Source organism: Mesorhizobium sp. P2_F7 (genome assembly GCF_056403695.1).
Genome location: NZ_JBFUFA010000003.1, coordinates 338361 through 448707, shown reverse-complemented (window position 1 = coordinate 448707; position 110347 = coordinate 338361). Strand labels below are relative to the sequence as shown.

108 protein-coding genes and 1 tRNA gene (2 of these 109 only partly in view) are annotated in these 110347 nt (G+C 63.3%); 57 read left to right on the top strand and 52 right to left on the bottom strand.

Annotation, left to right across the window (positions count from 1 at the left end):
• The 3 genes from choV to AC1DZ8_RS11865 all read right to left on the bottom strand — a co-directional run.
• Nucleotides 1-360: the start of a choline ABC transporter ATP-binding protein gene (choV, locus tag AC1DZ8_RS11875; RefSeq protein ID WP_477303215.1), read on the bottom strand. 822 nt of this gene lie to the left of the window's left edge; 360 of the gene's 1182 nt are visible here — the first part of the coding sequence; the start codon lies at nt 358-360; its stop codon lies off the left edge, out of view.
• The gene (gene choW / locus AC1DZ8_RS11870) at nt 357-1211 is read right to left on the bottom strand and encodes a choline ABC transporter permease subunit (protein ID WP_477303217.1); all 855 of its coding nucleotides are present in this window, start codon (nt 1209-1211) and stop codon (nt 357-359) included. The genes choV and choW overlap by 4 nt, the downstream gene beginning before the upstream one ends.
• Before the next feature lie 138 nt (nt 1212-1349).
• On the bottom strand, nt 1350-2285 hold the full coding sequence (locus AC1DZ8_RS11865; protein ID WP_477303219.1) for a choline ABC transporter substrate-binding protein: 936 nt from the start codon (nt 2283-2285) through the stop codon (nt 1350-1352).
• Between the two features lie 237 nt (nt 2286-2522).
• On the opposite strand from AC1DZ8_RS11865, the gene AC1DZ8_RS11860 reads away from it, so the two are divergent.
• The 10 genes from AC1DZ8_RS11860 to AC1DZ8_RS11815 all read left to right on the top strand — a co-directional run bounded on the left by AC1DZ8_RS11860 (nt 2523) and on the right by AC1DZ8_RS11815 (nt 14679).
• On the top strand, nt 2523-3134 hold the full coding sequence (locus AC1DZ8_RS11860) for a thymidine kinase (RefSeq protein ID WP_477303221.1): 612 nt from the start codon (nt 2523-2525) through the stop codon (nt 3132-3134).
• A gap of 14 nt (nt 3135-3148) precedes the next feature.
• Nucleotides 3149-4333 (top strand): glycosyltransferase, encoded by a 1185-nt coding sequence (locus AC1DZ8_RS11855; protein WP_477303223.1) that lies wholly within the window; start codon nt 3149-3151, stop codon nt 4331-4333.
• An 87-nt stretch (nt 4334-4420) separates the two neighbouring features.
• On the top strand, nt 4421-4804 hold the full coding sequence (locus tag AC1DZ8_RS11850; RefSeq protein ID WP_477303225.1) for a c-type cytochrome: 384 nt from the start codon (nt 4421-4423) through the stop codon (nt 4802-4804).
• 241 nt (nt 4805-5045) lie between these two features.
• Complete coding sequence (locus tag AC1DZ8_RS11845; RefSeq protein ID WP_477303227.1) at nt 5046-6134, top strand: hypothetical protein; 1089 nt, start codon at nt 5046-5048, stop codon at nt 6132-6134.
• 28 nt (nt 6135-6162) lie between these two features.
• Entirely contained in the window at nt 6163-7308 is a 1146-nt protein-coding gene (locus AC1DZ8_RS11840) for a hypothetical protein (protein ID WP_477303229.1), read from the top strand.
• A gap of 24 nt (nt 7309-7332) precedes the next feature.
• Nucleotides 7333-9243, top strand: coding sequence for an AAA family ATPase (locus AC1DZ8_RS11835; protein ID WP_477303231.1), 1911 nt, complete (start codon nt 7333-7335; stop codon nt 9241-9243).
• Nucleotides 9236-10168 (top strand): hypothetical protein, encoded by a 933-nt coding sequence (locus tag AC1DZ8_RS11830; RefSeq protein WP_477303233.1) that lies wholly within the window; start codon nt 9236-9238, stop codon nt 10166-10168. Before AC1DZ8_RS11835 ends, AC1DZ8_RS11830 begins: the two co-directional genes overlap by 8 nt.
• Entirely contained in the window at nt 10165-11469 is a 1305-nt protein-coding gene (locus AC1DZ8_RS11825) for a DUF6638 family protein (protein WP_477303235.1), read from the top strand. Before AC1DZ8_RS11830 ends, AC1DZ8_RS11825 begins: the two co-directional genes overlap by 4 nt.
• Nucleotides 11470-11483: 14 nt before the next feature.
• Complete coding sequence (locus tag AC1DZ8_RS11820) at nt 11484-12608, top strand: DUF2333 family protein (protein ID WP_477303237.1); 1125 nt, start codon at nt 11484-11486, stop codon at nt 12606-12608.
• A gap of 391 nt (nt 12609-12999) precedes the next feature.
• Entirely contained in the window at nt 13000-14679 is a 1680-nt protein-coding gene (locus AC1DZ8_RS11815; RefSeq protein WP_352588321.1) for a formate--tetrahydrofolate ligase, read from the top strand.
• A gap of 74 nt (nt 14680-14753) precedes the next feature.
• On the opposite strand, the gene AC1DZ8_RS11810 is transcribed toward AC1DZ8_RS11815, so the two are convergent.
• On the bottom strand, nt 14754-15392 hold the full coding sequence (locus AC1DZ8_RS11810) for a cysteine hydrolase family protein (protein ID WP_477303239.1): 639 nt from the start codon (nt 15390-15392) through the stop codon (nt 14754-14756).
• Nucleotides 15393-15520: 128 nt separating this feature from the next.
• Here AC1DZ8_RS11810 and AC1DZ8_RS11805 point away from each other — a divergent pair, with 128 nt between their 5' ends.
• Nucleotides 15521-16516: a helix-turn-helix domain-containing protein gene (locus AC1DZ8_RS11805; RefSeq protein WP_477303241.1), complete on the top strand. Its 996-nt coding sequence runs from the start codon at nt 15521-15523 to the stop codon at nt 16514-16516.
• 16 nt (nt 16517-16532) lie between these two features.
• Here AC1DZ8_RS11805 and AC1DZ8_RS11800 read toward each other — a convergent pair whose 3' ends face one another.
• Nucleotides 16533-17090: a sugar O-acetyltransferase gene (locus AC1DZ8_RS11800; RefSeq protein WP_477303243.1), complete on the bottom strand. Its 558-nt coding sequence runs from the start codon at nt 17088-17090 to the stop codon at nt 16533-16535.
• Between the two features lie 125 nt (nt 17091-17215).
• On the opposite strand from AC1DZ8_RS11800, the gene AC1DZ8_RS11795 reads away from it, so the two are divergent.
• From AC1DZ8_RS11795 to AC1DZ8_RS11780, 4 genes are all read left to right on the top strand, one after another.
• On the top strand, nt 17216-17677 hold the full coding sequence (locus AC1DZ8_RS11795) for a DUF4126 domain-containing protein (RefSeq protein ID WP_477303245.1): 462 nt from the start codon (nt 17216-17218) through the stop codon (nt 17675-17677).
• The gene (locus AC1DZ8_RS11790) at nt 17674-19065 is read left to right on the top strand and encodes an FAD-containing oxidoreductase (RefSeq protein ID WP_477303247.1); all 1392 of its coding nucleotides are present in this window, start codon (nt 17674-17676) and stop codon (nt 19063-19065) included. Before AC1DZ8_RS11795 ends, AC1DZ8_RS11790 begins: the two co-directional genes overlap by 4 nt.
• A 116-nt stretch (nt 19066-19181) precedes the next feature.
• Nucleotides 19182-20357, top strand: coding sequence for an MFS transporter (locus tag AC1DZ8_RS11785; protein ID WP_477303249.1), 1176 nt, complete (start codon nt 19182-19184; stop codon nt 20355-20357).
• A gap of 89 nt (nt 20358-20446) precedes the next feature.
• Complete coding sequence (locus tag AC1DZ8_RS11780; RefSeq protein ID WP_477400917.1) at nt 20447-21502, top strand: succinylglutamate desuccinylase/aspartoacylase family protein; 1056 nt, start codon at nt 20447-20449, stop codon at nt 21500-21502.
• Between the two features lies 1 nt (nt 21503).
• On the opposite strand, the gene AC1DZ8_RS11775 is transcribed toward AC1DZ8_RS11780, so the two are convergent.
• Nucleotides 21504-22274 carry an isocitrate lyase/PEP mutase family protein gene (locus tag AC1DZ8_RS11775; RefSeq protein ID WP_477303253.1) on the bottom strand — a complete coding sequence of 257 codons (771 nt, stop codon included), beginning with the start codon at nt 22272-22274 and terminating at the stop codon, nt 21504-21506.
• A 310-nt stretch (nt 22275-22584) separates the two neighbouring features.
• Between AC1DZ8_RS11775 and AC1DZ8_RS11770 the strand changes: the two genes are divergently transcribed.
• Nucleotides 22585-24789: an anthranilate synthase gene (locus tag AC1DZ8_RS11770; RefSeq protein ID WP_477303255.1), complete on the top strand. Its 2205-nt coding sequence runs from the start codon at nt 22585-22587 to the stop codon at nt 24787-24789.
• 5 nt (nt 24790-24794) lie between these two features.
• Nucleotides 24795-25742, top strand: coding sequence for a cation diffusion facilitator family transporter (locus AC1DZ8_RS11765; protein WP_477303257.1), 948 nt, complete (start codon nt 24795-24797; stop codon nt 25740-25742).
• 158 nt (nt 25743-25900) lie between these two features.
• Here AC1DZ8_RS11765 and AC1DZ8_RS11760 read toward each other — a convergent pair whose 3' ends face one another.
• A complete protein-coding gene (locus tag AC1DZ8_RS11760) occupies nt 25901-26998 on the bottom strand; it encodes a hypothetical protein (RefSeq protein WP_477303259.1) in 1098 nt (365 codons plus the stop codon).
• Between the two features lie 101 nt (nt 26999-27099).
• Between AC1DZ8_RS11760 and AC1DZ8_RS11755 the strand changes: the two genes are divergently transcribed.
• The 5 genes from AC1DZ8_RS11755 (at nt 27100) to AC1DZ8_RS11735 (ending at nt 30732) form a co-directional block, all read left to right on the top strand.
• Nucleotides 27100-27528 carry a DsrE family protein gene (locus tag AC1DZ8_RS11755; protein WP_477303261.1) on the top strand — a complete coding sequence of 143 codons (429 nt, stop codon included), beginning with the start codon at nt 27100-27102 and terminating at the stop codon, nt 27526-27528.
• Nucleotides 27529-27590: 62 nt separating this feature from the next.
• Complete coding sequence (locus AC1DZ8_RS11750) at nt 27591-28379, top strand: SDR family NAD(P)-dependent oxidoreductase (protein WP_477303263.1); 789 nt, start codon at nt 27591-27593, stop codon at nt 28377-28379.
• Between the two features lie 79 nt (nt 28380-28458).
• On the top strand, nt 28459-28767 hold the full coding sequence (locus tag AC1DZ8_RS11745; protein WP_436261115.1) for a putative quinol monooxygenase: 309 nt from the start codon (nt 28459-28461) through the stop codon (nt 28765-28767).
• A 78-nt stretch (nt 28768-28845) separates the two neighbouring features.
• Nucleotides 28846-29934, top strand: a complete 1089-nt coding sequence (locus AC1DZ8_RS11740; RefSeq protein ID WP_477303266.1) for an AbrB family transcriptional regulator — start codon at nt 28846-28848, stop codon at nt 29932-29934.
• Nucleotides 29935-29979: 45 nt separating this feature from the next.
• Nucleotides 29980-30732 carry an SDR family NAD(P)-dependent oxidoreductase gene (locus AC1DZ8_RS11735; protein ID WP_477401048.1) on the top strand — a complete coding sequence of 251 codons (753 nt, stop codon included), beginning with the start codon at nt 29980-29982 and terminating at the stop codon, nt 30730-30732.
• Nucleotides 30733-30785: 53 nt separating this feature from the next.
• Here AC1DZ8_RS11735 and AC1DZ8_RS11730 read toward each other — a convergent pair whose 3' ends face one another.
• Nucleotides 30786-31682 (bottom strand): LysR family transcriptional regulator, encoded by an 897-nt coding sequence (locus tag AC1DZ8_RS11730; RefSeq protein WP_477303268.1) that lies wholly within the window; start codon nt 31680-31682, stop codon nt 30786-30788.
• 148 nt (nt 31683-31830) lie between these two features.
• Here AC1DZ8_RS11730 and AC1DZ8_RS11725 point away from each other — a divergent pair, with 148 nt between their 5' ends.
• Nucleotides 31831-33366, top strand: coding sequence for an MFS transporter (locus AC1DZ8_RS11725; RefSeq protein WP_477400914.1), 1536 nt, complete (start codon nt 31831-31833; stop codon nt 33364-33366).
• On the opposite strand, the gene AC1DZ8_RS11720 is transcribed toward AC1DZ8_RS11725, so the two are convergent.
• The 3 genes from AC1DZ8_RS11720 to AC1DZ8_RS11710 are packed head-to-tail and all read right to left on the bottom strand — an operon-like array spanning nt 33278 to nt 35639.
• A complete protein-coding gene (locus AC1DZ8_RS11720; RefSeq protein WP_477303272.1) occupies nt 33278-33694 on the bottom strand; it encodes a nuclear transport factor 2-like protein in 417 nt (138 codons plus the stop codon). The genes AC1DZ8_RS11725 and AC1DZ8_RS11720 overlap by 89 nt on opposite strands.
• Complete coding sequence (locus AC1DZ8_RS11715) at nt 33694-34470, bottom strand: esterase family protein (protein WP_477303274.1); 777 nt, start codon at nt 34468-34470, stop codon at nt 33694-33696. The genes AC1DZ8_RS11720 and AC1DZ8_RS11715 overlap by 1 nt, the downstream gene beginning before the upstream one ends.
• Before the next feature lie 5 nt (nt 34471-34475).
• Nucleotides 34476-35639: an ATP-grasp domain-containing protein gene (locus AC1DZ8_RS11710; protein ID WP_477303276.1), complete on the bottom strand. Its 1164-nt coding sequence runs from the start codon at nt 35637-35639 to the stop codon at nt 34476-34478.
• A 412-nt stretch (nt 35640-36051) separates the two neighbouring features.
• Here AC1DZ8_RS11710 and leuA point away from each other — a divergent pair, with 412 nt between their 5' ends.
• The 4 genes from leuA (at nt 36052) to AC1DZ8_RS11690 (ending at nt 41363) form a co-directional block, all read left to right on the top strand.
• On the top strand, nt 36052-37791 hold the full coding sequence (gene leuA / locus AC1DZ8_RS11705; protein WP_477303278.1) for a 2-isopropylmalate synthase: 1740 nt from the start codon (nt 36052-36054) through the stop codon (nt 37789-37791).
• 194 nt (nt 37792-37985) lie between these two features.
• Entirely contained in the window at nt 37986-39755 is a 1770-nt protein-coding gene (locus tag AC1DZ8_RS11700; protein WP_477400912.1) for a tetratricopeptide repeat protein, read from the top strand.
• Between the two features lie 102 nt (nt 39756-39857).
• Nucleotides 39858-40661, top strand: coding sequence for an alpha/beta fold hydrolase (locus AC1DZ8_RS11695; protein WP_477303282.1), 804 nt, complete (start codon nt 39858-39860; stop codon nt 40659-40661).
• Between the two features lie 84 nt (nt 40662-40745).
• Nucleotides 40746-41363, top strand: a complete 618-nt coding sequence (locus tag AC1DZ8_RS11690) for a hypothetical protein (protein ID WP_477303284.1) — start codon at nt 40746-40748, stop codon at nt 41361-41363.
• On the opposite strand, the gene AC1DZ8_RS11685 is transcribed toward AC1DZ8_RS11690, so the two are convergent.
• Nucleotides 41353-42288 carry a metallophosphoesterase family protein gene (locus AC1DZ8_RS11685; RefSeq protein WP_477303875.1) on the bottom strand — a complete coding sequence of 312 codons (936 nt, stop codon included), beginning with the start codon at nt 42286-42288 and terminating at the stop codon, nt 41353-41355. The two genes, AC1DZ8_RS11690 and AC1DZ8_RS11685, sit on opposite strands and share 11 nt — an antisense overlap.
• A 71-nt stretch (nt 42289-42359) precedes the next feature.
• Here AC1DZ8_RS11685 and AC1DZ8_RS11680 point away from each other — a divergent pair, with 71 nt between their 5' ends.
• On the top strand, nt 42360-42860 hold the full coding sequence (locus AC1DZ8_RS11680) for an NUDIX domain-containing protein (protein ID WP_477303286.1): 501 nt from the start codon (nt 42360-42362) through the stop codon (nt 42858-42860).
• Nucleotides 42861-42919: 59 nt separating this feature from the next.
• Entirely contained in the window at nt 42920-43399 is a 480-nt protein-coding gene (locus AC1DZ8_RS11675) for an ABZJ_00895 family protein (protein WP_477303288.1), read from the top strand.
• Between the two features lie 10 nt (nt 43400-43409).
• Here the strand turns inward: AC1DZ8_RS11675 and AC1DZ8_RS11670 are convergent, their stop codons facing one another.
• Entirely contained in the window at nt 43410-44396 is a 987-nt protein-coding gene (locus AC1DZ8_RS11670; RefSeq protein ID WP_477303290.1) for a glutathione S-transferase family protein, read from the bottom strand.
• Nucleotides 44397-44665: 269 nt separating this feature from the next.
• Here AC1DZ8_RS11670 and AC1DZ8_RS11665 point away from each other — a divergent pair, with 269 nt between their 5' ends.
• The 6 genes from AC1DZ8_RS11665 to AC1DZ8_RS11640 all read left to right on the top strand — a co-directional run bounded on the left by AC1DZ8_RS11665 (nt 44666) and on the right by AC1DZ8_RS11640 (nt 49407).
• Nucleotides 44666-45202: a GNAT family N-acetyltransferase gene (locus AC1DZ8_RS11665; RefSeq protein ID WP_477303292.1), complete on the top strand. Its 537-nt coding sequence runs from the start codon at nt 44666-44668 to the stop codon at nt 45200-45202.
• A 107-nt stretch (nt 45203-45309) separates the two neighbouring features.
• Entirely contained in the window at nt 45310-46071 is a 762-nt protein-coding gene (locus AC1DZ8_RS11660; protein ID WP_454577213.1) for a 3-hydroxyacyl-CoA dehydrogenase, read from the top strand.
• A 6-nt stretch (nt 46072-46077) separates the two neighbouring features.
• Nucleotides 46078-47250, top strand: a complete 1173-nt coding sequence (locus tag AC1DZ8_RS11655) for a CaiB/BaiF CoA transferase family protein (RefSeq protein WP_477303294.1) — start codon at nt 46078-46080, stop codon at nt 47248-47250.
• Nucleotides 47251-47286: 36 nt separating this feature from the next.
• Complete coding sequence (locus tag AC1DZ8_RS11650) at nt 47287-48066, top strand: HugZ family pyridoxamine 5'-phosphate oxidase (RefSeq protein WP_477303296.1); 780 nt, start codon at nt 47287-47289, stop codon at nt 48064-48066.
• A gap of 154 nt (nt 48067-48220) precedes the next feature.
• Nucleotides 48221-48559, top strand: coding sequence for an ArsR/SmtB family transcription factor (locus AC1DZ8_RS11645; protein ID WP_477303298.1), 339 nt, complete (start codon nt 48221-48223; stop codon nt 48557-48559).
• A 56-nt stretch (nt 48560-48615) separates the two neighbouring features.
• Nucleotides 48616-49407: a TrmH family RNA methyltransferase gene (locus AC1DZ8_RS11640; protein ID WP_477303877.1), complete on the top strand. Its 792-nt coding sequence runs from the start codon at nt 48616-48618 to the stop codon at nt 49405-49407.
• Here the strand turns inward: AC1DZ8_RS11640 and AC1DZ8_RS11635 are convergent.
• The 3 genes from AC1DZ8_RS11635 to AC1DZ8_RS11625 all read right to left on the bottom strand — a co-directional run bounded on the left by AC1DZ8_RS11635 (nt 49392) and on the right by AC1DZ8_RS11625 (nt 51712).
• The gene (locus AC1DZ8_RS11635) at nt 49392-49682 is read right to left on the bottom strand and encodes a hypothetical protein (protein WP_477303300.1); all 291 of its coding nucleotides are present in this window, start codon (nt 49680-49682) and stop codon (nt 49392-49394) included. The genes AC1DZ8_RS11640 and AC1DZ8_RS11635 overlap by 16 nt on opposite strands.
• A 42-nt stretch (nt 49683-49724) precedes the next feature.
• Nucleotides 49725-50876, bottom strand: a complete 1152-nt coding sequence (locus tag AC1DZ8_RS11630) for a coiled-coil domain-containing protein (protein ID WP_477303302.1) — start codon at nt 50874-50876, stop codon at nt 49725-49727.
• 299 nt (nt 50877-51175) lie between these two features.
• Complete coding sequence (locus tag AC1DZ8_RS11625; RefSeq protein WP_235984549.1) at nt 51176-51712, bottom strand: DUF1134 domain-containing protein; 537 nt, start codon at nt 51710-51712, stop codon at nt 51176-51178.
• A 392-nt stretch (nt 51713-52104) separates the two neighbouring features.
• On the opposite strand from AC1DZ8_RS11625, the gene chpT reads away from it, so the two are divergent.
• Entirely contained in the window at nt 52105-52734 is a 630-nt protein-coding gene (gene chpT / locus AC1DZ8_RS11620) for a histidine phosphotransferase ChpT (protein WP_477285458.1), read from the top strand.
• Between the two features lie 260 nt (nt 52735-52994).
• A complete protein-coding gene (locus tag AC1DZ8_RS11615) occupies nt 52995-53363 on the top strand; it encodes a response regulator transcription factor (RefSeq protein WP_477285557.1) in 369 nt (122 codons plus the stop codon).
• Between the two features lie 86 nt (nt 53364-53449).
• On the opposite strand, the gene ctrA is transcribed toward AC1DZ8_RS11615, so the two are convergent.
• Nucleotides 53450-54145: a response regulator transcription factor CtrA gene (gene ctrA / locus AC1DZ8_RS11610; protein WP_006203583.1), complete on the bottom strand. Its 696-nt coding sequence runs from the start codon at nt 54143-54145 to the stop codon at nt 53450-53452.
• A 450-nt stretch (nt 54146-54595) separates the two neighbouring features.
• Here ctrA and AC1DZ8_RS11605 point away from each other — a divergent pair, with 450 nt between their 5' ends.
• Nucleotides 54596-54973, top strand: a complete 378-nt coding sequence (locus AC1DZ8_RS11605; protein ID WP_023669945.1) for a flagellar export protein FliJ — start codon at nt 54596-54598, stop codon at nt 54971-54973.
• Nucleotides 54974-55074: 101 nt separating this feature from the next.
• On the opposite strand, the gene AC1DZ8_RS11600 is transcribed toward AC1DZ8_RS11605, so the two are convergent.
• Nucleotides 55075-55479, bottom strand: coding sequence for a winged helix-turn-helix transcriptional regulator (locus AC1DZ8_RS11600; RefSeq protein ID WP_477303305.1), 405 nt, complete (start codon nt 55477-55479; stop codon nt 55075-55077).
• 94 nt (nt 55480-55573) lie between these two features.
• Here AC1DZ8_RS11600 and AC1DZ8_RS11595 point away from each other — a divergent pair, with 94 nt between their 5' ends.
• Nucleotides 55574-56503, top strand: coding sequence for an NADP-dependent oxidoreductase (locus AC1DZ8_RS11595; protein WP_477303307.1), 930 nt, complete (start codon nt 55574-55576; stop codon nt 56501-56503).
• Nucleotides 56504-56568: 65 nt separating this feature from the next.
• Here the strand turns inward: AC1DZ8_RS11595 and sciP are convergent, their stop codons facing one another.
• Nucleotides 56569-56844, bottom strand: coding sequence for a CtrA inhibitor SciP (gene sciP / locus AC1DZ8_RS11590; RefSeq protein ID WP_013529904.1), 276 nt, complete (start codon nt 56842-56844; stop codon nt 56569-56571).
• Between the two features lie 257 nt (nt 56845-57101).
• Here sciP and mnmA point away from each other — a divergent pair, with 257 nt between their 5' ends.
• Entirely contained in the window at nt 57102-58292 is a 1191-nt protein-coding gene (gene mnmA / locus AC1DZ8_RS11585) for a tRNA 2-thiouridine(34) synthase MnmA (RefSeq protein WP_477303309.1), read from the top strand.
• Between the two features lie 55 nt (nt 58293-58347).
• Here the strand turns inward: mnmA and AC1DZ8_RS11580 are convergent, their stop codons facing one another.
• Entirely contained in the window at nt 58348-59307 is a 960-nt protein-coding gene (locus tag AC1DZ8_RS11580) for a Gfo/Idh/MocA family protein (protein WP_023683623.1), read from the bottom strand.
• A 365-nt stretch (nt 59308-59672) separates the two neighbouring features.
• Here AC1DZ8_RS11580 and AC1DZ8_RS11575 point away from each other — a divergent pair.
• A tRNA-Met gene (locus AC1DZ8_RS11575) sits at nt 59673-59749 on the top strand.
• A 247-nt stretch (nt 59750-59996) separates the two neighbouring features.
• On the opposite strand, the gene AC1DZ8_RS11570 is transcribed toward AC1DZ8_RS11575, so the two are convergent.
• Nucleotides 59997-61460 (bottom strand): MFS transporter, encoded by a 1464-nt coding sequence (locus tag AC1DZ8_RS11570; protein WP_477400908.1) that lies wholly within the window; start codon nt 61458-61460, stop codon nt 59997-59999.
• A gap of 85 nt (nt 61461-61545) precedes the next feature.
• Here AC1DZ8_RS11570 and AC1DZ8_RS11565 point away from each other — a divergent pair, with 85 nt between their 5' ends.
• Entirely contained in the window at nt 61546-62061 is a 516-nt protein-coding gene (locus tag AC1DZ8_RS11565) for a MarR family winged helix-turn-helix transcriptional regulator (protein WP_477303313.1), read from the top strand.
• 21 nt (nt 62062-62082) lie between these two features.
• On the opposite strand, the gene AC1DZ8_RS11560 is transcribed toward AC1DZ8_RS11565, so the two are convergent.
• The 5 genes from AC1DZ8_RS11560 to AC1DZ8_RS11540 all read right to left on the bottom strand — a co-directional run bounded on the left by AC1DZ8_RS11560 (nt 62083) and on the right by AC1DZ8_RS11540 (nt 66428).
• Nucleotides 62083-62469, bottom strand: coding sequence for a RidA family protein (locus AC1DZ8_RS11560; protein WP_477303315.1), 387 nt, complete (start codon nt 62467-62469; stop codon nt 62083-62085).
• Between the two features lie 71 nt (nt 62470-62540).
• Nucleotides 62541-63851 (bottom strand): MFS transporter, encoded by a 1311-nt coding sequence (locus tag AC1DZ8_RS11555; RefSeq protein ID WP_477303317.1) that lies wholly within the window; start codon nt 63849-63851, stop codon nt 62541-62543.
• Between the two features lie 37 nt (nt 63852-63888).
• Nucleotides 63889-64677, bottom strand: a complete 789-nt coding sequence (locus AC1DZ8_RS11550; RefSeq protein WP_477303318.1) for an SDR family NAD(P)-dependent oxidoreductase — start codon at nt 64675-64677, stop codon at nt 63889-63891.
• Nucleotide 64678: 1 nt separating this feature from the next.
• Entirely contained in the window at nt 64679-65689 is a 1011-nt protein-coding gene (locus tag AC1DZ8_RS11545; protein ID WP_477303320.1) for a D-2-hydroxyacid dehydrogenase family protein, read from the bottom strand.
• Nucleotides 65682-66428, bottom strand: coding sequence for an RraA family protein (locus AC1DZ8_RS11540; protein WP_477303322.1), 747 nt, complete (start codon nt 66426-66428; stop codon nt 65682-65684). Before AC1DZ8_RS11540 ends, AC1DZ8_RS11545 begins: the two co-directional genes overlap by 8 nt.
• 101 nt (nt 66429-66529) lie before the next feature.
• Here AC1DZ8_RS11540 and AC1DZ8_RS11535 point away from each other — a divergent pair, with 101 nt between their 5' ends.
• Nucleotides 66530-67534, top strand: coding sequence for a LysR family transcriptional regulator (locus AC1DZ8_RS11535; RefSeq protein WP_477303324.1), 1005 nt, complete (start codon nt 66530-66532; stop codon nt 67532-67534).
• A 15-nt stretch (nt 67535-67549) separates the two neighbouring features.
• On the opposite strand, the gene AC1DZ8_RS11530 is transcribed toward AC1DZ8_RS11535, so the two are convergent.
• Nucleotides 67550-68593, bottom strand: a complete 1044-nt coding sequence (locus AC1DZ8_RS11530; RefSeq protein WP_477303326.1) for an MBL fold metallo-hydrolase — start codon at nt 68591-68593, stop codon at nt 67550-67552.
• A gap of 722 nt (nt 68594-69315) precedes the next feature.
• Nucleotides 69316-69909 (bottom strand): TetR/AcrR family transcriptional regulator, encoded by a 594-nt coding sequence (locus AC1DZ8_RS11525; RefSeq protein ID WP_477303328.1) that lies wholly within the window; start codon nt 69907-69909, stop codon nt 69316-69318.
• Between the two features lie 119 nt (nt 69910-70028).
• On the opposite strand from AC1DZ8_RS11525, the gene AC1DZ8_RS11520 reads away from it, so the two are divergent.
• The 3 genes from AC1DZ8_RS11520 to AC1DZ8_RS11510 are packed head-to-tail and all read left to right on the top strand — an operon-like array spanning nt 70029 to nt 73372.
• A complete protein-coding gene (locus tag AC1DZ8_RS11520) occupies nt 70029-70490 on the top strand; it encodes a (2Fe-2S)-binding protein (RefSeq protein WP_477303330.1) in 462 nt (153 codons plus the stop codon).
• A 3-nt stretch (nt 70491-70493) separates the two neighbouring features.
• Nucleotides 70494-72767, top strand: coding sequence for a xanthine dehydrogenase family protein molybdopterin-binding subunit (locus AC1DZ8_RS11515; RefSeq protein ID WP_477400904.1), 2274 nt, complete (start codon nt 70494-70496; stop codon nt 72765-72767).
• Entirely contained in the window at nt 72764-73372 is a 609-nt protein-coding gene (locus tag AC1DZ8_RS11510) for a hypothetical protein (protein ID WP_477303334.1), read from the top strand. Before AC1DZ8_RS11515 ends, AC1DZ8_RS11510 begins: the two co-directional genes overlap by 4 nt.
• Nucleotides 73373-73847: 475 nt before the next feature.
• On the opposite strand, the gene AC1DZ8_RS11505 is transcribed toward AC1DZ8_RS11510, so the two are convergent.
• The 9 genes from AC1DZ8_RS11505 to AC1DZ8_RS11465 all read right to left on the bottom strand — a co-directional run bounded on the left by AC1DZ8_RS11505 (nt 73848) and on the right by AC1DZ8_RS11465 (nt 84250).
• Nucleotides 73848-74555: an ABC transporter ATP-binding protein gene (locus AC1DZ8_RS11505; RefSeq protein WP_477303336.1), complete on the bottom strand. Its 708-nt coding sequence runs from the start codon at nt 74553-74555 to the stop codon at nt 73848-73850.
• Nucleotides 74552-76270 (bottom strand): branched-chain amino acid ABC transporter ATP-binding protein/permease, encoded by a 1719-nt coding sequence (locus tag AC1DZ8_RS11500; protein ID WP_477303338.1) that lies wholly within the window; start codon nt 76268-76270, stop codon nt 74552-74554. The genes AC1DZ8_RS11505 and AC1DZ8_RS11500 overlap by 4 nt, the downstream gene beginning before the upstream one ends.
• Entirely contained in the window at nt 76257-77126 is an 870-nt protein-coding gene (locus AC1DZ8_RS11495) for a branched-chain amino acid ABC transporter permease (protein WP_477303340.1), read from the bottom strand. Before AC1DZ8_RS11495 ends, AC1DZ8_RS11500 begins: the two co-directional genes overlap by 14 nt.
• A 149-nt stretch (nt 77127-77275) precedes the next feature.
• Entirely contained in the window at nt 77276-78460 is a 1185-nt protein-coding gene (locus tag AC1DZ8_RS11490) for an ABC transporter substrate-binding protein (protein WP_477400902.1), read from the bottom strand.
• Nucleotides 78461-78494: 34 nt separating this feature from the next.
• A complete protein-coding gene (locus tag AC1DZ8_RS11485; RefSeq protein WP_477303342.1) occupies nt 78495-79580 on the bottom strand; it encodes a CobW family GTP-binding protein in 1086 nt (361 codons plus the stop codon).
• Nucleotides 79567-81231 (bottom strand): amidohydrolase, encoded by a 1665-nt coding sequence (locus tag AC1DZ8_RS11480; RefSeq protein ID WP_477303343.1) that lies wholly within the window; start codon nt 81229-81231, stop codon nt 79567-79569. The genes AC1DZ8_RS11485 and AC1DZ8_RS11480 overlap by 14 nt, the downstream gene beginning before the upstream one ends.
• Before the next feature lie 62 nt (nt 81232-81293).
• Nucleotides 81294-82067: an SDR family NAD(P)-dependent oxidoreductase gene (locus AC1DZ8_RS11475; protein WP_477303345.1), complete on the bottom strand. Its 774-nt coding sequence runs from the start codon at nt 82065-82067 to the stop codon at nt 81294-81296.
• Nucleotides 82064-82861 (bottom strand): SDR family oxidoreductase, encoded by a 798-nt coding sequence (locus AC1DZ8_RS11470; protein WP_477303347.1) that lies wholly within the window; start codon nt 82859-82861, stop codon nt 82064-82066. Before AC1DZ8_RS11470 ends, AC1DZ8_RS11475 begins: the two co-directional genes overlap by 4 nt.
• 3 nt (nt 82862-82864) lie before the next feature.
• Entirely contained in the window at nt 82865-84250 is a 1386-nt protein-coding gene (locus AC1DZ8_RS11465) for a transaminase (protein ID WP_477303349.1), read from the bottom strand.
• 160 nt (nt 84251-84410) lie between these two features.
• Between AC1DZ8_RS11465 and AC1DZ8_RS11460 the strand changes: the two genes are divergently transcribed.
• Both AC1DZ8_RS11460 and AC1DZ8_RS11455 read left to right on the top strand, forming a co-directional pair.
• Complete coding sequence (locus AC1DZ8_RS11460) at nt 84411-85157, top strand: IclR family transcriptional regulator (protein WP_477303351.1); 747 nt, start codon at nt 84411-84413, stop codon at nt 85155-85157.
• Nucleotides 85158-85260: 103 nt separating this feature from the next.
• The gene (locus tag AC1DZ8_RS11455; RefSeq protein WP_477303353.1) at nt 85261-86220 is read left to right on the top strand and encodes a helix-turn-helix domain-containing protein; all 960 of its coding nucleotides are present in this window, start codon (nt 85261-85263) and stop codon (nt 86218-86220) included.
• A gap of 63 nt (nt 86221-86283) precedes the next feature.
• Here AC1DZ8_RS11455 and AC1DZ8_RS11450 read toward each other — a convergent pair whose 3' ends face one another.
• Complete coding sequence (locus AC1DZ8_RS11450; protein WP_477303355.1) at nt 86284-87009, bottom strand: SDR family oxidoreductase; 726 nt, start codon at nt 87007-87009, stop codon at nt 86284-86286.
• A gap of 148 nt (nt 87010-87157) precedes the next feature.
• On the opposite strand from AC1DZ8_RS11450, the gene AC1DZ8_RS11445 reads away from it, so the two are divergent.
• Nucleotides 87158-88054 (top strand): AraC family transcriptional regulator, encoded by an 897-nt coding sequence (locus tag AC1DZ8_RS11445; protein ID WP_477303357.1) that lies wholly within the window; start codon nt 87158-87160, stop codon nt 88052-88054.
• 36 nt (nt 88055-88090) lie between these two features.
• Here the strand turns inward: AC1DZ8_RS11445 and AC1DZ8_RS11440 are convergent, their stop codons facing one another.
• From AC1DZ8_RS11440 to AC1DZ8_RS11395, 10 genes are all read right to left on the bottom strand, one after another.
• On the bottom strand, nt 88091-89065 hold the full coding sequence (locus AC1DZ8_RS11440) for a branched-chain amino acid ABC transporter permease (RefSeq protein WP_477303359.1): 975 nt from the start codon (nt 89063-89065) through the stop codon (nt 88091-88093).
• Nucleotides 89066-89069: 4 nt separating this feature from the next.
• Nucleotides 89070-89963 (bottom strand): branched-chain amino acid ABC transporter permease, encoded by an 894-nt coding sequence (locus AC1DZ8_RS11435; protein WP_477303361.1) that lies wholly within the window; start codon nt 89961-89963, stop codon nt 89070-89072.
• Nucleotides 89964-89966: 3 nt separating this feature from the next.
• Nucleotides 89967-90677, bottom strand: a complete 711-nt coding sequence (locus tag AC1DZ8_RS11430) for an ABC transporter ATP-binding protein (RefSeq protein ID WP_477303880.1) — start codon at nt 90675-90677, stop codon at nt 89967-89969.
• Nucleotides 90670-91407: an ABC transporter ATP-binding protein gene (locus AC1DZ8_RS11425; RefSeq protein WP_477303363.1), complete on the bottom strand. Its 738-nt coding sequence runs from the start codon at nt 91405-91407 to the stop codon at nt 90670-90672. Before AC1DZ8_RS11425 ends, AC1DZ8_RS11430 begins: the two co-directional genes overlap by 8 nt.
• Nucleotides 91408-91524: 117 nt before the next feature.
• Entirely contained in the window at nt 91525-92727 is a 1203-nt protein-coding gene (locus AC1DZ8_RS11420; protein WP_477303365.1) for an amino acid ABC transporter substrate-binding protein, read from the bottom strand.
• A 33-nt stretch (nt 92728-92760) separates the two neighbouring features.
• Nucleotides 92761-93153 carry a nuclear transport factor 2 family protein gene (locus AC1DZ8_RS11415; RefSeq protein ID WP_477303367.1) on the bottom strand — a complete coding sequence of 131 codons (393 nt, stop codon included), beginning with the start codon at nt 93151-93153 and terminating at the stop codon, nt 92761-92763.
• A gap of 16 nt (nt 93154-93169) precedes the next feature.
• On the bottom strand, nt 93170-93964 hold the full coding sequence (locus AC1DZ8_RS11410) for a MoaF C-terminal domain-containing protein (RefSeq protein ID WP_477303369.1): 795 nt from the start codon (nt 93962-93964) through the stop codon (nt 93170-93172).
• Between the two features lie 28 nt (nt 93965-93992).
• Nucleotides 93993-94781: an SDR family NAD(P)-dependent oxidoreductase gene (locus AC1DZ8_RS11405; RefSeq protein ID WP_477303371.1), complete on the bottom strand. Its 789-nt coding sequence runs from the start codon at nt 94779-94781 to the stop codon at nt 93993-93995.
• Nucleotides 94782-94979: 198 nt separating this feature from the next.
• On the bottom strand, nt 94980-95567 hold the full coding sequence (locus AC1DZ8_RS11400; protein WP_477303373.1) for a YceI family protein: 588 nt from the start codon (nt 95565-95567) through the stop codon (nt 94980-94982).
• Nucleotides 95568-95600: 33 nt separating this feature from the next.
• Nucleotides 95601-96494, bottom strand: a complete 894-nt coding sequence (locus tag AC1DZ8_RS11395) for a hypothetical protein (RefSeq protein ID WP_477303375.1) — start codon at nt 96492-96494, stop codon at nt 95601-95603.
• A gap of 215 nt (nt 96495-96709) precedes the next feature.
• Here AC1DZ8_RS11395 and AC1DZ8_RS11390 point away from each other — a divergent pair, with 215 nt between their 5' ends.
• Together AC1DZ8_RS11390 and AC1DZ8_RS11385 are read left to right on the top strand one after the other, a co-directional pair.
• Nucleotides 96710-98212, top strand: coding sequence for an aldehyde dehydrogenase family protein (locus AC1DZ8_RS11390; RefSeq protein WP_477303377.1), 1503 nt, complete (start codon nt 96710-96712; stop codon nt 98210-98212).
• A 4-nt stretch (nt 98213-98216) separates the two neighbouring features.
• Complete coding sequence (locus tag AC1DZ8_RS11385) at nt 98217-99806, top strand: GMC family oxidoreductase (RefSeq protein WP_477303379.1); 1590 nt, start codon at nt 98217-98219, stop codon at nt 99804-99806.
• Between the two features lie 5 nt (nt 99807-99811).
• Here the strand turns inward: AC1DZ8_RS11385 and AC1DZ8_RS11380 are convergent, their stop codons facing one another.
• On the bottom strand, nt 99812-101299 hold the full coding sequence (locus tag AC1DZ8_RS11380) for an aldehyde dehydrogenase (protein WP_477303381.1): 1488 nt from the start codon (nt 101297-101299) through the stop codon (nt 99812-99814).
• 15 nt (nt 101300-101314) lie between these two features.
• Nucleotides 101315-102757: an APC family permease gene (locus tag AC1DZ8_RS11375; RefSeq protein ID WP_477303383.1), complete on the bottom strand. Its 1443-nt coding sequence runs from the start codon at nt 102755-102757 to the stop codon at nt 101315-101317.
• Nucleotides 102758-102934: 177 nt separating this feature from the next.
• Between AC1DZ8_RS11375 and AC1DZ8_RS11370 the strand changes: the two genes are divergently transcribed.
• The 4 genes from AC1DZ8_RS11370 to AC1DZ8_RS11355 are packed head-to-tail and all read left to right on the top strand — an operon-like array spanning nt 102935 to nt 107031.
• On the top strand, nt 102935-103699 hold the full coding sequence (locus AC1DZ8_RS11370; protein ID WP_477303385.1) for an IclR family transcriptional regulator: 765 nt from the start codon (nt 102935-102937) through the stop codon (nt 103697-103699).
• Between the two features lie 30 nt (nt 103700-103729).
• Nucleotides 103730-104992, top strand: a complete 1263-nt coding sequence (locus AC1DZ8_RS11365; RefSeq protein WP_477400897.1) for a Tm-1-like ATP-binding domain-containing protein — start codon at nt 103730-103732, stop codon at nt 104990-104992.
• On the top strand, nt 104989-105654 hold the full coding sequence (locus tag AC1DZ8_RS11360; protein ID WP_477303389.1) for an HAD family hydrolase: 666 nt from the start codon (nt 104989-104991) through the stop codon (nt 105652-105654). Before AC1DZ8_RS11365 ends, AC1DZ8_RS11360 begins: the two co-directional genes overlap by 4 nt.
• 24 nt (nt 105655-105678) lie before the next feature.
• Nucleotides 105679-107031 carry an aminotransferase class III-fold pyridoxal phosphate-dependent enzyme gene (locus tag AC1DZ8_RS11355; protein ID WP_477303391.1) on the top strand — a complete coding sequence of 451 codons (1353 nt, stop codon included), beginning with the start codon at nt 105679-105681 and terminating at the stop codon, nt 107029-107031.
• A 58-nt stretch (nt 107032-107089) separates the two neighbouring features.
• Here AC1DZ8_RS11355 and AC1DZ8_RS11350 read toward each other — a convergent pair whose 3' ends face one another.
• A complete protein-coding gene (locus tag AC1DZ8_RS11350) occupies nt 107090-107956 on the bottom strand; it encodes a helix-turn-helix domain-containing protein (protein ID WP_477303393.1) in 867 nt (288 codons plus the stop codon).
• A gap of 96 nt (nt 107957-108052) precedes the next feature.
• Here AC1DZ8_RS11350 and AC1DZ8_RS11345 point away from each other — a divergent pair, with 96 nt between their 5' ends.
• Nucleotides 108053-109597: a 4-hydroxyphenylacetate 3-hydroxylase N-terminal domain-containing protein gene (locus AC1DZ8_RS11345; protein WP_477303882.1), complete on the top strand. Its 1545-nt coding sequence runs from the start codon at nt 108053-108055 to the stop codon at nt 109595-109597.
• 24 nt (nt 109598-109621) lie between these two features.
• Nucleotides 109622-110131 (top strand): flavin reductase, encoded by a 510-nt coding sequence (locus AC1DZ8_RS11340; RefSeq protein WP_477303395.1) that lies wholly within the window; start codon nt 109622-109624, stop codon nt 110129-110131.
• Nucleotides 110132-110314: 183 nt separating this feature from the next.
• Here the strand turns inward: AC1DZ8_RS11340 and hpaR are convergent, their stop codons facing one another.
• On the bottom strand, nt 110315-110347 hold the 3' end of the coding sequence (gene hpaR / locus AC1DZ8_RS11335) for a homoprotocatechuate degradation operon regulator HpaR (RefSeq protein ID WP_477303883.1). The gene runs 372 nt beyond the window's last position; the window shows 33 of its 405 coding nt (coding positions 373-405); its start codon lies off the right edge, out of view; the stop codon is at nt 110315-110317.

The following is a 110347-nucleotide window of genomic DNA, read 5'->3' as shown; positions in this document are numbered from 1 at the left end:
GCCGAACTGCTGGAACACCATCGCCACCTGCTTCTGGCGCAGCCGCCGCAACGTCGCCTGATCGCAGGTCACGACATCGACGATGTTGTCCCCGTCCTTGACCAGCACCTGGCCGCGCGACACGACGTTGAGCCGGTTGACGGCCCTGAGCAGCGTCGACTTGCCTGAGCCGGACAGGCCCATCAGCACCGAAATCTCGCCCTCATGCACGGTCAGGCTGGCGCCCGCACAGCCCAGCACATTGCCGGTCTTTTCGAGAATTTCGGCGCGCGTGGCGCCGCCGTCGATCAGTGCCAGCGAACCGGCCTGGTCGGACCCGAAGACGATATCTACATTCTTGAAGTCAACGGCGACGGTCATTTCTTGCCTCCAACGCCGATACGCGTCATCCGGTCGAGCACGATGGCGAGCACGACAATCGCCAGGCCGGCTTCGAGGCCGAGGTCGATGCGGCGTGAGCCGAGCGCGCGGTTGATTTCAGTGCCGAGGCCGCCGGCGCCGATGAGTGCTGCAAACACCACCATCGACAGTGACAGCATGATCGACTGCGTCAGGCCGGCCATGATGGTCGGCAGCGCCGAGGGCAGTTCGACCTTCCACAGCAGCTGCTGCTTGGTGGCGCCGAACGCCTCGCCCGCCTCGATGATCGATTTCGGCACCGAGACGACGCCGAGATGGGTGAGCCGCACCGCGGTCGGGATGACGAAGATGATGGTGACGATGAGGCCCGGCGCATTGCCGAGGCCAAACAGCGTCAGGACCGGGATCAGATAGACGAAGGTCGGCAGCGTCTGCATCAGGTCGAGCACCGGCAGCATGATGCGGTAGACCTTCGGCTTGTGGGCGGCCCAGATGCCGAGCGGCACGCCGATGGCCATCGCCATGGTAGCGGCCGCCACGACCAGCACCAGCGTCTGCACCGTCTGCTTCCAGAGGTTCTGGTTGATGATGAAGATCAGGCCGAGAAAGACGCCGATGGCCAGCGGCCGCGAGCGCTGCAGCAGCCAGGCGATGATGGCGATGATCAGCGCCAAGAGCACCGGCGGCACCAACAGCAGGATGTCGACCAGCCCGTCGAGCAGGAAATTCAGGCCGTTCGAAAAAGCCCTGAACACAGTGTCGAAATTGTCGGTGAGGAAACCGAAGAACGCCTTTCCCCAGGCGCCGATCGGTATCTTGTGATCGACCATGAATTTCGAAATCGGATCCATATCGCCCCTCTCATGCGCGAGACCGCCTGCCCCCGGCCTCTGCTGTCGTTACGTCATCTTCTCACAGGATATGAAAAAGGGCAGCCTTTTCTAAAAATGGCTGCCCTTAATTTCGGTTATTCCGAAATCACAGTCGGCTCAGCTTCCGAGCGCGGTCTTGACCGCCGCCGCCGCATCGCCGCCATCGAAGGTGGTGACGCCGGCAATCCACGGCGCAACCGCGTCAGGGTGCTTCTTCAGCCAGTCGCTTGCGACCGTGTTGGCGTCGCCGCCCTTCAGGATCGCGTCCATCATCTCGCCTTCCATGTCGAGATTGAACTTCAGGTTGGCGATGAACTTGCCGGCATTCGGGCATTCGGTGGTGTAGCCCTTGCGCACATTGGTAAAGACGGTGGCGGCGCCGAAGCCGCTGTCGCCCATGCCGTCGAGATAGGTGATCTTCATGGCGCCCATCACCGGATGCGGCGTCCAGCCGAGGAAGGCGATCCACTCATTGTTCTTCATTGACTGCTCGGCCTGCGTCAGCATTCCGGCTTCCGAGGACTCGACCAGTTCAAAACCTTCGAGATTGTCCTTCGGGTTCTTGATCATGTCGAGGATGATGCGGTTGCCGTCATTGCCGGCCTCGATGCCGTAGATCTTGCCGTTGAACTTGTCCTTGAATTTGCCGATATCGGTCAGCGACTTGACGCCGGCGTCCGCGACATAGGTCGGCACGACGATGCCGTAGCCGGCGCCCGTCAGGTTGGTGCTGATCGTCTCGACCGAACCGTCGGCGGTGTAGTCCTTGATGTCGTTGGTCATCGACGGCATCCAGTTGCCGAGGAAGACGTCGAGATCCTTGTTCTTCAGCGACGCCATGGTCACCGGCACCGAAAGCTGGATCGTCTGCGGCTCGTAGCCGAGCGCGGTGAGCAGCACTGAAGCGACGCCGGTCGTGGCCTGGATGTCGGTCCAGCCGACATCGGAAAGGCGCACCGCCTTGCAGCTTTCCGGATCGCCGGCAAGGGCTGCGCTCGTGGACAGAAAAGTCGCCAGACCGAGGCCGGCGACGAAGGTGTTCATACGCGACATTGGTAGTCTCCCATTGTGATTCTTTGGCGAAGCGTAGTTACGGTTTCTCTGCCCGCCTTGTTTCGTCAGCCAAACACCATTCTGGTGTGGTTTCAAGCGCTAAGGCAATCACGATCAACGGCGCGGACTGGCCAAACAGCGACACGCCCGCCGCTTTTTCGATGGCAGATGGCTTTTCCAGTGAAATGCTGCGGTGCCCCCTCCCCGCGGCGGGACAACTCGGCTTAAAAGGGCGGCATGGCCAAGCTTTACTTCCACTATGCGACGATGAATGCCGGCAAGACGACGATGCTGCTGCAGGCGTCCTACAATTATCGCGAACGCGGCATGACAACGATGCTGTTCGTCGCCGGCCATTACAGAAAGGGCGACACCGGGCTGATCTCGTCGCGCATAGGCCTGGAGACCGAGGCCGAGATGTTCCGCGACGGCGACGATCTCTACGCCCGCGTCGCCGAGCATCATGACCACACGACAGTGCATTGCATCTTCGTCGACGAGGCGCAGTTCCTCGAGGAAGAGCAGGTCTGGCAGCTGGCCCGGATCGCCGACCGGCTGAACATCCCGGTGATGTGCTACGGCCTGCGGACGGATTTCCAGGGCAATCTGTTTTCCGGCTCGCGTGCCCTTCTGGCCATTGCCGACGACCTGCGCGAAGTGCGCACTATCTGCCGCTGCGGCCGCAAGGCGACAATGGTCGTGCGTCTCGGCCCTGACGGCAAGGTGGCGCGGCAAGGCGAACAGGTGGCCATCGGCAAGGACGTCTATGTCTCGCTCTGCCGCCGCCATTGGGAAGAGGAAATGGGCCGCGCCGCGCCCGACGACTTCATCGGCTTCACCAGGGGCTGAGCGGCCGGGGCAACATGAGAATTCTCCAGTTCACCGTCGATTGCCCGTTTCCGCCTGTGTCCGGCGGCGAGATCAGGAACGCCGCCAATGCGCGCGCCCTGGCATCGATGGGCGAGGTTCTGACGGTAAGCCTGACTGGCGCCCCGGCGCCCTCGCCACCGCCGAATATCCGGCACCGGACCATCGAGGCGGGGCGCGGCCGGGCTTCCTGGTCCAGGCGTAGCCCCCACCCGACCATGCACATCCTACCAGACGACGAACTGGCTGAGGCAGACGCGCTGTGGGGGCAATTCGACCCTGACCTCGTGGTTATCGAGGAGGTCGTGCTTGCGCAGTTGCTGACGCTGGCGCGCAAGCATCGCGCGCGCACCGTCCTTGACCTGCACAACATCGATTCCCAAACAGTGGCGGACCGGATTGCCGGCCTGACGCTGTGGCAGCAACTTCGAGGCTGGCGCCAAAACAGGCGCAAGAAGGCAGAGGCGCGCGATGCCGACAGGCGTGCGGCAGCCACCGCCGATCAGGTCTGGGTCTGTTCGCGGACCGACGGGACGCTGCTATCGGCTCTCGGCCCCGTCACCGACATCAGGCTCATCGCCAACCCTATTCCGGACGAGAGCGTGCTTTGCCTGCCGATTGGTGCCGAGCGGTACCGCGCGCTCAGCCTGTGCTTCATCGGCCATCTCGGCTATTTCCCCAACATCGACGCCGTCAAGCAGATCGGCCGCAGAATGGTGCCGCGCCTTGCCGCCTCCGGCCGGCCCTGGTCGATCACCGTCGCCGGCAGGACCCCAGGCGATGTCGTGCGTGGTTTGTGCGCCAGGCATGGTCTGCAGCTGATCGAGAATCCACCGCATCTGCCGGAATTGCTCGGACGTGCCGGCTACGCGCCGATCCCGCTGCGCTTCGGCGGCGGAACCCGCATCAAGGTATTGGAGGCGATGGCGGCGGGCATGGTCGTCGCCGCCACCGAAAAAGCCGTCGAAGGCCTCGGCCTGCAGGCGGGCGGGCATTTCCTGCCAGGCAGCGATGCCGGGGAACTGGCGTCGAAGGTCATCGATCTCGCGAAACGCCCGCAAGCGGCGGCCGAGATGGCGGAGAGCGGCCGTACCTTCGTGCGCGACAACCACTCATCGGCAGCAATTGAAAAAGCGATCCGGCAGGCAGTCGCGGAGTTGCCGCTCCGCCGAACGGGGTAGGACCGGCCTTGCAATCCAGCCGCCATGCGGCGTTTGTTAAGGCCTGCGGCCTACTTTGCCCGCAGCCAGAGCCAGCCGGGGACCGCCATGCTTCGAGCCATTTCGTCAGCTATTGTCTTTTACTTAGCCGGCACCCTCGCCGCGCAAGCCGACGGCGACGCCGCGTTGGGCAAGAAAGTGTTCTACCGCTGCATGGCCTGTCACGAGGCGGCAACGGACCACGACAAGATCGGCCCGCATCTCCTGGGTGTTGTCGGCCGCACCGCCGGCACGGCCGCGAATTTCAACTATTCGCAGGCCATGAAGGACGCCGGCGCCGCCGGCCTCGTCTGGGACGAGGCGAACCTCAAGGCCTATCTCGGCGCTCCAAAACTGAAAGTGCCCGGCAACAGAATGGCCTTCTCCGGCCTGACCAGCGACGAGGACATTGCCAACGTCATTGCCTATCTGAAGGCCGATCCAAAGCCCTGATCCGCGGCTAGAATCGAAAATTACTTGAGGGCGACTGCCGCACCGGCTGCCAAAGTCCAGCCACAGTTGAATCGGAAGCGGCTGACTTGGTGGCATCGCCTTATGCATGGCCCGCCCGCCATACAATCGCCGCGCCCATCCTTTTGTTTTCGCAGCCTTCGATGTCTTGCGCCTTTCATTCCTGAAATGCCCCACATATATTCGCGCCGACACGAAACTGATGCCGAAGCGGGAGGCTCCTATGGCGACATTGCAGAATTTCGATGCCGAAATTGCCAAGACCAGGCAGGTCGTGCAGGACATGCGCACCAAGATCGAGCAGTCCGGCACCGTGCTTGATACGCTGGCCACCGCCGACAAGAAGATCGGCGACGCCAATTTCGACATCGAGAATGCCCGCATCGAAGACGTGCTAAAGCAGCAGAAGGTGATGGAAGGCAACATCGCCGACCTGATCATCGGGCTGGAAGACGCCACCAACGTCTTCGGCACCGAATTCGAGAGCATGAAAAACTACACCGGCTGGGAAAGCTTCGTCGGCGTCTTCTCGGCGCAACGCAAGCAGCGCATGCGCACCGACCGTGTCCGCAACATGTCGCTGGCCGGCAACCTGCAGGAGCTTCTGGTCAAATCCGACACGATTGTCGGCATCCTCAAGGCGCAGAAAGAGGTCCTCGACCAGCGCTACAAGACCTCCGAAGCCAGCCTGTCGCAGGTGATCGGGCGCCGCAAGGTGACAATGACCAACCTCGAAGCGGTGCAGAAACGCATCGAGGAGGTCAACCCGCTGCTGCTCGACATCGAGAACAAGATCGCGGCCTCGACCAGCCAGAAGGAGCGGACGCAGCTTGAGGGCGAGCGCTCGAAACTGGCCACCGAATACAATGAAAAGCAGGCCAAGGAGCAGGAATTGCTGGCCGAGAGCCAGACGCTGGAGCGCTACACCTCGATGTTCCAGACCTTCGTCGATTCGCTCAACAACCAGATTGCGGCGCAGTCGACGCTGATCAACAAGCTGACCATCGATACCGAGCAGCGCATCGTGCTCTACAAGGCGCTGGAAGATTCTTTGAAGACCGCCGCCCAGCAGGACGTCGCCCACAAGATCAACACGCTGGGCAGCCAGGTCGACAACACCGCCGAGGAGACTATGGCCGGCATTGGTGCCGCCGCGCAGAAGCACATTGGCGATCTCCTCGAAATGCACGAAAAGAACATGGTCGCCAGCTCCGACATCCAGCGCCGCAAGAAGCTTGCCGACGATGCCTTCGCCCGCCGCTTCGACGACGTGATGAAGAAGCACAATTCGGCCAACTACGTGCAGTCGTAAGGAGCGGCTGTACGCGAGCACACCCGGCATGACTCCCGAAAACGAAGCGGCGGCGCGCTATTTTTCCGCCATCACGGCCGCACTCAGCGGCCTTGAAGTGTTCATGCGCGACGACCGCTCGCCGCTTTACCGGCACGGCATCGTCGCCAAGATCGTTGCCGAATACATTGCCCGGCTGGACAAGTCGTTCTCCTGCTGGCGCAACCGTCTCGGCTTCATGGACACGTTCCGCATTTCGCGCGCCGACAGCGGTTATCCCGTCTTCCAGAACCTGCTCGAACTGGAAAACGACCGCCGCCAGGCCGACGCGCGCCTGGCCAACATCCCGCTCGCCGGCGAATTGCGCGAGGAAATGGCTGACTTCATCCTGCGCCATAAGGAATTCCCCGAGGCGCTGCAGAAGTCGATGGCCGAGCGGCTCTATCTCGAGGACGTCAAGAGCGAGCAGACCTTTGGCCCATTCTCGCTGGCGCAGACCGCCAAAGTCTCGGTCAACCCAAAGACCTTCCGGCCTTATTATCTCGTCCACTGGGCGACATTCGATGGCAGCGCCAACCTGCCGCTGGTCTACATGGTGACGGTGGAGGATTCCTCCGAGAGCATGATCCGCCAGCTCGTCGACAGCAATGGCAAGCTCAACGAAAAGGTGGACATCCCGCTGCCCGTCGACGGCCTGCTTAACCCCGAGCTTGCCCACCGTTTCGACGATTTCACCGAGAAGAATTCCGCCTACACGCTGTCGCCGGCGACGATTGCGGTCAATCTCGACAAGGATTTCGAGCCGCTGCACCCCAAACAGTTGCGCCGCGTCGTGCTTGGCCCCTTCTATTCCGCAGGCATTACCGACAACAATTCGACGGTGACCGAGGTATTGGCCAAGGTGCGCAAGCCCGAAAATGCCTGGCTGCTCACCTGGACCATCCAGGAGGTCTATTCCAAGGGCGAGAAGCCCGGCCGCAAGGGCCTGTTCTCCAGCGAGAAGACGACGCAGGAATTCTTCATCAACACGGACGATCTCGAAGCCGCGCGCCAGGGTGTGTCGAGCTACGAGAACCACGCGCTCATCCCGCATGAAGCCTATCAGGCGCTCTACGCCGCCGGCGAAGCGCAGAAGATCTTTTCCGGCTACAAGGTTCACATCCTGTCCAACGGGCAGGTCATCTCAGACGTCTGACCGTCACACCACGGAGCATCCTTCATGGACACCGGCCTGACCACTATCCCGGAAGCCGCGATCGAAAAGCACCGCGCCACGGCGCAGAGCTTCATCACCCGCGTCGTCGTGCTGGAAGACCCTGCACGGGAATCCGGAACCGCCCTTGCTGGCACCAATCGCCGCTTCGTCTCCACCGTCTCGGTCGGCTCGGTGCGCCGCACACGCGAGGTCGAGCTGGTCAAGACCGTCGCTGCCATCCATCCCGACGACCAGCTGATGAGCATCCCGCAGCACACGCTTTTGTTTCGTGCCCGGCGCGGCCTGGCGATTGCGCTTGCCATTTCCGATGTTTTCGCCGAGGGCTCAGACCTCGAGAGCCTGCAGGCCAGGAACACACGCGCGCCGCTGGAAGGCGACGAAGCCACGACCTTCAAGAAGCTTCTGTCAGCCTCGGCTTACATTTCGGCCTTCAGCCTTGCCTCGTATCTGTTCCAGCTGATCGACAGCGATGGCGAGGCGCCCAACGATATCCCCGAACCCGACTTCCTGTTCGACACGCCGCAGGATGCGGTGAAGTCGATCGTCGCCGGTCTCGACAAGGCGATTGCCGGCTCGAAGGACGATGGCGATTTGACCACCCGGGCGCGCGCCTTCGCCCGCGTCGCCATTGACGGGCTGCTGGCACGGAAGGGCCGCTTCGACGGCATCGGGCCGTTCGAGAACGCCCATATCCGCATCGACGCCGACGATTTCACCCTCGACGGTTTCGATGTGGCGCCGGGCAAGCGCTCCAAGCCGCTGGTGATGACCTTCAAGAAGCCGGAAGAGGTCGTCGGCAACCACATCGCCAAATACCAGTCGGTCAAGCTCGCCAAGATGCTGATGGCCTATGATTTCGAGCGCGAGCTGAACCCGTTCGTCGAACTCGGCGGTTTCCTCTTCACCTTCATCGGCGACGGCGCGCCCGGCACCGGCAAGACGACGCTGATCCAGATGATCGCCGGCCTCGTCAACGGCTACTGCCAGGTCGCCGGTTACCCCTTTGCCTATGAGAATTTCGGCGTCGACCAGATCTCGTCCTACCAGGGCAAATCCGGCCAGAACTGCCGCCAGTTCATCAACAATGTCTTGAACCCGCGCGTCATCGGCTTCGGCACCGTGGACGACATCGACCAGGTGGCGGCACGCCGCTCCGACGACCGCGCCTCGGCCGGCCAGCAGGAAATCACCGGCGTCCTGATGGACGCCTTTGCGGGCGCCGGCACGGTGGTGCGCGGCAACTGCGCCTTCGGCATGTTTTCCAACTATCCCGAAAATGTCGACGACGCGCTGCGCCAGCGCGCCGGCGCCCGCTGGCTGGTCGACGGGCCGCAGACCCGCGACGACTACATCGACATCTTCGTTCTGCTCGCCGGCAAGAACCACAAGATCCCGCTCGGCGACCACAAGCTCTACGCCGCGCAGGAAATCCAGCGCGCCGTGACCGAAGCTTATGAGGAGCACGAAAAGCCACAGGAAGACGGGCTGATGAAGGTCTACGAGCGCTACATGAAGGAGAATGGCGCGCCGAAATCGATGGCCGACATCGGCACCTATCTGCACCTGATCAAGGACGCCGAACCGCGCTTCACCGGCCGCGCCATCAAGAACGTCACCGACGCCATCAAGATGCGCGCCATGGACATCGAGCTGCCGGATGAGTGGTTCGAGAAGCCGGAAGCCTTCATGCACAAGGGCTACGACGAGAAGAAAGCCATGATCGAGGAACTGCGCGGCCCGTTCTCGATGGACATGGTCATGCAGGAGGTCAACCGCTACGCCGATTCCGAGTTCCGCTATTCCGACAAGTCAGACGATGCCGCGGTGGAAAAGCTGCTGCGTGACGCAAGGCTGCGCGAACGCGCGGCGCGGGAAATGGAGGAGATGAAGAAGAAGGGGCTTTGGAATGCCTGAGCCCGCATCGTTCGCCCCGCCCTTTAAAAGCGAGGAGGAACGGAACGAATTGCAGCGTTTGCTGGCAAAGGAGGCATACGCTACGACACCTTGGCCCGAGCTGTTCACGGCGTTTCGGCCAAGGCTGACAGATTCGTTGCTCAGGCTCTACGCAGGCGCCTTCGGAGAGACCGACAGGACCCGCGCCGCAGAGACCCGCATCAAATTTCGTGCGATTTACTCAAGAGCCGAACAGCTCCCAAAGATCGATGTTCATGTTGAACGTTCAACCGTAGCGGTTAAGCCCATCGATCTGTGCGACAGATACCACGTCAAATTGCTTACTTTCTATAAGCGAGATTCAAACGACCTAATCTTGTCTCACGCTTCGCGTATAGGTGAAGATGGAGATCGACTAAGGAACTCGCTTGCGACACCTCATGATTCCTGGCTTTGGTGTTTCGACACAGTCAAGCAGGGATTGTTCCCAAATTTCAGATCAACCTACGAGATGAAACGGAAGCACGTCTACGATGGGCTTCAACGGGGAGATATCGATGAAACCTATTTTGCTCACGACGTAACCCTGTCTCGGAAGGCGCATGAAATCTGGTGGGCCCTTATGCAGGAAACCGCAAATTCCACGCCCGATGGTAAAGACCATATCCGCGCCATTTTCGCGGTTTCGTCCAGCGTCCCGCGATTTCTATCAAGTTCCGAGACGCCCGACCCGGACGCCACTCAGCTTTGGTCGTCAATGCCGGAATTCGACATTTATCTCCTTGAGAATCCACATGACCCAGCGAGCCCAACTGTCGAACGATTGACATTCAGGGAATTTGACGCCGATGGACGCGACGTCTCCGCTATGGAGAATGGGGAAAGAGAGGCGTCTGTGCCGGCACCTCGTTCTTCCATGCAACCCTTCTCGGGACATTCTGCATGACCCCCGCCAAAAAACCCGACCTGCTCCGCGACAACGAGCTGATCTACGGCCGCTTGCTCACCGTCGACGAGTCGCACCTCATCCAGCGCTACAACAAGGCGCTTGTTGCCTTCGGTCTCAAACCCACCAAGCTGAAGAGCTTCCAGATCGACCGCACCGGCTTCTCGCCCGAAGTGGCCGAGGAATGCGGCGACTACGATTATCTCGACCCCAACGAGGTCAATCGTCGCTTCATCATCCTGACACCGTCGCAGATCGACCTGCCGGTGGTGCACACCGCCTTTTCCAACACCTCGCAGCTGATGTTCGAGTTCATGTCCAAGAACCAGCGCGCCATCGATGCGCTGACCATCAAGGACGTCATCTACGGCGAGATCGAGGATTCCGTCCCGCTGGTCAACGACATCGAGGACCTGCTGTCGATCAACCAGGTCGAGTTCAAGGTGCTGTCGGCCGAGGACGTGCTGGGCAAGGCCGCAGAGCTCGGCAAACTGGTCGACCGGCTGAAGCAGGAACCGGACGCCTGGCGCGACAACGCCATGCTGACCCGCATGGTCGATCTCGCCAAGGTCTGCGGCGACATCCGCGAGAATGCGCTGGTGCCCGACCAGGTGATCTTCCGCCATAACGCCTATTGGACCAGCCATTTCGGCGGCCTCTATGTCTTCGTCGATCCCGATATGACGACGGTCATCAGTGACCCCGCCGCCCCCGGCTTTCGCCGGTCACGCCCCTGGCAGGTCAGCTATCTCTCGATCAACGATGCCGACAACGTGTTCAAGTTCCTGGCCGGCACAGGCCGCATCGAACTGCCCAGGGCGTCATGGGTCGAAAGCTCGGGCTATCTCGAACATCGCGCCGAAATGGTGGTGCGTTCGCTAATCCGCGACACCGAGCCAAACCGCAATCTGACTGACGTCGACAAGGTCTGGCTGCAGACCTGGATCCACGGCCATGCCGACCTGATCACCAGTGACGGCAATTTCCCTTTCCTCAACGCCGCCAAGCGCGAGATCGCCCAGCTCGGCCATCTCAAGATCGAGGATGTCCCACCCCGCCAGCGTTTCCTCGTGGTGCGCGGCAAGCCCGACCATCCCGACGCCTGGCTGACCAACCAGCTGATTTCGGATTTCGTGCCGCAGGACTTCGTCTCGCGCTACGTCTTCAACAAGCCCGGCTTCTACAAGGACTATGACGGCTACAGCGACGCCTGGCGATCGCATGTTGTGGACGTTCTGAAAACCACATATTTGAAGGACAAGGTGGCGTTTCGCACGCGCCTCTACGGCCTGACTGACTGAGAGGTGACATCGCCATGCTCGATCCGATCGTGAACTTCTTCACCCGGATTTTCCAATGGATCGGCCGCAGCATCGGCCTGGTCATCGGCGCGATCCTGTGGCCGTTCCTGTGGGCCGGGCGCTGGTACACGCAGCGCGGCTGGATCCTGAAAGCGGTGGTTGGCCTCGCTCTGCTGGTGCTGATCGGCCTCTACGCCAACTTCTTCTACGCCACCCAGTGGTGGAACAAGTTCGACCCCAACTACGTCGATAAATACACCTTCGAGAACCGCAACATTTCCGCCGGCGAGCAGGTCGCCGCCGGTGCCGGCACCGAGACCGCCAAGACCTGCGGCAATTCGGGCATCGCCCGGGTGGCGGCTGACCTCACCGACTTCAACGTGAACCAGAACGCCTGGATCTCGTCGATGATCCTCTACAAGCTCGGCCTGTTCGGCATCGACTGGGATCACACGCCGTTCATGGACAACAAGGCCTCGTTCCAGCGCGGTATCAACCAGGCAGTGCGCCGCACCTCCACCGAGCTTGCCGACAATCTCGGCCGCGTGCGCACGACGTCGCAGATCGACGCCGACCTGCAGGATGCACGCGGCAATCTGCAGTTCGACGAGGAGACCTGGTATTTCGGCCTCAACCCGTTCGGACCGAAGACGCCGACGCCGAGCTATTATCGCGACGCCGTCACCAAGCTGCGCTCCTTCAACGCCCGCCTGGCCACCTGCCAGGCGACGTTCGACGCCCGCGCCGACAATCTGAAACAGTATATCGACCGCATCTCTTCCGACATCGGCTCGACCTCGGCGATCCTCAAGGAGCGCGCCGAAAACCACAACAATGGCTGGTTCGACTTCCGCGCCGACGACCGGTTCTGGTTCGCCTATGGCCAGCTCTATGCCTATTACGGCCTGATGAAAGGCGCCCAGGCCGATTTCGAGGACGTCATCAAGGAAAAGCATCTCGGCAATCTGTGGGACACGATGGATGCGCAATTCGTCTCGGCGCTGCGCATCCAGCCCTTCATCATCGCCAATGGCCGCGAGGATGGCTGGATCATGCCGACCCACCTCACGACGATGGGTTTCTACGTCCTTCGTGTGCGCTCCAACATGGTCGAGATCAGCAACGTTCTGACGCAGTAACGTCTGTCACTCGATGCATGTCGCCCAAAAGTGGTCCCGGTTTTGGGACAACGACATGCACAAGAGTAATTGCCTAAAGCGCATTGCGCTTTAGGCATGGCGATGGCGAATTTGCGCCGTCGCCTCTGTCGCATTCCGTGCATTGGGCGGCTGTTTTGAGACGGCGGAACGACGCGTCCTCTGGCTTCTATACGGCGCGGCAACGGAGCCAGGAAGAACCGACGGCAGGTCGGCCCAGCCGCACAGAGATTTTCTTCATAGGAAACATAGTTGCATGCAAGTTGACGCCATGGCAGCGACAGGGTTAGAACATGCCCGCGCCCGGGTTCAACATGCCTGCGAGTGAGACCAAACCCGTCCCCTCCACCGTCCAATCCGAAGGAAAGCCGTCATGGCCGAAGTGAAGTCAGACATCGAGATCGCGCGCGGCGCCAAGAAAAAGCAGATCCAGGAGATCGGCAAGAAGATCGGCATCCCGACCGAACACCTTTTGCCCTACGGCCACGACAAGGCGAAAATCTCGGCTGAATTCATCAAGTCGGTGAAAGGCAACAAGGACGGCAGGCTGATCCTGGTCACCGCCATCAACCCGACGCCGGCAGGCGAAGGCAAGACGACCACCACGGTCGGCCTCGGTGATGGCTTGAACCGCATCGGCAAGAAGGCGATCGTCTGCATCCGCGAAGCGTCGCTCGGCCCGAATTTCGGCGTCAAGGGCGGTGCCGCCGGCGGCGGCTATGCGCAGGTCGTGCCGATGGAGGACATGAATCTCCATTTCACCGGCGACTTCCACGCCATCACCACGGCGCACAATCTTTTGTCGGCGCTGATCGACAACCACATCTACTGGGGCAATGAGCTCGGCATCGACACCCGCCGCGTCGTCTGGCGCCGCGTCATGGACATGAACGACCGCGCTCTGCGCGAAATCATCGCCTCGCTTGGCGGCGTCGCCAACGGTTTTCCGCGCGAGGCCGGCTTCGACATCACCGTCGCTTCGGAAGTCATGGCGATCCTGTGCCTCTCCAACGACCTGAAGGATCTTGAAAAGCGCCTCGGCGACATCATCGTCGCCTACCGCCGCGACAAGACGCCGGTCTATGCCCGCGACCTCAAGGCCGATGGCGCCATGGCGGTGCTGCTCAAGGACGCCATGCAGCCCAACCTGGTGCAGACGCTGGAGAACAACCCGGCCTTCGTCCATGGCGGCCCGTTCGCCAACATCGCGCATGGCTGTAATTCGGTGGTCGCCACCACGACGGCGCTGAAGCTCGCCGACTATGTCGTCACCGAAGCCGGCTTCGGCGCTGACCTCGGTGCCGAAAAATTCTTCGACATCAAGTGCCGCAAGGCAGGGCTGAAGCCAGCCGCGGCCGTCATCGTCGCCACCGTGCGCGCCATGAAGATGAATGGCGGCGTCAAGAAGGAAGACCTCGGCAAGGAGAACATCGAGGCGGTGAAGAAGGGCTGCGCCAACCTCGGACGCCACATCGAGAACATCAGGCAGTTCGGCGTGCCGGCGGTGGTTGCCATCAACCACTTCTATTCCGACACCGACGCCGAGATCCAGGCGATGAAGGACTATGTCGCCTCGATGGGCGAAGAAGCGATCCTGTGCAAGCACTGGGCCCATGGCTCCGCCGGCATCGAGGATCTCGCCAACAAGGTGGTGGCGCTGGCCGAATCCGGTGCCTCGCAGTTTGCACCGCTCTACCCAGATGCCATGCCGCTGTTCGAGAAGATCAACACCATCGTCCAGCGCATCTATCGCGGCTCCGAGGCGATTGCCGACAAATCGGTGCGTGATCAACTGCATGCCTGGGAGCAGGCCGGCTATGGCCACCTGCCGGTCTGCATGGCCAAGACCCAATATTCCTTCTCGACCGACCCGAACCTGCGCGGCGCGCCGACCGGCCACACCGTGCCGGTGCGCGAGGTCAGGCTGTCGGCGGGCGCCGGCTTCGTCGTCGTCATCTGCGGCGAGGTCATGACCATGCCGGGCCTGCCCAAGGCGCCGTCCTCGGAGAAGATCTTCCTCAACGAAGCCGGCCAGATCGAAGGCCTGTTCTAAAAATTTCGAGATCGTTGCGAGATTCAAGAAGGGCGGCCAATGGCCGTCCTTTTTGCTTTCCGGGACGGATTTGCCTATGCGGCGTTGCGCGCCAGCGCGCGCTGGTTGGACGCATAGGGCGTGTCGCGTTCGGGCAGTGCGCCGGTCTTCAGGCAGTCGATCCATTCGGTGGTCTTGAGTACGGCCGCGAAGCGCGACTGCAGGATGATGCTCACCACGCGGTGGATCTCCTCGGCCGAGGCATAGCCGGCGCTGTTGGCATAGGGCAGCGAGCCGGTTGCGTCGGAGAGGAACTCGACCGTAAAGCCCATATGGACGGCATGGATGATGGTCGACAGGTCGCAATTATGCGTCATGTAGCCAATGACCGTGATCGTATCGATGGCATTGGCGCGCAGCCACGCCTCGAGATTGGTGCCGGTGAAGGCGCTCGGCAAGTTCTTTTCGACATAGTGGTCGCGCTTGCGCCTGGCGATTTCGGGATGCAGTTCGCCGCCATGGCTGCCCTTGGCGAAGACCGGCGATGTCTCGGGCGCCATTTGCTTGATGACCACCACCTTGACGCCGGCAACACTGGCAGCGTCCATGGCCTGGGCCACATTGACGACGCTGTCGCGGAACGGCGGATGCTGGATGGCGAGGTTGCCGCCATCATAATCATTCTGGACATCGATGACGATGAGTGCGCGGTGCGGCGTGGTGTTGGCGGACATGGTGGTTTCCTCTAGGGCTTGAATGCGACGGGCCGAAAATAGGCGGATCATCCGTCTGCCAAAAGTGGCCCGATTGACATCATTCGAAAGAATTGGGACAATCCGACCTCACTTTGCTGGAAACGCCCATGACCGACCCGATCATTGCCGTGCTCGCTTTTGACGGCATCAGCCCCTTCCACCTCTCCGTGCCGTGCGTGGTGTTTGGCACCGACCGCACAAAGCTCGGCCTGCCGCGTTTCGACTTTCGCGTCTGCGCGCTCGACGATGGGCCTATCCACACCGATGCCGGGTTGACGATCGCTGTTCCGCATAGGCTCTCGGCGTTCGACGCCGCCGACATCATCATCATTCCGAGCTGGAAAGATCTCGACGCCCCGCTTCCCACCCCGCTCCTCGAAGCGCTTACGCGCGCAAACCGGCGCGGCGCGCTGATCGTTGGCCTCTGTCTCGGCACCTTCGCCATCGCCGCCGCCGGGCTGCTTGCCGGCCGGCGGGCGGCCACGCATTGGTCCTCCACCGACCGGTTGCAGGCGCTGCATCCCGACATCGAAGTCGACGCCGACGTGCTCTATGTCGACGATGGCGACATCGTGACCTCGGCCGGTGTCGCCGCCGGGCTCGACTGCTGCCTGCACATCGTGCGCGCCCGCTATGGCGCGGAGATAGCGTTGCGGCTGGCCAGGCACATCGTGCTGTCGCCACACCGGCAGGGCGGGCAGGCACAATTCATCGAGCGCCCGCTGGCGAAGACCCCGGCAACCGATCGCTTCACCCAGGCGCTCGACACGGTGCGGGCAACGCTGGGGCAAACGCACAGCCTGGACCGCGTCGCCGAGGCCGCCGGCCTGACCCGGCGCACCTTCACCCGCCGCTTCCAGAAATCGATCGGCACCAGCTTTGGAGAGTGGCTGGCCGGTCAGCGCATCGAACTCGCGCAGCGGCTGCTGGAGGCGACGGAAAAATCGATGGACATCGTGGCCTTCGAAGCCGGCTTCGGCAGCGCCACCTCGCTACGCCAGCATTTTTCAGCGCGGCTCAAGACGTCACCGGCGCAATACCGGCGAGAATTCTCGCGGCGAGCCGGTCCGGATGAACGTATGGCGCGCGTGGCTTCACACTAATCGCCCTGCGAAGGGTTCAGCCGCGCTTGACCGCCCGCGCCGGATTGCCGACCACGGTGGTGTTATCAGGCACGTCGCGCGTCACCACCGCACCGGCGCCGACAATGGCGCCATCGCCGATGCTGATGCCGCCGAGGATGATGGCGCTGCCGCCGATCCAGGCACTGTCACCGATCCTGACCGGGCTGGCGATCTCCAGCCCCGCCTGACGGCCCGCTGCCTCCTTGTGGTGCTCGGCGCAGTAGATCTGCACATTCGGGCCAAGCAGCGTCCGCTTGCCGATACGCACCGGCGCGGTATCGAGGATGGTGCAGCCGGCATTGAGGAAGGCGCCCTCGCCGAGATGGATGTTGAAACCGTAGGCGCAATGGAACAGCGCCTCGATGCGGGCGCCCTCGCCCGCGCTGCCCAGCAGCGCCGACAGCGCCGGACCGATGTTGCCGCGCTGTCGGGGCGGCAGCGAATTGTGCTCGAACACCGCATCGCGCGCGACCACCCGCAGCGCCTCGAGTTCGTCATCGATGCAGGTGTACCATTCGCCTGCAATCATCCTTGCGCGTTCGCTTGCCGACATGGCCACGCCTCCAATTTGATCTCCTGCCAAAGCACAATCCTCATCCGGGGAAAAGCCCGCTGTCCAACTGCCCGGCCTATGCTAGCTTGCCGCGCGGACCGTCCGAGGTTCTGAGGGGATCAACCATGCTCTATCTGCTTGCACTTCTGATCGGCATCATCGCCGGTCTTCGCGCCATGACAGCGCCTGCCGCGGTCGCCTGGGGCGCTTATCTCGGCTGGCTGCCGGTAGCCGGCACCTGGGCCAGTTTCATGAGCCATTGGGCCGCCGTCGGCATCTTCACCATCCTGGCCATCGTCGAACTCATCACCGACCAGTTGCCATCGACGCCGAGCCGCAAAGTGCCGCAGCAATTCGGTGCTCGCATCCTGCTTGGCGCCTTCAGTGGCGCTGTGATCGGCGCCACTGCCGGTTCCACCATTGGCGGCCTGATCGCCGGCGCCATCGGCGCGGTCATCGGCACCTATGGCGGTGCCGAAGCACGCGGCCGGCTGGCGGCCGCCTTCGGCAAGGATTTGCCCGCCGCCCTCATCGAGGACGCGGTGGCGATCATCGGCGGCCTGCTGATCGTGGCGGCGGTGGTATGACGGCCCAAGCCTCTGACGCCAAGACATACGATGCCATCATCATCGGCGCCGGACAGGCAGGCCCGTCGCTCGCCGCCCGGCTGAACGCTGCCGGAATGAGCGTGGCGTTGATCGAGCGCAAGCTGGTCGGCGGCACCTGCGTCAACACCGGCTGCATGCCGACCAAGACCATGGTCGCCAGCGCCTATGCCGCGCATCTGGCGCGGCGCGCCGCCGATTATGGTGTGACCCTCTCAGGCCCTGTCGGCGTCGACTACGCAAGGATCAAGGCACGCAAGGACAAGGTCACCAACGACGCCCGCACCGGGTTGGAAACCTGGATCGCCGGCATGGACAAATGCACGCTCTATCGCGGCCATGCGCGCTTCGAATCCGCCAACACGGTGCGCGTCGGCGACGACCTTCTGACTGCCGAAAAGATTTTTCTCAACACCGGCGGCCGCGCCTCGGTGCCGGACCTGCCCGGCATCGATGACATCGACTATCTCACCAACTCGTCGATGATGGATCTCAGCGTTTTGCCGCGCCATCTCATCGTCGTCGGCGGCAGCTACATTTCGCTCGAATTCGCGCAGATGTTCCGCCGCTTCGGCTCGGAAGTCACCGTCATCGAAAAGAGCCCGCGCCTCACCGGCCGCGAGGATGAGGACGTCTCGGCCGCCATCCTGTCGATCCTCGAAAACGAAGGCATAGCGGTCCATGTCGGCGCCGACGACATCGGCTTCGCCAAACAGGGCAATGACATCGCCGTGACCTTCTCCTCCGGCAAACCGCCGACGGTCGGCTCGCATGTGCTTCTGGCGCTCGGCCGCACTCCCAACACCGACGATCTCGGCCTCGACAAGGCCGGCGTCGAGGTTGACCGGCGCGGTTTCGTCACCGTCGACGACCAGTTGCGCACCACGGTGCCCGGCATCTGGGCGATGGGCGACTGCAACGGCAAGGGCGCCTTCACCCACACCTCCTACAACGACTATGAGATCGTTGCCGCCAATCTGCTCGACAACGATCCGCGCAAGGTCAGCGACCGCATCGAGGCCTATGCGCTCTACATCGATCCGCCGCTCGGCCGTTGCGGCATGACCGAGGCTGCGGTGAAGAAATCCGGGCGCAAGGCGCTGGTCGGCCAACGGCCGATGACCCGCGTCGGCCGCGCCGTCGAAAAGGGCGAGACGCAAGGCTTCATGAAAATCCTGGTCGATGCCGACACCAGGGAAATCCTCGGCTGTTCAGTACTTGGCCCCGGCGGCGACGAAGCCGTGCACTGCGTGCTCGACCTGATGTACGCCAAGGCGCCCGTCGACACGCTGGCGCGCGCCGTGCACATCCATCCCAACGTCTCTGAGCTGTTGCCAACCATCGCCCAGGAGCTGAAGCCGCTCGCCTGAAGTAACTCTGCGTCAAGCTCTCGACTTTCTGCATTGGTGCATTGCAGCAATGTGCATTGCGCCCCACATGGCTTCTCGTTCAGTCTGAAATTGAACCGATTCAGTCTGGACTTTCCATGCCGTTGCCGATCCTTGCGCTTGCCATTGCATCCTTCTGCATCGGCACCACCGAATTCGTCATCATGGGCCTCCTGCCGGAAGTCGCCGCCGATCTCGGCGTGTCGATCCCCTCGGCCGGCCAGCTGGTCACCGGCTATGCGCTGGGCGTCGTCTTCGGCGCGCCGATCGTTGCCATGGCGACCGCGCATCTGCCGCGCAAGCCGGTGCTGGTCGCGCTGACGGCGCTGTTCGTCGTCGGCAACCTGCTCTGCGCCATCGCCCCCAACTACTGGCTGTTGATGGCCGCGCGCGTCTTCACCGCGTTCGGCCATGGCGCCTTCTTCGGCATTGGTTCCGTCGTGGCCGCCAGCCTGGTGCCGCGCAACAAGCGCGCCAGCGCCATGGCGATGATGTTCGCGGGATTGACGCTCTCCAACATTCTGGGCGTTCCCGCCGGCACTGCACTTGGCGAAGCGTTTGGCTGGCGCTCCACCTTCTTTGCCGTCGTCGGCATCGGCCTGATTTCCGTTGCAGCCATCGCCTGGCTGGTGCCTTCCAACGTCGCCGAGCCAAGCGGCGGCGGCCTGCGCAGTGAATTGCGAGTGCTGGGCAAGCTGCAGGTGTGGCTCGCCATGCTGATCGCTTCGCTGGCCTCGGCCAGCCTGTTTGCCGTCTTTACCTATATCAAGCCCTACCTCACCGACGTCTCCGGCCTGTCAACCTCAGCAGTCACCTGGGTGCTCTTGCTGTTCGGCGCCGGCATGACCATCGGCAACATCATCGGCGGCCGGCTCGCCGACTGGAAACTGATGCCGACCGTGATCGGCACGCTGCTTTTGATGGCGGTGCTGTTTGTCGGTTTCATGCAGTTCGGCGCCATTGCCAGCGTCGCCATCGGCGTCGTCTTCCTGTGGGGCTTGCTGATCTTCGTCGTCGTGCCGCCGTTGCAGATCCGCGTCGTCGAGGCGGCCTCCGAAGGGCCGAACCTTGCCGCCACGCTCAACCAGGGCGCCTTCAATGTCGGCAATGCCAGCGGTGCCTGGATCGGCGGTGTGGCTTTGTCTGCTGGCGTGTCCTATGCCCACCTGCCACTGGTTGGCGCGGTGCTGTCGCTGCTGGCGGTCAGCGTCGCCGTAGTCTCGCAGGCGCTCGAACGGTCGGCCCCTGTTGCCGTTCAGGCCCCAGCCGAATAGTCCCATTGCGCCCATGGCGGCGTGAACTGGACCAATCGACAGCCCTCCGACAAACGTGCATGTGTTCTGCCTCTCTCCAGGAGGCATCCATGCAGAAATCGATCGAACGCATCGCCGGCGATACCGAAGGCGTTTCCTACGAATTCCCGGTGTTCCGCTTTGCCGGCGCCGACAAGGCCGCACCCTCGGCCTATCTGCAGGCGGCACTCCATGCCGGCGAGTTACCGGGTGTCGTTGCCATCGACGCCTTGATGCCGGCGCTGAACAAGGCCGAAGCCGAAGGCCGCATCAAGGGTAACATCACCATCGTGCCCTGGGCCAACCCGATCGGCCGCGCTCAATATCATTTCGGCGAGCATCAGGGCCGTTTTCATCTCGGCACCCGTACCAATTTCAACCGCGGCTTCCCACTGCTTGCAGCGCCTGACACCAAGCTGTTGCCCGACACCACCCACGGCACTCCAGATCAGCGATTGAAGACACGGTTGGTGCAGCTGTCGCTCGGCCACGACATCGTGCTCGACCTGCATTGCGACGATGAGGGGCTCGCCTATCTCTACGTCCACACCAGCCTGTGGCCGGCCATGGCCGATTGCGCCGCCGCCATGGGCATCGACGCGGTGATGCTGTGGAGCGAGGACACCGACGGCACCTTCGAGGGCGCTATGGTCATGCCCTATCAGAACGTCCCCGCCGACGTGGCGAAGCTCGACCGCCGCGTCGCCACCACGGTCGAATATCGCGGCATGCTCGATGTCGACGGCGCGCTCGCCGCTTCCGATGCCGAAGGCCTCTACCGGCTGCTGGTGGCGCGCGGCGTGATCGCCGATACCGCCCTGCCCGCCCCCGGCCCGTTCAAGGGCTTCGCCGCCCCCCTGGAAAACATCGACATGATGCCGGCGCCCCGGGCGGGCGCCATCCTCTATGACGTGAAGCCCGGTGACCGCGTCGCCAAGGGCGCGCGCCTCGCCACCATCGTCCACACGCCCGGCGAGACCGGCGGCCGCACCGAAGTGCTGGCGCCGCAGGATGGCGTCATCCTGACCCGCCGCTCGCGCCGCATCATCCGCGCCGGCGAGGATCTCTTGAAACTGGTCGGCGACAAGAAGAGCGTCGACGCCAGGTCGGGCACGCTGGAAGATTGATCTAACCTGAAATAGCCAGCCGCGCCTTCGCCTCCAGCCATTCGGCCATCTGCCGGTATGGGACCGGTCCGTGGCTGATACGCGCAACGCCAAGCTCTGCCAGCCGCTGGCGCGGCGGCACATGCGCCAGCGCGATGATGTTGACTGGCAACGCTATCGCCTTACAGAGCGCCTCGATCAACCCCTCATCGCCAAGGCCCGCGGCAAAGAAACCGCTCGCGCCGGCCTTTTCATAGGCCTTCGCCCGCTCGATCGCCTGGTCGAGGAGGCCCTTGTCATGCGCATCCGGCTTTGCCTTGAGGAATATGTCGGTGCGGGCATTGATGTAGGCGGGAATGCCGGAAGCCTTCACCGCCGCCGCTGCCGCCTCGACCCGCTTCACCTGGGTGGCGATGTCATAGAGGCCTGTGCCGCCGACGATCTGGTCCTCGAAATTGAAGCCGATGGCGCCGGCCTGTAGGGCACGTGTCACCGTCTGGGCGACGACCTCCGGCTCGGCGCCGTAGCCGCCCTCGAGGTCCATGGTCACCGGCAGGTCGACTGCAGCTACGATGCGTTTGATGTTGTCCAGCGCCAGATCCAGCGGGATTTTTTCGCCATCGGCATAGCCGAAGGCGGCCGCGACCGGCCAGCTTCCAGTGGCGATAGCCTTGGCGCCTGCCTTCTCGACAATCTTGGCCGAGCCGGGGTCCCAGGCATTGTAGAGGACGATCGGATTTCCCTTGACGTGGAGGGAATGGAACGTGCGTGCGCGCTCGATCTGGTCGGTCATTGCTGTCTTTCCCGTCTTTCTCGATGTTGGGCGAATAGTCTAGGCAGGACCGCCGGCGCTGGCGATGTGCCATGAGCCCCGGAAGCGGCGGCCACAAACTGGCTTTTCAAACCTGTTGCGCATTCCGCCTTTCGCCGCTATGGATTTCGCCCATGAACATGCGTTCGATCAAGACCATTTGGTGGTGGGCTCGCTGACAGCGGCCTGTTCGAACGCGTGCGCGTGAAAATAGAAGGTGGCCGCAACGGAATGTCCGGGCGGCCATTTGTTTTTTCAAAGCCAGTCCCGGGTCCGTTGCCCAACAAGCCAGATGGAGACGGCAATGACGACGATCAAGGTTCTGGAAAACGGCGCGGAACGCTTCGTGACCGCGGGTGGCGTCACCATCACCCGCGATCGTCACGACAAGCCCTATGCCGGCGCTATCGATGCCTATGTCGACGGGCTGAATTCGCGCCGGGGTGCGGTGTTTTCCTCGAATTACGAATATCCCGGCCGCTACACGCGCTGGGATACGGCCATCATCGATCCGCCGCTGGTGATTTCGGCGCGTGGCCGCGCCATGCGCATCGAAGCGCTGAACAGCCGTGGCGAGGTGCTTCTGCCGGTGATCGGCAAGGCACTCGCCGGATTGAGCGAAGTCACAATCACCGAAACCTCGAAGAAGCTGATCCGCCTCGACGTCGCCAAGCCAGGCCGGGTCTTCACCGAGGAAGAGCGCAGCCGCGTTCCCTCCGTCTTCACCGTCCTGCGCGCCATCACCGCTCTGTTCAAGACCGAGGAAGACGCCAATCTCGGCCTCTATGGCGCCTTCGGCTACGACCTCGCCTTCCAGTTCGATCCGGTCGACTACAAGCTCGAGCGCAGGGAGAGCCAGCGCGACCTCGTGCTGTTCCTGCCCGATGAGATCCTGGTCGTCGACCACTATTCGACCAAGGCCTGGACTGACCGCTACGACTATTCCGGCGAGGGTTTTTCGACCGAGGGCCTGCCGCGCGACGAAATCGCCGAGCCGTTCAAGACCGCCGACCGCATCCCGCCACGCGGCGACCATGAGCCCGGCGAGTATGCCAATCTGGTGCGCAAGGCGATGGATAGTTTCAAGCGCGGCGACCTGTTCGAGGTCGTGCCCGGGCAGATGTTCTACGAGCGCTGCGAGACGCAGCCTTCCGAGATTTCACGCAAGCTGAAGTCTATCAACCCTTCGCCCTATTCCTTCTTCATCAATCTCGGCGAAAACGAATATCTGATCGGCGCCTCGCCCGAAATGTTCGTGCGCGTCAATGGCCGCCGGGTCGAGACCTGCCCGATCTCCGGCACCATCAAGCGCGGCGACGACGCCATTTCGGACTCGGAGCAGATCCTGAAGCTGCTCAACTCCAAGAAGGACGAATCCGAGCTGACCATGTGCTCGGACGTCGACCGCAACGACAAGTCCAGGGTCTGTGATCCCGGCTCTGTGCGCGTCATCGGCCGCCGCCAGATCGAGATGTATTCGCGCCTGATCCACACCGTCGATCACATTGAAGGCCGGCTGCGCGAAGGCATGGATGCCTTCGACGCCTTCCTGTCGCACGCCTGGGCGGTCACCGTCACCGGCGCGCCGAAATTGTGGGCCATGCGCTTCATCGAGCAGAACGAGAAGAGCCCGCGGGCCTGGTATGGCGGCGCCATCGGCATGGTCAATTTCAACGGCGACATGAACACCGGCCTCACCTTGCGCACCATCCGCATCAAGGATGGCATCGCCGAGGTCCGCGCCGGCGCCACGCTGCTCTTCGACAGCATCCCCGAGGAAGAAGAAGCCGAAACCGAACTGAAGGCATCCGCCATGCTCTCCGCCATCCGCGACGCCAAACTAGGCAATGCCGCCGGCGCCGAACGCACCACCGCGCGCGTCGGCGACGGCGTCAACATCCTGCTCGTCGACCACGAGGACTCCTTCGTCCACACGCTGGCCAACTATTTCCGCCAGACCGGCGCCAATGTCTCGACCGTGCGCACGCCGGTGCCCGAAGAGGTGTTCGATCGGCTGAAGCCCGACCTCGTCGTGCTGTCGCCCGGGCCGGGCACGCCGAAGGATTTCGATTGCGCCGCGACCATCAAGAAAGCACGCGCCCGCGACCTGCCGATCTTCGGCGTCTGCCTTGGCCTGCAGGCGCTGGCCGAGGCCTATGGCGGCGAGCTCCGGCAATTGCATGTGCCCATGCACGGCAAGCCGTCGCGCATCCGCGTGTCCAAGCCCGGCATCATCTTCTCCGGCCTGCCCAAGGAAGTCACCGTCGGCCGCTACCACTCGATCTTTGCCGATCCGGTACGGCTGCCCGACGGCTTCGTTGTCACCGCCGAGACGGAAGACGGTGTCATCATGGCCTTCGAGCACCGCAAGGAGCCGATCGCCGCCGTCCAGTTCCATCCGGAATCGATCATGACGCTCGGCCACAATGCCGGCATGCGCATCATCGAAAACATCGTTGCGCATCTGCCGCGCAAGGCCAAGGAAAAGGCGGCCTGACCGGTATGGCCGCAACGGACAGCGTGACGGCGATCGCGGCAAAGGAGGCGGCCAAGCAAAGGGTTGCCGCCCTCGCCTTCTGGTCGATCGTCGTCGCCTGCATCGTGCTCGCCCTGAAACTTGCCGCCTGGTACGTCACCGGCTCCGTCGCGCTCTATTCGGATGCGCTGGAATCGATCGTCAACGTCATTGCCTCGGCTGCCGCCTACTGGGCGATCCAGGTCAGCTACAAGCCGGCCGATCAGGACCATCCGTTCGGCCACCACAAGGCCGAATATTTCTCGGCCGTGCTGGAAGGCGTGCTGATCGTGGTCGCGGCACTGCTGATCCTCAACGAGGTCTGGCGCTCCTGGCAGACGCCGACGCCGATCGAGCAACCCTGGGAAGGCCTGGGGATCAACGGCGTCGCCACCGTCATCAACGCCTTCTGGGCGTGGACGCTGATCCGCACAGGCCGCGCTGCGAAATCGCCGGCGCTGGTTGCCGACGGCAAGCACATCATGACCGATGTGGTGACTTCCGTCGGCGTCTTCGGCGGTCTCGTCGGCGCAATCCTGACCGGCTGGCAGATCCTCGATCCGGCGCTTGCCGTCATCGTTGCTCTCAACATCCTGTGGCAAGGCTGGCATGTCATCGGCTCGTCGATGAACGGCTTGATGGACCGCGCCGTCGACACGACGGAGCACATGCATATCCGCGACATCATCTCGGCCAATTGCAAGGGCGCGCTGGAGGTTCACGACCTCAAGACCCGCATCGCCGGCCGCGCTACTTTCATCGAGTTCCACCTGGTCGTCGACGCCGACATGACCGTCGGCGCCAGCCACGTCATCTGCGACCGCATCGAGGATGCGCTGAAAGCCGAAATCCCCTCCGTGCGCGTGACCATCCATGTCGAGCCGGATGATGAGGCGAAGCTGCCGAAAGGCACCACGGCGGTGCCGTTCGCATAGTCCAGCGCTAGGTGCGAAGGTCTGTCGAGATTCAGGTCAGGCCGAGTCGAGAATGGTGGCTTCCGAGAACCGGAGCGGAGCGTACTTGAAGTACGTGAGCACCGGAAGCGCAGGAAGCCGCCGTTCGCAGGCCGGCCTCACCTGAATGTCGACAGGCCTTACGGGGCGCAGGCCGACTGCGGCATCGACTCCAGCCGATAAACCTTGTCGTCCGACTGCGTCTTGCCCTCCGCCGCCTTCGAGCAGAGGTCCACAATCGCCAGGCTGCTGTTGGGGTTGGCCAGCATCATGGTGCCGTTGGCGCCGCGCTTGAGGAAGATTTCCTTTTGCGCGATGTCGCAGGAGAAATCGCTCATCTTGGCGCTCGCCGCGCAGCGCCATTGGTCCGCTTCGCCCTGGCAGGAATAGGTCTGCGTGACCTTGGCTGCGTTCTTCCTGGTGGTCACCGACACGGCGATGTCGGCGCCGTCGGGCCAGTTGGCGACATCGCCGCCGGAAGCGAAGGACGCCAGTTCGACCGGCCCGCGGAAGACGCGGATCGACTGCGTCACCTGGTCAGGATGAGAGGAGAGATGCGCGGCATCGTAGTCGCGCCCGAAGCAGAAAGGCTGGTCCGGCTTCAGCCGCTCGCGCAAAGGCGCGCCAAGCGCCGGATCGATCGGATCGATCTTGGCGAATTCGGCCTTGCAGGTTGCGGCCGGCATCGGGTCGAGGCGGAAATTGTCGTCCTCTGAGCCCAGCGCCTGCCGGTCATATTCGGCCTCGCCGAGTTCGTCTTCCGATCCGGCGTCGAGGTAGAGGTCGGACGAGACATCGGTGAGGATCAGCCGGCCTTTGTCATCGAGCTTCAGCGAAGCCATGGTGCGGTCGCAGTCCATGCCGCAACGAATCGGACCCGATTTGCCGTCCTCGGACTCGTGATTGCACCAGCCGCCGGCCCATTGCGGCGTCTTGGCGCCGCGCACGGTGGTGGAGAGAAAGCCATTGTAGGAGGTGTCGGCGTTAGCCATCGGCTCCTCGTTCGGACGGCTCACCGGATCATGGCCATAGAGGAAGAAAATCCGTGCCACCTTCTGCTTCGGATGCGCCTTGAGGTGGGCTGCATCATAAACACGGCCGAAACAGGCATCGGCGCCATTCGGGCTGAGTTCGGGCAGTTTGAGCGCATCGTCGGCGACGGCCGGACCCGCAAGCGCGCCGAGCAGCATGGCGCCAAATCCGGCGCCAGCGAAATTCTTCCACTTTCTGAACGTCATGTGACCCCTCCCTCGCATCGACAGGACGTAACGTCAGTTTATGCTAGGATCATGGCCGCAGCCACGCAATTTGCGGTGAGCGCCAGGACGAGGAGGATGCCATGCGCCGACGCGACATGTTCCGGGCCAGTCTTGCCGGCGCCGCCGGCCTGTTCGGGCTGAGTCGGGCAGCCGCCGCAGAAGACAGACCGAAGGTCGCCTATCACCTCAGCGATGTCGACAAGGTCAATTTCGTGCTCGGCAACATCAAGAACCACTATGAAGGCACCGGCGGCAATGTCGACATCGTGCTGGTCGTCCATGGTCCAGCCCTTGCCGCCTTCAAATCGAAAGGCATATCGGCGGCGATCTCGGGACGCTTCGCCAGCCTGGTGCAGCAGGGGCTTGAGCCGCACGCGTGCGGCAACACCATGAAAGGCATGGAGATCACCCTTGCCGACCTGCTCGAAGGCTTCCACGCCGCCGACAAGGGCGGCGTCGTCAAGCTCGCCGAGTTGCAGCGCCAGGGTTATGCCTATCTCCGGCCCTAAGGCTTGAATAGGGAGGCGTCAAAGGCCTACGAAGGACGGGCAGAAATTCCCGGAGAACTGACGTGCCAGCAACCGCAGCCCCCACTCTCGTCATCCCAGATCTTGCCGGCAAGGCGGTGCTGGTCACCGGTGCGTCGACCGGCATCGGTGCCGCCCTTGCGCTGGCCTATGCCGAGCAGAAATGCCGGATCGCGTTGCACTACAATTCGAGCCGCGAGGCGGCCGAGAAGTTGGTCAAGACCATCCGCGATGGCGGCGGCGAGGTGTTCCTGACCCAGGGCGATTTCTCAGCGGCCGCCGATGTCGAGCGTGTCGTCGAGGAAAGTGCGCAACATTTCGGCCGGCTCGACGGGCTGGTCAACAATGCCGGCGGTATGCTCGGCCGCGTGCCCTATGCCGAGCAGACCGAAGCGCACTACGACGCGGTGATGGACCTCAACGCCCGCTCGGTGCTGACCGCGTCACGCAAGGCGATGCCGTGGCTGAAGAAGCAGGGCGGCTTCATCGTCAACACCTCGTCGATCGCCGCACGCAATGGCGCCGGTGGCGGCGCCGGGCTCTACGGATCGGCCAAGGCCTTCGTCTCCAACGTCACCCGTGGCATGGCCAAGGAATTGATCGGCTTCGGCATCCGCGTCAACGCGGTGGCGCCCGGTACCATCCTGACGCCATTCCACGAGCGCTATTCCACCGACGAACAGATCAAGGGCATGGTTGCCACCATTCCGCAGGGGCGTGCCGGCACCGCCGAAGACTGCGTCGGCGCCTATCTGTTCCTGTCGTCCGGTCTGCTGAGCGGCTACATCACCGGCCAGGTGATCGAGGTGAACGGTGGCCAGTTGATGCCTTGAGCCGTCAATTGCATACTGCGCCTCGCAACCATGCACGTTCTGCGAGCGTTGCTGAGTTTTGAAGGGGAGACGTAAGGCAATGTACGGACTGATCGGCAAGATGCGGGCGGCGCGCGGCCAGCGCGACGCGATCATGGACGTCCTGCTCGCCTCGACTGGCGCCATGCCCGGCTGCCTGAGTTATGTCATCGCCCGCGATCCGGCCGATGCCGACGCGATCTGGGTGACTGAAGTGTGGACCGACGCTGCGAGCCACAAGGCTTCGCTGCAGCTGCCCGAAGTCCAGGCGGCGATCGCCAAGGCGCGGCCGATCATCGCCGGCTTCGAATTCCAGGTCGAGACCCATCCCGCCGGCGGCTTCGGCCTGGCCGAGACCAAAACCGGCTGACATCCCAAGCAACGCGGACCCTGAATTCTGTTCGCGGGCGGGGTTCGCATTTCTCTTCTCCAGGTCTAAGACCCTGATATGGACTCCTCGCCAGAACAGCCGGCAGTCGAACGCATGGCACGCATGCGTCCGGTCCGGCAGTGGCTGGTGCTGCTGATCTTCTCGTTGCTGTTCGCCGGCGCTCTGGAATACGCCGCACTGCCGGCGGCGCTGCTGATCGGACCGATGCTGGCGGCGATCCTTGCCGGCACCAACGGCGCCACGGTGCGCGTGCCGCGCCCGCTGTTCGGCGCCGCCCAGGCCGTCGTCGGCTGTCTGGTCGCGGCGTCGATCTCGGCCGACATCTTTTCGGTCTTCTACAAGGAATGGCCGCTGTTCCTCGTCGTGGTGCTGGCGACCCTTGCGGCGTCCAGCCTGCTCGGCTGGCTGATCAGCCGCTGGCGCATTCTGCCCGGCACCACCGCGGTCTGGGGCTCGTCGCCGGGTGCTGCCACCGCCATGGTTCTGATGGCCGGCGCTTTCGGCGCCGACCAGCGCCTCGTCGCCTTCATGCAGTATCTGCGCGTCATCTTCGTCTCGATGACGGCAGCGCTTGTGGCCAAGATGTGGGTCGACACCTCCGGCGTTGAAATCCCAGCCATTGTCTGGTTCCCGCCGATCGATGCAAAGGCCTTTGCCGCCACGCTCGGCGTGGCGCTGATCGGCGGCCTGCTCGGCCGACTTTGCCGGCTGCCCTCGCCCTTCTTCCTCGGCACCTTCATCTTCGGCACCATCGTCCATCTCGGCTTTGGCGTGGCGATGCAATTGCCGCCATGGCTGCTGGCGCTCTCCTATGGGATGGTCGGCTGGTCGATCGGTCTGAATTTCACCCGGGCGATCCTGCGCCATGCGACGCGGGCACTGCCGCAGATCGTCGGCTCGATCGTCGTGCTGATCGGCTTTTGCGGCGGGCTTGCCTGGCTGATCAGCCATGTCCTCGGCATCGATCCGCTGACCGCCTATCTCGCAACCAGCCCAGGCGGCATGGACAGCGTCGCCATCATCGCCGCCGCGGCGCAGAACGTCGACATATCCTTCGTCATGGCGCTGCAGTCGGCCCGTTTCCTGGTCGTGCTCATCGCAGGGCCGAGCATAGCGCGGCTGGTGGCGAGAGCCGTCAGGGACTGAGCTTCAAAAATCCAGGGAAGAGGAAAATTGCCCATGAACCGTCGCGTGAATGCTGTCGATCTCTCAGGCCGTGTCGCGGTGGTGACCGGCGGCGCGCAAGGCATCGGCCTTGCCGTTGCCCGGCGCCTGCTGTCGTCGGGCGCCAGCGTTGCCATCTGGGATGTCGACCAGGCCGCGATGAAGAACGCCGTCGCCGAACTCACCACGCTCGGTCGGATCGAGGCCGTACTGTGCGATCAATCGCTGATCGAGGCCGTCGACAGCGCAGCGACGCAAACCGAGCGCTCGCTCGGCCCGGTCGATCTGCTGGTCAACAATGCCGGCATCGCCGGGCCCGCGGCAACCGTGGTGGACTATGATCCAGCCGCATGGCGCCAGATCATCGACATCGACCTAAACGGCGTCTTCTACTGCTGCAAGCGCCTGGTGCCGGGCATGATCGCGCGCAGCTACGGTCGCATCGTCAACGTCGCCTCTGTGGCCGGCAAGGAAGGCAATCCCAATGCCGCCGCCTATTCCGCCGCCAAGGCTGGCGTGCTGGCGCTGACAAAATCGCTCGGCAAGGAACTCGCCGGCTACGACATCGCCGTCAACGCTCTGACGCCGTCGCCTGCCCGCACCCGCATCCTCGAGCAGCTCACCGAGGCTCAGGTCGCCTACATGCTGGGCAAGGTGCCGCGCGGCCGGTTCGTCGAAGTCGAAGAGGCGGCCGCCATGATCGCCTTCATGCTGTCGGACGAGAATTCCTTCACCACTGGCGCAACCTTCGACCTCTCCGGCGGCCGCGCCACTTACTGAGAAGCAGAGCTATTCCGTGCTGACGTCGTCATCGCCGTCGGCGCCGCGAAGGGCTACGAGCCGCTCAGTGCCGCGGCAAGCCGGTCGGGAAGGAAATCGACGAAGGCGCGCACCTTCGGCGCCAGATGCCGGTTGGACGGCCACAGCAACCGGAACTGGCCGCGGCCGTCGACATGGTCGTCGAGAACAGTCAGCAGCTTGCCGTCGCGCAGCGCGTCGCGGACCAGGAAATCGGGCATCGAGCTGATGCCGAGTCCGGCGATCGTAGCGCCCTTCAGCGCCTCCGTATTGTTGCAGGTCAGCATCGAGCGGACCTGCGGCTCGGCGCTGCCGCCGATGAACGGCCAGCCCTGCAGCTTGCCGCTGTTGGGAAAGCGGAAGCGTATGCCGTAATGGTCCACGAGATCGTCCGGTCCGCTCGGATTGCCGTGCTGCTCAAGATACGAAGGCGCCGCGCACAACAGCAGCCGAAACGGCGCAAGCGGCCGCGCCACGAGGCGTGAATCCGGCAGGTCGCCGCTGCGGATTGCGATGTCGACGCCTTCGTCGATGAGGTCGACGATGCGGTCGTTGAAGTCGATGTCGAGTTCGATTTCGGGATAGCGCGCCATGAACTCCGACAGCACCGGGAACAGCAGGTGATAGGTCACGATCGGCGTCGAAACGCGCAGCCGCCCATGCGGCGTCTCCCGCGTCCGCGACAGCATCGCCTCGGCATCGTCGATGTCGTCGAGGATGCGACGCACCCGCTCGTTGAACAGCTTGCCCTCCTCGGTCAGGCCGACACGGCGGGTGCTGCGCTGTAGCAGCCGCACGCCGAGGTCCTGTTCGAGCCTGGCGACGCTCTTGCCGACGGCCGATGCCGAGATGCCAAGCGTTCTGCCGGCGGAGATGAAGCTGCCGAACTCAGCCGTGCGGGCAAAGGCCAGAAGGCCGTTGAGGCGTTCCATCACATGTCTCCATTCGAGCGTTTCAGTCCGGTATATCTGGAGATTTAATACTATTTTGCTGGAAATGTCGCCGGCCTATCTTCTCTTCACGACCGGCGCCGCGCTCCCAACGGCAGGCCGGCGGATCCTGCTTCAGATAGGAAAATCCATGACTTCGAAGACCATAAACGGCGCGGCCGCGCCATGGCTCGTTCTGTTGTCGGTATGTCTTGCCGCCATGACCATGCCCTTGACCTTCACCGGCCCGGCCGTCGCACTCTCGCGCATTGCAGCCGATCTCGGCGGCAGCCCGATCGCGCTCAACTGGGTGACGAACGCCTTCATGCTGACCTTTGGCGCCAGCCTGATGGCGCTGGGCGCGCTCGCCGACAATCATGGCCGCAAGCGGATGTTCATTGTTGGCCTCGGCCTCTATGTCCTGGCCACGCTGGGCGCGATGCTGGCGCCTGACATCGTCTGGTTCGACACACTTCGGGCTGCGCAAGGGCTCGGCAGCGCCGCCGCCTTCGCCGGCGGCGCCTCCGCGCTTGCCCAGGAGTTCGAGGGCCAATTGCGGCTGCGCGCCTTCTCTTTCCTCGGCACCAGTTTCGGCATCGGCCTCGCCTTCGGACCGATCGCGTCGGGTCTCATCATCGAAGCCTTCGGCTGGCGGTCGATCTTCGTTCTGGTGGCAGCGCTTGCGATCGCAGCCGCATTGCTTGGCCTGCGCACCATCAAGGAATCGCGCGATCCCGATGCGACCGGCCTCGACTGGGCGGGCGCCGGCACTTTCACCATCGCGCTGGCCACGCTTACCTATGGCGTGCTGCAGGCGCCGCAGAGCGGGTGGAGCGATCCGCTCGTCGTCGCGCTGCTTGCCATCGCTGCTCTCTTCTTTGCCGCCTTCGTCATCGTCGAGCGGCGCGTGCGCCGGCCGATGCTCGATCTCTCGCTGTTCCGCTTTCCCCGCTTCGTCGGCGTCCAGTTTCTGGCGGCCGCGCCGGCCTATGGCTTCGTCGTCCTGCTCGTGCTGTTGCCGATCCGCTTCATCGGCATCGAGGGGATGAGCGAGATCGAGGCCGGGCAATTGATGATCTGCCTGTCGGGACCGCTGCTGATCCTGCCCTTGCTCGCCGGCCAGCTGGCGCGCTGGATCGCGCCGGCGACGATCTGCGGGGTCGGCCTGCTGATTGCCGCCGGCGGCCTTGTCTGGCTAAGCCTGACACCGCCGGTCGCCATCGCCCTGGTGGCGCCGCTGGTGCTGATCGGCGTCGGCATCGCCCTGCCCTGGGGGCTGATGGACGGGCTCGCCGTCAGCGTCGTGCCGAAGGAGCGCGCCGGCATGGCGGTCGGCATCTTCAACACCACCCGCGTCGCCTGCGAGGGCGTCGCGCTGGCGATCGTCATGGCTGTCTTGTCGGGGTTCACGGCTGCGCAACTGGCGGCCCAGGGAACGGCATCTTCCCCGAGCGCAACCGCCGCCGCCCAGCTGCTGGTGACCGGCAATGTCGGCGAGGCGGCAGCCCGCTTGCCCGGTGCCGGAACCACGGTCCTGATCCAGGCCTACGAGACGGCGTTCGACAGGCTGCTGATCGTGCTGGCGGCAATCACCATCGTCACCGCTCTTGTCGTCTTCCTCGGCCTGCGCCGCGGATCGTCCGTGGAGCACGAAACCGTTCCACTGCCGGTATGCCAGGAAGGCTAGCCCTGTGCGGCGTCAGCTGATGACGAGGCTCGCTATGCGGGTCGCTGTCCAGCGTGAAGACCATGTCCCCCTCGCCGTTGAAGCCATCACCTTTGACGGCGATGCGGACGCGGTAGCTGCCATCCGCCTCCGCAATGCGGACAATGCGCAGATTGGATTTCACGCCAATATTGTCCGACTGGTTCCAGCGCGCGATCTGCTCACGGCCATGGAAGGATCGTCCCCAGTCGGTCAGGGATGCGTCGGCGGTAAAGGTGCCAAGAAACGCTTCGGTATCACCTTCATTGGTGGCTTCGACAAAGCAGCGAATGGGCGCGGGTGTGGCCATCAGTCCAATCTGTGCATCAGATCATCATCCAGCCAGCGGCCGAAGAAATAGACCAGCTGCTTGTGCCACCACGGCCAGTCATGGCTGACATCGCCACCCCAATAGTCGACCCAGGCGGGAATGGATTTGTCGCGCAGGATATGTTCCAGTCTGCGCGTCTCGACCAGCATGCGCTCTTCCCAGGCGCCCTGCCCGCAGCAGAAGATCATCCTCAGCGCCTTCAGCCGCGCCAGCAGTTTGGGATCGACGATGCCGGGCAGATAGTCGAGCGGCGAATTGTAGAAAATGTCGCCTTCCAGCGCCTTGCCGAAGAAGTCACGCGCCGAATAGACGCCCGACAGCGCAATGACGCCGCTGGCGAGTTCGGGAAAGCGGAAGACAAAGTTCGACGAATGGTAGCCGCCCATCGAGCAGCCGGTGAACAGCGGCTTCAATTTGCGCCCGCCATTGGCTTGCTCGGCGGTCGCCAAAAGCTCCGGCAATGCCTCCTCGCGAACATAGCGGAAATAGGCCTCGTGGCGACCGATGCGGTGGGCGGCGTCGGCATGCTTGTTGAAGAAGGATTCCGAATCGATGCCGTCGACCGCGAACAGCTGGATGCGGCCGGTGTCGATGAATTCGGAGAGCGCGCCCACCCCGCCGGAATCCTCGAACTGATAGAACCGCCCCTGCGATGTCGGGAACACCACCACCGGCCGGCCGGCATGGCCGTAGCGCTTGTATTCCATGTCGCGGCCGAGCTTTTCCGAGAAATGCTTGTGATAGGAAATGTCCATCGCGTCTAAGCCTTTTCCGCGTGGATATAGGCGACGGCTGCGCGCAGCGCCGCTTCGTCCTTGGATCGCATCTGGTAGGCGTAATTTCCCATGGCGCGGCTGAAAACCTTTTCTATCGGCTGATGATGGACGATCTTGTCGCGATGCGCGGCTAGCACGTCCTCATGGCTGTGCAAATAGTGGAGGTGGTGCTTGCGGCTGGCATAGGCGGTGAAATACTTGCCCTCGTAGGGTCCGCCCGCGGCGTCCTTCACCACCATGTCGGCCCACGCCGCATAGACGTCGATGTCGAACGTGTAGTTGATCGCATCGGTCATCCAGGCGCCGGGCGGGCGCATATTGACCTCCAGCGCGATGACGCGGTCCTTGGTCTCGAACAGCTCGATGTGGAAGAAACGCTCGCGCACGTCGAACGCTTTCAGGATCTTGCGGCCCGCCTCCTCCACCGCTGGGCGGATCCTGGGAAAGCAGGTGTAGCTCATGTGGCGGTCCTTGTTGACCACCTCCATGACGCTCTGGTCGTAGCGGTGGCTGGCGGCCAGCACCACCTCGCCGTCGCGGTTGACCAGCCCGTCATAGGTGACCACCAGCCCTTCGATGAACTGCTCCATGACGAAGGTCACATCCTCGGGCTTGTCCCTGAAGAACTGGTCGAGCTCCTTGGCGTTGGAAATCTTGAAGGTGTTCGAGGCGCCGGAGCCGCTGTCCGGCTTCACCACCACGGGATAGCCGACGCGGCGGATGAAGGTCATGGCGCCTGCCCGGTCGGAGCATTTGCGCTGTGCGATGGTGTCGACGCCGCTCTTGCGGAAGAAGGCGCGCATGCGGCTCTTGCGCTTCAGATTCTTCACGAAATCGAGCTTGGTGCCGTAGATGTTAAAGTCGGTGCGGATGTTGGCTTCCAGCTCCAGCCAATGCTCGTTGAGCGACTCGAAGCGGTCGATGCGGCCCCATTTGTGGATGAAATGGCCCATCGCCCGGAACACCGGATCGTAATCCTCCATGTCGGCGACGCGGTAGTATTCCGAAAGTGCCGCCTTCAGCTTGCCGTCCAGCGCATCGAAAGGCGCATCGCCAATGCCCAGCACCGTGGCGCCGGCCTTCTTCAGCCGGTCGCAGAAATCGGCGCCGTTGGCGGGAAAATGCGGCGAGAAGAAAACGAAATTCATGGATGACCCCCTCTCGACAGCGAAGCATTGCGACCTCGGCTTCACACAAGTTTGGCGCATTTGCCGCGCATGGGGAAGAGCGCTCGGGAGCGGTCGAAATGGCAGCCCACTTGCCTGTCCATGGTCGCTCCTGTATGAAACCCGCCATGAACACGCGCCATACCTCCGTCGCTTCCCGTCCGACCGGCTTTGCCGGCGAGACCGTTCGCGCGCTGGCATCGACCCTGCTTCTTCTCGGCCTTATCGGCGATCGCCGGGTTCGCTGAAGGAGCGCCCGGCGGTCGAACCGCCGCTTACGCGCACGCTCCTTGGCCATTGGCAATTCACATCAAGCGAACGAAAATCTGGTAAGGCGCCGCTCGCCACCAATCCGTCTGAAGACCGATCCGCGAGCCGCCGGGAGAACAAGACGATGAACGCACGAGAAGAGATCCGATCCGGCGAAGCCGAAAGCGTAAAACGCGCGGCCGGCCACATGCCGGACGCCGCCCGCAAATACCAACCCTATCCGACAGTCGGCCTCACCGACCGCACCTGGCCCAACAAGGTCATCGACAAGGCGCCGATCTGGTGTTCGGTCGATTTGCGCGACGGCAACCAGGCGCTGATCGATCCGATGGGCCATGAGCGCAAGGCGCGCATGTTCGCCCTGCTGCTCGACATGGGCTTCAAGGAGATCGAGATCGGTTTCCCCTCGGCCTCGCAGACCGACTTCGATTTCGCCCGCTGGTGCATCGAACAAGGCAATGTGCCGGCCGATGTCTCGCTGCAGGTGCTGGTGCAGTGCCGTCCCGAACTCATCACCCGCACCTTCGAGGCACTGGAGGGCGCCACCAATCCGATCGTGCATTTCTACAATTCGACCAGCGAGTTGCAGCGCCGCGTCGTCTTCGAGAAGGACGTCGGCGGCATCAAGCGGATCGCCACTGACGCGGCCAAGATGATCACCGACATGGCGGCCAAGGCCGGCGGCGGCTACCGCTTCGAATATTCGCCGGAGAGCTTTACCGGGACCGAACTCGAAGTCGCGCTGGAGATCTGCAACGCCGTCACCGAGATCGTGAAGCCGACGCCAGACAACAAGCTGATCATCAACCTGCCCTCGACGGTCGAGATGTCGACGCCTAACATCTATGCCGACCGCATCGAATGGATGTGCCGCAACCTCGACAACCGCGACAACCTGTTGATTTCGCTGCACCCGCACAATGATCGCGGCACCGGCATCGCCACCACCGAACTAGGCCTGATGGCGGGCGCGGACCGCGTCGAAGGCACGCTGTTCGGCAATGGCGAGCGCACCGGCAATGTCGACATCGTCACCCTGGCGCTCAACATGTACACGCAAGGCGTCGATCCCCAGCTGGATTGCTCCGACATCAACCGGATGAAGGACGTCTACGAATATTCCAACCAGCTGAAGATCCCCGAGCGCCACCCTTACGTCGGCGAACTGGTCTACACCGCCTTTTCCGGCTCGCACCAGGACGCCATCAACAAGGGTATGAAGGCCTTGAAGAAGGCCAACACGCCGGTCTGGGAAGTGCCCTATCTGCCGATCGATCCGGCCGATGTCGGGCGCAGCTACGAGGCGATCATCCGCATCAACTCGCAGTCCGGCAAAGGTGGCATCGCCTATGTGCTGCAGGCCGATTACGGCCTCAATCTGCCGCGCAATCTGCAGATCGAGTTCAGCCAGGAGATCCAGGCGATTACCGACGCCGAAGGCAAGGAAGTGCCGGCCAAGCGCATCCATGACCGCTTCATCGAGACCTATGTCGACCAGCCCGGCGGTCGGATCAAATTCCTCGACCATCAAACCTATCCCGACACCGAGAAAAAGGGCCGGCGCGTGGTCGAGGCGGTTATCCTCGACAACGGCAAGGAGATGACCATCACCGGCTCCGGCACCGGTCCGATCGACGGCTTCGTCGATGCGCTGTCGCGCCATGTTGGCGTCGACATGTCAGTGCTCGACTATTCCGAGCATTCGCTCCAGCGCGGCTCGAACGCCTCGGCGATCTCCTATGTCGAGATGGAATATCCCGGCGGCAAGCTGTTCGGCGCCGGCATCAACACCAACATCGTTGCCGCCTCGCTGGAAGCCGTGGTTTCGGCCGCCAACCGCATCATCGGCCGCAAGGTCAGCTGACATCCTCCCGGGCGCCGTATGTCAGCGGCGCCCGGAAATCCCCCATTTGCCAGGGCAAATTCCGATTTTTTCGTGTTAACCATCAGTAATTATCTGGTGCGGTACGCGATCGCATAACATAAGCAAGCTTGTATGGACGTGCAGGCGCTATATGATTGCGCCTCAACCTGTGCCGACTTCGAGAGGATCGACACTTGCAGCATGCCACGCCTGCCGCCCCCGCAGTGCGCGAGACACTGGAGCGACTACTCGCCAGCGAAACGTTCGGACGTTCCGAGCGCGCGCGCAAGTTGCTGCGCTATCTTGTAGAGCGCGAGCAGGCCGGCGAAGCCGACAGGCTCAAGGGTTTCTCCATCGCCATGGACGTCTTCGGCAAGGACGGCGATTTCGATTCGTCGACCGATGCCGTGGTCCGGGTGCAGGCCGGCCGGCTGCGCGACCTTCTGCAGCATTATTTCGCCAATGAAGGCATAGCCGAACCGGTCCGCATCGCCATTCCGCGCGGTGGCTATGTGCCGTCCTATGAACTCAACGCCATACGCCTGCCAGTTGGGCAGGAGCCGGTAGCGCTGGCACAGGCGGTAGCCGCCTTGCCCGGATCGCCTGACCAAGCGGCTCCTGCCGCGCTCCCCACGACAGCTTCGGCGGTTGCAGAACCCGGGCCTTCGCTGGCGCGCCATCTCCAGTTCTTCTGGGTCGCCATGACGCTGGTCATCCTCATGCTGGGCATGCTCATCCTGCGCCAGGGCAGCGGCGCATTGCTTGCCAGCAGCGATCCGGCGGCGGTGGTCGAGACCTCGGGCGCCACGAGCAGCATCGCATCACCGTCGATGGAGGCCCTGCCGCTCGTCTACATCGCCGTGAAGGCCACCGGCCCCGAGGCAGGCCGCGTCGCCGCCTCGCTGCGCGCCGGTCTTGCCGGTTTCGACACCATCGACTTCATCGGCCGTGACGCCGACAGCAAGCGCGACCCGAGCACCGACTCAACCAGCTTCGTTTTCGAKGTCCTGCCGGGACCGATGACAGGTGACGTGACGCTCGAACTGCAGAGCGTGGCGACCGGCCGCGTGCTTTTGTCCCGCAATCTGACGGCCGCTGACAACGCACCCGGCGCCGTCGAGGATCGGATCGCCGCCATCCTCAGTTCGACCATTCCCGCCTCCGGCCCGCTCTACAGCTACATCGAACAGAACGGCATCCAGACCGGCCTGACGAGCTGCCTGATCCTCAACGACAGATACTATCTCGACCAGAGCACCAAGACCCACGAGGCCGCCTATCGCTGCCTGGACAACCTCGCCAGCCAGAGTGCGAAATCGTCGCTGGTCTATTCGGAACTGGCCTCGCTGACCCTTGAGGCTGCCACCGATCATTACGCTTATCCGCCTGGCGCGACGGTCGAACAGGCGATGTCTTTTGCCCATCGCGCCATCCAGATGGGACCGACCAGCCCCTATGCGCACCGCGCATACGGTTACCTTTACTCACGCCTCGGCAACACCGAGGAAGCGATCCGCTGGATGCGCAAGGCCTATGAGCTCAACCCCTACGACCTCAGCATGGCTGCCGCTTACGGCTATGGCCTGATCTTCGCCGGCAAATATGCCGAGGGAACACCGATCCTGGCCCATGCCGTCGAGACCTTCAGCGGCCACCCGACATGGTGGGACTACGGACTCTTCGCCGGACAATTCATGCTGGGCGACATGAACAAGGCCGCGATCGCCAGCGAGTCGCTGCGCACGACGGCGATGAAATCGCATTATCTGGCGGCGCGGGTGATCGGCGCCAAGGCTGCCGGCCGCGATCAGCTGGCGGCCAAGCTTCTCGATGAGCTGAACACCAAGTTCCCGAAATTCGCCGCCGATCCGCGCGCAGCCTTCGCCGAGCGGAAATATCCCGCCGATCTGACCGAGCGGCTGGTCGAGGCGCTGCGCGCCGCGGGCCTCGGCAACGCCAGCTGATATCGGATCGCGAAAATTTTACTGGCCATCGGTCTGGACTGGGAGCAATCCAGCCTCAATTCGAAATTTCCTGTCCGATCTTGCAACAATCATACATTTTTCATGGTCTCATCCCTCTATGTCGCCGAGCGGGGCGCCGGGTCGAAGACGGTCGTCCTGCTGCATGGCTTCGGCGGTTGCCATGACATCTGGCGCGAGGTGACCGCGGCGCTGGCGCCCGACATCAGGACCTTGGCCTACGATCTTCCGGGACACGGGCTGTCGCTCGATTTCCCGGGCAGCGGTCCGGCCAGGACAGCAGCGCGAGGCGTTCTCGCGGATCTAGCCGCGCGCGGGATAGGACAGGTGCATGTCGCCGGTCATTCTATGGGTGGTGCGGTCGCTGCCCTGATGGCATTGGCCGAGCCTGAAACGATAGCCTCGCTGACGCTTCTGGCGCCGGGTGGTGTTGGCCCCGAGATCAACGGACCACTGTTGTGCCGCTACGCGGCGGCCGCCGACAGTCGGGAAATTCGCGCCTGCCTTGCCGCCATGTCCGGACCGCAAAGCCCGCCTCCCGAACGCATCGTCAGCGTCCTGGCGGAAGGACGCCGTCGCCCCGGCCAATTGCGCAAGCTGATCGAGATCGCAGCCGTCATGACCAGGGACGAGCGGCAAGGCGTCATCCCCCGCGAACAGCTCGACACGCTCAGCATGCCGGTGCTGGTGGTTTGGGGGACGGACGATCCGGTGCTGCCCGTCACCCAGGCTGATAGCCTGCCGGCGCATTTTCATATCCATCACGTGCTCGATGCCGGCCATATGCTGGTCGAGGAGGCGCCGGGCGTGGTCGCCCAGGCCTTGCGCCGGAACATGGCCCGCCGCGGCAGGCGTGCGCGTCCAACACTCGGCGCCGCGGCGAGCTGAACCTCGCCGGCTTCCGGCATCTCGCGAGTGCATTTTGCCGGCGGCTGTGTTAACTCGCTATTAACCATATATTAGCGAGGGATGATGAAGGACTCAGACGAGCAATTCACCTCTTTAACCCCGTCGCGCAAACTGTCCGACGCCGTTCGCGATGTGAAGAATGCCTTCGCCGATCGCGACGATGTCGTGGTCGACATGCGCGAGGCGCACCGGATGCGGCTTGATCTGCTCGCCGCCGAGCTCACCCCGGTCTTTGCCGACGTGCCAGCCGACATGGACAATTTCGACTTCGTTGTATCATCGGGCCTGCAGCCGCGGCTGTGGATCGACGCGGTCAGCCATGTAGCGATGGGGCGCGACCGGCGCACCTACCGCTTCCTCAAGGATACCCGCATCGGCCGCGTCGTGCTCGCCGAATCGACCGACATGAAACCGGTTGCCGATCAGGTTACCCGCTATGTGGCGGAGCGCATCGTTGAGCGTCAGCGTATGATGGAGGGCGGCGTCGAGCCGGCCGCTGCCGGCCTGAACCGCGCCACCGTGCGGGAAGCCGAACCACCCCTGCAAGCAGCCGCATCGGCCAAGCGCTGGTCGACCTTCCTGTCGGGCCTCGGCCTGGTCGCCGCCGGCGCGCTGGTTGGCCTTGCTGTGGCGGCCGCGCTGTTCTGGGATCGCCTGGTGGCGATGAAAATCAGCTTCTGATCAGCGATTGCGAGGCCTCGGCATCGACGCCGAGCTCCACCACTTGCAGGTCCGACGGCGGTATGGCCGGCCCTGTCAGGCCGCGTCGCGTCAGCCGGATCCGCCAACTGCCCTTTTCGCCGTCCATATCGAGCAGGTTGTACTGCGCCGCCGGGTTCTTGCTGCCGGGCGACTGCCCTGCCGCCGCGACGCCGACGACGGGTATCCTGGCGCCGCGGCCGCCGATGAAGGACAGCGACGGCAGGTGCGAATGGCCGTGCAGCACAAGCTCGGCGCCGTACCGGTGAACGATCTTGTGGAAGCGCGAGATGCCGAACAGCCGCTTTTGCTGGGTGACGGCGCCGCGCACCGGCGGATGATGGATCATGATCACCCGCAACAGCCCGCGTTTGGCCGTGGCGTCGAGCACCGAGGCCAGCCTTTGCGCCTGTCCCTCGAGGAAGAAGCCATTGGCCATGAACGGTGCTGTGGCGCGTGCCGTCGAAACGCCGATCAGCGCGACATTGCCGCGCACGCGCAGATAGGGAAAGGTGTTGCGGTCGACGGGGGTGGTGATGTCGTCGCCGGTCATCCATGCCGCCCAGGAGCGGCAGACCTTGTCGAAGGCGCCCGGCACATAGGCGTCGTGATTGCCCGGCACCACCGAGACATCTTCCGGCGAGCCCAGCGTCTCCAGCCAGTGTTTTGCCATCTCGATCTCGCCATCCAGCGCCAGGTTGACCAGGTCGCCGGTAACGGTGAGGTGGTCGGGACCGCTCGCCTTCATGTCGGCGACGATGGTGTCGATGACGGCATCGTGCATATGGCGGCGGCGGTTGCGCTGCCAGTTGACGTAACCGACCACGCGCTTGGACGCGAGTTCGCGATAGGTTACACCGGGAAGCGGCCCCAGATGGACATCGGAAATATGCGCGAGCCTGAACATCTTTCCTTCATAGGCGACGCGCCGCCGGCTTTCCACTCACTGTTTCCTGTCCGCTCGCGGTTTCGCTAGCGATGGCGATATCGGACCCGGAGCAGGTGTTTCGCCAGACCGGCTGGGCGGGCCTGAGGGCAAGGCTGTTCCATCTCTATTTCCTGCTGCGGCGGCCAATGACGCTTGGCGTGCGCGGCCTGATCCATGACCGCGCGTCGAACTCCGTCTTCCTCATCCGCCACACCTATGTTCCCGGCTGGCAATTGCCGGGCGGCGGCGTCGAAGTGGGCGAAACGCTTGGCGAAGCGCTGGCGCGGGAATTGGCTGAGGAAGGCAACATCGCGCTCACCGCCCCGCCGGTGCTGAGATCGATGCATTTCAACCGCCGCTCCAGCCGCCGCGACCATGTCGCTTTGTACCTGATCGAAAGTTTTAGCCAGACCGCGCCAAAACTGCCGGACCACGAGATCGCCGAAGCCGGCTTCTTCCCGCTCGACCGCTTGCCCGAAGGCACGACGCCGGCAACGCTGCGGCGGATTGGTGAGGTTTTTGGGAGAAACCCGGTGTCGCCTTACTGGTAGACTTGATTTGCTTGCAGTATTTCAGCTTACTCCTGCCAGAAATATGAGGGGCACGCGTGATGGATGTCGAACAAGTAAAATCAGTAAATGTCTGGCCTTATGTCGGATTCTATACCCTGATGATGATAGGCTTGACCGCTGTCTTTATTGTCTTCGCGCTTCTATTCCCCTCACTGGGGGACAGCATCGGCAAGGCAGCCGGTTTCGGCATATCGTTTGGGTCGACGTCGTTTGCCTGCTACAAATTCATCCGCAAGCACCTTCGGCTTTTCAATCGGCCAGAGTATTGGAAAATAACGCTTTATTCGACTCTGGTCTCTTGCGTGCTGTCATTTCTGCTGATGGGTCTCGCGGTCGCGGGCGGCGACGTTCCGGGCAGCGATACCCTTCCGCCCCTGGTTTGGATTTTTATCCTGCTGCTTGCCGGACTTGTCGCCTTCGGCATTAATGCCGCTGGCTACTCAAGCAGCATTGGCAAGACTTATTTGAAGGCAGAACTTGCCAGGCAGGCTCGAATCAGCAGCGAGCCTTTCAGCTAGTCCGTGGCCTTCACGCCGCCTTCCTGAACCGCGCCCGGTCATGCGGCGCGGCGTAGTCCAGATCCGGCCCTACCGGCACAATGCGAGTCGGGTTGATGCTTTCGTGGCTGCCGTAATAATGCGTCTTGATGTGGTGCAGGTTGACCGTGCCGGCGACGCCGGGCACCTGGTAGAGATCGCGCAGATAGTTCGACAGGTTCGGATAGTCGGCGATGCGGCGCAGATTGCATTTGAAATGGCCGACATAGACCGGGTCGAACCGCACCAGCGTGGTGAACAGCCGCCAGTCGGCCTCGGTGATGCGCTCGCCGGTGAGATAGCGCTGTTTTGACAGCCTCTCCTCCAGCGTGTCGAGCGCCGAAAACAGCTCGCCAAACGCTTCTTCATAGGCTGCTTGCGTGGTTGCGAAGCCGGCGCGGTAGACGCCATTGTTGATGGCCGGAAAGACCAGCGCATTGACCTTGTCGATCTCGCCGCGCAGCGCCGGCGGATAGAAATCGATGCCGGCATCGCCCCATTCGTCGAAGGCGGAATTGAGCATGCGGATGATCTCTGAGGATTCGTTGGAGACGATGGTCTGTTCTTTTTTGTCCCACAGCACCGGCACCGACACCCGGCCCGAATAGGCGGGATCGGCTTTGGTGTAGATATGATGCAGGAAATCGAGACCGTTGACCCTGTCGCCGGTGGCGCCGTCTTCGGCCAGAAAAGTCCAGCCGTCGGCGCCGAGGAAATGGTGGACGACCGAAACCGAGATGATGTCTTCGAGCTTCTTCAGCGCACGAAAGATCAGCGTGCGGTGCGCCCACGGACAGGCGAGCGAGACGTAAAGATGATAGCGACCGGGTTCGGCCTTGAAACCGCGCATGCGGCCTTTAGCCGGCGCGCCATCACGCGTGATCCAGTCACGCCACTGCGTCTCGGCGCGGATGAACCTGCCGCCGCTATCGACTTTGACCGGGCGATCCTGCCATTTGCCTTCGACCAGCAAACCCATGCGAAATCTCCTTGCCTGCATTGGCCAATGTAGGCGCAAAGCGACAATGTCGAAGTCGTCATCTGCTGAACAGAGCGTCACTCGTCCGAAATGCCTGATAAAAGCGACCGATTGCAGCGGCTGAAAAATGATGCTAGCGGACATTCCGCATGTTCGACTTTGCCTCGATACGGTTTGACCGACGACGAAAGGGCGCCCGCGCTTGAAGCGCTGACTGGCGAACGCTGCCGCTTGCAGCAACCTTCCTCGTATATCGGACCGCGAAGACCATGAGCCTTGCCGACGTGAAATACCTGCCGGAAACTCCGGCGCACGACCCCGAAATCGAAGCCATCAACGACGAAGCCTTCGGGCCCGGCCGCTTCGTGCTGGCCGCCTACAAGATCCGCGAGGCCGGCGGCCACGAACGCTCGCTGTCCTTCGTCGCCGTCGACGGCGACATCGTCGTCGCTTCGGTGCGCATGACCCGCATCGCCGCCGGCGCCGGCCGTGCGCTGATGCTCGGGCCGCTTGCCGTGCGCCCTGCCTTCAAAAATCTCGGCATTGGCCGCCGGCTGGTGGCCATCGCGCTGGAGGCGGCCGCCAAGGCCGGCGCGCCGGCGGTGATCCTTGTCGGCGACGAGCCCTATTATGGCTCGCTCGGCTTCAGGAAGATCCCGCGCGGCCAGATTTCCATGCCACGCCCGGTCGACCTCGACCGGCTGCTGTCGCACGAGATCGTGCCCGGTGCCGTGGCGCGGCTCTCCGGCGAGGTCTGCCATGCCAGCTTTGCCAGGATTGCCGAGAACATCCCGGCGATGGCCTGATCCCCAAGGTCAATCTCGACACCTTGTCGCGATTGATCCCTGTCCCTCAGGTTGCACCATGGCGGCGACCTCCGTAGCATGACCCGCAAAAGCAGGGAGGACGCGGCATGAACCCGAACGGCCAGATTGCGATCGTAACCGGGGGCGGCTCCGGCCTCGGCGAGGCAACCGCCCGCGCGTTGGCCGACAAGGGCGCGCGCGTCGCCATTTTCGATATCGGCATCGACCGGGCGGCGAAGGTGGCGGGCGACATCGGCGGCACCGCCATCCAGTGCGATGTGAGCAGCGCCGAGAGCGGTGCGGCCGCGGTCGCCGAGGTGGAAAAAAGGCTTGGGCCGGCGCGCATCCTGGTCAATTGCGCYGGCATCGCCATCGGCGTGAAAACCATCGGCAAGGATGGCCCGCACCCGCTCGACCAGTACCGCAAGGTGATCGAGATCAATCTGATCGGCACCTTCAACATGATCCGCCTCGTCGCCGACCGCGCCGCCAAGCTCGAGCCGCTGCAGGGCGGCGAGCGCGGCGTCATCGTCAACACGGCATCGGTCGCCGCCTATGACGGCCAGATCGGCCAGGCCGCCTATGCCGCCTCCAAGGGCGGTGTCGTCGGCATGACGCTGCCGGTCGCGCGCGATCTCGCACGCTCCGGCATTCGCGTCTGCACCATCGCGCCTGGCATCTTCAAGACGCCGATGATGGCCGGCATGCCGCAGGAGGTGCAGGATTCGCTTGGTGCAGCCGTGCCCTTCCCGTCTCGCCTCGGCGAACCGTCCGAATATGCGGCGCTCGCCCTGCATATCGTCGAGAACCAGATGCTGAACGGCGAAACCATCCGCCTCGACGGGGCGATCCGCATGGCGCCGAAATAAACGGCCATGGCGGCCGGCGCAGCCGCAGTGAAGACCGGCCCCCTTGCCGGCCTCAAAATCATCGAGATGGCCGGGCTCGGCCCGGTGCCGCTGGCCGGGTTGGTGCTGTCTGAAATGGGCGCCGAGGTGCTGCGCATCGAGCGGGCCGGTGCGGAACAACCCATGCTGCCGCTCTCCGATGCGCACAATCTCGACCGTCACGGCCGTTCCATCCTGCGCGTCGACCTCAAGCAAGAGCAAGGCATCGAACTGGTGCTGGGCCTCGTCGAGAAAGCCGACCTGCTGGTCGAGGGTTTTCGCCCCGGGGTCATGGAGCGGCTCGGTCTCGGCCCGGATGCGGCACTGGCCCGCAACCCGGGGCTGATCTACGGCCGCATGACCGGCTTTGGCCAGGACGGGCCGCTGGCTGGCCGCGCCGGCCACGACATCACCTACCTCGCCTATTCCGGTGTGCTGCATGCCATCGGTCGGGAGGAAGGCCGGCCGGTGCCGCCGCTGAACCTGATCGCCGACAATGGCGGCGGCGCCATGATGTTGATCGCCGGCGTGCTCGCCGCGCTGTTCGAGCGTTCGCGCTCCGGCAAGGGCCAGGTGGTTGACGCGGCGATGGTCGAAGGCGCGTCGATGCTGGCGGCGCCCATACACGCCTTCATGGCGACCGGCCTGTGGAGCGACCGGCGCGGCGCGAACCTGCTCGATTCCGGTGCGCCCTTCTACGATACCTATGAGACGGCGGACGGACGCCATGTCGCGGTCGGTTGCCTTGAGCCGCGCTTCTTCGCCGAATTCGCAAACCTGCTGCCGCTCAGTGAGCATTTTGTCCGCGGCCAGTACGACAAGGCGCTGTGGCCGGAGATGCGCGCCGCCATTGCCGGCCGGTTCCGGCAAAAGACACGCGACGACTGGGCCGGGCTGTTTGAGGAGACCGACGCCTGCGTTGCGCCGGTCTTGTCACTGACAGAGGCCGGGAATCACCCGCATATCAGCGCTCGTCACGCATTTGTGAAGACGGGCGCGTTCGAGCGACCGGCGCCCGCGCCGCGCTTCTCGGGCTCGCAGCCGTCGCTCGCCGCCACACCGGTCGACGAAGACCAGCGACCGCAGACCGTGCTGGCGCGCTTCGGCTTTTCGGCGGATGAGATCAAAGCGCTTGTCAAATCCGGCCTGATTGGCCAATAACTGGACGACGAAAATCAACTTAACCCGGTGAGCATCTTGGACCAGCCGAAGAAGGACGTCATTCGCGCGACGGACGCCGAGGCGACCAGGTTGGCTGCGACGCTGATCCGCAGCGCCCGTTTCGGCGCCTTGGCAGTCATCGAACCCAAAACCGGCTCGCCGCTGGCCTCCCGGGTCGGCGTCGCCACCGACATTGATGGCGCGCCGCTGATCCTTGTCTCGGCGTTGTCCGCCCACACCGGCGCGATCCTTGCCGACCCACGCTGCTCGCTGCTTGTCGGCGAGCCCGGCAAGGGCGATCCGCTGGCGCATCCCAGGGTAACGCTGGTTTGCCGGGCGCAGCCGCTTGAGCGCGGCTCGAGCGCGCATGTCCGCGCCGAGCGGCGCTATCTCAACCGTAATCCCAAGGCAAAGCTGTATTCCGGGCTCGGCGATTTCTCGATCTTCCGCCTCGAGCCCGAGCGCGCCAGCCTGAATGGCGGATTCGGCAAGGCCTATCTGCTGGAACGTGCCGATCTCATCACCGATGGACCGATCGTCGACGAGCTGGCGGCCAGCGAACAGTCAGCCCTCGACCACATGAACGCCGACCACCTCGACGCAATCGCCGTCTATGCCCGTCATTTTGCCAAGGCCGACGGTGATGGCTGGACCATGACCGGCTTCGATGCCGAGGGCATGGACCTGGCATCGGGCGACGCCGTTTGCAGGGTCTATTTCCCGCAACCATTGAAGACAGCGCGTGACCTGCGGCCGGCTCTGGTCGACATGGCCAAGGCCGGACGTGCGCCGGCTACGCAGGGTTACCAAGGATAATCGTCATGAATCAAAAGCATGTCTTGAGATTTGGGCGAAATGATCTACGATTCAGGTAGCGCTGAATCAGCAGCGTGCATCCACAGCTGAATTATAGCACCCAACGCTATTTGCCCCCATAGCGTTCGGATGAGCAGGGAAACATGGGGCATCGATGGTCTCGACCAAATTAATCGCCAATGCCGAATCGGCGGCGACATTTCTGACCCTTATGGGCAACGAAAAGCGGCTTTTGATCATGAGCCATCTGACCGACGGTGAAATGTCGGTCGGTGCCATCGCCGAAAAGGTGGTGCTCAGCCAGTCTGCTTTGTCGCAACATCTGGCCAAGCTCAGGGCGCTCGACCTTGTCGAGACCCGCCGCGACCGGCAGATGATCTACTATTCGTGCAAGTCCGAAGCCGTGCGCGATCTCTTGCGCACGCTGGACGGCATTTTCGGCGCCGGCGATTTGTCCCAGATGGCAACGCGTCTGCGCCGCGCCGGGACTTGACCTGCGGCTCCGATCGCTCCTTACCTCGCTGACGATTTTCGCCGGCCGAGGTAATGATGGATCCGATCCAGATCGACGACGCGCGCGATCCGCGGGTCGCCGCCTATCTCGACATCCGCGAACGCGATCTCACCGGCCGCCATGGCCGGTTCGTCGCCGAAGGCAAGGTGGTGCTGGACGTCCTGCTGTCGGCCGGACGCTTCACCGCCGAATCGGTCCTGGTTCTTGAAAACCGGCTGGCCGGGCTCGACGACATCTTGCGCAAGGCCCCTGCCGACCTGCCGGTTTACGTCGCGACAAGCGCCATCATGGACAGGATCGCTGGCTTCCACATGCACCGCGGCATATTGGCGATCGGCAGCAAAGGCACCGCGCTGCCCGCCGAAGCCTTGCTGGAAACCTTGCCTGCGAACGCGCTGATCGTCGTGCTCGTCGGCATCGCCAACCATGACAATATGGGATCGATCTTCCGCAACGCTGCCGCCTTCGGCGCCGATGCCGTATTTCTAGACGCGACCTGCTGCGATCCGCTGTACCGCAAGGCGATCCGTGTCTCCGTCGGCGCGGCGCTGAAGGTTCCCTTTGCATCTTTTGAGGACACGACCTTCATCACCGCGCTCGGCCGGCTGGGCTTCAGCCAGTTTGCACTGTCGCCCCGTGGCGCGGCCGATATTCGCGACGCAGAGAGGACGAACCGGCTGGCGCTCTATCTCGGCACGGAAGGGGAAGGCCTGCCCGAAAGCCTGCTTGCTCGCCTGCAAACCGTGCGGATCGGCATGGCGCAAGGCTTCGACAGCCTCAATGTCGCCGCCGCCTCAGCGATTGCGCTGCATCATTTTTCGCGCTGATGCGCCTCGGCCGGCGGCCAGAGCCAATCTGATCGAAGGTCGAGCTGGTTTCGGGCAACGCGCGTGGTGCTGACCTCGCTCGGCGCGGCCTCGATCCTGAAAGTCTCGACGTCGTCGGCCAACGGTATCGGAGCGCCGGTCGCCTCGCGATCTCTTGCCGTCTTCTCGAACAGCGACGCCACAGCGTCCAACACCTCAAAAAGCACCGGATGAAAGTGCCAGAGTAGGAGCGACGAGATGACAAGCACGCCATAGACCATCATGACGTTAGACATGGGAACGGCCTACTATCGGCGCAAGCTGGCGCCCCTCGCCGTTCAACTCGGCAAATCTGCCTTTTGCAGCGCCCGGACACGATCGGCGAGGCTGGTGGTGCCCGACCGCGCTTCCTGCGGCGCAGCCAACGCCTTGGCGATTGGTGAATCGGGTCCTTCGAGCTTGGCGGTCAGGCTGACGACCTCTGCCGCCAGGGTGTTCATCTGTTCACGCAACGCATCACCGGCGCTGCGCCTGTCGTCGCCATTTCTCGTGGTTTCGGAACCGCCAAGCTCCGTCTTGAGCCGCCTGTTCTCACGGGCCAGCGTCGTCAGCCTGGCTTCCAGCCGCTCGCGATCGCCTTCGAGCTTGGCTAGCACCTTGTCGACGTCGTCATTGCCAGCGGGAGCATTGTCCGGAGCGCCAACAAGGCCAGCAGCCACTGCGCCTCCCGCAGCCTCGCCCTTCAACCGTTCGCGAAGCCGTGCCAGTTCCTTTTCGCGGCGATCGAGCTTGTCCTCGCGATCGGCAAGCGTGGCGAGCAGGCGCTCGAGCTTCTTCTCGAGATCGGCGGTTCTTTTCTTCTCGGCTTTCAGAGCATCGCGCGTGGCCTTGCCCTCGGCGACGACTTCCTGATGGCGCTTGTCGGCCTCCTTGCGCTGGCCGCGCAGCACCGAAATGTCGTTGGCAAACTTTTCCAACTCGGATTCGCGCGCCACCAGTTCGATCTGCCGGTTGCTGGAGGAGAAGGAGGCGTCGTCATACATGTGCTCGAGCTTTTCCAGCTCGAGCGCGCGCTTTTCCATCATGCGCTCGGCTTGCACGAGCTTGTCCGTCAGTTGCTGTATCTGCTGCTCGCGATGCAGGAGCAGTTCGTTTTTTTCTCCCAGTTCCGAAAGCGCCTGCTTCTTGTCCTTGCGCTCGACCGCCAGGCCTTTCAGCGCCTCGCGCCCGCGACTGATTTCGACGAGCTGCTCATTCGTTTGCTCACGCAGCGTCTTGACGCTCATTTCGAGCCGGCGCGTCGTCATGGCGAACTCGGCCCGCACGCTGTCCTTGTCGGCCTGGATCTCCTCCAGCGTTCGCGGTACCGACGCCTCGACACGCTTGCGGGTCAGCGCGACCGCCCGCCGCCAGATGGCCGGCGCCACCAGCAGCGCCAGAAAGCCGGCGCACAGAAAGCCGAGGGCGAAGAACAGGATCGACTGGACCAAGGTGACTACCCGTTACGGGCGGGCCGCTATCCGGCAACCGCCAAGTCTGGACTTTGCCACGTTCGCATGACGCAAATCCAGCGCTGCGGCAAGAGTATGCCGCAGGTTCGGCTTGTGACCTCACAAAATGCGCTCGATGGCATGATCTCGGGCTGAGGGCATGTTGAGATTCAGGTCAGGCCGAGCCGAGAATGGTTGATACCGAGAACCGGAACGGAGCGGACATTGGTCCGTGAGTACCGGAAGCGCAGGTATCAGCCATTCGCAGGCCGGCCTCACCTGAATATCAATATGCCCGATCAGAAGGGGTTCCAGGTCGGCCTCTGCGTCAGCTTCAGATAGCCGAGATTGACGCCAAGCCGCGCGCCGACGCCGGTGCGGATCGGCACCAGCAGCACCCTGTTGTTCTGCAGCACGTTGAAGCCGACGCCGGCCACGACATAGGCAGAACCGGCAACGCCGCCGAACCGGTTATAGAGATTGCTGACGTCGTCGAGATTGTAGACGAGCATCATCACCCGCGATCCCTCGCCGCCGAAATCCCAGCCGAGCGACGGACCTTGCCAGAACACCTTATGGTCGCCGGCATTCTTGGTGTAGAGCGTGCCTTCGCCATAGGTCAGGCCGCCGATCACCGCGCCGGAGCCCTCTTCGCCGAGCAGATAGCCATTGGGCAGGCCGTAAGAGGCAAAAATCTTCTCGACGACGGTGGCGAGACCGCCCGACGTCGCGCCGAAGAACTTGTGGCCGGAATCGACGATCTCCTGAGCGGTGTATTCCTGCGCCCGCGACGCAGAGGTTGAAAAGGCGAGAGCGCCCATGAGGGCAATCGCCATGAAGAAGACACGGACAAAGGTCCGGTCGTAGAATCGGGAAACCATGCTTCCAATCTCCGTCAGGGAGCACTTTCGCCGACGCCTCGCACCCCGCACGGCTCTTTAGGCGGCCGTTAAGGATGACTGTTACGGGCAAACTATGCCGTAATCCTTTTTCAACCATTAACCTCCCACATGAACATGGCGGTTCGAAGGCTGTTCTGACCGTCTGCGCGGGCTCCCATCCTGTGTAAACTCGCCATTTTTGCTAACGAGAATTGTGGATTTGTTGCTGCACGCCCGGGCGCTGTGTATTCAGAAGCGCTGGGGAAAGGGCGTGATTCGGGTGGGTAAGGCGCGGCTGACGGTCGCGTGGCCACCAGGACGTGAATTTTTAGCAGGGATTTTCGCCGATGGCCGAGCTTTTCTCTCTCTCCGCACCCGATCTCGCAGCGCTGTTGTGCAGCCGTGTCTGCCACGACATCATTTCGCCGGTGGGAGCCATCAACAACGGCCTTGAACTCCTCGACGAGGGCGGCGCCGACGAAGACGCCATGAAGCTGATTCGCCAGAGCGCCAGAAACGCATCGGCCCGCCTGCAATTCGCCCGCATCGCTTTCGGCGCCGCCGGTTCGGCCGGCATGATGATCGACACCGGCGATGCCGAGTCGGTCGCCATCGCTTTCCTGAAGAACGAGAAGCCGGACCTGGTCTGGAACGGGGTTCGCGCCCTGCTGCCGAAAAACAAGGTCAAGCTGCTGCTCAATTTGCTGCTCGTCGCCAACGCCGCCATCCCACGCGGCGGCAAGCTGGTGGTCACGCTGGAGAGCCTCGACACCGAGCCGCGCTTTGCGCTTGCCGCCAGTGGTCCGATGCTGCGCGTGCCGCCGAAATTCCTCGAACTGCATTCCGGCAACAAGCCCGAGGAACCGATCGACGCTCATTCGGTCCAACCCTACTACACGCTGCTCTTGGCGCGTGAGGCCAACATGACGATCTCGATCCACGCGACCGCCGAAGAGATCGTGCTGTCCGCGGCCTGACGATCCGTGGCCGTTTGCCGGCTCGGCCGACAGCCAAGAACAAATCAAGTATTTTTCGCCACTGATATTTGCGGGCTTGGCCGAAATTCAGAACAGCCAAGTTTCATCGCCTGTGGCGCGTCCGCGGGCACGGGCGCGCAAACGACATTTTTGCAAAAACTTTACCTAACGGCTTTTCGGCTTCTTTACCAGATCGGCCTAAGATGCATTCCGATACCCCGGATGCCGCCGGTTCGCCCCAAGGCAAAGAGGACCCGGAAATGAAGCGCTGCATGTTTGTCGACGATTCAAGTGTGATCAGGAAGGTCGCAAAACGGATTCTTGGCGGCTCCGACATGATTGTGATCGAAGCGGCCACCGGACTTGACGCGGTCGAGATGTGCGCCGCCGAAATGCCCGATGTCATTGTCGTCGACGGCGCCCTGCCCGACATGCAGGCGGTTGATGTCATCCGCCAGGTCCGCGCCATGGAAAGCGCGATCAAGCCGCAGATCCTGATTTCGCTGGTCGAGGTCGATGTCGCCTCGATCATGAAGGCAAAGCGCGCCGGCGCCCAGGGCTATCTCTTGAAGCCGTTCAACCGGCCGCAACTGCTCGAACGCTTTCGCACCCTGAAGATCGCCGCCTGATTCGGGTCGCGGTCGAACGGAAAGGACAGCAAAAAACCCGGCCTGGGCCGGGTTTTTTGCATTGAATTCAATCAGATGGTGTTCGCTCAGGCGCTAACGCGGATGTCTTCCGGCTCGCGCAGCACATAGCCGCGGCCCCAGACCGTTTCGATGTAGTTCTGACCACCGGACGCAGCGTCGAGCTTCTTGCGCAGCTTGCAGATGAAGACGTCGATGATCTTCAATTCCGGTTCGTCCATGCCGCCATAGAGGTGGTTGAGGAACATTTCCTTGGTCAGCGTGGTGCCCTTGCGCAGCGAGAGCAGCTCCAGCATCTGGTATTCCTTGCCGGTCAGATGCACGCGCTGGCCACCGACTTCGACGGTCTTGGCATCGAGATTGACCACCAGGTCGCCAGTGGTGATGACCGACTGGGCATGGCCCTTTGAGCGGCGCACGATGGCGTGGATGCGGGCGACCAGTTCGTCCTTGTGAAACGGCTTGGTCATATAGTCGTCGGCGCCGAAACCGAGGCCGCGCACCTTGTCCTCGATGCCGGCCATGCCGGACAGGATCAGGATCGGCGTCTTCACCTTGGAGAGGCGAAGTGTCCGCAAGACCTCGTAGCCTGACATGTCGGGAAGGTTGAGATCGAGAAGAATGATATCGTAATCGTAAAGTTTACCGAGATCGACACCCTCTTCGCCGAGGTCGGTCGTATAAACATTAAAACTTTCGGATTTGAGCATCAGCTCGATGCTCTGAGCGGTTGCACTGTCGTCTTCTATCAGCAGAACGCGCATTTCATTCCCCTTTTCTGCCGCCGGACCATGTCACGACCCATCCGGGACCGGAGCAGTGATTGCCTGAACAGAAGGCTGCCATCGAATGGTTAACAAAACCTAATTCCGCACCCAGGACGGTACCAGATTTTTTAACCGCTTTCTACACCCTCTTGAATCTAATGATGAATCACAGAACCAAATCGCTAATGCAACACATTAATAAGTCGGACTAAGTGACTCAAGGGACTCGCTGGCCGGCTTCCGTATCGGGAGCCGGAATTTTTACCCGGCCTTAAGTCCTCGCCCTTATGATTAACAATGCCCGTAAACGAATGGTTACCGCCGGCAAAAAACTTTAGGAATTTGTTTCCCATAGTTCGGGGAATGCCGGTGGATACGGGTGGCGCCAGGCCCTGGCGGGCGGATTGGACGATATGTGCAGGTGTGCGTTTCCGGGAGTACCGAATCATGAAGTCACGTGAGAACCTCGTTCGACTGAAGCAGTTTCAGGTGAATGAGAAGCGGCGGCAGCTGCTGCAGCTCGACATGATGATCGCCGAGTTCGAGCGCATGGCCGTTGAGCTGGAGCTTCAGATCACCGCTGAGGAGAAGAAGGCCGGCATCACCGACATCAATCATTTTGCCTATCCGACCTTCGCCAAGGCGGCGCGTCTGCGCCGCGACAACCTCAGAAATTCGCAAAGCGACCTCGCCCAGCAGCGAAGCGCTGCCGAATCATTACTCGGCGAAGCTGAAGCGGAGCTTTCCAAGGCCGAAATGCTGGAATCGCGCGACACCAAGATCCGCGACGCGGAACTCGGCGGCCGCAGCGCCATGATCGGCTGAAGACAGGGTTTGATCCAGCCGGCGCCGACTGACGCCGTGCTTTGTGTAGCCGCGCCAAAAGGCTCGGGCGCTGCTGATCTGGCCGCAAGGCGGCCGCAGCCTCACACCTGTGCCTGCAATTCCCCATTCTGGATCGCAGCCGCCCTTGCCCGCGCCTCCTTGATGTCGGGCACATGCTCTTCCGACCAGGACCGTATCTGGGTGAGCAGCCCCGCCAGGTTCTGGCCAAGTTCGGTCAATTCATATTCGACCCGCGGCGGGATCACTGGAAAGATCTCGCGCCGCACCAGCCCGTCGCGCTCGAGAATGCGCAGCGTCTGGGTCAGCATTTTGGGCGTGATGCCTTCCAGCCTGCGCGCCAGTTCGCCATTGCGCATCCGGCCGCGGCGCAATGCGCAAACCACCAGATAGACCCATTTGCTGGCCAGCATTTCGAGCACGGCGTGTGAAGGGCACGTCCGCTGGAATGCATCATAGCCGAAGCCACAATCATTATCACTATCCATGAGGTACCTATATATAGAAAAGGTACATACTAGACAAGAGAATATTACTATCCAAATGATAGCGGCATAAGAACCCCATCAGGAGAGATATCCCATGCGTGCCGTTGTCCAGAATTCCGTCGGCGAACCCGACGTGCTCGTCATCGCCGATCGTCCAACCCCTTCGCCCAAGTCAGGCGAAGTGCTCGTCCGCGTGCACGCAGCCGGCATCAATCCGGTCGATGGCTCGGTGCGCGCCGGCTCTTATCCATTGCTGGGCGAACCGCCCTTCACCCTCGGCTGGGATATTTCAGGCACGGTCGAGGCGGTAGGCCCAGGCGTCAACGGCGGCCTCAAGGTCGGTGACGCCGTGTTCGGCATGCCGCGTTTTCCCAAGCAGGCCGCGGCCTATGCGGAACTCGCCGTCACCCCGGTCGATGAAATCGCACCAAAGCCGCAAGGCATCGATCACAATCACGCCGGCGCGCTGCCGCTGGCCGGCCTGACCGCCTGGCAAGGCCTTGTCCGCCATGGCGGCCTCAAGCCTGGCCAGCGCGTGCTGATCCATGCCGCGGCCGGCGGCGTCGGGCATCTGGCGGTGCAGATCGCCAAGGCGCGCGGAGCCTATGTCATCGCCACCGCCAGCCCGAAGAAACTCGATTTCGTCCGCTCGCTCGGAGCCGACGAGGTCGTCGACTACACCAAGGGCGATTTCACCGCCGAGGTCGGCGACCTCGATTTGGTTCTGGACCCGATGGGCGGCGACCATGCCGAGCAATCGCTGACGGTCCTGAAGGACGGTGGCGTCCTGGTGTCGCTGCTCAATGTCCACGACACCACCCGGGCCAAGGCTGCGGCGCGAAACATCCGCGTCGAGCGCATGTCCGTGGTGCCCGACCGCGAAGGCCTCGTTGAGCTTGGCAAACTGGTCGATGCGGGGAAGCTTGCCGTCCATGTGGCAAAGAGCTTTCCGCTCGAACAGGCGGGCGCGGCGCACGCCTTTCTCGCCACCAGGCCGATCGGCAAGGTGGTGCTGACGGTCTGAAGTGGACGTGGCGGCAAAGCAAAAAGGGCGCGGTTACCGCGCCCTTTTTCTCTTTCAGATCGGCTCTAGTGCCGGTATTGCTGGATGCGCGTCGTGCGCAGCCCGGCAAGGCCGTATTCGTCGATCGACGCCTGCCAGGACAGGAATTCCTCCGTGGTCAGCTTGTAGCGCTGGCATGCCTCGTCGAGGCTCAAAAGCCCGCCGCGCACCGCAGCAACCACTTCCGCCTTACGCCGGATAACCCAGCGACGTGTATTCGTCGGCGGCAGATCGGCAATCGTAAGAGGGCTGCCGTCAGGCCCGATAACATATTTGACTCGCGGTCTAACAAGATCGGTCATCGTACTCTCTACAAAAAACTCAAAGACCCAATCCCCACCACATTACCGCCACAGCTTTAAAAATTGCCTAAGCGAACCCTAATGACTAGGTAAGGATCATGAACGCCGCGTTAGTCTTTTCGTCGGCATTTGAGTGAACGGCCGGGAGACGCGCAATTTTCCCGCGAAATCGGCGCTGCCGCAAAGCTGGCGCCGTTGACGTGGTTGACCTATATTCGCGCCACTGCCATTGAAGCGCCGCGCAGAACGAAAGAACCATGAACAGCCTCGACCTTCCCGCCAGCCCGCAAAACACCCGCGTCGTCGTCGCCATGTCGGGCGGCGTCGATTCGTCCGTCGTCGCAGGCCTTTTGAAGCGCGAGGGCTATGATGTCGTCGGCGTCACGCTGCAGCTCTACGACCATGGCGCGGCAACCCACCGCGCGGGCTCGTGCTGCGCCGGCCAGGACATTGACGACGCCCGCCGTGTTTCCGAGACATTGGGCATCCCGCATTACGTGCTCGACTACGAAGAGCGCTTCCGCAAGGCGGTCATCGATCCCTTCGCCGAGAGCTACGTCGCCGGCGAGACGCCGATCCCGTGCGTGTCCTGCAATCAGACGGTGAAGTTCGCCGATCTGCTGGCCACCGCCAAGGACCTTGGCGCCGACGCGCTCGCCACTGGCCACTACATCCGCTCCGGCTCCAATGGCGCCCACCGCGCGCTCTATCGGCCGGTCGACGCCGACCGCGACCAGAGCTACTTCCTGTTTGCCACCACGCAGGCGCAGATCGACTATCTGCGCTTTCCGCTCGGCGGCCTGTCGAAGCCCGCGGTGCGGGCTATCGCCGAAGAGATGGGGCTGACCGTCGCCGCCAAGCAGGACAGCCAGGACATCTGCTTCGTGCCGCAGGGCAAGTATTCCGACATCATCGCCAAGCTGAAGCCGGCTGCCGCTAATCCGGGCGACATCGTCCATATCGACGGCCGCGTGCTTGGCCGCCATGACGGCATCCTGCGTTACACGATCGGCCAGCGTCGCGGCATTGGCATCGCCTCCGGCGAGCCGCTCTACGTCGTCCATCTCGACGCCGACCGGGCGCGCGTCATTGTCGGCCCGCGCGAAGCACTGGAGACGCACAAGATTTACCTGCGCAACATGAACTGGCTGGGCGATCGCTCGCTGTCGGACATTCCGGTGCACGGCATGGAGCTGTTTGCCAAGGTCCGCTCGACGCGGCCGCCGCGGCCGGCCGTGCTGCATCACCGCGCCGGCGCGACATGGGTGGAGCTGGTCGACGGCGAGTCCGGCATCGCGCCTGGACAGGCCTGCGTGCTCTATTCCGATGACGGCAACGAGGCCCGCGTCTTCGGCGGCGGCTTCATCGAACGCTCCGAGCGCGGCGCCAAGGCCGAAGCCATGCTGACCCGGCTCGCAGCCCGTCCGGCACACGTTCCCGCAGAGTAAGCGCCATCCTCTCAGAGACTGTTTCTCTGGCCTTCAGCGCAGCTTCCGAACGGTCTCAGGATTTGGTGTGCGTGACCGTGCCCGCGGTCAGGATGCGCAGCACCCTGATCGCTTCCTCGCCGCTGGTGCGCGGTTCGGCCCGCGTCTCGATGCACTGGATGAAGTGCTCCAGCTCGCGCGTCAGCGGCATGCCCTGGCCGACCGCGACATAGGACGGCTCGTTGGTGGTGAAGGCCCACTGGCCGCTGTCCTGCCACACCGCGTGGCGATAGACGGCAAGCTTGCGCTCCCATGGCTCGACATCGTCGAACACCGCCATCGCCTTGGTGCCGACCACCGTCAACCGCCGCTCGCGGTAAGGGTTGAGCCGCGAGGTGAAGAGATGGCTGCGCAATCCGTTGGGAAAGCGCATATGCAGATGCGCGAAGTCGCTGAGATTGTCGAGCAGTGCCGCTCCCTCCCCCCTGACCTCGATCGGCTCGGTGCCGGTGATAGCCAGGATCATCGACAGATCGTGCGGCGCCAGATCCCACAGCGCGTCGTTTTCGGTGTGGAATTTGCCGAGGCCGAGGCGATGCGAATGGATGTAGCGGACTTCACCGAGCTCGCCATTGTCGATCAGCGCCTTCAGCGTCTCGAAGGCGGGATGGAAGCGCAGGACATGGCCGACCATGAACACGCGGCCATTGTCCTTTGCCGCCTGCACCGCACGCTCGGCGTCGGGCACCGTCAGCGCAATCGGCTTTTCCACCAGCACATCCTTGCCGGCTTCAGCGGCGCGGACGGCGAGATCGGCATGGAATTGCGGCGGCAGCGCCATGACGATGGCGTCGATATCGTCACGCACGAACAGCTGGTCGGGCTCGATCGCCAGGCAGTCCTGCTCGCTGGCAAAACCTTCGGCCCGCGCCCGGTTGGCATCGGAAACCGCATGCAGCGCGCCGAGCGCCTTGAGGGTGCGGATGTGGTTGCTGCCCCAGTATCCGCAACCGAGGACTGCAATGCGCGGCTTCATCAGCTTCAAACTCTAGATTTCTTGGCCGAGACATAGCGACGTGCCCCGCCGAACTCAACCCCGGGGACCAGAGCATGGTCCCGAAAAGTGGGAACCGGTTTTCTCGGACAAGCGGGGAACCCGTTTTGTCCAGAGACCATGCTCAAACAAAAGACTGGAGCCCCGTCGCGACTCCATCGGGATGGAACAGGCTCTCACCTCAGATGTCTGCCCGGCAAAGCTTTTCGCCCGGCGACAATATGCCGGCATGGCCGACGCATCGATGCTTGACAGGCTCGCCCTCCCAACCTTATATCCGCGCGACCTTGGCGAACGCCTCGAAATGCCTTTCGATTTAAGGCGCATTTCGGACCTTTCGCCGCCCTGGCGGGGTAGCTCAGTTGGTTAGAGCACGGGAATCATAATCCTGGGGTCGGGGGTTCAAGTCCCTCTCCCGCTACCATTTTGGCAATAATATCAATCGGTTACGTTGGCATCCGCTACCGTCAGCCACACTGAGCACTCTCGCCAACGTCGAAACGCGCCTGAACGGACCTGTTCGTCGACGAGAGTAATGATTGAACGCAGCCGCATGCAAACGCTTCGCCCGCGCGCGGCGAATAGTCAAACTCAGCTTAGGCAGGGATGTGGCACCAAAGATTGCCCTTGGTCTCGGCGATGAACCCCGCTGAGTTCGGCGCGTCGGGAGGTCATATTTCCACTGGATGGGCGATGGGCTGGTGCTTGGTGAAGCGCGGCAACAGTCCGGTTAACAACACCAGCACCAGAATGATCGCGAGCTGGATGGCAATGACGGTGCCGAAGGCCTGCGCGATGCTCGTGGGCTCCAGCGCCAGATAGAGCGTGCCCAGTGTTGCGACGCCGAGTGCCAGGCCGGATTGCTGCAGCGTGATGAGGACGCCGCTGCCGACGCCTGCGAGGTGCGCCGGAACATCGGCAAGCACGGCGCGGAACAGGCCTGAAAACAGCATCGATTGTCCGGCGCCGATCAGCACCAGCGGCAGCGCCAGTTCGGCCAGGCTGACCTTCGGCCAGCCGGAAACGATGATGCCGATCAACAGCGCCAGTCCAAGCGCCTGCACGATGCCGCCCGCCGCCAATGCGCCGCGGCCGAAGCGGCTGATCATGCGCGGGCTGACCATTGAGCCGATGAAGAACATGGCCGCCATCGGCAGGATGGCGAGGCCGCTTTGGAGGGGACTGGCGCCGAGCCCGTTCTGCACGGTGAGCGCGAAGACGAACATGAAGGCACCAAAGCCAAGGCTGAACAGCGTGATCATGGCGAGCCCCCGCGACATCGAGGGCAGCTTCAGCAGCGACGGCGGCAGCAACGGCACCTCGCCGCGCGCCTCGGCGGCCCTTTCGACGATCACGGTCAGCACCGCCAGCACCACGGCGCTGGCCAGCATCACCCAGGTCCACGCCGGCCAGCCGAGCGAATGGCCTTCGGTCAGCGGCACCAGAAGGGCCGTCAACGTGGCGGCGAAAAGCACGGTGCCGGGCAGGTCGATGCCGGCTGGGTGCGGCGAGCGGCTGGCCGGTACGACGAGCCGCGAGGCGAAGAACACGGCGATGCCGAGCGGGATGTTGATGAGGAAGATCGGCCGCCACGATGTGCCGAACAGATTGGCGCTCACCAACAATCCGCCAGCGAGCTGACCGACGACCGCGGCAATGCCCGAGGTCGCGCCGTACAGCGCGATGGCCCGAGTCTTGCGCTCGCCGGCGAGCGTCGCCTGGAAGGTCGCCAGCACCTGCGGCACCAGCATCGCCGCCGTCGCGCCCTGAACCAGCCGGGCCGCGATCAGCACGTCGATGGTCGGCGCCAGGCCGCAGGCCAGCGACGCCAGGATGAAGCCGGAAAGCCCGACCACGAACAGCGTGTGGCGGCCGAAGCGGTCGCCGAGCCTGCCGCCAAGCACGAGCATCGCGGCATAGGCGACGCCATAGACGGAAACCACCAGCTCGAGTGCGGCCGGTGTCGGCTTGAGCGAGGCGGAGATGGTCGGCAGCGCCACGTTGACGATGAAGAAATCGGCGATCGGCAGGAAGGCGCCGGCGAGCAATACATAGACACCGACCGCGTGGAGCTCTCCGGCAAGGGCCATGGAGCGGGGAGAATGCCGGCCGGCGGCGCCTGTTGAATGGGTCATGCGAACCTCCATTTGATCAGATAGTTATGCTAACATAATCATTATATTTATATACATACCTACGTTGGTGCTGTAAACTCCGCTCATGAAGACCGACAGCGAATCGTCTGCAGGCAAGGCCCCACCGGCTCGGTGGGCGGATCTGGCCGACCTGATCCTCATCATCGCCCGCGAGATCCAGTTTCGCGGATACAGCGACGGCCGGGCGCTATCCCTTACGCAGTCGGAGGGCATGGTGATGCGTCACCTTGTGGCGCAAGCCTCGGCCACTCCCAGCCAGATCGCGGCGGCGACCGGGCTGCAGCGTACCAACGTCTCCACGGTGCTGCGCGACCTGGAAGGCAAGGGGCTGATCGAGCGGCATGTCGATCCTGCGGACCGCCGCGGCGTCAGCGTCCATCGCACGCGGCGCGGGGCCGAAAACTACGCCCTGGTGCGCAAGGAATGGGGTGACGCTGTGTCTACCGCCGCCGGCGGCGACGCCAGCGGGCTCGATGATGCGCTCAGCCTCCTCCGGTCCATCGAAGCCGGCCTTACCTCGACGCGGCCGAAAGGCAACGACGGTACGGTACGAGACTCCACCCGCCGGCGGGACGTCTAGCTCCGGTGCCTTGTGCCGGGATCAAGGACTGTCCTCGATAACCGCAATGAATTCGCATTGCACCAGGGAGGAGCTATCCGGCGGCAGTGGCCGAACGTGCCGGGCCGGACGCGACTCCGGATCGGGAAACATTCGAATCCATTCCGTGTTGACGGCATCCCTGTTGTGGCTATCGCGGAGATAGATCTCCACCTTGATGACATCCCGCGCGCTGCCGCCCGCGGCCTCGACAATGGCGAGCATGTTGGCAAAGACGTTTGCCGACTGATCAGCGATCTCGGTTGGCAACTCGTGCGTGATCGAATTTACGCCATGGATCGCCCCGGAGAACACCATATTGCCGATCCGGCAGGCGTTGGGAACCGGATGCTGGTGGCTCAGTCCTTTAACCGAAATGCTGCTGCGCATGGCCTGCTGATCCTCCACGAGATCCGATCGGTGGGATAGTTCGAGATTTGTTGGGTCGTGCACTGGACCGGCTATCGTCTCGCCTGCAAAGCCGTGACCTCCGCCGGCGGAGAGGAAACGCCGGGGTCAGGACGCGGCACAAGAGGGCCAGACGTCAGTTGAATTCCACGCGTCTCCGGCAGCATAAGGGTCGCGGCGAAAGCGATTCCATAGCCCAACAGCGCAATCATGCCGATGGCCTCGGCCAGGCTGACATATTGCGCCAGGATTCCGATACTGGATACGGCGGCCGCACCCGCCGCCTTGCCGGAGTTGTAAGCGAAACTCTGGCCGCTCGCGCGAATGGCGGACGGGAAAAGCTCGGTGAAGAACGGTCCCAGCGCGGCATAGTTGCCGATCGTGAAGAAACCGAACGGCGCGCCCAGGACAACCAGCAGCCAGCCGGATAGCGGCAAGAACATGTAAGCGACGGTAACCAGCCAGGAACACACCAGAAAGAGCTGAAAAGTTCGCCGGCGCCCGAGATAGTCGGCCAGGTATGCACTTGCCAGAAACCCGAAAAACGAGCCGCCAGTCACTACGAACACGTAGTAGCCCGAAGTGCTCGGCGACAGTTCGCGCGCAGTCTTCAAGAACGTCGGCAGCCAGTTGACGATGGCGCCGCCAACGCCAATCACACCGAATGCCAGCAACGAGGACAGCACGGTAATTCGCAGCGTTTCCGGCTGGAATATCGCCACCAATCCCGGACGAGTTCCGGACCTCTCGACAAGCTCGCGCGTTTTGACGAAAACCTCTGGCTCCTCGATTCTGCGGCGCAGATAGAGCACCAGTAGGCCGGGAAGAACGCCGATCATCAACAGCACCCGCCAACCATACTCCTGGGGCAGGTGCGCCAGGACCACGCCTGCCAGAATGGCGGCCGCGCTCCATCCGACGCCGAAGCCGCTCTGGACGGTGCCGACGGCCTTGCCGCGATGCTCGGCGCGAATGATCTCACCCATGAGGACCGCGCCGGCCGCCCATTCGCCGCCAAAGCCCAGTCCTTGCAGGATGCGCAGGACCATCAGTTGCTGGAAGTCCTGCGCAAAACCGGCAAGGAAGGTGAAGACGCAGAACCACAGGATCGTGAACTGCATGATGCGGGCACGGCCGAAACGGTCAGCGAGATATCCGCAGGCCCATCCGCCGATTGCCGCGGAGAGCAGCGTTGCCGTCGCCAGGTAACCGGCCTGCGCCGTCGTCATTCCCCATGCAGCAATGAGAACCGGCAGCACGAAGCTGAAGAGTTGCGCATCCATCGCATCGACTGCCCAGCCGGCGAAACAGCCCCAGAAGGTGTTCCGCTCCCGCTCCGTCAGCTGCTTGTACCAGGTGAACATTCTTTCCTCCCATCGCTTGTTCTGGTTGTTGGGCCGGCTAGACGACCAGTGGCGTGAGACCTCCGTCCATGGTCAGCGAAGCTCCTGTCACGTAAGAGGATCTTGCGCTGGCGAGGAAAAGCGCGGCGTCGGCCACTTCTTCCGGCTTTGCGTAGCGCTGCAGGGGAATGCGCTGCTCGTTCAGCCGCAGCAGTTCTTCCGGCGGCTTGCCGGTCATCTTGGATTCGACTTCAAGCGACATTTGCAGACGCTCGGTCATGGTGGCGGCGGGATTGATGACGTTGACCCTTACGCCGGCGGAGCCCCAGGCAGCCGCCAGCCCCGCCGAGGCGAGCATCAGCGCCGCGTTGGCGGCGCCTCCCGGCAAATGCATGGGTGATGCGATCTTGCCGCCGGTGCCGACGATGTTGACGATCGTGCCGGCGCGCCGTGCCACCATCAGGGGCAGGACGCAGTCCATGACGTTCATGTAGGTGAAGAATTTCGCGTCCATGGCGGTGCGCCATTTGTCCGGTGTCAGTTCGCCCGGAGGCACTCTCCTGGCGCCGCCGGCCGAATTGACCAGGGACGCGATCGGGCCCACCTGGTCCTCGAGCGCTGCCACCATTTCCTTTGCCGCAAGCCCGTCCGAGAGATCCGCGGCGAAGGTCGCTGCCGACAGGCCTTCGGCAGCCAGGGTTGCCTTCGCGGCGTCCAGGTTCTGCTGGCTGCGCGATACGATCGCCACGCGAGCCCCTTCCCTGCCAAAGGCCTGCGCGCAAGCCAGCCCTATTCCCTTGCTGCCGCCAGTTATCAGGACGACTTTGCCGTCGAGTTCGAGATTCATCTCAGTGATCCTGTTTTTGGCCATGGGCGTTGTGAACGTTGATCGGGGTCCCCTGCGCGAAGGCCAAGATCTGGTCGAATGCGTTGCCGTAGGCGAACTCGTAATTGTCGCGTTCGACGTAGCCGAGATGCGGCGTGCACAGTGCGTTGGGGAGCCTGAGCAAGGCGTCGTCCGGATTGGTGAGCGGCTCGCGTTCGAACACGTCGATGGCCGCTTTTCCGGGGCGGCCATTCTTAAGCGCCGCCACCAAAACTCCCGGCTCGATCAACTCGGCACGGCTGGTGTTCACAAGCAGGGCGGTCGGCTTCATCAAGGCCAGGTCATCAGGACCAATCACGCCGATGGTCTCGGCATTCAGCCGCAGATGCAAACTGAGGACATCCGACAGGCTGAACAGTGAGTCCTTATCCGAAGCCGTGTTGAACCCTTCAGCTCTGGCGCGAGCCAGCGAGCCCTCGCGGCCCCACACCAGCACATCCATGCCGAAGGCCACGCCGATGCGTGCGACCATCGAGCCCAGCCGGCCAAAACCATAGATGCCCAGGACACGGCCTCTCAGGCCCAGCCCGATGGTCGTCTGCCAGTGGCCTTGCCGCAGCGAAGCGCTCTCGAACGGAATATTGCGCATCGCCGCAAGGATCAGCCCCCAGGTGAATTCCACCGTCGAATAGGACGGACGCGATGTGAGGGCGGACGAAACGACGACGCCATGCCTGTCGCAGGCCGCCAGGTCGATATGGGGGATGTGGCCGTTCTGGCTGATGAGCTTCAGATTGGGCAGGCGGCTGAGCAGGCTTTCATCGATCCGGGTGCGCTCGCGCATCAGCACAAGGACATCGGCATCGGCCAGACGATTGGCCAGCACGTCGATGTCCTCGACGATGTCGGTCCAGATGGTGACGTCATGGCCTTCGAGTTTGGAAAAGCAGTCCAGCGTACGCACGACATCCTGGTAGTCGTTGATGATGGCGACGCGGAGTTTGCCCCCCGGATGATCTGTCACTCTATGCATTGTTCGGCAGATCCGCGACGGAGGTGCCGGCATCGATCGCCTCGCATTTGGCTTCTTCGAAAGCTGACTTCTTCAGCGCCTTGGCGAGAATTTCGGCGGCCCGGGCAATCGGGATGAAGCAGACGCCGGTTTCGTCCGCGACAACAATATCGCCGGGGGCAACCCGGACGCCGGCGATCTGGATATCGCCGTTGATCTCGACGGTCTCGATCCGCCACTTGCCTGTTACCGGTGTGATCTCGGTGGCCCAGAGGGGATAGCCGATCCGTCGCGAATGTCCGAGGTCGCGAATGCCTCCGGCGACGATCGCTCCGGCCTCGCCCTGTCTTTTTCCTGCCTGGGCCGAAATTCCGCCCATGTTCGAAACGCCGGCGACGCCGTCGATGACCACCACATCGCCCGGCAATGCCAAATTGTGGGCTTCGAACTCCGCCATCCGATTGACGTGGTTTCGTGCCGTCTCGTAGACATGCTCGCGCTGCAGAATGTTGCGCACCGTGAGCGCCGGACCGACAATCGATGTCGAAGGCAGTGTCGGCTTCAGAAGCGATGCGCCAATCGCGCCGGTGATGCCCAGCTCATCCATAATATCCGAAATAACGCTCGTCGCGTCGCCGATCCGCTTGAACCCGTCGATCAGCCCCTGCGGCGGGCGCGGGGTTCGCATCAACCGGATGCGGTCAGGACTGATCTTGCCGGTCAGTTTCGGCAACACGTCGGCAAAAGCGACGTCATTCATAGCGAGTCCTCCAGTTTGTGCGGAGCTTTTATCACCGGTTGCGAGCTGGGCGTATTCACTCGCATGTGTTCGGTGGCTCGTTCGAAACAGGATTGCTTGCCGTGTCGCGTGCGTCCAATTTAGAATTAGACACAAGCATCATTTCCTGGGTGAATAACGTGCGCCTCGATCTGAACCTGATCGCAGTCCTTGAGGCCATCATGCTGGAAAGGAATGTGACGCGTGCGGCCGCGAGCCTGGCGATGAGTCAGCCAGCCGTGAGCAATGCGTTGCGTCGCGCCCGCACGCTGACGAAAGACCAGCTGTTCCTCAAGACAGCAACGGGGGTTCAACCAACGTCTCGCATGGTGGCGATGTGGCCCGAACTTCATCGCTCGCTGACGGCAATCCGCGCCTCCTTCAGCCCAGACGACTTCGATCCCGGATCAAATGCGACCAGTTTCCGGGTTGCGGTCACGGACAGTCTTGCAATGGAAGGTGTCAGCGCCATCACGCTGAAGTTACAGGCCGCGTCCCCGCGTGCCCGTGTTTCCTTTGCCGTTCATACCCATGAGGGCTCTCTGGACGGGATCGGCCGCGGCACACTCGACTGCGCCGTAGGCATGTTTGCCTCGTTGCCGAGAGAAGTACATGTGCAAAGTCTGCGGACGGATCGCTATGTCTGCGTCATGCGCAGCGGGCACGAATTGGCGCAATCCCTGACCCTCGATCAGTTCACCGCCGCGGCGCATGTGCTGGCAACCCCATCCGGTCTGGAACTTGGGCTCGTGGACGGCTGGCTCAGCCTGACGGGGCGGACAAGGACGATCGTCGCCGTGGTCAATCATTTTGCCGATGCATTGAGGATCGTCTCACGCAGCGACCTTCTCACCTGCGTGCCGCTTGGCTTCTTCAGCGGACCGTGGCGCGCTATCGCCGATGAGCATGCGTTGGTGGTGTGCGACCTGCCGTTCGAGACGGAGAAACTGCTCTACAAGCTGATCTGGCACGAGCGATTGCACACCCACCCCGCCCACCAATGGTTTCGCTCGCTGGTGGGAGATGTCTGCGGACCGCCCTTTGATGGCCCGCCGATCGAAGACGCGGCCCCAGCTGCGCAAACATAGTCTGGCTACGGAGTCCTATCCCTGACTGTAATCCAGCGGCACATAGGTGTAGGCGTTCTCTGCGTCGCGGCGCACGCGGCCCAGCCCAGGAAACGGTATGTGCGCACCGCCCACTATGTAGCCATTTTCAGCCGCATCAGCGAATGCGAGCTCGTGTACGTGTTCGGCCTCGGATGCGTCCGCATCGTACTGGATCGTGACGGAAGGATCCTTGAATTGCACCGCGGCGACATGCACGACATCGCCCCACAGCACTATCTTCTGGCCCCTGCTCTCGACCACGTACATGGTGTGTCCGGGCGTGTGCCCATAGGCTGTTTGCGCGCGCACACCAGGCACGAGGTCGGTGTTGCCTTCGAAAATGGCGAGCTTGCCAGCGCGCATGTATGGCGTGATCGAGACGATCGCGCCCTCAAAGAATCGCTTCGCTTCAGCCGGAGCAGCGCGCATGTTTGCCTCGCTTAGCCAGTAGTCGGTGTCCCGCTTTTCGACACGGACGATCGCATTGGGAAACGCTCTCTGCCCCTGGGCCATGAGACCGCCAACGTGGTCCGTGTGCAGATGTGTGAGGTAAAGCTCGTCGATCTGCTCCGGCCGATACCCGGACGCGCGCAGATTGCTTAACAGATGGCCCGTGGTTGGCCCCAGCAGCGCGCCTGCACCAGCGTCGATCAAGACCAGCTTGGCTCCGGTGTTCACGAGAAAGCAATTGTGAGAGGTCTCGATGAGGTCGCCAAGATAATTGCGTTTCAGTGCTTCTTCGATCCGAGCCGGGTCGCCCTGCAGCAGCTTCGTGGCAGGCAGCATATTGCTGCCGTCGGACAGCGCCGTTATCTCAAAATCGCCAACCGCCAGGCGATAGAATCCGGGCGCTTGGCTTTTCAGCATGGGCGCATCTGCCAACAGAGGCGTCGCAAAGCAGCTGGCCAGGCAAAAACAGCCAGCGGCCAAAAAGCTGCGACGGCTGGGATTGATGGCGTCGCCGCTGGTCAACCGGGGCTGGGCAGAGCCCTCGGCGTCGTCGAACAACCGATCAAGCGTTTTGCGGGGGGCGACCATTTCGGACCTCTGTTTGCGTTCTGTCGGGGCACCGCAGATTGACGTAAGTCCTTCCGCTTCGCTCCTCGTTTGCCGAAGTCTTGCATGCCTCGACCGGGGGCTCTTTTGTGCGTACCGTTCCCGAGATGGTTAACCCCGTCCAATTCAGAATTTAGGGCTGCATCATAATTCCGTTGAATAACGGCTGTTTACCGCTGCCAATTTCAGGCCAATAGCGGCGCGCAAGGCTGGTGCTTCCGTCCTTGCAGTGACTCCAATACCGACTTCGTTCGGTCAGTTCCCATCGCCTTCCATACACGTCTTGAATTGAACGGCGGATTTCAACCAAGTAATTGAAATAATTGGAATTATTGAGGGTATAGGAACTCCTTACCTTCTGAAATCACTCAACCACAGCAGCAAAGCCGAAACTGGTAGTTCGATAGGTGTGGAGAAAGGCGGTAGCGGTCTCCCGCTACCATTTTGGCAATAATATCAATCAGTTACGTGGCCAACCCGCCACCGTCATCCACACATGGCGCGATCTGGGTCACCCGAGGTGGCAAGCGTTGGATGCGCAATGGTCTTGTGCTGCCCGTCGAGCCGTTCTCGCCCAAGGGAGGGATCTGGGCAGCTGAAGGCTCCGGCAGTTGGCCCTCTGATGCGAGCCGTTTGCGCCAGCTGTGCAATATGAGAAACCGTTGTTGCGACAGGTCGTGAGGCGATCATCCCTGACTTCGGTCTTAAGACTTCAGCACTAAGCCGATCAGCCTGATCTGTGCTGCGGCTGCGCGGCGCTGAGCATCTGGATCTATGGTGCGCGCTTTTATGCCATCCAGTCCGTCCATCAAAGTGTCGGCCAGCATCCCAGCCGGGAAACCTCTTGCGGCAAGATCAACGCCATTCCGAAGTGCTTCAGACTCTATTGCTGTGGTTATGTATTCAAGAAGGCCTGCCCGCCAGGTTCCGATCAGGTCGGAGAGGCTTGATTTCATGTCCAGAAACTCGGCACCATGCAGGGTGATGGAAAATGAGGCTATCATCGAAATGATCGCAACGTCGATCGCTCGTTCCATGCGCTCCCCGAACGGTCCAGTTTGCTCAAGCTCCATTTTGGCTTGTGCAACCGAATGGGTCAGCATCGTCGTGGCGATGCTTCGGTAGATATCGGTCTTGTTCTTGAAGAGCAGATAGAGAGCAGGCCGCGACATCTCGGCAGCGCGCGCAATATCGTCCATCGTGGTTCGGGCAAAACCGTAAGCGAGAAACACCTTCGTTGCGCAACCAAGCACATGCGCGCGTTTGGGGTCGAGTGAGGTGTCGTCTGCTTCAGTCATTGGGTTACACCTCAATTAGAGCCGCCTTGACAAAATAACATAATACGTCAAGATGCCAAAACATCCATGGACCATGACCATGGCTCGCTCGAATATGATCAGAAGCGAAGGAAGAGCCAATGCGCCTTATGGTCGATGGGAAGGCATTTGACATCGATGCAGACCTCAAAATGCCGCTCCTCTGGGCGCTGCGGGACATCATCGGCAAGACTGGCCCAAAGTTCGGCTGCGGCATTGCCGCCTGCGGCGCCTGTACGGTGCATGTCGATGGCGTGCCAGTGCGGTCTTGCAGCTTGTCTGTTGGCGACGTGAGCGGCGCCATCACCACCATCGAAGGCATTGCCGTCGCTGGCAAGCTGCACCCGGTGCAGCAAGCCTGGGTGGAAGAGCAGGTCGCGCAATGTGGCTACTGCCAGGGGGGCCAGATCATGAGCGCGGTGGCGCTGTTGGACGAGGTCGCAAATCCGACCGATGACGACATCGATAACGCAATGGGTGGCAACCTCTGCCGCTGCGGCACCTATCCAAAGATCCGCACTGCCATCAAGAAGGCCGCTGCGATCAAAACAGCGGGGAACTGAACCATGGCCAGTATCGGCAAGATCGCCCGCCGCACCTTTCTTGTCGGCGTCGCCGCCCTCGCAGGCGGCGTGGCCGTCGGCTACTATTACTACCGCAAACCCATTCCGAATCCGCTGTTGGCCGAGCTTGACGAGGGGGAAGCGACCTTCAATCCCTATGTGAAGATCGCCGCCGACAATACCATCACGATCATCGCACCGCGCGCCGAAATGGGTCAGGGCATCTCGACAACCCTGGCTGCCATGGTTGCAGAAGAGCTTGAGGTCAGTCTTGACCAGATCAAGGTCGAGCATGGCCCCGCCTCTGATGCCTATTACAACGCGGCCCTCGTGCAAGTGGCTGCACCCTTCGCGTTCTTCGATGAAAGCAAAACCGCCGAAGCGGCTCGATCCGGCCTACTCGTGGTCGCAAAGCTGTTGGCCATACAGGGGACGGGTGGGTCCACTTCGACTACCGACGCGTTCAACAAGATGCGGCAGGCCGGTGCGGCCGCGAGGCTTCTGCTGATTTCAGCAGCGGCGCAGAAGCTTGGCGTTCCTACGGATGAGTTGGAAACGCTGGACGGGTCGATCCTGCACAAGCCATCGGGCAAGTCGGTCAGTTATGGCGAGGTCGCCACCATAGCCGCGACCCTACCGCCGCCAGCCGAGGTCACGCTGAAGGACAAGGCGAACTGGAAACTGCTCGGTAAACCGCAAAAGCGTTTGGATATGCTGGCCAAGGTCACCGGCGCGCCGATTTTCGGTATCGATGTCAGGCTTCCGGATATGCTGTACGGAACGGTGAAGATGAGCCCAAGGTTCTGGTCAAAGCCGGTCAAGGCGGACCTCGCCAGGGCCGAGAAAATGACCGGCGTGATCAAGATCGTGCCGATTGAGACGAGCTATGGCCATGGCTTTGGCATCATTGCGGAAAACACTTGGGCGGCGTTCAAGGCGGCCGAAGCGATCGAGGCCACCTGGGCCGTGCCCGATTACCCGCTCGACAGCACCGCCATTGAGGGCGTGCTGAAGCAGGGGCTGGATAAAGCGGGCTCTGCCCTGCGCAACGACGGCGATGTCGATGCCACCATTGCTGCGGCGCAGTCCGACAGGAAGGTAGAGGCTGAGTATTCGGTGCCCTATCTTGCCCACGCGACGATGGAGCCGATGAATGCCACGGCCCAGTTCAGGGATGGTATGCTCGACGTCTGGTGCGGCAATCAGTCGCCAACCTTACTGCGTCAGCATTGCGCCAATCAACTCGGGATCGAGCAAGACAAGGTCTCCGTGCATACCACCTTCCTTGGCGGCGGTTTTGGCCGTCGCCTTGAATTGGACTATGCGCTTTACGCTACAATACTGGCCAAAGAGACCGGCGGGCGTCCGATCAAGGTGACCTGGACCCGCGAGGAAGACACAAGGCACGATAGCTACCGCCCTGCTGCCGTCGGCAAGTTTCGCGCGGTACTCGGCGACGATGGCTTCCCGGTCGCGGTCGATATGAAGATGGCCTCGCCTTCGATCGTTGCGGGTGTCTTGCGGCGATTGTTCCCGTCCCTATCGCCAATCGGTCCTGACAAATACATCTTCGACGGGGCCTTCGACCAGCCCTACACTATTCCAAACTACAAGGTGAGCGGCATCGCCGTACCCATCACCATCCCCGCAGGCTTCTGGCGATCTGTCGGCGCCTCGGTCAACGGCTTCTTCCACGAAGCCTTCATGGACGAAATTGCGGTTGCCGGAAAAATCGACCCTGTAGAATTGCGCAAGCGGTTGATGGTCGACAATCCTGCAGCTGTGAAAGTTGTCGAGAAAGTCGCCAAAATGGCGAACTGGGGAGAGGCGCTGCCGTCCGGCAAGGCCAAGGGTATGGCCTTCACACTGTCGAACGACAGTTGGGTCGGCGAGATCGTGCAAATCGCCGATACACCAGCCGGTCTTCGCATCGAAAAAATGTGGATCGCCGCTGATGTCGGCACAGCGCTGGACCCCGAAATTATCAAGGCACAGCTCATCTCTGCCGCCATCTTCGGCCTGTCGGCGGCGATGAGTCAGCAAATCACTTTTGCGGACGGCATGGTCGAACAATCGAACTTCCACGATTTCGACTCCATGCGCATCTTCCAATGCCCCGAGTTCGAGGTCGCGGTGCTGGAAAACTTCCACAGGATGGGCGGTGTCGGCGAAATCGGCGCCCCGCCGGCGGCACCCGCGCTGGCCAATGCCATCTTTGCGCTCACCGGCAAGCGCATCCGCACGCTGCCCTTGTCGAAACAGGTGACCTTCGCATGAAAAAGTTCCTCATCATGCTGACGCCTGCTGCCATCCTGTTTTCGGCAACGCCTTTCGCAACCGCCCAAGAAAGCCCGACGCCGGCACCCGTTACCGTCGATGCCGCCAAGGGCTTGCCTGAATGGGACAAGATCTACGCCGTGTTCTCGCATCCGCGTTGCGCCGACTGCCATGTCGCGGATGACCGCCCGCGCTGGTCCGGCGCGCACTACGGCGGCGTGCGCGTTCATGCCTTCAACGTCCAGCGCGGCGCTGACGGATCGGACTTCGGCAACCCGGGCCTGCGCTGCAATACATGCCATTTCGCCAGCAATTCCAAGGCATTGCACGGACCTCCCGGTGCCGAAAACTGGCGCCTGGCGCCAGCCGAGATGGCCTGGTTCGGCAAATCCTCGGCCGAAATCTGTGCTCAGATCAAGGATCCCGCGCACAATGGCGGCCGCACATTGGCTGATGTCGCGCTGCATGTCCGAGACGACAAACTGGTCGCATGGGGCTGGGCGCCAGGTACCGATCGTGAGCCGGCGCCGGGCTCGGCCGAATCCACCTATCGGGCGATCGAAAGCTGGATGGCGGTGGGTGCGCCGTGTCCGGTGGCGCAATGAATCGGCAACCAAGTCTGGATTGACCCGCAACTCAGCACGTTGCGGATGCCAATAATCTGAACTGCACTCTCAGCTGAGACACACAGTTCGAATGACAAGGTCTTCGGCGTTGTCGTCTCAGACGCCCGAGCGACATGTCGACACTGCTCAGCCGCAGCAGCGAACCTGGAACCAGTAGTTCGATGATTGGGGAGAAAGGCGGTAGCGCTCTCCCTCTACCAAATTTCTAGAAATAAAATCAGCAACTTAGGCGTCATCCAGCGCGCCTCTGTTGCTGTCTCCATGTTGCACCTTGTTGCAAGTCACTACCGTTGATTTCCAAGGGTTTCCTGGGACTATCGGCAAGTCCGCGCGACATGGATGCGACAAAAGGGGCGGACGGTGACGCTATCGACGCGGTTTCCGGTACTGAAAGACGTTGTGCTTTTTGCCGTCGCCCTATGGGGTGCTGTTCCGTCGACTGTCACACCAGCCGTCAAGCCGTCTCCGCAGCTCCGCCGAGATAGAGCCGGTGCAGTTCGTCTGGCGATTGGCTGAGCTTCGCGCAGTCGCCGTCATAGACAACGCGGCCACGACGCATGACATAGGCGCGGTTGCCGATCGACAGAGCGAGCGCGGCGAACTGTTCGACCAGGAGCACGGCGAGCCCGTCATCGGCGAGCTTGCGCACCGCGCTCATCAGTCGCGTGACGATGACCGGGGCGAGGCCCGCCGACATCTCGTCGATGAGCAGCACCTTCGGCCGGGTGAGAAGCGCGCGCGCAATGACCAGCATCTGCTGCTCGCCACCAGACAGCAGACTTGCTTTCACCGCGCGGCGCTGCACCAGTTCGGGGAACAGCGCATAGGCTTCCTCGATATCGGCGTTCGGATGCAGGCTGACGCGCAAATTCTCTTCCGTGGTGAGCTGACGGAAGACCGTGCGCCCCTGTTCGACATGCGCAAGGCCCTCACGCGAACGAGCGCCAGGGCGCGCCTTTTGCAGTTCGCGGCCATCGATGACGATGGTGCCGCCGGCGATCGGGATGATGCCCGACAGGCCTTCGAGCAGCGTTGTCTTGCCGGCGCCATTGGCGCCGAGCACGACGCTGATCGCGCCGCTTTCGGCGACGAGATCGACCGAGCTGACGACCGGCAATTCGGCACGGTCGATCGACAGGTTGGAAACAACGAGCCTGCTCATGCCGCCACGCTCTCTTCCTCGATGCCTAGATAGGCTTTCTTCACCGCACGGTCGCCAAGCACCTTAGCCGGCGGACCGGAAGCAATGACCTGGCCGAAATCGAGCACGGTGACTTCGGAGCAGACTGCCCGGACCAGATCCATGTCGTGCTCGACCAGAAGCACCGCCGCGCCGAACAGCTTTGGAATCTCGGCGATGCGCTTGCCGAGCCGCAACGTCTCTTCATGCGACTGGCCGGCGGCCGGCTCGTCGAGCAGCACCACGGCGGGGCGCGCGGCAACGACGCCGGCGACATCGAGCAGGCGCCTGGTACCGGCATCGACCGAGGCAACCAGCGTGTCAGGATGTGGGCAGTCGAGCCAGTCGAGCACCGCCTTGGTTTCGCCGGCCGACAGTCCCTTCGCCGCCAGCGCCAGATAGCCACCGACGGTGAGTTCCGGCGCGATGCGGGTGGTCTGCCAGCTGCGGCGAACGCCGGCACGGGCACGCTTGTTTGCCGACACGCCTTCGAGCGGCTGGCCGCTCAAGCTGATGCGGCCTTCATAGCTCGACAGGAAGCCGGCCACCGCGTCGATGAAGGTCGACTTGCCGGCGCCGTTCGGACCGATCAGCCCGGCCACCGTGCCGGCGGCAACGGTCAGGCTGACATTGTTCAGCGCGACCACGCTGCCATAGCGGACCGTCAGCCCATCGATGGCAAGCGCTGCCCCTGCCGGACGCTGGACCGCCGATGGCAAATCCTGCGCGTCCGCCGCAGTGCTTTTCCGCGCCCGAACGGGCAGCAATTTGCGGACCTGGCGCCGGAAGGTCTCGCTCATCGTCTCGCCGGATGCCAGCGCCTGGGTGGCGCCGACGGCGAACAGCACATTGCCGATGTCCTGCGGCCAATCGAGTCGGCGCAGAAGTTCCGGGAACATGACGACGAGCAGACCGCCAATGATCGCGCCTTCGGCAAAATGCGCGCCGGCCATCACCGACACCGCATAGAGCGAGAGCGATTGCATCATGCTGAAATTCTCCGAAACCAGCGTGCCGAGATAACCGGCAAGCAGGCCACCCGAAATCCCGGCGACGAAGGCGCTGATGGCGAAGGCCGAGAGTTTTGCGGTGGCGATGCTGACGCCATGCGCCGCGGCCGCGCGCTCGGAATGCCGGACCGCCAGCCACGAGGCGCCGAGCCGTGATCGGCTGACGACTTCAAGTGCCACGGCGATTGCCACGTAAAACAGAAGTACGAAGACGAAATAGCCCTCGTCGCTGTCGAACAGCTCCGGACGCGGCACCTGCAGGAAATCGGTCTGGCCGGGATAGGTCATGGTGGCCAGGATGGTGTCGAACGCGGTGGCGAAAGACAGCGTGACGATGGCGAGGTTGATGCCGCGCAAGCGCAGCGCCGGCAGGCCGATGGCAATGCCGAACGGCACCGCCGCCAGGCCACCGATCACGGTCCACACGGCCAGGCCGCCGGGCGCCTCGGCGAGGTTGAGATAGCCGACCGTCCAGGCGCCGACACCGGCGAATGACATCTGGCAAAGCGCGATCATGCCGGTGCGGCCGGCGACGAGGCCGAGGCTCTGCAGCGCAACGCCAGTGATCAACACCGAAGTTGCGAGGAACACCCAATAGGGCGGCAGCAGGCCGGCATAGGCGGCGGAGCCGGCGACAAGCGAGACGACAATGATGGCGAGCGAGGCTCGCAGACTAGCGCGCTTCATCCCAGCGGGCCTCCCGCTGTGACCAGAGAAGAACGGCAAGCACCACCAGGAACGGAATGGCGCTGCGGTACTGGCTGATGGAACCGACCGAACTCGCCAGCCCTTCGACGACACCGAGTGCAATGCCGCCGGCAAGTGTCCACCAGAAGCTGCGAAAGACGCCGACCAGTGCCGCCGCCAGCGCCGGCACCACCAGCAGGCTGAGCGTCATGAAATTCGGCGAGCGCTGTGGCGCGATGATCATCAGCGCAAAGGTGGTGAAAGCACCCGTCATGCCCCAGACGAGCAGCGACAATAGCTGCACGCGCACGCCGAGCAGCTCCGCTGCCATCGGCCGGTCCGCCAGCGCACGCAAATTGAGGCCGACCTTGGTCCTGTTGAGGAAAAGGTCCGAGAGGACCGTGAACAACACAGCCAGCCCGATTGTGAGAACCGAGGCGATGGTCACCTCGACGCCGGCGAGGCGAAAAGCGGAGCCGGGGAAGAGGTCCGGCATGTTGTGCGGATGCTGGCCGCCGGTGAGGCGCAGCCCGATGGCGATCAGGCCGACAAGCAGTGCGACCGTGACCGCCGCCTTGGTCGAGGCGCTGGCCTCGCCGAACCACCGCGTCATGATGAAGCCGATCGCGGCGCCGGTGAGCGTGCCCGCCGCAACGCCCGCCAGCACCGATGGCCAGATCGGAAAACCGGCCTCGAACAGCGCGATCAGCACGAAGGTGCCGGCGGTGCCGATAGCGGCTCCGGTAAAGTTCACCACGGCGACAAGCCGGTAGGTGAAGACGGCGCAGACACCGAGCAGCGCATAGGTGCCCCCGGCTGTCAGTCCCGCCACGGCGGATGTGAGCAATGCGTTCATCGTTTTCCCGATTTGGAAAGCGGGCCAGTGTCGGCCCGACATATTCGTCGAGATCGGCGCTGCCCCTCATTCTCCTGCCGGACATTTCTCCCCGTAGGCGGGGAGAAAGAGCCTGACCGCAAGAGGCAGCGCCGACGCCCGGGAGGACCTCACTTGGCCTGAGGCAGCACGACCCAGTCCGGCGTTTCGACCTTCCAGGCGCCACTCTCGAGCTTCATCACCTTGGTCGCCTGCATCGGCGAATGCGTCTTGTCCTTGCCGAAGACGTAGGCGCTGCCGGCAAGCGGATTGGTTAGCGGCTGCATGTCGTGCAGGGCCTGGCCGACGCTTTCGCGCGTCACCTCGCCATCGATGGAGGCGACCACTTTGAGGAACAGTTCAGCGGCGAGATAGCCGCCCTGCGAGAAGGCGGTGAGCGGACGGCTCGCCTTCTGCATGTCGGCGATCCACTGCGCGTTCGCGGCGGAGCCCTTCTCGGTGTACGGCTCCCATTCGGTGCCGGCATAGATCGGCTGCTTGCTGTCGGCCAGCGCCTTGGCGACCTCTTGCGTGTAGCCCGGCGCCAGGAACAGCCAGTTGATGCCAGAGATCTTCTGCGCGTCGACCGTCTTGATCAGTTGCACCACTTGCGGTTCGACCTGGTTGGTCAGCACCGCATCGCAGCCGGCGTCACGCGCCTTGATGACATAGGGCGTGAGATCGCCCTGGAAGGGCAGCGTGAGGTCAAGCAGATGGACCTTCTGGCCGCTGATCGTCTCCCAGTTCTCGATCGCCTTCTTGTAGGCTTCCTGGGTGCCGCCGATGATGATGAAGAAGGCGCAGAGTTTCTTCGCCTTCAGCTCGTTGGTGGCGTAATGGGCCATCGCGGTCGACAGCGTGTAGGGGCCGACATTGACCGGCGCGACATTGGGCGAGGAGAAGCAGGCGGCGTCGACGCCAAGGCCCTGGACCGAGAGGATCTTCTTGCGGCTGTAGGTGGCGGAGTTGACCGCGCAGTCGAGCAGGCTCGCCGAGCCGACCAGCGCCACCGCTTCCTTGTTGTCGATAAGGTCGCGCGCAGCTTGTGCGGCGACCGCCGGATCGGCCTTGTCGTCGGCGATGGTGTAGTCGATCTTGCAGCCATTGATGCCGCCGGCAGCGTTGACGGCGTCGAAAGCGGCCTGCGTTGCCTTCGGCACCTCGCTGAAATCAGCCGGCCCCGTCACCGTCGATACGGCACCGACCTTGATCGCGCCGTCCTTGCAGGTCGGGCCTGCGGCGAAAGCCGTACCAGCGACAGTGGAAAGGCCGATGCCGGCCAGTGCCGCTGTGAGCAGTCTCGATTTCCAATGCATGTTTGTCTCTCCCATTTTTGTCATGCGGTTTTGGTCAGGCGGCGGCGCGCACCGGCGCGGCGATGCTGGCGGGGTCGATGGCGGCAAACTTCACCAGCGTGCGCGCTATGGTCTCGCGCTCGATGTTGCGGACGATGAACACCAGTCGGGTGCGATGATCGGCGGACGGCCAGCGCTCGAGCCGCGCCGGCGGATGAAACACGTGCTGTACGCCGTGCAGGACAAGCGGCCGCTCCGGTTCGTCGCTAACGTGGACGAGGCCCTTGAAGCGCAAAAGATCCTCGCCCTTCAGTGCCGCGACATAGTCGAGCCAGCGGGCGAAGGCGCTCCACTCGACAGGCCTGTCGATGACGAAGCTGAAGGACTGGATACCGTGATGCGCGTCGTGATGATGATCGTGATCGTGGCAGTCCGACCCGCAATCATGGTGGCCATGCGTGGCTGCCTCCAGCCGTGCGGCGATGCGTGTCACGTCTGCTGCAGCGTCGGAGGGCAAGCTTGCCAGCAGATCGAGATCGACCTCGCCGTTCAGGGCAATGATTTGCTCGACAGTCGGTGCCAGATGCTCCAGCCGGAGCCGCAGGTCGGCAAGCGCATCACCCGCCAAAAGATCGGTTTTTGTGATCAGCAGCCGGTCGGCGACCGCGACCTGCTTGGCCGCGTCCGCGTGGTGTACAAGCGTCGCCGCTCCGTTGACTGCGTCGACCGTGGTGACGACGCCGCCAATCCGAAACCGAGCCGCAATTTCGGTTTCGGCCATCAGCGTGTGCAGGATCGGCGCCGGGTCGGCGAGCCCGGTTGTCTCGATGATCACCCGGGACAGCAGCGGCGTCTCACCCGTCTGGCTCTTGCGGTCGAGTTCCTTCAGCGTGGCGATGAGATCGCCGCGCACCGTGCAGCAGACGCAGCCATTGTCGAGCAGCGTGAACTGCTCGTCGCTCGCTTCGATCAGAAGATGATCCAGGCCGACGGCGCCGAACTCGTTGACGATGACGGCGGCGCCCGCCAGCGAGGGCTGGCGCAGCAGACGGTTGAGCACCGTCGTCTTGCCGCTGCCGAGAAAGCCGGTGAGGATCGTCACCGGGATCCTGCTGTCGCTGCCGGGATCAGGCGCGCTCATAGACCACCCTCCCCTCGAACCAGGTCGTCAGCACTTTGGTGTCGGCGAGATCGTCCGCCGACGTTTCCAGCACGTTGCGGTCGAGCACGATGAGGTCGGCCGACTTGCCGGTTTCGATCGAGCCGACCGCATCGCCAAGGCCGATGGCGCGGGCCGAGTTGATGGTGAAGATTTCCAGCGCCGTCGCGACATCGATCGCCTGCTCCGGCCAGAGCGCGGCACCCGGGAATTCGCCGCTCGGATTGCGGCGCGTCACCAGCCCCTCAATGCCGTCCCATGGGTCGGGGTTCGGCATCACCGGCCAGTCGGACCCGCCGGCGAGCAGCGCGCCGGCGGCAAGCAGATCCTTGTTCGGCCAGAAGCGCAGCGCACGCGCCTCGCCCATGGTCTGCTTGTGGCCTTCGAGGAAGCTGGTCGGATACCACAGGAAAGGCGAGAGATCGGCGACGACGCCAAGCTCGGCGAAGCGGGAAATATCCTCGGGCGCGATGTAGCTCGCATGCGCGATGTGGTGCATCACTTTCGTCGGCCTGTTGAAGGAGCGCACGACATCGATGGCATCGAGCGCCTGGCTGACGGCGGCGTCCCCGGCACAATGGATTTTGACGCCGAGGCCGAGCTTCTCGCATTTGCCGACCCAACGGATCAGCTCCGGCACGGTGACGATGGTCGAACCGCGAAAACAGCAGCCGACCACGGCGTCCTCGACGTAAGGCTCGTGGAAGGCGGCGGTGCGCGCGCCCGGTACGCCATCGAGGAAGATCTTGACGAAATCCGGTTTGGCGTGGGCGCTGCGATAATTCTCGCGCAAGGCAATCAGTTCGTCGCCGGCAATGCCGAACATGAAGGACGGCTCGACCGCCGGCATCGCCGATACGGACCATGCGGTGAGTTCGCCGCGATCGTCGAGGCCTTTCAGCGCCGCCAGGACCGGCTGCATGGCGGCGGCGTCGAGGAAAGCCGTGACGCCATACGAGTTCAGCGTCGCGATCGAGCGCGCCATCGCCGTGCGACCCATTTCGTCTGTGTAGTGGCCGGACAGCGCGATGGTGCGCTCGATGATACCGGCCGCGGTCTCGATCATCATGCCGGTCAGCGCACCGGTCGCCGCATCGCGGCCGATCGAGCCCTTCTCCGGATCCGCCGAGGCGGCGGAAAGACCGGTGAGCGCGAGTGCCACCGAATTGACCCAGCGGTTGTGATAAGTGTCGTCGCGCAGCATCACCGGACGTCCGTCGCTGGCGCGGTCGAGCGCGGCCAGCGCCTCCAGCGTGTTCAGCTTCGGCAAGAGATCGCTGCCCCACTGGCCGCCGATGATCCAGGATCCCTTAGGCGCCTTGGCCGCCGCCTCGCCGACGCGCGCGATCAGCGTCTCGAAGCTCGACGTCGGCGGGAAGCGCAGCTCGAAGAGTTCGGCGATACCCCCCATCATCAGATGCGCGTGCACGTCAACGATGCCCGGCATCATCATGGCGCCCTTGAGGTCGACGACGCGCGTCGAAGCGCCTGTCAGCGCCGCGACATCGGCGCCTTCACCGACCGCGATGATGCGCCCGCCCTTGACCGCGATGGCCGAGGCCCAGGGCCGTTTGCGGTCCAGCGTGTAGATGCGGCCATTGGTGAAGACCAACTCGGCACTTCTGTCAGGCATCCTTTCTCCTCCCATTTCGATGGCCAAGCGCCTCCACGCCAGCCGATAGATTTCAGCTCGTCTCACACCGCCCGGCTCTGCGTCGGCGCGCGGCCGCCGCCATCCGCCACCAGCACCGCGCCGGTGACGAAGGACGCATCGTCCGATGCGAGGAACAGGCAGCACGACGCGATCTCTTGCGGCTCGGCGACACGGCGCAGCGCGATGCGGCTGGTGAGTGCCGCGAACTCGTCCTCCGATGTCGAGCCGTTGGCGGCTGCGGCCACCTTCATCTCGTAGACGCTCATCGGCGTGCGCACCCAGCCGGGCGCCACCGCATTGGCGCGGATGCCGTCCGCGCCATGCGCGAAGGCGAGCGAGCGCGTATAGGAAACCAGCGCTGCTTTGCTTGCCGAATAGGCGGCGTTCTGGCCGCTGGCGTTGAAGGCGCCGACCGAGGCGATGTTGACGATCGCGCCGCCGTTCTTTTTCAACAGCGGCAACGCCGCCCGGCACACCATCATCGCGCCGGTGACGTTGACGGCAAAGCTCTTTGCCCAGGTTTCGTCGCTCAGCGTCTCCGGCTTGTCGAGGATCATCACGCCGGCGGCGTTGACGACGATGTCGAGTCGGCCGGCGCATGCATCGATGGCTCTGGCTATATCCTCGCCATTGGTGATGTCGCCGCGCACGGCAATGCCGCCGCTTGCCTTCGCCGCCTCGTCCAGAACCTCGCCGCCGTGACCGAACACCACCACCTCGGCGCCGTGGCGTCCGAACAGGTCAGCGGTGGCCCGGCCCATGCCGGTCGCGGCACCGGTGACCAATGCCTTGCGGCCTTCGAGACGCCGGCTCATGTGAGCCCCCAGTGCCGCTCGACGGCATAGCCCGTCTCCGGCAAGGTCGAGCCGCCGTCGACGACGATGGTTTGGCCGGTCGTGTATTTCGCCTGCTCGGAAGCGAGATAGAGCATGGCGTAGGCAATGTCGTCGGCCTCGCCGAGATGACCCATGGGAATGAACTGGCCGAGACGGCCCGTCACCTCCGGCTTGCTCATCGTGCCGCGTCCGGGCTTGGCGATGAAGCCGGGCTCGACGCCATTGACGGTGATGCCGTCGCGCGCGAACTCGAAGGCCGCGCCCCGTATGAAGGCGTTGACGCCGGCCTTGGCCGCCGAATAGTGCGCACCGCCCGCCATTGCGACGCGCGCCGAGACCGACGACGTCACGAGGATACGGCCGAAGCCGTTTTTGCGCATTGCAGGCGCCGCCGCCTGCACCAGCCAGAAGCATGCCTTCAAATTGATCGCCAGCGCCTCTTCGAGCTTGTCTTCATCAAGCTCTTCGATTGACGCCCAGGGACAGCCGCCGGCATTGTGAACGACGATGTCGAGCCGGCCGGTCTCGCCCACAATAGCGCCGACAAGTTGAAGCAGCGCTGTGCGGTCAAGACCGGATAGCGCGACGGCACGAACGGACAGGCTTCGCGCCGTGAGGTCTGCCGCAAGCGCCTCGGCGACATCGAGCGTACGGTTAGCGATGATCACTGAAGCGCCGGCCTCGGCGAGGCGCGTGACGATGGCGGCGCCGATGCCACGTCCGCCGCCGGTGACCAGCGCTGTCCTGCCCTTGAGGTCGAACGGGTTCGCCATCGCTCAGACGACGCCGCGAACCAGATCGACGAAGCGGCCGAAGACCTCGGTATGGCGGTCGACATCGGCTGGCGACGTCGCCGGGCACATCAGGAACATGGTGTGGAACGGCGTGACCAGTATACCTTCGTTCATGTAGAAAGCATGCAGCAGCGTCTCGAGATCGCCGCGCCGGCCGGCAATGACGTCGGCGCCGCTACACGGTGGCTGCGGCATGAACATGATCTCGGCGCGAGCGCCTGTCTGCGTCACATGCCAGGGCAGTTTGTTGGCGCGGATGACGCCCCATGCTGCTTCGGCCAACCGCGTCGCATTGGCGATCATGATCTCGAAATTCGCAGGCGTCAGCACCTCTTCCAGCACAGCGCGCATGGTCGCGATGGTCAGCGCGTTGCCGGCGAGCGTGCCGCCAATGCCCAGATGCGCCGACTGGCGCACACGCGGATTGACCAGTGGCACGATTTTCCACAGCCGCTCGGCGATCTCCTGCGAGACGCCGAAGATGCCGGCTGGAATGCCGCCGGCGATCGCCTTGCCGGCAACGAGAATATCAGGCTCCAGCCCGTGCAGCGCTGTGTAGCCGCCGGGGCCGCTGGAGATGGTGTGCGTCTCGTCGATGATCAGCACCGTGCCGGTGCGCCGCGTGATCTCGCGCAACGCCTTGTGAAAACCATCGGCGACCGGGATCATGCCGAAATTGGTCATCAACGGTTCGGTCAACACGCAGGCGACATCGCCATGCGACAGCGCTTCCTCCAAGGCTTCGACATCGTTGAACTCGACCACTCTGGAAACAGTGGAATGATCGACGCCGTTGGGATGGATCATGTTGCGCATGCCGATCCTGCCGTCGCGGATCTCGACATGCGCCTCCTCGACGCCGCCGTGATAGCACCCGGAGAAGACCAGCACTTTTGCGCGCCCGGTGATCATGCGTGCGATGCGGATGGCGCCGCGATTGGCATCGGTGGCCGAGGTCGTCAGCGTCCAGTAGGGCAGGCCGAACCGGCGCGTCAGCTCGGCGCCGACCCACAGGCTCTCTTCCGTGGGCAGCATCATGGTGGTGCCGTTCTGCAGCTGGTGCAGGGCCGCGCGCGTCACCGCCTCCGGCGCGTGGCCGCACATGCCGCCCGTATCGCCAAGCGCGAAGTCGACATAGTCGTGGCCATCAATGTCCCTGATATGCGCGCCGCGCGCCGAGGCGGCATAGACCGGGAAGCCGCCGGCCCAGCGCCGCATCCAGTGCGACGGCCCGCCATAGAGGAAGTGTGTCTTGCCCTCTTCCCACGCCGCCGCCGAACGCGGATGCGTGTCGAGGAACCGCGCCTGCTCGCGATCGAGCAGCTCGTCGATTGATGCGGCATGCGCATCGCTTCTGCTGGCAGCCATCACAGTGCTGAACTCTCCCTCGCGCGATTTTTCGGGGCACAAGACCGCGCCCACATCGGTTCACTATTTGAACCTGTGTTTTGTATGTTATAGACACACTGCAGACAGGAATGAGCGATGTCAAGTTAATTCACATGCGAAGTATCTCGGAGAATGCGCAATGAGCACGGTGAGCAAGGCGGTGTCGTTGCTGGAGCTGTTCACCCTAACGGAACCCGAGATCGGCCTGTCCGACCTCGCCCGCCGGGCCGGCCTCGACAAGGCCACCGCCAGGCGGCTCTTGATGGCGCTGGCCGACCACCGGCTGATCGAACAGGAGCCGCAAAGCCGGCACTACCGACTGGGCGCCGGCCTGTCGCGGCTGGCCCGCATCCGCGACGCGCATTTTCCTTTCGTGCGGCTGGCAACGCCCATCATCCGCAAGTTGTCGCTCGAGACCGGCGAGACGGTGCACCTGACGGAATTCAGCGCCGGCGCGTTGATCACCGTCCATGTCGAACTGTCGGTCAAGGCCAACCGTGTCAATGTCGATGTCGGCCAGGTGCTGCCGCTGCATGGCACGGCGTCAGGCATCGCCTTCCTCGCGGCGTCGCGCCCCGAAGTGGTCGGCGCCTATCTGGAAAAGTCGTTGCAGGCCTTCACGACACACACGATGACGCGGCCTGCCGCTCTGTCCAAGGCGGTCACGCTTACCGCCTCACGCGGCTATTCGCGCAGCGCCCAGGGCTATGAGGAAGGCGTGCACAGCATTAGTGCGGCGATCCTCGGCGGCGACGGCCAGCCGATCGGCACGCTGGCGATCGCTTCGCCCGTCTCGCGCATCGACGACGCGATTGCGGCGAGCCAGGGCGCGGCGGCGATCAGGGCGGCCGGGCAGATTTCGGCGCGGTTGACCGGCGAGGCATGACGCAATCTCCGCCGTTGCGGCGAAGATGATTAGCATGTTAACTTCCCTGCCGGTTGCACCGGCTCTGGCCTTGCTGCTCAATCCTGCGAAGACAGGAAACGGAATGAAGATGGAGGAGACTATGCACCATGTCAGCGTCGCCGACGGCGAGGCATTCCTGTCGGCATCGCGGATGCTGTTCGGCCCGATCACGCAGCGCTTTTCGCGCGGCGAGGCACCGTCGTTGCCCAAACTGGTCTCGGTCAATCTCGGCGCCTGCCGCCTGTCCGAGATCAAGGCCAAGTCGCATCTGGTCGTCAATGACCGCGCCTTTTGGCGCAGCTTCGATCCCGACGCGATCAAGATCCTGATGCAGCTGAAAGGCCGCAGCCGCTTCGAACAGCAGCAGGTCGCCGTCGATCTCGGCCCGCGCGCGGCGATTATCTACGACCCGGTGCGCAGCTACTCGCTGCAGAACCTCAGCGATGTCGACCAGTTGATCCTGCAGGTGCCGCGCTCGACCTTCGGCGACGAGACGCTGGCGCGCCTCATGGCGCCGCTGCCACTACCAGGCGAAGACGACAGCCTGACCCATATCGTCTCCGGTCTGATGCAGATGGCGATCGGCGCGGCGCACAAGCTTGACGAGGCTGCCTGCCGCCGCGTCGGCGAAAGCCTGATCCAGCTCGTCAATGGCCTGATCCAGGCCAAGCCTATGGCGCCCGAATTCCGCCGCTCGCCGCTGGAGGCGCTGCGCGAGCGCATCGTCGCCTATATCGACGCCAATCTGGCGCGCTCCAATCTCTCGGCCGAAGACATAGCCCGCCACATGGGCTGCTCGCGCCGCTATCTCCACCGTGCGTTCGAGGGCGAAGGCATGACCCTGGAACGCTTCGTCTGGGACAGGCGGCTTGAGCGCAGCAAGGAAGAATTGCTGTCACCGGCGCGGGCCTCAGCGTCGATCTCGGAAATCGCCTTTGCTTGCGGGTTCAATTCCAGCGCGCATTTTTCGCGGGCGTTCAAAAGCAAGTACGATGTGGCACCGCGGGAATTGCGGGAGCGGATGATGTCGGTGGTGCATTAGGGAGGCATGCCGTTTGCCGGATTTTGGTGAGCGTTATGGCTCACCGAAATCCGGCAGCAGCTTCTACATATTGGCGGCGGTTGGCCGCACGATCACTTCGTTGACGTCAACCCCATCGGGTTGGTCGAGCGCGAAACGGATGGCGCGCGCGATGGCGTCCGGTGTCAGCGACTTCTGCCGCCACGCTTTCAGAGCCGTGGCAACCAGGGGATCACTGATATCGTCACCCAGTTCGGTTGCGGTCACGCCGGGAGAGATGATGGTGGCGCGGATGTCGTCATGCTCCTGCCGCAACCCTTCGGTGATCGCCCAGACGGCATATTTCGTGCCGCAATAGACGGCCGCGGTGGGCAGCACGATATGCGCGCCGACCGAGGCGACGTTGACGATATGCCCGTTCTTCTGGGCGACGAAGCGCGGCAGCACCGCGGCGATCCCGTTCAGCACGCCGCCAATGTTGACATTGATCATGCGAGACCACTCATCGCGCTTCAGCGCGGCAAGCGGCGATAGCGGCATGACGCCGGCATTGTTGACCAGCACATCGATCCGCCCGAATTCGGCATGGGCGGCCTCGGCGAAGGCGTCGAAGCTTGCCGCATCCGTCACGTCGAGTTCGCGCCACGCGACGCCTTTGCCGATTTCCGTGGCCAGTGCCTTGAGCCGCTCGGTGCGGCGAGCTCCGATGAACAGTCTGGCACCTGCCGTGGCAAGTTCCCGAACCGTCGCTTCGCCGATGCCGCTCGAGGCGCCGGTGATGAGCACAACCTTGTCTTTGAGTCCCGTCATGATCGTATCCTTTTCGCTGCGGTGACGGGGAGATAAATGGCGGCGAACCGACAAAAGGCGGTAGCGTGATCGTCCAAAGAGTTTGCACGATCCTCCAAATGAGCCCGAAACGGCTTGCAACATTGGGCGCCATGGAGATTTATGCGGCATGGATAAAATCGACGAACTCGCCCGGCTGATCACCCGCTTTGCCCCAAATTCGGGAATGGAAGGCACCAAGGTGCCACGGCTGACGCTCATTCGAGCCAATCAGCCCAGCGCGCCAATTCCCGCGGTCTACGAAGCATCGCTTTGCATAATCGCCCAGGGATCGAAGCGCGTTTCGCTCGCCGACCAGAGCGTGGTCTATGACGCAGCGAGCTATTTGCTGGTCTCGGTCGACCTGCCGCTGGTCGGGCATGTTCTGGAGGCGAGCCCGGCGGCGCCCTACCTTTGCTGCAAGATCGATCTTGACAGCGCTGCACTGGCCGAGCTGCTGGTGAACGAAGGACGTGCTGCCCCCGGCAGGGACCTGCCGGGGCTGGCGACCTATCCGAGCGACCCCGACCTGATCGATGCGGCCTGCCGGCTGGTCAGGCTGCTCGATCGCCCAGAAAGCATCGCCGTGCTGGCGCCGCTGATCGAGCGCGAAATCCTCTACCGTCTGCTCACCGGACCGCATGGCGCGACGCTGCGCCAGATGGCGTCGGTGGACAGTCATCTGAACCAGGTCAGTCGCGCCATCGCCAAGATCCGCAATCATTTCCAGGCACAGCTGCGGATCGACGAGATCGCCGCCGCATCAGGCATGAGCCCGTCGTCGCTTCATGCCCACTTCAAGGCGATCACGCGCATGACCCCACTCGAATATCAGAAACAGTTGCGGCTGCAGGAGGCGCGACGGATCATGCTAGTCGACGGGGCAAGCGCAGGCACGGCCGGCTTCGCGGTAGGCTATGACAGCCCGTCGCAATTCAGCCGCGAATATCGCCGCCTGTTCGGCGCGCCACCCCGACAAGACATCGACCGCCTTCAGGCCGTGCCCGGTTCGGCCGCGGCCTATTGAGCGGCGCCAGCAGGAGCATGGCCGATCAAGGCTAGATCAGGCGCCGATCGCCCTCGCCCTGCCCGCAAAACTCCGCATCAGCCCCTTCGGCAAAAACAGCATCGCCAGGATGATCGTCAGGCCTGAAATCACCGGGTGGTAATCCGGCACGACGATCTTGGCGAGGTCGAACACCGCGTACATCACCAGTGCACCAAGTATGGGGCCAAGCACCGTGCCGGTGCCGCCGACCACGGTCATCATCAGTGGCAGGAGCATCCAGTCGAGGTCGAAGACAGAGTCCGGCCCGACATGGAAGATGTAGAAGGTGTAGAGGCTGCCGGCGACGCCGGCGACGAAGGCGCTGCCGGCGAAGGCGGCGACCTTGACCTTCAGCACGTCGATGCCGTTGGCCGACGCCGCCATCTCGTCGTCGCGCACGGCTATCAGCGCCAGCCCGTAGCGCGAACGCATCAGCGTGCGGATGGCGAGCGCGGTGGCGACCATCAGGCCAAGCGCGACCCAGTAATGCGGGCGCAGCGTGTCGAAGGTGCTGGCCGGCGCGACAATGCCGAACGCGCCGCCGGTGAAGTCGCCGCCATTGACGAAGAGCACCTTGACGATCTCGCCGAAACCCAGCGTGCCCAGCGCGAAATAGTCGCCGCGCAGTTTGGACAGCAGCGGCAGGCCGATAATGGCTGCGGCGATGGCCGCGACCACGCCGCCCAGCGCCATCGTCACCGGATCGAAATAGTAGATGCCGGGATGGCTGTCGTAGAGCGAGCCCCAGAGATAGTTGCCGCTCCACAGGATGGCGGTGGTGTAGGCGCCCAGCCCGAAGAACGCATGGCTGCCGAGGCTGATTTGACCGCCGAAGCCGGCGACCAGATTCCAGCTCTGCGCCATGATGGCGTAGAGGAAGACGAAGAACAGGAAGGAGAAGTAGTAGGCATCGACCGCGCCGGGCAGGAAGGGCAGCAGCGCAAGCGCGGCAACGATGACTATTGCGATCCATGGCAAGGCTCGGTTCATGCTCTCAAGCCTTCTTGTACGGCCGGCTGAACAGGCCTTCCGGCTTGAACATCAGCACCAGCAGAAACACGCCGTAGGCGATCGCGTTCGTCCAGCCGCCGGAGATGAAGAACTGCACATAGGCCTCGATCAGGCCGAGCATGATGCCGCCGGCGAGCGCGCCGCTGACGTTGCCGATGCCGCCCAGCGCCAGCGCCACCAGCGCCTTCAGGCTGAAGATGAACCCGGCGAACGGGTTGAACGGAAAGGTGGTGGCCACTGCGACGCCGGCAGCGCCGGCCAGCGAAATGCCGATGGCAAAGGCAATGGCATTGACGCGGTGAGGACTGATGCCCATCAGCGTCGCGGCATCCATGTCTTCCGAAGCGGCGCGCACCGCCTTGCCGATGATGGTCTTTCGCAGGAACAGCACCACCAGCCCGGTGCCGGCCAGCGCAATCAGGAAACCCATCGAGCGGGTTAACGAGGTGCGCACGCCGAGCAGCTCAACGCCTGTCGCGGTATAGGAGGTGACCACGGCAGCGGTGTTACCGCCCCACACCACCGTCATCAGGTTCTGCACCAGAAACATCAGGCCGACGGCGATCAGCAGCGAGACGTTACGGTCGGCCTCAGCGGCAGCTTTGCGAAACAGGCCCTGATAGAGCAGCCAGCCGACGCCAAGCCCTACCGGAACGACGATGACGAGCGACAGGAACGGGTCGATGCCGAGGCCGTAAAACAGCGCCCGCACGAAATAGGCGGCGAGGATGATCATCGCGCCTTGCGCCAGAAAGATCAGCCGCATGGTGCCGAAAATGAGGCTGAGGCCCACCGCGGCGACGCCGTACATGGCGCCGCCAAGCGCGCCGTTGAGCGACAGCTGCAGCAGGATGTCGGGGGACGGAATGCTAGACATCATCTACTCCAACACGCCCATATAGGCCTTCTGGATTTCAGGATCGGCGATGAGCTCGGCGCCGGTGCCTTGCATGGCAAGCGCGCCGGTCTTGAGCACGAAGGCGTAGTCGGCGACCTTCAACGCCTGGTGGATGTTCTGCTCGACCAGGAGGATGGTGACGCCCTGGCCGTGCAAGGTCTGGATGAGCGCAAACATCTGCTGCACGACCAGCGGGCTCAGGCCCAGCGACGGCTCGTCGAGGATGAGCAGCGACGGCTCCGACATGGTGGCGCGCGCGATCGCCAGCATCTGCTGCTCGCCACCGGAGAGCGAACCGGCTTTCTGGTTTGCGCGTTCCTTCAGGCGTGGAAACAGTGCATAGGCTTTTTCCAGCAATTCATTGGTGCGGGGTCGCGCCTTTGGCTGGAAGGCGCCGAGCTCAAGGTTTTCCAGCACCGTCATCTGGCGAAACAGGCCGCGCCCTTCCGGCACATGGGCAATGCCCATACGGGCGATGGCTTCAGGCGCTTTGCCGACCAGCGACTGGCCGGACAATCTGATGTCGCCGGCCTTCGGCGTCAGCAGGCCGGAGACAGTTCTGAGCAGTGTGGTTTTGCCCGCGCCATTGGCGCCGACAATGGCGACGATGGTGCCGGCATCGACATGCAGCGACACACCCCAAAGCGCGCCGACATCGCCATAGGCGACCTTGAGGTCGCTGATTTCAAGCAGCCGGTTCGCCAAGATAGGCCTCGATCACTTTGCGGTTTTGCGTGACGTCGCGCGGCGTGCCGTCGGCGATCTTTTCGCCATGATCGAGCACGATCACCCGGCTGCACACTTTCATGATGGCGTCGACCTTGTGTTCGACCCACAGCATCGAAATTCCCTTCTCGTCGCGGACGCGGCGAATGACATCGACCATGCGCTGGATCTCGGTCGGGTTGAGCCCGGCCATCGGTTCGTCGAGCAGAAGCAGCGCCGGCTCGGAGGCAACGGCGCGCGCGATCTCCAGCATGCGGCGATCGGACAGCGTCATATGCGCGGTCAGCATATCGCGCCTGTCGGTCAGGCCGACCAGTTCGAGCGCGGCGTTCGCCGCTTCGCTCGCATGCTTGACGCGCCCCCCAGCTCCATAGACGGCGCCGACCATGACATTCTCGAAAGCGGTCATGGTGAGGAAAGTGCGCACCAGCTGGAAGGTGCGGGCGATGCCCAGCCGCGAGATACGATGTGGCGCGATGCCGGTAATATTCTGGCCACGAAACAGCACCTTGCCTTCGCTCGGCGCATAGAGGGCGGTGATGACGTTGAACAGCGTCGACTTGCCGGCGCCGTTCGGACCGATCAGGCCGATCAGCTCGTTGGCACGAACCGCGATGTCGATGTTGTTGAGCACCACAAGCCCGCCGAAGCGCTTCTTGACCGCCTCGAGGCGCAGCAAGGTTTCGTCAGGCTGCATCGTGTTTCCGTCTCTCCGGCGATACTTCTCGCGTGTGGAAATTGTTTGAGGTCAGCGCCGCCCCTCACCTGCCTGCCGGCATCCTCTCCCCGTGGAACGGGGAGAGGAGCGCTGTGATCAGCGCTTGTCCCAGGCCGGCGCCGGCTTGTAGGTCCAGGTGCCGTCCGGATAGATCAACTGATGCTTGCCCTGCCACCATTGCGTCGCGACGCTGGGGATCAGCGCGAAACCGGTCTCGTCGAATTTGAGATCGCCGACGACGGTGTCCTTGAACTCCTGGCCGAAGATGGCGTCATGGATTGCCGAGGCATCGGTACTGCCGGCCTTCTCGATCGCTTGCGCCAGCACCTGGGCGTTGGCGTAGAAGGCGCCGACGGTTACGGAGTCCTTCTTGAACTCGGCCTCGTAGCGATCGCCGAGTTCCTTGGCACCCTTGTAGGGGTAGCTCGCCGACCAGAAACCGTCCGTCATGATGTAATCGGAATCCGCGCCGAGCGCTTCGTGGAACTCGCCGGTCCAGGTGCCCTTCCAGCCATGCAGATAAGGCACGGAGAAGCCGAGCTCCTTCATCTGTCGCAGCAGCGTGACGGTGTCGGCGGGTGACCCGAAGACCAGCATGGCATCGACATCGGCAGCCTTGAGCTTGGTGATCAGAGCCGAATAATCGGTGGCGCCGATTGCCCACGGGTCGTCGACGGCGAAGGTGTAGCCGTATTTCTTGGCCGCCGCCTCGAAGGCGCCGCCAAAGCCCTTGCCGTCGGGCGAATCTTCCGAGACCAGCGCCGGATGCTTCGGCTTCTCGTCGGCCGGCAGCTTGTCCCAGATCTCGAACGGCACTTCCGCACCTGGTCCCGGATGGAAGAAGAACAGTGCGGAATATTTCAGTTTCAACGGCTGCCATTCGAACGGGAAGGCGGTCGTGATCATGTAGAACTTCTTGTATTTTTCCGCGACGATGGCGCCGGCAATGTTCATCGGCCCGGAATGGGTCGACAGCAGCGCATCGACCTTCTGCACCTTGATCAGGTTTTCCAACGCCGAGGCGACCTTGCCCTCCGAGCTTTCATCGTCGGCGACGACCAGCCGCACCTGCAGCTTCTTGCCCGCCACGGTGATGCCGCCCGCCTTGTTGATGTCGGCGACGGCCTGCTCATAGGCCCATTTCTGTTCCTTGCCGTCGCCGGCCAGTGGCCCGGTCAGCGAGATCGGCGCACCGATGACGATCTCGTCGCCGGCGGCATAGGCAGCCCCCGCACCGCCGAGCGCCAGTGCGCTCGACAGCGCCAGGCCCGCCAGCATTGCCTTCAGATTGTTTCCCATTTCATCCTCCCAGTTGTGATCGGTCAGGCTGCCTCAAACCATCGCGGCCGCAACCCGTTTGGTGTCGGTGAACTGTTCGAAGCTGACGGCCTTGCCGTCCTGCATTTCCCAGACATGGACGACGCGCGCGGTCATCGGCCTGCCGGTCGTCTTGTAGGTGCCGGAATAGGTGCCGATGCCGACGATGGTCGTGCCGCCATCGACCAGTTTCTCCAGCGCGAATGTGTAGCCGTCCCAGTCTTCGCCGATGCGCTTGAAGACACCCGCTATGACGGCGTCCGGGCCGACATAGGTACCGGCATAGGGAAAGCCGGCCATCTCGGTCCAGGCGGTGCCGCTGGTAAGCGGCGCCATCATCGCAGCCAGATCTTTCGCGTCGGAGCCGGCATAGTGCGCCTTGATGGCGTCGTAGTTCTTGTTGCTCATGGTTCTTTCCCAGCTCTCAGACTGGTTCCTGGCCGCGGTCGTAGACGGTCCGCGATTTCTTCTCGACGAAGGCGCCGGCGGGCTTGTTCTCGATCGTGCCTTGGCTGGTGATCCCCAGGAATTTGCCGGTCGAGCGCATCGTGTCCCAATTGTAGAAAAACAGCGACGCGACCGGGATGATGAACTCGCGGAAGCCGAAGACGTAGAGGTTCTCGGCGAATTTCCAGGTGGTGGCGAGATCGACGTCGCCATGGCCGCGCTGGAGCCCGACCAGGTTCTGCCAGGCATAGCGCTCGGAGCTCAGATAGATGTGCTCGTAGACGTGGTTGGGGCTGTATGTGTAGTGCGCCGTCAGCCCGACCAGATCGCGCGTCGGCGCAGGCTCGCGCCCGGTCGGCGGCACGGAAGCGTCGCCGAGCACGCCAGCGGCATAGACCTGCGCCACGCGCGGCTCGCCGGGCGCTTCCGCGGCCTCGCGCACCCGCTCGCGCACCGACAGAACGCGACGCGTGGCGGTCGAGACGATGAAGGCTTCATCCTCGGCCGGGCTGGCGGCGAAAGTCATGTTGATGAAGAACACCTGCGGCGCCACTTCCAGCGCCTCGTACCAGTCGACGCCGGCATCGCTGCCCTCGCTCCACGCCACCGTGTCGGCGGCGGTGAAGGCGAGATCGATGACACGGCCGCTGTTGAGCGTGATCTTGAAGGTCTGGCCGACAAGCGCCTTGGACGTGGCCATCCGGTTGGTAGCGATGCCGGCGGCAAAGTCGTCAAAATGTTTCCAGTCGGCGGGTCTGTTTTGGTCGTTCATGGCAAATCCTCAGTCGGCAAAGGCCAAATCATTCAACAAAAGCAAGCGTTGGCAGGTCAACGACGGTGGCGCCGCCATCGACGGTCAGGATCGAGCCGTTCATCATCGACGCCTCGCCGGAAGCGACGAAGCAGATGACGTTGGAGACCTCTTCCGGCGTTGCCGGCCGGCCGAGCGGTACATCCTTGGTGACAAGCCTGTAGGCCTCATCGATCGAGCCCAGCCCATGCTTGTCGACGATCACCTGCATCTGCTCGTCGGCCATGCTGGTCGCCACCCAGCCGGGGCAGATTGTGTTGGTGCGCACGCCCTGGCGGCCATAGTCGCGCGCCAGCGATTTGCCGAAGCCGATGCAGGCATGTTTCATGGTGACGTAGCCGGCCGCGGCCGGCCCGGCGAAGAGACCGGCAATCGAGGCGACGACGACGATGTTGCCCTTCTGCGCAATGAGGTCCGGCAGGCATTCGCGGGCGCAGACGAAAGCGGTGTCGAGATTGAGACGTGTCGCCAGCGCCCAGGTCTCGTCGCTCATCGTCACCGTCGGGCCAACGCCATGGCCGCCGGCATTGGCGACCAGAATGTCGACCGGGCCGAACCTCTCGTGCACTTCGGCAAGCGCGGCACGCACCGCCTTGGCATCGGCGGCATCGCCCTGCACCACCAACCCGCCAATATCCCTGGTGACGGCTTCGAGCGGTTCGCGCCGCCGGCCCATCAGCACAACTCTGGCGCCGTCGGCGGCCATCCGCCGCGCGACAGCCGCGCCGATGCCCGTGCCACCGCCGGTGATGAATGCCGTCTTGCCGGAAAATCTCATCGCTGCTGTCCCTAGGGCGCTAGGCCCAATGTCGCTGTTCGTCGAGGCCAAGTGTGCGATGGACGCGCGTTGCGCGTCTTGTCCGAGCGGGAACTTTGTTTTGACTGAGCGCGCACTTCAGCCCTACCCCCGGAAGTGACGCGCGACCTCCCGGTCGCACGGCGGCCACCGCACACCCCCGGAGCAATCCGCAGTGGCCTATTTCTTCACCGCCTCAAGATCGATGACGACGTCCACCTCCGGCCCAAGGCCAAACCCGTCGGCGGCCTTGGCCATCGGAAAGTCGGCCGCGCTCAGTTTGGCCGTGGCGCTGAAGGCTGCTTTGGTCAGCGTCGCATCCCACGGCGCCGGGGCCTCGTTGATCAGCTTCACGTCAAGCGTGATCTCCTTGCTGACCCCGCTGATGGTGAGATTGCCGGTGACCTTGCCGGTCTTGTCATCGACCTTCTCGACCTTGGTGCTCTCGAAGCTGATCGTCGGGAATTCGGCGGCGTTGAAGAAGTCGGGTCCCTTCAGATCGCTGTCGCGCTGCTCGAAGGCGGTGTGGACAGAGCCGACATCGATCTCGGCCTTGACGCTGCTCTTGGTGACATCGGCCTTGTCCATGACGATCGCGCCCTTGACCGCATCGAACTGGCCATGCGCGATGCCATAGATGCCGTGCTTGATGGTGAAGGTGACCCAGGCGTGCTGGCCGTCGATCTCGTAAGTGTCGGCATGGGCCGATACGGCAAGCATCGATGCGCCGGCAAAAGCGAGCGCGGCAATCAGTTTCTTCGGTGTCACATGTCTCTCCATTGGTTGGCGTGTTGAAACGGTTCAGGAAAAGCCGAGGGCAGCCCCATGCGGTGCCCAGATGATCGCCACCAGGATGGCCAGCATTGCCGGCAGGGCGATCAGCAGGCCGGCGATGAGCGGCCGCAACGGCCGCGCGCCGGGAAGGAAGCGCTGCAGCGGACCGGACACCAGCGCGGCAGCGATCAGCGGCAAGGGCGAGAGGATGAGTGCCACGGGATTTGCCTTGGGCGCCAGCAGCGCCACCGGGATCAGCACCGTGGCGGTAGCGTAGAGGAGCAGGAAGGCGACACTCTTGCCCCAGGCGGCAGCTGTGCCGCCGCGCAGCGTCGCCAGATACTGGATGAGGCACCAGCCACCGACCAAGGCGGCAAGTGCCCCGAGCAATTGTCCCGTAACGATGGAAGCGCCAAGCACCGAAACGATGGCGCCGGAGAGCGCCATGGCAAGCACGGCGGCCGGCACAAGGAACGGCGCTTCGACTTCAGGCGATGGCGATGCGCGCAGAGCCATCGCGATAGCAACGCCGACGATCGCCAGCAGGCCGACAACGATGGCGGCAATCATCGGCAGATCGAGCGCGCCGGCGCCGATGCGCCGCCAGCCCAGCCAGAGAAATGCCGCCGCCAGCGCCGCCATGACGATGATGCTTGCCGTTCGACCGCTCAACCCAGGCAAAAGGCCTATGACGATGCCGGCAAAGGCGAGATAGATCAGCTTCTGGCTGGCCGCGACCGGCGGCACGGCCGGCGGTCCGAGCGTGTCCCAGTAGAAGAACAAGGTAAGAGCCACCCACAGCAAGGTCAGCACCAGCGACGAGGATGCCAAGGCAGAGCGCGCCAGCAGCGCGAGCACAATGCCAAGCAGCATCGGCAGCGCCGCGGTGACGACCATCGGATTGCCCAGAAACACGCTCAAATCGCCGACACTCCTTTGACAATCTCAAAGCCCGAAACGCGGGCTCCGCGCCGGTCGACGCCGAGGCAATCTTGATTGGCAACGCGTTTGCCGTCTTGTCCGAGCGGGAACTTTGTTTTGACTGAAAGCGCACTCGCGCCCGTGGCGGCTTGAAGCGCGGCGAGGCGCTCCATAACCCTCTCGAAAACGGCTCATCAGCATTCGAGGAGGATGGCGTGAACGAGAGAACCGTGCCGCCGATCAGCGCCGCCGCAGCCGCATTCCTGTCGCGCCCGCACCGACCCTTCATCAACGGGCGCTTCGTCAACGGTCTCGCCGGCGAAGGTCTTGCGGTCGATGATTCCGCCTCGGGAGAAATCGTCACCCATGTGCCGGAAAGCGGCCCCGAGCTAGTCGACCAGGCGGTGCGCGCCGCGCATGCGGCGCTTGAAGGTCCCTGGGGATCGATGCGGCCGGTCGACCGCCAGAATCTGATGCTGAAACTCGCCGACGCCATTGAGGCCGATGCCGATCTGCTGGCTGAAATCGAAAGCATCGAGAACGGCAAGTCGTTGGGCGTCGCGCGCATGCTAAGCGCCGGCGGTTCCGTCGATTGGCTGCGCTACTATGCCGGCTGGGCGACCAAGCTCGAAGGCTCGACCTTCCAGGTCTCTATCCCGGTGCCGCCCGGCGCCAAACACCACGCCATGACGGTCATGGAACCGGTCGGCGTTGTCGGCGCCATCGTGCCATGGAATTTTCCCCTGCTGATCGGCATGTGGAAGATCGCGCCGGCGCTGGCCTGCGGCTGCACGATCGTCTTGAAGCCGCCGCAGGAAACGCCGCTGGGGTTGCTGCGGCTCGCCGAACTGATCCAGCAGGCTGGGTTTCCGCCCGGCGTCATCAACATCGTCACCGGCAGCGGCAGCGTCACCGGCGAGGCTTTGATCCGCCATCCCGGCGTCGACAAGCTGACCTTCACCGGTTCGACCGAAGTCGGCAAACGCATCGGCCACGCCGCCGTCGACCGCGTCGCGCGCTTCACGCTGGAGCTCGGCTCCAAATCGCCGATGATCCTGCTGGCCGATATGGAAGAAGGCATCGAGCCGCTGCTGGCCGGCCTTGGCATGTTCTTCAACCAGGGCCAGGTTTGCACTTCGGCGGCGCGGATCTTGATCGAGAAGTCGATCTATGACCGCACGCTCTCACGCCTTGCCGAGATCGCCGACGGCATGATCATGGGCGCCGGCCGCGATGCGGGCGCGCAGATCAACCCGCTGGTCTCGGCCAAGCACCGCAACAGCGTGCAGGGTTTTGTCGACCGCAGCCTGGCGGCTGGCGTCGAACGCGTAAGCGGCGCACGAATGGTTCCGGGCAAAGGCCACTACGTGGCGCCGACCATTCTGCACAACGTCACGCCCGAGATGGAGATCGTGCGCGAGGAGGTGTTCGGGCCAGTGGTCGCGGCGATGCCGGTCGCCGATCTCGACGAGGCGATCCGCGTCGCCAACGACACGCGCTACGGCCTGTCGGCCTCGATCTGGACCCGCGATATGGGCAAGGCGATGACAGCGATCCACGGCCTCAAGGCCGGTACGGTGTGGGTCAATTCGCACAACACGCTCGATCCGGCAGCGCCCTTCGGCGGCTTCAAGCAATCCGGCATCGGTCGCGAGCATGGTCGAGCGGCGATCGACAGCTATCTCGAGACCAAGACCGCCATCGTGCGCTACGCGTGACGCGATGACGGAGGTTTACGACTACATCGTCGCCGGCGCGGGTTCGGCCGGCTGCACCGTGACAAGCCGGCTGGTTGACGCAGGCAAAAGCGTGCTCCTCGTCGAGGCAGGACCGGCCGATGATACGCGCTTCATCGATATGCCCGCCACCTTCGCCAAGGTGATCGGCACGGCGCGCAGCTGGATCTATCAGTCTGATCCCGAACCCAGTGTCGGCGGCCGCTCGCTGCCGATCCCGCAAGGACGCACGCTCGGCGGCGGCTCGTCCATCAACGCCATGCTCTACATCAGGGGCCAGCCGCAGGATTACGATGGCTGGCGCGATCTCGGCTGCCCCGGCTGGGGCTGGGACGATGTGCTGCCTGTCTACAAACGACTGGAGCGCAATGAGCGGCTTGCCGGCGAACGCCATGGCAATGACGGTCCGCTACCGGTCTCCGATCCGCGCTACCGGCATCCGCTGTCGCTCGCCTATGTCAGGGCGGCGCAGCAGGCCGGCTATCCCTTCAATGATGACTTCAACGGTGAATGCCAGGAAGGCGTCGGCTTCTACCAGACGACGACAGCCAATGGTGAACGGCAGTCGGCGGCAAAAGTGTTCCTGCGGCCGCTCGCCGGCAACGCCAACCTCAAAGTGGCCACCGACGCGCAGGTGACGGCGCTGACGCTGGAGAATGGCGCCGCGAGCGGGCTCTCCTACACGACGCCGGACGGACAGACCCACACCGCCTCAGCGAGAGCCGAAGTGATCCTCGCCGCTGGCGCGCTGGCAACGCCGAAGCTGATGATGCTGTCAGGCCTCGGCCCGGCCGGACATCTCGCCGAGATGGGCATTCCGGTCATCCGCGACATGCCTGCGGTGGGCCAGGATTTGCAGGATCATGTCGCGGCACCGCTTTATGCGCTGACCCGCAAACCAATCTCGCTGCTCGGCGAGGATCGTGGGCTGAAGGCGTTGCGGCACGGCATCGAATATCTGCTGTTCCGGCGCGGCCTGCTCGCCTCCAACGTGGTCGAGAGCGGCGGCTTCTTCGACACCGACGGAGACGGCCGGCCGGACATCCAGTTCCATGTGCTGCCGGTGATGATCGAGAATGCCGAACACGGCTCGGTCGAGCGCCACGGCATGGAGTTGAACCCGTGCGTGCTGCGGCCGAAATCGCGCGGTTCGGTGCGGCTGCGCTCGCGAAATCCAGGCGACCCGATCCGCTTCACCACCGGCTTCCTGTCGCATCCAGATGACCTGGCGCTGCTGCTTGCCGGCATGAAGCTGGCACGCACCATCCTGCGCCAGCCGGCGCTGCGCGAAGTGGTTGCCGAGGAGCTTGCGCCCGGCAAGGCCGACGACCTCGGCGACGACCAAATCGTCGACCACATCATCCGCCACGCCAAGACCGTCTATCACCCTTGTGGCACCTGCCGGATGGGGACGGACGATCAGGCGGTGGTCGATCCCCAGCTTCGCGTGCGCGGCGTGCCGCGCCTGCGCATTGCGGACGCCTCTGTTATGCCGAGGCTGACCAGCGGCAACACCAACGCGCCTGCCATCATGATCGGCGATCGCTGCGCGGATTTCATCCTCGGCACGGCCTGACGCGGTCAGCCGAGATTGATCCACGCCGTCTTGAGGTCGGTGTATTTCTCGATGGCGTGCAGGGACTTGTCGCGGCCGAAGCCCGACTGCTTGACGCCGCCGAGCGGCACGGTGATGTCGGCGCCGCCATAGGTGTTCACATGCACGACACCGGCATTGATGGCGCGCACCATGCGGTGCGCCGTCGACAGGTTCGATGTCCAGACGGCGGAAGCAAGACCGTAGACGGTCGCGTTGGCGAGCCGCACCGCCTCCTCCTCGGTGTCGAAGCGCATCACCCCGAGCACCGGCCCGAACACTTCCTCGCGGGCCAGCTGCATGTCTTGCGTCACATTCTCGAAAATAGTCGGCGCCATGTAGCTGCCGCCGGTCTCGGTCAGGATGCGCTCGCCGCCGGTGACGAGATGCGCGCCCTCTTCGGAAGCCTTGGCGACGAAACCGAGATTCTTGGTCAGCTGCTCGGCGCTGGACACCGCGCCGACGTCGCTGCCGAGATCGAGCGGATCGCCGACCTTCAGCTTCGTGGTTGCCCTGAGAAGCTCGTCCATGAAGCGGTCGTAGATCGAGGCCTGGACCAGCAGGCGCGAGCCGGCGACGCAGACCTGGCCGGAATTGCGAAAGATGCCGTTGGCCGAGACCACGGCCGCCTGGCTCAAATCCGGCGCATCGGCAAAGACGATGTTGGGCGACTTGCCGCCGAGTTCGAGGAAGACGCGCTTCAGATTGGAGCGCGCGGAATATTCGAGCAGACGGCGGCCGACAGGGCCGGAGCCGGTGAAGGCGATGGCGTCGACATCCATGTGCATGCCAAGCGCCTCGCCGGCGACCGAACCGCGGCCGGTGACGACGTTGAAGACGCCTTCGGGCAGGCCGGCCTCGGTGGCGAGTTCAGCCAGCCGCAGCAGCGTCAGCGAAGCGATCTCCGGCGGCTTGACGACGATGGTGTTGCCCGCCGCCAGCGCCGGCGCGATCTTCCAGGCGCCGATCATCAGCGGGAAATTCCAGGGAACGATGACGCCGACGACGCCGAGCGGTTCCTTGTGGATCAGGCCAAGCACAGTGTCGGCGGTCGGCGCGATCTCGCCATAGACCTTGTCGATCGCCTCGGCATAGTAGCGGATGGTGCCGGCGGCCGAGAGCGGCTCGGCCTTGTAGGCCATACCGATCTCGGTGCCATTGTCGCGCACGCCGAGAACGGCAAGTTCCAGCGCGTGCTTCTCGACCAGTTCGGCGAATTTTATCAGCACCTTCTTGCGGAAGGCGGGGGCCGCGCGCGACCAGGAGCCTTTCTCGAAAGCCTTGCGCGCCGCGTTTACGGCGGCGTCGATGTCGGCCGCGCCGCCATTGGCAACGGAGCTGATCGTGCGGCCATCGATCGGGCTGATCACATCGAGATGGGAACCGTCGGATGCGGGGAGCCTTCGCCCCCCGATCCACAGGCCCTGCGCCGCGATGGTCTGCGCCCGCAGGCGATCGATGGCCGATTGATCCAACTCATTCCTCCAAGATCAGACCGGCTGGCTGCCGAGCCGGGCAAAGGCTTCAGGGCTGCGGCTGCGCAGCGACGCCGCCAGCGCGAAACCGATGATGCCGGCGATCAGCACCAGCCCCGGCAGCAACACGCCGAGGAAGCCGGAAGCGCCCGACAGATTGCCGAAATTGATGACGATCTCGACAATGATGAACAGAAGTGCCAGCGCCGCAAGCCCGGGCAGGATTTTTGCTTTCAGCGCGCTCGGCTCCAGCGTCGGGTTGCGGCTGAAGAATGCCACCACGGACAGCGAGGTGAGCGCCATCAAAACGATGATGCCGAGCGTGCCGACATTGGTCAGCCAGGAAAACAGCGCCAGCACCGGGTCCTGGCCGGTGGCGGCGAACAGCCCCACCACGACCGCCGCGATCACCGTCTGGATCAGCGAGCCAACATGCGGGCTCTGGAACACCGGATGCGTGACGCCGACGGCTTCCGGCAGCAGCTTCTCGCGGCCGGCGACGTAGAGGTAGCGGGCGACGCCATTGTGGAAAGCAAGCACGCCGGCAAAGAGGCTGGAGACGAACAGGATGCTCATCAGCTGCGTCAACAGCGGGCCGACATAGCGGTCAGAGAGACCGAACAGGAAGGTGGTGGGATCGGCGAGCGCCTTCAGCGACGGCACCAGCTTGTCGACGCCTTCGCCATTGGCCATCAGCCAGCTGGTCAGCATGTAGAACACGCCGATCACCAGCACCGAAATGTAGGTGGCGCGCGGCACGGTGCGGTGCGGCTCGCGCGCTTCCTCGGAATAGATGGTCGTCGCCTCGAAGCCGATGAAGGCGGCGAAGCAGAACAGGAGGCCAATCGCCGGCGAGCCGCTGAGGATCTGCGTCGGCGTGAACGGCGCCAGGCTGAGGCCGGAATCGCCACCCTTGAACAGGATTGCGAGGTCGACGACCAGCACGACGAGATATTCGAGCAGCACCAGCACGGTGAGGATCTTGGCCGAGAGGTCGACGCGGCGATAGCCGAGCACGCCGACCAGCGCGATGCCGACGAAGCACCATACCCACCAGGGCAGGTTGATGCCCCAGCCGGCGAAAAGGCCGGAGGTGGCGGCGCCGAACAGGCCGAACACGCCGATCTGCATGGCGTTGTAACTGAGGATCGCGATCAGCGCGGCGGCGCCACCCAGCGTGCCGCCAAGACCACGCGCGGTGTAGGCGTAGAAGGCGCCGGCATTGGCGACATGGCGGGCCATCGCGACATAGCCGACCGCAAAGACCAGCAGCAGCACGGTCACGATCAGGAACGTGCCGGGAATGCCGGCGCCATTGCCCATCAGCATTGAGAGCGGCACGCCGCCGGCCACCGCCGTCAGCGGCGCGGCAGCCGAAACCACAAGGAATGTCACGGCGCCGACGCCGAGGCTGTTCTTCCTCAGCCGATTTGTTTCGCCGGTATCTGTTGTCGTCATCGTTCCCTCCATTCCGCGCTGCGGAAGCCAAGTGTCCCTGAGACGCCGAGGGCCTTCTGTGGGGCCAATGTGCATTTCACTATTTGCAACGGCATTTCGATATTAGACTTGCAAAGGAATCGACTTGCTGTCAAGTTAATTCGCACGTTAAGTATCTGGTGGAGGATCAGAGACGATATGAGCACGGTGGCCAAAGCCATTTCGCTGCTGGAGAGGCTGGGGCACGGCGCGCCTGAGACGGCGCTTGCCGACCTCGCCAGGGGCGCCGGCTTCGACAAGGCGACGACGCGCCGGCTGCTCGTTTCGCTGATCGCGCAAGGCCTGGTCGAACAGGACGAGACGACGCGCCGTTATCGGCTCGGCGCCGGCATCACCCGGCTGGCGCTGATGCGTGAAGCGCAGTTCCCGTTCCTGCGCATGGCGGTGCCGGTGGTCGAGGCGCTGGCTGCGGAGACCGAAGAGACCGTGCATCTCTCGGAATATTCCAGGCGCGGCCTGCTCTCCATTCACGTCGTCGAATCGACCAGGGCCAACCGTGTCAGCGTGCCGCTCGGCGAGGCCCTGCCCTTGCACGCGACCGCGTCGGGCATCGCCTTCCTGGCCTTCAGCGACGAGCGTACGCGCGCTGAAGCGCTCGCCGGCCCGATGCCTGCCTTCACGCCGTTCACCATCGGCGATGCGTCCGTACTGGCCGAGCATATCGCTGCCGCCCGCCGCCGCGGCCATTCCATCGGCGCGCAGGGTTTCGAAGAAGGCGTGATGAGTGTTGCCGCGCCGATCCTCGGCGCTGACGGCTACGCCATCGGTACGATTGCGGTCGCAGCCCCACGGGTGCGGACGCAGAAGGGCGAGATCGAACGCCTTGGCGTCAGCGCGGCCGCCGCCGCGCACGAGATCGGCGACCGGCTGTTCGGCAAGCTGCCTGGACAGAAACGGGCATAACAACCAACAAGAGACTGCAGGGAGACTGACGTGGAGGACAAACGCCGAATCCTGGTTATCGGCACCGGCGACACCAAGGCCGACGAGCTTCTGTTCATGCGAGAGCGCATCGAGGCCGTCGGCGGCGTTGCCGTGATGATGGACGTCAGCGTGCTCGGCGACCCGCCTTACAGACCGGAGCACGACCGCCATGCGGTGGCACGCGCCGCCGAGACGACGATCGAGGCGATCATCGCCAGTGGGGACGAGAACTCGGCGATGACGCTGATGGCGCTTGGCGCTTCCCGTCTCGCGCGCTTTTTGTACGATCAGGACGAAATCGACGGCTTCATCGCGCTTGGCGGTTCGATGGGCACCGACCTCGCGCTCGACGTCGCGCTGGCGCTGCCGCTTGGCGTGCCGAAATTCGTCGTCTCGACCATCGCCTATTCGCACCTTCTGCCACCGGACCGGATCGCCACCGACCTGATGATGATCCTGTGGGCGGGTGGCCTTTATGGCCTGAACAGCGCCTGCAAGGCGGTGCTGTCGCAGGCGAGCGGCGCGGTGGTGGGCGCCGCGCGCGCTGCCATCAAGCCGGACGAATCCCGGCCACGCATCGGCATGAGCTCGCTCGGCAAAAGCTGCCTGCGCTATATGGTGACGCTGAAGCCGGAGCTGGAAAAGCGCGGCTATGAAGTCATCGTCTTCCACACCACCGGCATGGGCGGCCGCGCGCTGGAAGCGATCGCTGCGCAGAAGGGTTTTGTCGCGGTGATGGACTTCAGCCTGCAGGAGCTCGCCAACCATTTCACCGGCTCGGTGGTGAGTTCCGGTGCGGACCGGCTGGAGAATGCCGGCCGCCAGGGCATCCCGCAGATCGTCGCGCCTGGCGCCATCGACATGGTGGATTTTCCGACCTGGCAGCCGGTGCCGCCGCGTTTTGCCGATCGACCTTACCATGCCCACAACCGCCTGCTGGCGTCGGTGACATCGGGCGGTGAAACACGCCGGGAGATCGCGCGCGCCATCGGCGAGAAGCTTGCCGGCGCGACCGGTCCGACCGCCTTCATCCTGCCCGCCGGCGGCATCCAGCAATGGGACCAGCAGGGCGAGCCGCTGCACGATCCGGACGCATTATCGGCCTTTGTCGCGGAGATGCGTCTCAGCGTGCCGGAGAATGCCGAATTGCACGAGATATCAGGCCACATCAATGACGCCGCCTTCAGCGCCAAGGCGCTGGAAATCTTCGATCGCTGGGTGGCCGAAGGCATTGTCCCGCCGGGCGCGCCGGCAGGCGGACGCGCGGCATGAGCAGTGTAAAGCCTCAGGCGCTGGTGCTCGATTTCGGCGGCGTCGTCACGCGCACTCTGTTCGAGACGCATGCGCTTACCGAGCAAGCGCTTGGACTGAAGCCAGGCACACTGGGCTGGCGCGGACCGTTCGACCCGGCCTCCGATCCGCTGTGGCGCGCCATGCAGGCCGACGAAATCAGCGAGCGCGACTACTGGAAGACACGGACAAGCGAGGTCGGCCGGTTGGTCGGCGAGGACTGGCACGACATGTCGACCTTCGTGCAGCGGGCACGCGGCGCCGATCCGCAAGCCGTGATCCGGCCCGAGGCTGAGCAGGCGATCCGCACCGCGCACGCAGCCGACGTGCGACTCGCCATCCTCTCCAACGAACTCGATCTGTTTTATGGTGCATCGTTTCGCGAGCGACTGCCAATGCTCTCGCTGTTCGAGACGATCGTCGATGCGACCTATACGAAAATCCTCAAACCCGACGCCCGCGCCTATGCGATGGTCGGCGACGCGCTGCAATTGCCGCTTGCGGCGTGCGTCTTCGTCGACGACCAGAAGCGCAATATCGACGGCGCTGATGCTGCCGGCATGCTCACCGTACATTTCGACGTCGCCCGACCGGCGCCAAGCTATGCCGAGGCGCTTGGCCTTTTCGGCCTCGCCCTCTCCTGATTGAAAACCCCGGAGTCCTCCCCGATGCGTGACATCAACTTCCTCACCGAAAACAACGCCAAGTCGATCTGGCACCCGATGGCGCATCCGGCCGAGATGCGGGCGACGCCACCAAAGATCATCGTCAAAGGCGAAGGCGCTTCGGTCACCGATGTCGAAGGACGCACCGTGCTCGACGCCGTCGGCGGCCTGTGGAACGTCAACCTTGGCTACAGCTGCGATCCGATCAAGAAGGCCATCGCCGCGCAGCTCGATGCGCTGCCCTATTATTCCGGCTTTCGCGGCACCTCGACCGGACCGTCGATCGAGCTCGCCTATGAGCTCACCGAATGGTTCGCGCCGGAAGGCATGGTGCGCGCCTTCTTCACCTCCGGCGGATCGGATTCGGTCGAGACGGCGCTCAGGTTCGCCCGGCAATATTGGAAGATCCGCGGCCAGGCCGACCGCACGAAATTCCTGGCGCTGAAGAAGGGCTATCACGGCACGCATTTCGGCGGCGCTTCCGTCAATGGCAACGCCAATTTCCGCCGCAACTACGAGCCGCTCTTGCCCGGCGTCTTCCACACGCCTGCGCCGATGACCTATCGCAACCCGTTCGACGAAACCGATCCGGCGAAGCTGGCAAAACTGTGTGCCCGCGCCATCGAGGAAGAGATCGCCTTCCAGGGCGCCGACACCATCGCCGCCTTCATCATGGAGCCGGTGCTCGGCGCCGGCGGCGTCATCGTTCCGCATGAGAGCTTCATGCCGATGGTGCGCGCCATCTGCGACCGCCATGACATATTGCTCATCGCTGACGAAGTGGTCACCGGGTTTGGCCGCACCGGCGCCTGGTCCGGCTCGCGGCTCACCGGTGTGAAGCCGGATTTCATGACCATGGCCAAGGCGATCACCTCGGGCTATTTCCCGCTTGGCGCAACGTTGATCGGCACCAAGGTCGCCGACGTCTTCGAGGCCGACAAGACCAGCTTCGGCTCGATCGGCCACGGCTATACCTATTCCGGCCACCCGGTCGGCTGCGCGGCCGGCATTGCCGCGCTCGCCGAAACCAGGCGGCTTGCGCTCAACGAGAACGCAGCGGCGCGCGGCGTCGAACTCGGCAATGCACTGGAAGCTCTGAAGGTGAAGCACCAGCTCGTCGGCGACGTCCGCTACCAGGGCTTGATGGCTGCGATCGAGGTCGTCTCGGACCGCGGCGCCAAGAAGCCTGCCGACAAGAAGACCATGGCCGCCATTGCTGACGGCGCCTACGCCGCCGGCGTCATGCTGCGCGTCTCCGGCAACAACCTCATCCTGTCACCGCCGTTGATCATCACCGCTGCCGATGTGGCAAAGATTGCGGAGGGGTTGGATGCGGGGCTCGCGGCCGCAGCCTAGGGAATAGGGATTAGGCAGTAGGGAATAGGCTGAGGAAGAAAGCGCCTCTGCCTACTGCCTACTGCCTAACCCCTCCCCTCCGCCACGCCGCCGGCGCCACACCAACCGCATCTCGAAAGAATCGCGAGAAGTATGCCGGATCGTTGAAGCCGGTCTCATAGGCAATGTCCTCGATGGTGCGGATGGTGAACAGCAACAGGCGCTTGGCTTCGACCAGCCGTCTGTCGTTGACCGCTTGCCGCACGCCGCAGCCGAGCACCTGATGGGCTGCCTTGTCGAGCAGATGACGCGTCGTGGCGAGTTCTTCGACATAGCGTTCGACCGGCCAGTCGTCGCGGAAATGGCGGTCTATCAGCCGCCGCAGCCGTCCGCCCAGCGCCACAGCCGCCGGCACCGTCACAGGATGCGATTGCGCGTAGAGCCGGGCGATGTGCGACAGCGCCACCGCCACCAGCGGCGGCAGAATTTTCTCCATGCCGGCTTGCGCCTCGCTATATTCGGCCTGGATCATTCCGATCGTCTCGCCGAGCCTCTGCCAAAGTGCCGCCTCGCCGTGACCGGTGATGATGACCGGCTGGTCGAGCGCCAGCGCGGAATGCTCGGCGATGGCCGCCAGCGCTGCATCGGCGACCGAAACGACAATGGCGTCGGTGCCGAGCTCGATTTCGAAGCCATGCACCACCCCACTCGGCATGAAGCTCACGGTCGGCGCTGAAAAACTCCAGCTTTTGTCCTCGATCCGGTAGGTGCCGCTGCCGCTCGTCCAGAAGGTGATCTGCGCCATTAGCGGGTGCTTGTGCGCAAGAACCCGGCCGCGATGCACGGAAGCACGGGCCTGCACAGTCTCGACATGCAGGAAACCGACGTCGAGCGAGCGTGCCGGCTCGCCATAGACGAAGAATTCCGGGATGGCGGTCTGGCTCATGGCTGGCCGGAAAAAGTCCAAGCGGTTTTGTGCTTTCGTCCATAACCCATAGAGGCGCCGGAGGCTACTGTCCTCACCATCAAAGGGAGGATCATGATGCGATCGGAAGATTTCCGGGCCGACAAATCGCGGCCGTTCACGGGCACCGAATATCTGGCGAGCCTGCGCGACGGGCGCGAGGTCTATATCAATGGCGAACGGGTCGCCGACGTCACCAGCCATCCGGCGATGCGCAATTCGGCGCGCTCGCTGGCGCGCCTCTACGATGCGCTGCATGATCCCGCCCAGCAAGCCGTACTGACTTCGCCCACCGACACCGGCTCGGGCGGCTACACACACAAGTATTTCCGCGTCGCGCATTCTTCCGCCGACCTTGCTGCGCAGCAGACAGCGATCGCGGAGTGGTCGCGTATGTCCTATGGCTGGATGGGCCGTACGCCGGACTACAAGGCGGCGCTGATGAACACGCTCGGCGCCAATGCCGACTGGTACGGGCCGTTCAAGGACAATGCCCTCGCCTGGCATAAGCGCGCCCAGGAAGCGGTCCTGTTCATGAACCACGCCATCGTCAATCCGCCGATCGACCGGCACAAGCCGGCCGAGCAGGTGAAGGACGTGTTCGTGCACATCACCAAGGAAAACGATGCCGGCATCTGGGTGTCGGGGGCCAAGGTGGTGGCGACATCGTCCGCGCTCACCCATTACAATTTCCTCGCGCAGAGTTCGGCGACGGTAACGGAAGATCCGTCGCTGTCGGTGATGTTCATCGTGCCGATGAATGCGCCGGGGATAAAAATGTTCTGCCGTGTCTCCTACGAGCAGACGGCCAACACCGTCGGCCATCCCTTCGACTACCCGCTGTCGTCGCGCTTCGACGAGAACGACGCGATCCTGGTGCTCGATAATGTCTTCATCCCCTGGGAAGACGTGCTGGTGCTACGCGACGCGCCAAAAATCCTCTCCTTCCATCCGGCGTCCGGCTTCATGCACGGCTATTGTTTTCAGGGCTGCACGCGTTTTGCCGTAAAACTCGACTTCCTCGCCGGCCTGCTCGCCAAGGCGCTGCGCGCCACCGGCGGCGATGCCTTCCGCGGCAACCAGGCGGCCCTCGGTGAGGTGATTGCTCTGCGCCACATGTTCTGGAGCTTTTCCAACGCCATGGCGCACAATCCGATCCCGTGGGCGAATGGCGCGGTGCTGCCGAACCTGGAGGCCGCGCTCGCCTATCGCACCTTCATGTCGGAAGCCTATCCGCGCGTCATCGACACGGTGCGCCGGGTGATCGCCTCGGGACTGATCTATCTCCCGTCATCGGTGAAGGATTTCGGCAATCCCGAGATTGACCGTTACCTCGCGCAATATGTGCGCGGCTCCAACGATATGGGCCATATCGAGCGCATCAAGATCATGAAACTGTTGTGGGATGCGACCGGCACGGAGTTCGGCGGCCGCCACGCGCTCTACGAGCTCAACTACGCCGGCGCGCCCGAAGAGGTCCGGCTGCAGGTGCTGAAGGGTGCCGAGCGCGGCGGCCGGCTGAAGCAGATGGAGGATTTAGTCGACCAATGCATGGCCGACTATGACGAGACGGGCTGGACCGGCGACACCTGGCTGCCGCCGCTGACCGGCCCGGCCGGCTGAGCGAGGCCGACCATGGAAGTGGCCATGACACCGCAAGTCGCGAGGCTGGAATTCCGCGAGGCGATGGCGCGGGTCTGCGCGCCGGTCAACATCGTCACCACCGACGGCCCGGCCGGGCGCGGCGGCTTCACCGCGACCGCCATGTGCAGCGTCTCCGACGATCCGCCGACGCTGCTCGTCTGCATGAACGAGCGCTCGGCGCAAACCGGCCTTTTCCTCGCCAACCAGCGCTTCTGCGTCAACGTGCTGACCCAGTCGCACATGCATCTGGCGGCAAAATTCGCCGGCGCGATCCGCGACATGGCCGAGCGCTATCAAGCCGCGCGCTGGCAGACCATGCCGTCCGGCATGCCGGCGCTGCTCGACGCCATCGTTTCCTTCGATTGCGAGATCGGCGCGGTCAACAAGGTCGGCACGCACAATGTGATGTTCGGCCGCGTCGTCGACATCCGCCACGGCAGCGACGAGGCGGCTCTGCTCTATGTCGGCCGCAACTATATGCAGCCAAGCGCGCTCGGAAGTTTTGGCGGGTGAGGAGCGCCCTTGCCTTCTCCCCTTGTGGGAGAAGGTGGATCGGCGCGCAGCGCCGAGACGGATGAGGGGTGTTGGAAGGAATGAGGCTGCGGCGATTTCGAACGTATTGCCAAGCTGGAGCACCCCTCATCCGACCGAGCTTCGCTCGGCCACCTTCTCCCACAGGGGGAGAAGGACAGGCGCTCACTCTTCCATCGACTCCGACTGGATCAAACT

What these genes read in the sequence shown, in the direction of transcription:
- AC1DZ8_RS11355 (WP_477303391.1), top strand. Translation starts at nt 105,679, where the DNA reads ATGCGTGACATCAACTTCCTCACCGAAAACAACGCCAAGTCGATCTGG.
- AC1DZ8_RS11605 (WP_023669945.1), top strand. Translation starts at nt 54,596, where the DNA reads ATGAAGTCACGTGAGAACCTCGTTCGACTGAAGCAGTTTCAGGTGAAT.
- AC1DZ8_RS11640 (WP_477303877.1), top strand. Translation starts at nt 48,616, where the DNA reads ATGGATCCGATCCAGATCGACGACGCGCGCGATCCGCGGGTCGCCGCC.
- AC1DZ8_RS11625 (WP_235984549.1), bottom strand. Translation starts at nt 51,712, where the DNA reads ATGGCGATTGCCCTCATGGGCGCTCTCGCCTTTTCAACCTCTGCGTCG.
- AC1DZ8_RS11820 (WP_477303237.1), top strand. Translation starts at nt 11,484, where the DNA reads ATGCTCGATCCGATCGTGAACTTCTTCACCCGGATTTTCCAATGGATC.
- AC1DZ8_RS11745 (WP_436261115.1), top strand. Translation starts at nt 28,459, where the DNA reads ATGTACGGACTGATCGGCAAGATGCGGGCGGCGCGCGGCCAGCGCGAC.
- AC1DZ8_RS11795 (WP_477303245.1), top strand. Translation starts at nt 17,216, where the DNA reads ATGCTCTATCTGCTTGCACTTCTGATCGGCATCATCGCCGGTCTTCGC.
- AC1DZ8_RS11855 (WP_477303223.1), top strand. Translation starts at nt 3,149, where the DNA reads ATGAGAATTCTCCAGTTCACCGTCGATTGCCCGTTTCCGCCTGTGTCC.
- AC1DZ8_RS11665 (WP_477303292.1), top strand. Translation starts at nt 44,666, where the DNA reads ATGAGCCTTGCCGACGTGAAATACCTGCCGGAAACTCCGGCGCACGAC.
- AC1DZ8_RS11520 (WP_477303330.1), top strand. Translation starts at nt 70,029, where the DNA reads ATGCGCCTTATGGTCGATGGGAAGGCATTTGACATCGATGCAGACCTC.
- AC1DZ8_RS11455 (WP_477303353.1), top strand. Translation starts at nt 85,261, where the DNA reads ATGAAGATGGAGGAGACTATGCACCATGTCAGCGTCGCCGACGGCGAG.
- AC1DZ8_RS11505 (WP_477303336.1), bottom strand. Translation starts at nt 74,555, where the DNA reads ATGAGCAGGCTCGTTGTTTCCAACCTGTCGATCGACCGTGCCGAATTG.
- AC1DZ8_RS11405 (WP_477303371.1), bottom strand. Translation starts at nt 94,781, where the DNA reads ATGAGATTTTCCGGCAAGACGGCATTCATCACCGGCGGTGGCACGGGC.
- AC1DZ8_RS11540 (WP_477303322.1), bottom strand. Translation starts at nt 66,428, where the DNA reads ATGAATGACGTCGCTTTTGCCGACGTGTTGCCGAAACTGACCGGCAAG.
- AC1DZ8_RS11680 (WP_477303286.1), top strand. Translation starts at nt 42,360, where the DNA reads ATGGCGATATCGGACCCGGAGCAGGTGTTTCGCCAGACCGGCTGGGCG.
- AC1DZ8_RS11350 (WP_477303393.1), bottom strand. Translation starts at nt 107,956, where the DNA reads ATGAGCCAGACCGCCATCCCGGAATTCTTCGTCTATGGCGAGCCGGCA.
- AC1DZ8_RS11560 (WP_477303315.1), bottom strand. Translation starts at nt 62,469, where the DNA reads ATGCGCAGCAGCATTTCGGTTAAAGGACTGAGCCACCAGCATCCGGTT.
- AC1DZ8_RS11805 (WP_477303241.1), top strand. Translation starts at nt 15,521, where the DNA reads ATGACCGACCCGATCATTGCCGTGCTCGCTTTTGACGGCATCAGCCCC.
- AC1DZ8_RS11760 (WP_477303259.1), bottom strand. Translation starts at nt 26,998, where the DNA reads ATGACGTTCAGAAAGTGGAAGAATTTCGCTGGCGCCGGATTTGGCGCC.
- AC1DZ8_RS11845 (WP_477303227.1), top strand. Translation starts at nt 5,046, where the DNA reads ATGGCGACATTGCAGAATTTCGATGCCGAAATTGCCAAGACCAGGCAG.
- AC1DZ8_RS11490 (WP_477400902.1), bottom strand. Translation starts at nt 78,460, where the DNA reads ATGCATTGGAAATCGAGACTGCTCACAGCGGCACTGGCCGGCATCGGC.
- chpT (WP_477285458.1), top strand. Translation starts at nt 52,105, where the DNA reads ATGGCCGAGCTTTTCTCTCTCTCCGCACCCGATCTCGCAGCGCTGTTG.
- AC1DZ8_RS11360 (WP_477303389.1), top strand. Translation starts at nt 104,989, where the DNA reads ATGAGCAGTGTAAAGCCTCAGGCGCTGGTGCTCGATTTCGGCGGCGTC.
- AC1DZ8_RS11465 (WP_477303349.1), bottom strand. Translation starts at nt 84,250, where the DNA reads ATGGCTGCCAGCAGAAGCGATGCGCATGCCGCATCAATCGACGAGCTG.
- AC1DZ8_RS11790 (WP_477303247.1), top strand. Translation starts at nt 17,674, where the DNA reads ATGACGGCCCAAGCCTCTGACGCCAAGACATACGATGCCATCATCATC.
- AC1DZ8_RS11675 (WP_477303288.1), top strand. Translation starts at nt 42,920, where the DNA reads ATGGATGTCGAACAAGTAAAATCAGTAAATGTCTGGCCTTATGTCGGA.
- AC1DZ8_RS11615 (WP_477285557.1), top strand. Translation starts at nt 52,995, where the DNA reads ATGAAGCGCTGCATGTTTGTCGACGATTCAAGTGTGATCAGGAAGGTC.
- AC1DZ8_RS11715 (WP_477303274.1), bottom strand. Translation starts at nt 34,470, where the DNA reads ATGGACATTTCCTATCACAAGCATTTCTCGGAAAAGCTCGGCCGCGAC.
- AC1DZ8_RS11450 (WP_477303355.1), bottom strand. Translation starts at nt 87,009, where the DNA reads ATGACGGGACTCAAAGACAAGGTTGTGCTCATCACCGGCGCCTCGAGC.
- choW (WP_477303217.1), bottom strand. Translation starts at nt 1,211, where the DNA reads ATGGATCCGATTTCGAAATTCATGGTCGATCACAAGATACCGATCGGC.
- AC1DZ8_RS11445 (WP_477303357.1), top strand. Translation starts at nt 87,158, where the DNA reads ATGGATAAAATCGACGAACTCGCCCGGCTGATCACCCGCTTTGCCCCA.
- AC1DZ8_RS11530 (WP_477303326.1), bottom strand. Translation starts at nt 68,593, where the DNA reads ATGGTCGCCCCCCGCAAAACGCTTGATCGGTTGTTCGACGACGCCGAG.
- AC1DZ8_RS11570 (WP_477400908.1), bottom strand. Translation starts at nt 61,460, where the DNA reads ATGACCCATTCAACAGGCGCCGCCGGCCGGCATTCTCCCCGCTCCATG.
- AC1DZ8_RS11485 (WP_477303342.1), bottom strand. Translation starts at nt 79,580, where the DNA reads ATGAGCGCGCCTGATCCCGGCAGCGACAGCAGGATCCCGGTGACGATC.
- AC1DZ8_RS11685 (WP_477303875.1), bottom strand. Translation starts at nt 42,288, where the DNA reads ATGTTCAGGCTCGCGCATATTTCCGATGTCCATCTGGGGCCGCTTCCC.
- AC1DZ8_RS11375 (WP_477303383.1), bottom strand. Translation starts at nt 102,757, where the DNA reads ATGACGACAACAGATACCGGCGAAACAAATCGGCTGAGGAAGAACAGC.
- AC1DZ8_RS11525 (WP_477303328.1), bottom strand. Translation starts at nt 69,909, where the DNA reads ATGACTGAAGCAGACGACACCTCACTCGACCCCAAACGCGCGCATGTG.
- AC1DZ8_RS11865 (WP_477303219.1), bottom strand. Translation starts at nt 2,285, where the DNA reads ATGTCGCGTATGAACACCTTCGTCGCCGGCCTCGGTCTGGCGACTTTT.
- AC1DZ8_RS11815 (WP_352588321.1), top strand. Translation starts at nt 13,000, where the DNA reads ATGGCCGAAGTGAAGTCAGACATCGAGATCGCGCGCGGCGCCAAGAAA.
- AC1DZ8_RS11470 (WP_477303347.1), bottom strand. Translation starts at nt 82,861, where the DNA reads ATGGCGAACCCGTTCGACCTCAAGGGCAGGACAGCGCTGGTCACCGGC.
- AC1DZ8_RS11515 (WP_477400904.1), top strand. Translation starts at nt 70,494, where the DNA reads ATGGCCAGTATCGGCAAGATCGCCCGCCGCACCTTTCTTGTCGGCGTC.
- AC1DZ8_RS11635 (WP_477303300.1), bottom strand. Translation starts at nt 49,682, where the DNA reads ATGTCTAACGTCATGATGGTCTATGGCGTGCTTGTCATCTCGTCGCTC.
- AC1DZ8_RS11825 (WP_477303235.1), top strand. Translation starts at nt 10,165, where the DNA reads ATGACCCCCGCCAAAAAACCCGACCTGCTCCGCGACAACGAGCTGATC.
- AC1DZ8_RS11655 (WP_477303294.1), top strand. Translation starts at nt 46,078, where the DNA reads ATGGCGGCCGGCGCAGCCGCAGTGAAGACCGGCCCCCTTGCCGGCCTC.
- AC1DZ8_RS11495 (WP_477303340.1), bottom strand. Translation starts at nt 77,126, where the DNA reads ATGAACGCATTGCTCACATCCGCCGTGGCGGGACTGACAGCCGGGGGC.
- AC1DZ8_RS11580 (WP_023683623.1), bottom strand. Translation starts at nt 59,307, where the DNA reads ATGAAGCCGCGCATTGCAGTCCTCGGTTGCGGATACTGGGGCAGCAAC.
- AC1DZ8_RS11340 (WP_477303395.1), top strand. Translation starts at nt 109,622, where the DNA reads ATGACACCGCAAGTCGCGAGGCTGGAATTCCGCGAGGCGATGGCGCGG.
- AC1DZ8_RS11780 (WP_477400917.1), top strand. Translation starts at nt 20,447, where the DNA reads ATGCAGAAATCGATCGAACGCATCGCCGGCGATACCGAAGGCGTTTCC.
- AC1DZ8_RS11730 (WP_477303268.1), bottom strand. Translation starts at nt 31,682, where the DNA reads ATGGAACGCCTCAACGGCCTTCTGGCCTTTGCCCGCACGGCTGAGTTC.
- AC1DZ8_RS11370 (WP_477303385.1), top strand. Translation starts at nt 102,935, where the DNA reads ATGAGCACGGTGGCCAAAGCCATTTCGCTGCTGGAGAGGCTGGGGCAC.
- AC1DZ8_RS11860 (WP_477303221.1), top strand. Translation starts at nt 2,523, where the DNA reads ATGGCCAAGCTTTACTTCCACTATGCGACGATGAATGCCGGCAAGACG.
- AC1DZ8_RS11720 (WP_477303272.1), bottom strand. Translation starts at nt 33,694, where the DNA reads ATGGCCACACCCGCGCCCATTCGCTGCTTTGTCGAAGCCACCAATGAA.
- mnmA (WP_477303309.1), top strand. Translation starts at nt 57,102, where the DNA reads ATGAACAGCCTCGACCTTCCCGCCAGCCCGCAAAACACCCGCGTCGTC.
- AC1DZ8_RS11550 (WP_477303318.1), bottom strand. Translation starts at nt 64,677, where the DNA reads ATGAATCTCGAACTCGACGGCAAAGTCGTCCTGATAACTGGCGGCAGC.
- AC1DZ8_RS11645 (WP_477303298.1), top strand. Translation starts at nt 48,221, where the DNA reads ATGGTCTCGACCAAATTAATCGCCAATGCCGAATCGGCGGCGACATTT.
- AC1DZ8_RS11755 (WP_477303261.1), top strand. Translation starts at nt 27,100, where the DNA reads ATGCGCCGACGCGACATGTTCCGGGCCAGTCTTGCCGGCGCCGCCGGC.
- AC1DZ8_RS11440 (WP_477303359.1), bottom strand. Translation starts at nt 89,065, where the DNA reads ATGAACCGAGCCTTGCCATGGATCGCAATAGTCATCGTTGCCGCGCTT.
- AC1DZ8_RS11690 (WP_477303284.1), top strand. Translation starts at nt 40,746, where the DNA reads ATGAAGGACTCAGACGAGCAATTCACCTCTTTAACCCCGTCGCGCAAA.
- sciP (WP_013529904.1), bottom strand. Translation starts at nt 56,844, where the DNA reads ATGACCGATCTTGTTAGACCGCGAGTCAAATATGTTATCGGGCCTGAC.
- AC1DZ8_RS11415 (WP_477303367.1), bottom strand. Translation starts at nt 93,153, where the DNA reads ATGAGCAACAAGAACTACGACGCCATCAAGGCGCACTATGCCGGCTCC.
- AC1DZ8_RS11565 (WP_477303313.1), top strand. Translation starts at nt 61,546, where the DNA reads ATGAAGACCGACAGCGAATCGTCTGCAGGCAAGGCCCCACCGGCTCGG.
- AC1DZ8_RS11670 (WP_477303290.1), bottom strand. Translation starts at nt 44,396, where the DNA reads ATGGGTTTGCTGGTCGAAGGCAAATGGCAGGATCGCCCGGTCAAAGTC.
- AC1DZ8_RS11410 (WP_477303369.1), bottom strand. Translation starts at nt 93,964, where the DNA reads ATGAACGACCAAAACAGACCCGCCGACTGGAAACATTTTGACGACTTT.
- AC1DZ8_RS11385 (WP_477303379.1), top strand. Translation starts at nt 98,217, where the DNA reads ATGACGGAGGTTTACGACTACATCGTCGCCGGCGCGGGTTCGGCCGGC.
- AC1DZ8_RS11425 (WP_477303363.1), bottom strand. Translation starts at nt 91,407, where the DNA reads ATGCAGCCTGACGAAACCTTGCTGCGCCTCGAGGCGGTCAAGAAGCGC.
- AC1DZ8_RS11810 (WP_477303239.1), bottom strand. Translation starts at nt 15,392, where the DNA reads ATGTCCGCCAACACCACGCCGCACCGCGCACTCATCGTCATCGATGTC.
- AC1DZ8_RS11830 (WP_477303233.1), top strand. Translation starts at nt 9,236, where the DNA reads ATGCCTGAGCCCGCATCGTTCGCCCCGCCCTTTAAAAGCGAGGAGGAA.
- AC1DZ8_RS11775 (WP_477303253.1), bottom strand. Translation starts at nt 22,274, where the DNA reads ATGACCGACCAGATCGAGCGCGCACGCACGTTCCATTCCCTCCACGTC.
- AC1DZ8_RS11435 (WP_477303361.1), bottom strand. Translation starts at nt 89,963, where the DNA reads ATGTCTAGCATTCCGTCCCCCGACATCCTGCTGCAGCTGTCGCTCAAC.
- AC1DZ8_RS11695 (WP_477303282.1), top strand. Translation starts at nt 39,858, where the DNA reads ATGGTCTCATCCCTCTATGTCGCCGAGCGGGGCGCCGGGTCGAAGACG.
- AC1DZ8_RS11510 (WP_477303334.1), top strand. Translation starts at nt 72,764, where the DNA reads ATGAAAAAGTTCCTCATCATGCTGACGCCTGCTGCCATCCTGTTTTCG.
- AC1DZ8_RS11740 (WP_477303266.1), top strand. Translation starts at nt 28,846, where the DNA reads ATGGACTCCTCGCCAGAACAGCCGGCAGTCGAACGCATGGCACGCATG.
- AC1DZ8_RS11600 (WP_477303305.1), bottom strand. Translation starts at nt 55,479, where the DNA reads ATGGATAGTGATAATGATTGTGGCTTCGGCTATGATGCATTCCAGCGG.
- AC1DZ8_RS11725 (WP_477400914.1), top strand. Translation starts at nt 31,831, where the DNA reads ATGACTTCGAAGACCATAAACGGCGCGGCCGCGCCATGGCTCGTTCTG.
- AC1DZ8_RS11800 (WP_477303243.1), bottom strand. Translation starts at nt 17,090, where the DNA reads ATGTCGGCAAGCGAACGCGCAAGGATGATTGCAGGCGAATGGTACACC.
- AC1DZ8_RS11710 (WP_477303276.1), bottom strand. Translation starts at nt 35,639, where the DNA reads ATGAATTTCGTTTTCTTCTCGCCGCATTTTCCCGCCAACGGCGCCGAT.
- AC1DZ8_RS11420 (WP_477303365.1), bottom strand. Translation starts at nt 92,727, where the DNA reads ATGGGAAACAATCTGAAGGCAATGCTGGCGGGCCTGGCGCTGTCGAGC.
- AC1DZ8_RS11475 (WP_477303345.1), bottom strand. Translation starts at nt 82,067, where the DNA reads ATGAGCCGGCGTCTCGAAGGCCGCAAGGCATTGGTCACCGGTGCCGCG.
- AC1DZ8_RS11555 (WP_477303317.1), bottom strand. Translation starts at nt 63,851, where the DNA reads ATGTTCACCTGGTACAAGCAGCTGACGGAGCGGGAGCGGAACACCTTC.
- AC1DZ8_RS11545 (WP_477303320.1), bottom strand. Translation starts at nt 65,689, where the DNA reads ATGCATAGAGTGACAGATCATCCGGGGGGCAAACTCCGCGTCGCCATC.
- AC1DZ8_RS11595 (WP_477303307.1), top strand. Translation starts at nt 55,574, where the DNA reads ATGCGTGCCGTTGTCCAGAATTCCGTCGGCGAACCCGACGTGCTCGTC.
- ctrA (WP_006203583.1), bottom strand. Translation starts at nt 54,145, where the DNA reads ATGCGCGTTCTGCTGATAGAAGACGACAGTGCAACCGCTCAGAGCATC.
- AC1DZ8_RS11480 (WP_477303343.1), bottom strand. Translation starts at nt 81,231, where the DNA reads ATGCCTGACAGAAGTGCCGAGTTGGTCTTCACCAATGGCCGCATCTAC.
- AC1DZ8_RS11785 (WP_477303249.1), top strand. Translation starts at nt 19,182, where the DNA reads ATGCCGTTGCCGATCCTTGCGCTTGCCATTGCATCCTTCTGCATCGGC.
- AC1DZ8_RS11460 (WP_477303351.1), top strand. Translation starts at nt 84,411, where the DNA reads ATGAGCACGGTGAGCAAGGCGGTGTCGTTGCTGGAGCTGTTCACCCTA.
- AC1DZ8_RS11840 (WP_477303229.1), top strand. Translation starts at nt 6,163, where the DNA reads ATGACTCCCGAAAACGAAGCGGCGGCGCGCTATTTTTCCGCCATCACG.
- AC1DZ8_RS11850 (WP_477303225.1), top strand. Translation starts at nt 4,421, where the DNA reads ATGCTTCGAGCCATTTCGTCAGCTATTGTCTTTTACTTAGCCGGCACC.
- AC1DZ8_RS11345 (WP_477303882.1), top strand. Translation starts at nt 108,053, where the DNA reads ATGCGATCGGAAGATTTCCGGGCCGACAAATCGCGGCCGTTCACGGGC.
- AC1DZ8_RS11770 (WP_477303255.1), top strand. Translation starts at nt 22,585, where the DNA reads ATGGAGACGGCAATGACGACGATCAAGGTTCTGGAAAACGGCGCGGAA.
- leuA (WP_477303278.1), top strand. Translation starts at nt 36,052, where the DNA reads ATGAACGCACGAGAAGAGATCCGATCCGGCGAAGCCGAAAGCGTAAAA.
- AC1DZ8_RS11765 (WP_477303257.1), top strand. Translation starts at nt 24,795, where the DNA reads ATGGCCGCAACGGACAGCGTGACGGCGATCGCGGCAAAGGAGGCGGCC.
- AC1DZ8_RS11835 (WP_477303231.1), top strand. Translation starts at nt 7,333, where the DNA reads ATGGACACCGGCCTGACCACTATCCCGGAAGCCGCGATCGAAAAGCAC.
- AC1DZ8_RS11500 (WP_477303338.1), bottom strand. Translation starts at nt 76,270, where the DNA reads ATGAAGCGCGCTAGTCTGCGAGCCTCGCTCGCCATCATTGTCGTCTCG.